The 115,343-nt window shown below is 46.0% G+C and carries 79 protein-coding genes, 1 pseudogene and 1 other annotated feature (2 of these 81 running past the window's edge); of the genes and pseudogenes, 61 read left to right on the top strand and 19 right to left on the bottom strand.

Annotated elements, in window-relative coordinates:
• Nucleotides 1-879, bottom strand: the 5' portion of a protein-coding gene (locus HP401_RS00840) for a glutaminase (RefSeq protein ID WP_015891036.1). It extends 99 nt beyond the left edge of the window; the window shows 879 of its 978 coding nt (coding positions 1-879); it begins with the start codon at nt 877-879; its stop codon lies beyond the left edge, outside the window.
• Nucleotides 880-1,143: 264 nt separating this feature from the next.
• On the opposite strand from HP401_RS00840, the gene HP401_RS00835 reads away from it, so the two are divergent.
• From HP401_RS00835 to HP401_RS00805, 7 genes are all read left to right on the top strand, one after another.
• Nucleotides 1,144-2,403, top strand: coding sequence for an ATP-binding protein (locus HP401_RS00835; protein ID WP_173603801.1), 1,260 nt, complete (start codon nt 1,144-1,146; stop codon nt 2,401-2,403).
• A gap of 4 nt (nt 2,404-2,407) precedes the next feature.
• Nucleotides 2,408-3,340: a response regulator gene (locus tag HP401_RS00830; protein ID WP_173603735.1), complete on the top strand. Its 933-nt coding sequence runs from the start codon at nt 2,408-2,410 to the stop codon at nt 3,338-3,340.
• A gap of 156 nt (nt 3,341-3,496) precedes the next feature.
• Nucleotides 3,497-4,246, top strand: coding sequence for an alpha/beta fold hydrolase (locus tag HP401_RS00825; RefSeq protein ID WP_173603734.1), 750 nt, complete (start codon nt 3,497-3,499; stop codon nt 4,244-4,246).
• Between the two features lie 7 nt (nt 4,247-4,253).
• Entirely contained in the window at nt 4,254-4,850 is a 597-nt protein-coding gene (locus tag HP401_RS00820; protein ID WP_173603733.1) for a TetR/AcrR family transcriptional regulator, read from the top strand.
• Nucleotides 4,851-4,978: 128 nt separating this feature from the next.
• Complete coding sequence (locus HP401_RS00815) at nt 4,979-5,641, top strand: GntR family transcriptional regulator (protein WP_173603732.1); 663 nt, start codon at nt 4,979-4,981, stop codon at nt 5,639-5,641.
• An 11-nt stretch (nt 5,642-5,652) separates the two neighbouring features.
• A complete protein-coding gene (locus HP401_RS00810) occupies nt 5,653-6,990 on the top strand; it encodes a serine hydroxymethyltransferase (RefSeq protein ID WP_173603731.1) in 1,338 nt (445 codons plus the stop codon).
• A 146-nt stretch (nt 6,991-7,136) separates the two neighbouring features.
• Nucleotides 7,137-7,625, top strand: a complete 489-nt coding sequence (locus tag HP401_RS00805) for a MarR family winged helix-turn-helix transcriptional regulator (protein WP_173603730.1) — start codon at nt 7,137-7,139, stop codon at nt 7,623-7,625.
• A 12-nt stretch (nt 7,626-7,637) separates the two neighbouring features.
• Here HP401_RS00805 and HP401_RS00800 read toward each other — a convergent pair whose 3' ends face one another.
• On the bottom strand, nt 7,638-8,534 hold the full coding sequence (locus HP401_RS00800) for an NAD-dependent epimerase/dehydratase family protein (RefSeq protein WP_173603729.1): 897 nt from the start codon (nt 8,532-8,534) through the stop codon (nt 7,638-7,640).
• A 180-nt stretch (nt 8,535-8,714) separates the two neighbouring features.
• Between HP401_RS00800 and HP401_RS00795 the strand changes: the two genes are divergently transcribed.
• The 7 genes from HP401_RS00795 to HP401_RS00765 all read left to right on the top strand — a co-directional run bounded on the left by HP401_RS00795 (nt 8,715) and on the right by HP401_RS00765 (nt 15,962).
• Nucleotides 8,715-9,722, top strand: coding sequence for a LacI family DNA-binding transcriptional regulator (locus HP401_RS00795; RefSeq protein WP_309145106.1), 1,008 nt, complete (start codon nt 8,715-8,717; stop codon nt 9,720-9,722).
• A 64-nt stretch (nt 9,723-9,786) separates the two neighbouring features.
• The gene (locus tag HP401_RS00790; RefSeq protein ID WP_173603728.1) at nt 9,787-10,755 is read left to right on the top strand and encodes a sugar phosphate isomerase/epimerase family protein; all 969 of its coding nucleotides are present in this window, start codon (nt 9,787-9,789) and stop codon (nt 10,753-10,755) included.
• Nucleotides 10,756-10,766: 11 nt separating this feature from the next.
• A complete protein-coding gene (locus HP401_RS00785) occupies nt 10,767-11,825 on the top strand; it encodes a Gfo/Idh/MocA family protein (RefSeq protein ID WP_173603727.1) in 1,059 nt (352 codons plus the stop codon).
• Between the two features lie 23 nt (nt 11,826-11,848).
• Nucleotides 11,849-13,186, top strand: coding sequence for an extracellular solute-binding protein (locus HP401_RS00780; RefSeq protein ID WP_173603726.1), 1,338 nt, complete (start codon nt 11,849-11,851; stop codon nt 13,184-13,186).
• 114 nt (nt 13,187-13,300) lie between these two features.
• The gene (locus HP401_RS00775) at nt 13,301-14,611 is read left to right on the top strand and encodes a carbohydrate ABC transporter permease (RefSeq protein ID WP_173603725.1); all 1,311 of its coding nucleotides are present in this window, start codon (nt 13,301-13,303) and stop codon (nt 14,609-14,611) included.
• A gap of 12 nt (nt 14,612-14,623) precedes the next feature.
• Nucleotides 14,624-15,451 (top strand): carbohydrate ABC transporter permease, encoded by an 828-nt coding sequence (locus HP401_RS00770; protein WP_173603724.1) that lies wholly within the window; start codon nt 14,624-14,626, stop codon nt 15,449-15,451.
• Nucleotides 15,452-15,470: 19 nt separating this feature from the next.
• Nucleotides 15,471-15,962 (top strand): SRPBCC family protein, encoded by a 492-nt coding sequence (locus HP401_RS00765; protein ID WP_173603723.1) that lies wholly within the window; start codon nt 15,471-15,473, stop codon nt 15,960-15,962.
• Nucleotides 15,963-16,040: 78 nt separating this feature from the next.
• On the opposite strand, the gene HP401_RS00760 is transcribed toward HP401_RS00765, so the two are convergent.
• The gene (locus HP401_RS00760) at nt 16,041-17,450 is read right to left on the bottom strand and encodes a sigma-54 interaction domain-containing protein (protein ID WP_173603722.1); all 1,410 of its coding nucleotides are present in this window, start codon (nt 17,448-17,450) and stop codon (nt 16,041-16,043) included.
• Nucleotides 17,451-17,682: 232 nt separating this feature from the next.
• Between HP401_RS00760 and pdhA the strand changes: the two genes are divergently transcribed.
• The 5 genes from pdhA (at nt 17,683) to HP401_RS00735 (ending at nt 22,980) form a co-directional block, all read left to right on the top strand.
• On the top strand, nt 17,683-18,750 hold the full coding sequence (gene pdhA, locus HP401_RS00755) for a pyruvate dehydrogenase (acetyl-transferring) E1 component subunit alpha (RefSeq protein ID WP_173603721.1): 1,068 nt from the start codon (nt 17,683-17,685) through the stop codon (nt 18,748-18,750).
• Complete coding sequence (locus HP401_RS00750; protein ID WP_173603720.1) at nt 18,747-19,730, top strand: alpha-ketoacid dehydrogenase subunit beta; 984 nt, start codon at nt 18,747-18,749, stop codon at nt 19,728-19,730. Before pdhA ends, HP401_RS00750 begins: the two co-directional genes overlap by 4 nt.
• A gap of 17 nt (nt 19,731-19,747) precedes the next feature.
• Nucleotides 19,748-21,052, top strand: coding sequence for a dihydrolipoamide acetyltransferase family protein (locus tag HP401_RS00745; RefSeq protein ID WP_173603719.1), 1,305 nt, complete (start codon nt 19,748-19,750; stop codon nt 21,050-21,052).
• Nucleotides 21,053-22,498, top strand: coding sequence for a dihydrolipoyl dehydrogenase (lpdA, locus tag HP401_RS00740; RefSeq protein WP_173603718.1), 1,446 nt, complete (start codon nt 21,053-21,055; stop codon nt 22,496-22,498).
• Between the two features lie 131 nt (nt 22,499-22,629).
• Nucleotides 22,630-22,980, top strand: a complete 351-nt coding sequence (locus tag HP401_RS00735; RefSeq protein ID WP_173603717.1) for a VOC family protein — start codon at nt 22,630-22,632, stop codon at nt 22,978-22,980.
• A 142-nt stretch (nt 22,981-23,122) separates the two neighbouring features.
• Here HP401_RS00735 and HP401_RS00730 read toward each other — a convergent pair whose 3' ends face one another.
• From HP401_RS00730 to HP401_RS00720, 3 genes are all read right to left on the bottom strand, one after another.
• Complete coding sequence (locus HP401_RS00730; RefSeq protein WP_173603716.1) at nt 23,123-23,713, bottom strand: NAD(P)H oxidoreductase; 591 nt, start codon at nt 23,711-23,713, stop codon at nt 23,123-23,125.
• A gap of 324 nt (nt 23,714-24,037) precedes the next feature.
• A complete protein-coding gene (locus HP401_RS00725) occupies nt 24,038-25,039 on the bottom strand; it encodes an NADP-dependent oxidoreductase (RefSeq protein WP_173603715.1) in 1,002 nt (333 codons plus the stop codon).
• Nucleotides 25,040-25,120: 81 nt separating this feature from the next.
• On the bottom strand, nt 25,121-25,456 hold the full coding sequence (locus HP401_RS00720) for an ArsR/SmtB family transcription factor (RefSeq protein ID WP_173603714.1): 336 nt from the start codon (nt 25,454-25,456) through the stop codon (nt 25,121-25,123).
• 213 nt (nt 25,457-25,669) lie between these two features.
• Between HP401_RS00720 and HP401_RS35665 the strand changes: the two are divergent.
• Nucleotides 25,670-25,894: pseudogene (locus HP401_RS35665) on the top strand (winged helix-turn-helix transcriptional regulator); the annotation flags it as partial.
• 51 nt (nt 25,895-25,945) lie between these two features.
• Entirely contained in the window at nt 25,946-26,437 is a 492-nt protein-coding gene (locus HP401_RS00710) for a YdhK family protein (protein ID WP_173603713.1), read from the top strand.
• Nucleotides 26,438-26,542: 105 nt separating this feature from the next.
• On the opposite strand, the gene HP401_RS00705 is transcribed toward HP401_RS00710, so the two are convergent.
• From HP401_RS00705 to HP401_RS00690, 4 genes are all read right to left on the bottom strand, one after another.
• The gene (locus HP401_RS00705; RefSeq protein WP_254456965.1) at nt 26,543-27,013 is read right to left on the bottom strand and encodes a GbsR/MarR family transcriptional regulator; all 471 of its coding nucleotides are present in this window, start codon (nt 27,011-27,013) and stop codon (nt 26,543-26,545) included.
• 128 nt (nt 27,014-27,141) lie between these two features.
• Nucleotides 27,142-28,542 carry a M14 family zinc carboxypeptidase gene (locus HP401_RS00700; RefSeq protein WP_309145105.1) on the bottom strand — a complete coding sequence of 467 codons (1,401 nt, stop codon included), beginning with the start codon at nt 28,540-28,542 and terminating at the stop codon, nt 27,142-27,144.
• The gene (locus HP401_RS00695; protein WP_173603711.1) at nt 28,535-29,719 is read right to left on the bottom strand and encodes an MFS transporter; all 1,185 of its coding nucleotides are present in this window, start codon (nt 29,717-29,719) and stop codon (nt 28,535-28,537) included. The genes HP401_RS00700 and HP401_RS00695 overlap by 8 nt, the downstream gene beginning before the upstream one ends.
• Nucleotides 29,720-29,938: 219 nt before the next feature.
• Entirely contained in the window at nt 29,939-30,568 is a 630-nt protein-coding gene (locus HP401_RS00690; protein ID WP_173603710.1) for a hypothetical protein, read from the bottom strand.
• Between the two features lie 465 nt (nt 30,569-31,033).
• On the opposite strand from HP401_RS00690, the gene HP401_RS00685 reads away from it, so the two are divergent.
• Nucleotides 31,034-32,512 (top strand): Lsa family ABC-F type ribosomal protection protein, encoded by a 1,479-nt coding sequence (locus tag HP401_RS00685; protein WP_173603709.1) that lies wholly within the window; start codon nt 31,034-31,036, stop codon nt 32,510-32,512.
• Nucleotides 32,513-32,575: 63 nt separating this feature from the next.
• Here HP401_RS00685 and HP401_RS00680 read toward each other — a convergent pair whose 3' ends face one another.
• Nucleotides 32,576-33,541, bottom strand: coding sequence for a DHH family phosphoesterase (locus HP401_RS00680; RefSeq protein WP_173603708.1), 966 nt, complete (start codon nt 33,539-33,541; stop codon nt 32,576-32,578).
• A gap of 244 nt (nt 33,542-33,785) precedes the next feature.
• Here HP401_RS00680 and HP401_RS00675 point away from each other — a divergent pair, with 244 nt between their 5' ends.
• Nucleotides 33,786-34,028, top strand: a complete 243-nt coding sequence (locus HP401_RS00675) for a hypothetical protein (protein WP_254456964.1) — start codon at nt 33,786-33,788, stop codon at nt 34,026-34,028.
• Between the two features lie 113 nt (nt 34,029-34,141).
• Here HP401_RS00675 and HP401_RS00670 read toward each other — a convergent pair whose 3' ends face one another.
• Both HP401_RS00670 and HP401_RS00665 read right to left on the bottom strand, forming a co-directional pair.
• Nucleotides 34,142-34,513: an ArsR/SmtB family transcription factor gene (locus HP401_RS00670; RefSeq protein ID WP_173603707.1), complete on the bottom strand. Its 372-nt coding sequence runs from the start codon at nt 34,511-34,513 to the stop codon at nt 34,142-34,144.
• A complete protein-coding gene (locus HP401_RS00665) occupies nt 34,514-34,948 on the bottom strand; it encodes an SRPBCC family protein (protein ID WP_173603706.1) in 435 nt (144 codons plus the stop codon).
• A 251-nt stretch (nt 34,949-35,199) separates the two neighbouring features.
• Here HP401_RS00665 and HP401_RS00660 point away from each other — a divergent pair, with 251 nt between their 5' ends.
• The 8 genes from HP401_RS00660 to tyrS all read left to right on the top strand — a co-directional run bounded on the left by HP401_RS00660 (nt 35,200) and on the right by tyrS (nt 44,558).
• On the top strand, nt 35,200-36,675 hold the full coding sequence (locus HP401_RS00660) for a protein adenylyltransferase SelO (RefSeq protein ID WP_173603705.1): 1,476 nt from the start codon (nt 35,200-35,202) through the stop codon (nt 36,673-36,675).
• Between the two features lie 105 nt (nt 36,676-36,780).
• Entirely contained in the window at nt 36,781-37,599 is an 819-nt protein-coding gene (locus HP401_RS00655) for a hypothetical protein (RefSeq protein ID WP_173603704.1), read from the top strand.
• A gap of 110 nt (nt 37,600-37,709) precedes the next feature.
• Nucleotides 37,710-38,672 carry an AAA family ATPase gene (locus HP401_RS00650; protein WP_173603703.1) on the top strand — a complete coding sequence of 321 codons (963 nt, stop codon included), beginning with the start codon at nt 37,710-37,712 and terminating at the stop codon, nt 38,670-38,672.
• Nucleotides 38,673-38,686: 14 nt separating this feature from the next.
• Nucleotides 38,687-39,325 carry an RNA ligase family protein gene (locus tag HP401_RS00645; RefSeq protein ID WP_173603702.1) on the top strand — a complete coding sequence of 213 codons (639 nt, stop codon included), beginning with the start codon at nt 38,687-38,689 and terminating at the stop codon, nt 39,323-39,325.
• Between the two features lie 135 nt (nt 39,326-39,460).
• Nucleotides 39,461-40,522, top strand: a complete 1,062-nt coding sequence (locus tag HP401_RS00640) for a suppressor of fused domain protein (RefSeq protein ID WP_173603798.1) — start codon at nt 39,461-39,463, stop codon at nt 40,520-40,522.
• Nucleotides 40,523-40,551: 29 nt separating this feature from the next.
• Nucleotides 40,552-42,216: a DUF6138 family protein gene (locus HP401_RS00635; RefSeq protein ID WP_173603701.1), complete on the top strand. Its 1,665-nt coding sequence runs from the start codon at nt 40,552-40,554 to the stop codon at nt 42,214-42,216.
• 313 nt (nt 42,217-42,529) lie between these two features.
• Nucleotides 42,530-42,973 (top strand): ATP-binding cassette domain-containing protein, encoded by a 444-nt coding sequence (locus HP401_RS00630; RefSeq protein ID WP_254456963.1) that lies wholly within the window; start codon nt 42,530-42,532, stop codon nt 42,971-42,973.
• Between the two features lie 29 nt (nt 42,974-43,002).
• Nucleotides 43,003-43,232: a binding site (T-box leader), on the top strand.
• A gap of 57 nt (nt 43,233-43,289) precedes the next feature.
• Entirely contained in the window at nt 43,290-44,558 is a 1,269-nt protein-coding gene (tyrS, locus tag HP401_RS00625) for a tyrosine--tRNA ligase (protein ID WP_015891079.1), read from the top strand.
• Nucleotides 44,559-44,632: 74 nt separating this feature from the next.
• On the opposite strand, the gene HP401_RS00620 is transcribed toward tyrS, so the two are convergent.
• Nucleotides 44,633-46,747 (bottom strand): hypothetical protein, encoded by a 2,115-nt coding sequence (locus HP401_RS00620; RefSeq protein WP_173603700.1) that lies wholly within the window; start codon nt 46,745-46,747, stop codon nt 44,633-44,635.
• Nucleotides 46,748-46,901: 154 nt separating this feature from the next.
• Between HP401_RS00620 and HP401_RS00615 the strand changes: the two genes are divergently transcribed.
• The 16 genes from HP401_RS00615 (at nt 46,902) to HP401_RS00540 (ending at nt 95,326) form a co-directional block, all read left to right on the top strand.
• Complete coding sequence (locus HP401_RS00615) at nt 46,902-47,318, top strand: MarR family winged helix-turn-helix transcriptional regulator (protein WP_173603699.1); 417 nt, start codon at nt 46,902-46,904, stop codon at nt 47,316-47,318.
• A 3-nt stretch (nt 47,319-47,321) separates the two neighbouring features.
• Nucleotides 47,322-48,512 (top strand): MFS transporter, encoded by a 1,191-nt coding sequence (locus tag HP401_RS00610; RefSeq protein WP_173603698.1) that lies wholly within the window; start codon nt 47,322-47,324, stop codon nt 48,510-48,512.
• Nucleotides 48,513-49,097: 585 nt separating this feature from the next.
• On the top strand, nt 49,098-52,376 hold the full coding sequence (gene tycA / locus HP401_RS00605; protein WP_173603697.1) for a tyrocidine non-ribosomal peptide synthetase TycA: 3,279 nt from the start codon (nt 49,098-49,100) through the stop codon (nt 52,374-52,376).
• 95 nt (nt 52,377-52,471) lie between these two features.
• The gene (gene tycB, locus HP401_RS00600) at nt 52,472-63,241 is read left to right on the top strand and encodes a tyrocidine non-ribosomal peptide synthetase TycB (protein ID WP_173603696.1); all 10,770 of its coding nucleotides are present in this window, start codon (nt 52,472-52,474) and stop codon (nt 63,239-63,241) included.
• 104 nt (nt 63,242-63,345) lie between these two features.
• Entirely contained in the window at nt 63,346-82,809 is a 19,464-nt protein-coding gene (tycC, locus tag HP401_RS00595; protein ID WP_173603695.1) for a tyrocidine non-ribosomal peptide synthetase TycC, read from the top strand.
• An 83-nt stretch (nt 82,810-82,892) separates the two neighbouring features.
• Nucleotides 82,893-84,674 carry an ABC transporter ATP-binding protein gene (locus HP401_RS00590; RefSeq protein WP_173603694.1) on the top strand — a complete coding sequence of 594 codons (1,782 nt, stop codon included), beginning with the start codon at nt 82,893-82,895 and terminating at the stop codon, nt 84,672-84,674.
• Between the two features lie 2 nt (nt 84,675-84,676).
• Entirely contained in the window at nt 84,677-86,476 is a 1,800-nt protein-coding gene (locus HP401_RS00585) for an ABC transporter ATP-binding protein (protein ID WP_173603693.1), read from the top strand.
• Nucleotides 86,473-87,165 carry a 4'-phosphopantetheinyl transferase family protein gene (locus HP401_RS00580; RefSeq protein WP_173603692.1) on the top strand — a complete coding sequence of 231 codons (693 nt, stop codon included), beginning with the start codon at nt 86,473-86,475 and terminating at the stop codon, nt 87,163-87,165. The genes HP401_RS00585 and HP401_RS00580 overlap by 4 nt, the downstream gene beginning before the upstream one ends.
• A 45-nt stretch (nt 87,166-87,210) precedes the next feature.
• Nucleotides 87,211-87,939: a thioesterase II family protein gene (locus HP401_RS00575; RefSeq protein WP_173603691.1), complete on the top strand. Its 729-nt coding sequence runs from the start codon at nt 87,211-87,213 to the stop codon at nt 87,937-87,939.
• Between the two features lie 50 nt (nt 87,940-87,989).
• Entirely contained in the window at nt 87,990-89,573 is a 1,584-nt protein-coding gene (locus HP401_RS00570) for a lipase family protein (protein ID WP_173603690.1), read from the top strand.
• Between the two features lie 258 nt (nt 89,574-89,831).
• Complete coding sequence (locus HP401_RS00565) at nt 89,832-90,635, top strand: substrate-binding domain-containing protein (protein ID WP_173603689.1); 804 nt, start codon at nt 89,832-89,834, stop codon at nt 90,633-90,635.
• Nucleotides 90,636-90,647: 12 nt separating this feature from the next.
• Nucleotides 90,648-91,094 carry a hypothetical protein gene (locus HP401_RS00560; RefSeq protein ID WP_173603688.1) on the top strand — a complete coding sequence of 149 codons (447 nt, stop codon included), beginning with the start codon at nt 90,648-90,650 and terminating at the stop codon, nt 91,092-91,094.
• 96 nt (nt 91,095-91,190) lie between these two features.
• Entirely contained in the window at nt 91,191-91,736 is a 546-nt protein-coding gene (locus HP401_RS00555; RefSeq protein ID WP_173603687.1) for an RNA polymerase sigma factor, read from the top strand.
• A 59-nt stretch (nt 91,737-91,795) separates the two neighbouring features.
• Entirely contained in the window at nt 91,796-92,455 is a 660-nt protein-coding gene (locus HP401_RS00550) for an anti-sigma factor (protein ID WP_254456962.1), read from the top strand.
• A gap of 589 nt (nt 92,456-93,044) precedes the next feature.
• Entirely contained in the window at nt 93,045-94,466 is a 1,422-nt protein-coding gene (locus HP401_RS00545; RefSeq protein ID WP_173603685.1) for a serine hydrolase domain-containing protein, read from the top strand.
• A gap of 23 nt (nt 94,467-94,489) precedes the next feature.
• Nucleotides 94,490-95,326: a M55 family metallopeptidase gene (locus HP401_RS00540; RefSeq protein ID WP_173603684.1), complete on the top strand. Its 837-nt coding sequence runs from the start codon at nt 94,490-94,492 to the stop codon at nt 95,324-95,326.
• A gap of 52 nt (nt 95,327-95,378) precedes the next feature.
• Here the strand turns inward: HP401_RS00540 and HP401_RS00535 are convergent, their stop codons facing one another.
• Nucleotides 95,379-96,041, bottom strand: a complete 663-nt coding sequence (locus HP401_RS00535) for an S-layer homology domain-containing protein (RefSeq protein ID WP_173603683.1) — start codon at nt 96,039-96,041, stop codon at nt 95,379-95,381.
• Between the two features lie 240 nt (nt 96,042-96,281).
• Here HP401_RS00535 and HP401_RS00530 point away from each other — a divergent pair, with 240 nt between their 5' ends.
• The gene (locus HP401_RS00530; protein WP_173603682.1) at nt 96,282-97,133 is read left to right on the top strand and encodes a M15 family metallopeptidase; all 852 of its coding nucleotides are present in this window, start codon (nt 96,282-96,284) and stop codon (nt 97,131-97,133) included.
• 95 nt (nt 97,134-97,228) lie between these two features.
• Here the strand turns inward: HP401_RS00530 and HP401_RS00525 are convergent, their stop codons facing one another.
• Nucleotides 97,229-97,951 carry a C40 family peptidase gene (locus HP401_RS00525; RefSeq protein WP_173603681.1) on the bottom strand — a complete coding sequence of 241 codons (723 nt, stop codon included), beginning with the start codon at nt 97,949-97,951 and terminating at the stop codon, nt 97,229-97,231.
• Nucleotides 97,952-98,098: 147 nt separating this feature from the next.
• Here HP401_RS00525 and HP401_RS00520 point away from each other — a divergent pair, with 147 nt between their 5' ends.
• The 3 genes from HP401_RS00520 to HP401_RS00510 all read left to right on the top strand — a co-directional run bounded on the left by HP401_RS00520 (nt 98,099) and on the right by HP401_RS00510 (nt 100,736).
• Nucleotides 98,099-98,785, top strand: coding sequence for a response regulator transcription factor (locus HP401_RS00520; RefSeq protein ID WP_064199512.1), 687 nt, complete (start codon nt 98,099-98,101; stop codon nt 98,783-98,785).
• A gap of 12 nt (nt 98,786-98,797) precedes the next feature.
• On the top strand, nt 98,798-100,165 hold the full coding sequence (locus HP401_RS00515) for a sensor histidine kinase (RefSeq protein ID WP_173603680.1): 1,368 nt from the start codon (nt 98,798-98,800) through the stop codon (nt 100,163-100,165).
• Nucleotides 100,166-100,298: 133 nt separating this feature from the next.
• Nucleotides 100,299-100,736, top strand: a complete 438-nt coding sequence (locus HP401_RS00510; protein WP_173603679.1) for a hypothetical protein — start codon at nt 100,299-100,301, stop codon at nt 100,734-100,736.
• A gap of 99 nt (nt 100,737-100,835) precedes the next feature.
• Here HP401_RS00510 and HP401_RS00505 read toward each other — a convergent pair whose 3' ends face one another.
• On the bottom strand, nt 100,836-101,732 hold the full coding sequence (locus HP401_RS00505) for a LysR family transcriptional regulator (protein ID WP_173603678.1): 897 nt from the start codon (nt 101,730-101,732) through the stop codon (nt 100,836-100,838).
• Nucleotides 101,733-101,861: 129 nt separating this feature from the next.
• Between HP401_RS00505 and HP401_RS00500 the strand changes: the two genes are divergently transcribed.
• From HP401_RS00500 to melA, 3 genes are all read left to right on the top strand, one after another.
• On the top strand, nt 101,862-102,545 hold the full coding sequence (locus HP401_RS00500; protein WP_173603677.1) for an MOSC domain-containing protein: 684 nt from the start codon (nt 101,862-101,864) through the stop codon (nt 102,543-102,545).
• 131 nt (nt 102,546-102,676) lie between these two features.
• Nucleotides 102,677-103,246: a cupin domain-containing protein gene (locus HP401_RS00495; protein ID WP_173603676.1), complete on the top strand. Its 570-nt coding sequence runs from the start codon at nt 102,677-102,679 to the stop codon at nt 103,244-103,246.
• 326 nt (nt 103,247-103,572) lie between these two features.
• Complete coding sequence (melA, locus tag HP401_RS00490; protein WP_173603675.1) at nt 103,573-104,874, top strand: alpha-glucosidase/alpha-galactosidase; 1,302 nt, start codon at nt 103,573-103,575, stop codon at nt 104,872-104,874.
• Nucleotides 104,875-104,925: 51 nt separating this feature from the next.
• Here melA and HP401_RS00485 read toward each other — a convergent pair whose 3' ends face one another.
• Nucleotides 104,926-105,822: an AraC family transcriptional regulator gene (locus HP401_RS00485; RefSeq protein ID WP_173603674.1), complete on the bottom strand. Its 897-nt coding sequence runs from the start codon at nt 105,820-105,822 to the stop codon at nt 104,926-104,928.
• A 134-nt stretch (nt 105,823-105,956) separates the two neighbouring features.
• On the opposite strand from HP401_RS00485, the gene HP401_RS00480 reads away from it, so the two are divergent.
• The 6 genes from HP401_RS00480 to HP401_RS00455 all read left to right on the top strand — a co-directional run bounded on the left by HP401_RS00480 (nt 105,957) and on the right by HP401_RS00455 (nt 113,506).
• The gene (locus tag HP401_RS00480; RefSeq protein ID WP_173603673.1) at nt 105,957-107,207 is read left to right on the top strand and encodes an ABC transporter substrate-binding protein; all 1,251 of its coding nucleotides are present in this window, start codon (nt 105,957-105,959) and stop codon (nt 107,205-107,207) included.
• A gap of 71 nt (nt 107,208-107,278) precedes the next feature.
• Entirely contained in the window at nt 107,279-108,184 is a 906-nt protein-coding gene (locus HP401_RS00475; protein ID WP_375140424.1) for a carbohydrate ABC transporter permease, read from the top strand.
• A 22-nt stretch (nt 108,185-108,206) separates the two neighbouring features.
• Nucleotides 108,207-109,034, top strand: a complete 828-nt coding sequence (locus HP401_RS00470) for a carbohydrate ABC transporter permease (protein ID WP_173603671.1) — start codon at nt 108,207-108,209, stop codon at nt 109,032-109,034.
• A 25-nt stretch (nt 109,035-109,059) separates the two neighbouring features.
• Nucleotides 109,060-110,820, top strand: coding sequence for a glycoside hydrolase family 36 protein (locus HP401_RS00465; RefSeq protein WP_173603670.1), 1,761 nt, complete (start codon nt 109,060-109,062; stop codon nt 110,818-110,820).
• A gap of 125 nt (nt 110,821-110,945) precedes the next feature.
• A complete protein-coding gene (locus HP401_RS00460) occupies nt 110,946-112,766 on the top strand; it encodes a PAS domain S-box protein (RefSeq protein WP_173603669.1) in 1,821 nt (606 codons plus the stop codon).
• 107 nt (nt 112,767-112,873) lie between these two features.
• On the top strand, nt 112,874-113,506 hold the full coding sequence (locus tag HP401_RS00455; protein WP_064199502.1) for a YczE/YyaS/YitT family protein: 633 nt from the start codon (nt 112,874-112,876) through the stop codon (nt 113,504-113,506).
• Between the two features lie 42 nt (nt 113,507-113,548).
• Here the strand turns inward: HP401_RS00455 and HP401_RS00450 are convergent, their stop codons facing one another.
• Nucleotides 113,549-114,748, bottom strand: a complete 1,200-nt coding sequence (locus tag HP401_RS00450; protein WP_173603668.1) for an MFS transporter — start codon at nt 114,746-114,748, stop codon at nt 113,549-113,551.
• A gap of 335 nt (nt 114,749-115,083) precedes the next feature.
• Between HP401_RS00450 and HP401_RS00445 the strand changes: the two genes are divergently transcribed.
• A protein-coding gene (locus HP401_RS00445) for a histidine racemase CntK family protein (protein ID WP_173603667.1) crosses the window boundary here: on the top strand, nt 115,084-115,343 show its 5' end (the start). It continues 598 nt past the right edge of the window; the window shows 260 of its 858 coding nt (coding positions 1-260); the start codon lies at nt 115,084-115,086; the stop codon falls past the right edge of the window.

Genomic DNA, 115,343 nt, shown 5'->3' with positions numbered 1-115,343 from the left:
GATTCCACAGCCATCTTGAAACGGTGAATGTTGTTTGCGGTTAGGAGGAACCAACGTCATGATTCCGCCTGAGACGCCACTTTTTGCTGGCAAGCCAACATTCGCGGCGAATTTGCCCGATGCATCGTACATGCCGCAAGTGAGCATCAGTGCTTTGGCTAAACGGACGACATCTTTCGGGAGAACTTGTTCGTTGCGCAGCGGATGGAAGCCGTCGAGTGCCAACAGGAGACCGATCAAGGCGATTTGCTCGGTGGTTACTTCAATTGAGCATTGCGTTAGATAAACCTCCAAAGCCTCTTCTACTTCGCAGGCCAGATAGCCCGTATCCTTTAAATAATGCGCGAGTGCCCTGTTTCTGTGAGAGTTTTCCCATTCGGAAAGAAACACTTCCTCGTTCACCATTGGCGTCACACCTGTGATTTTACTGAAAAATGCATTCAAGTAACGCAACTTATGATCCGGTGTTTGACCAGGGAGGAGTGAAGATGTCGTAATCGCTCCCGCATTGATCATCGGATTAAAAGGCTTACCTGGCTTGTTCATTTCCAGTCGGATAATGGAGTTGAATGCATCACCAGTCGGTTCTACATCTACTCGATCCAACACGTAAGGGATGCCATGGTAGCAGCAAACAGCAATAAAGCTGATTACTTTGGAAATACTTTGCATCGTAAAAGGAGCTTCCCAGTCACCCGCGGTGTGCATTTTTCCAGTAGGCTCGATGATACAAATACCTAACTGATTCGGATCTGTTCTGTACAAAGCAGGGATATAACTGGCACATCTTCCTTCAGATGCCTTGGAACGATATTGTTCCACCCATTGTTCTAATTCATCCACGAGTAAAACCTGCTGAATCAACGCCTGTCCCCCCAAAAATCGAATACATTGCTCTTACGCGAAGTGAAAGAGAAAGCGCTTCCATGCTTCACGAAAATACATATAATGATCACTTTACAACCACCCTACAAAATAAAACAAAAACTCACAGATTGATTCATGAGAGTTTCAGATTTTTTTTTACTTGTCCTACATGCGATCCTCGGTAAAAATAGATAGGGGCATCAAGAAACAACGTGGGAAGTGAAAGGCGTGCGTGTTCAGACACAAGTAAAACGGGATTGGTATATATTGGTCCTCATGCTTATTACGGTGCCATTGGCAGGGGAGTTGAAATTTTATCCCGTCAATGAGACATTTCGAATTAGCTTTGGAGCTCCTACCTTTTTCTTCTTTTTATTACTGTTTCAACGAATTCCATCTGTTTTCGCCGGCTTTTTGACGGGGATTACGGTCGTATGCTTCCGGATTGTGATTGACCTCATCGCCGGGAATCATTCAGCATGGGAGGATTCTCTCCAAGCGCATTATTCTAGCTTTTTCTTTTATTTCGCTTATTGTGTTCTGTTTTATGTAACAGGAGTACGCCATATTCACAACAGGACGATATTGGTTGGATTAATGGGAATGGTCATTGAGGTATTGGCGGACCTCATTGAGTTTCTCTCGCAACATGTACTGCTGAATAACGTCCTCACATGGGGAGCGGTGCAAGAAATGCTCGTCATCGCTCTGTCCCACAGCTTTATCGTGATTAGTTTTCTCAACATGATGAAGCTGTACGAGGCACAGTCGCGAGAGCAACAGACAAGAAAACAGAACGAACACATCCTGATGCTGATCTCTACCTTATATGAGGAATCCATTCATCTGAAAAAAACACTGCAAAATGCAGAGAGTATTAGTATGAAGTCTTTCGAGTTGTACCAAGGCTTGCAGGAGCTTCATAAGGAACAGGTGGCCACGAATGTAGAAAGCTTTGCCAAGAAAGCATTGGTTGTCGCAGGCGAGGTTCACGAGATTAAAAAGGATAATCAACGCATTTTTGCAGGGCTGCACAAGCTGATATCAGATGAAAGCATCACGGATTACATGGACATCCATCAGCTCGTGGACATTATCAGACGAAGCAATATGAAGTATGCAACTTTGTTGGAGAAGGACATACAAATCACAGCTTCCATAACGGGGACACACCCGCTCTACCATGTATTTATGATGCTTTCCCTGATCAATAATTTGGTGGCAAATGCAGTGGAAGCCATCCAGCAAACAGGAGCCATTTCCATTGAAATTGATCGGATAGGCGATCTTGTGGAAATCAAAATCAACGATGACGGACCGGGAGTACCTCCACGGAGAAAGGGCTTGCTGTTCAAGCCAGGCTTTACGACGAAATACGATCGAACCGGCAACCCCTCTACAGGGATCGGACTGTCTTATGTACAACAATTGGTGGAACAATGGCAAGGGGAAATCTCCCTACAGGATGGAGTGAATGGGAAGGGGACAACATTTCTCATGCGATTACCAATTGATCCGATAACGAAGAAAGAGTGAGAAGATGCTGTTTTATTTAGTAGATGACGACGATGCCGTTCGCCTCATGCTGACGGAAATTATAGAAGACGAGAATCTGGGCGAAGTCGTGGGGGAAGCATCTGACGGCTCGATGGTAGACGGTCATACGTTAACCGCGCGCAATGTAGATATTTTGCTGATCGATTTGTTCATGCCCAACCGGGATGGAATTGAGACGATACGCCAAGTGAAGCCGACATTCTCAGGAAAGATTGTCATGATCTCTCAGGCAGAAACGAAAGATTTGATTGCCCAAGCTTACGCCCTGGGAAGTGAATACTACATTATCAAGCCTGTAAACAAAATCGAAGTCGTAACGATCCTTCAAAAAGTGATCGAGAAAATTCGCCTCGAGCGTTCAATACGGGACATTCACAAATCGCTGAATGCCGTCATGCAAGTGGACCAGCCGCCTTCCGGACAAAATCGTCCGTCACAAGGCAAACCACTTCGCGAGGCGGGTCAATTTCTCTTAACTGAGTTGGGCATCGCGGGAGACAATGGTAGCAATGATTTGCTAGATATTTTGGACTTCTTGCATGGATACGAACAGACGCATACGTTTAAAAATGGATTTCCTGCCCTAAAAGAAATCTTTGTGGCGGTAGCACAGGACAGGCTCGGAGTCGCTGTAGACGATCAACAAGTCGCCAAGGTTGTCAAAGCTTCTGAGCAGAGAGTCCGCCGAGCGATTTATCAGTCACTGAATCATTTGGCGTCTCTTGGGCTTGCGGACCTCTCGAATTGGAAGTTCGAGAATTACGCTTCGCAGTTTTTTGATTTTACGTATGTGTGGAAGAAGATGGCGGAGTTAAAGAGCAATGCTGCATCGCCTAGTTCAGATATTCGGATCAATATGAAAAAGTTTATTCAAGTGCTGTATGCAGAGGCGAAGCGCATTCAGTCGGAGGCGTAGTTGTTTTGTGTTGACTTGTAGAGAGAAGTCCTGATCATGACGATTAGGACTTTTTCTTTTGTAGGGGGAATGCATTTGTTTTTTTATTGACTAAACGTTCATTCAATAATAAACTGGGATCATATACCAAATCTACATTTCACGGAGGGATCACCGATGGATTTGTACTATGAGGTTTCAGGGGAAGGAAAACCAGTCGTTCTATTGCACAGTGGCGGTGCTGATTTACGAGATTGGGCATTTGTCGCGCCGATTCTGGCGAAGCATTATCAGGTCATCGCTTTCGACGGACGCGGATGCGGGAAATCTCCGTCTCCAACAGAGACAGCGAACTACGTCGATGATTTGCTTTCCGTCATGGATCACTTCCAGCTGGATGAAGCCACGCTCGTAGGCCACTCGATTGGCGGACGAATTGCAACCGATTTTGCGCTGGCTTATCCGCAAAGAGTGAGCAAGCTCGTGCTGATTGCTCCAAGTTTGACAGGGTATACACCGAGTCAGCTGTTCACGGAATGGATGCAGAAAATCCAAGAAGCACCGGATGTTGACCGTATGGTAGAGCTTTCCTTATCGGCCTGCCCGTATCGCGTCGTAATGGCAAGTCCACAGAAGGACTTCTTAGTTGAGATGGCGAAGCATAATCTAGCAAAAATGTTAGAGTGGGCGACGTGGGAGTCCGTATGGCCGCAGCCGCCTGCGATCGAGCGGCTCAAAGAATTAGCGAATCAAACATGCTTGATAATCGGTATGGAAGATGCCCTGAATGCGAAACGGATGGCTGAATATTTTAAAGAAGTTTTACCAGAGAGAAGGTTTATCGAGATTACCGGTGCCGATCATAAGCCAACGCTGACGCATCCAGAAGAAATCGCTTGCGCTATCACTGAATTTTTGGAGGACTGACTGAACCGTGCCCCGTACCCCAGCTGAAAATGAGCGCATTCGCCAAGCTGCAAAAGACAAAATCCATGCAGCCGCGATGACGCTCTTCATAAAAAAAGGCTACCACGCGACCTCAATCGACGATGTAGCCAAACAGGCCCAGATATCAAAGGGACTGCTTTACAATTATTACAAAGGAAAAGAAGAGCTCCTCGCCGCGATGGTCCAAGTACGGATCGAGGAAGTAAAAGAAGTGATGGCGGCTGCGACTCAGCTTACAACGCCGCACGAACAGCTGCGCCATATTATCGACGGTGCGCTTGATAACGTCTACCAGCGACCGGATGTCTATCGTTTTTACTTGAATTTGCAGACGCAGCCCGAAGATGATCGCGTACTTGCTTCTTACAGAGAGCAATTAAATGAGGAGTCACTCAGGCAGTTTGAAGTCCAGTGCCAGATTTTCAAACAGTTAGGCGTAAAGCAGCCCAGATTGAGATCGCTCTATTTTTCATCGGCGCTCCAAGGAGCAATGTTGATGATGACGACTTATTCGGAAGGGTTTCCGGTTGAAGAGATGAAGGAGCAGCTGATACGGGAGTATTGTTGCCCTCCGGCAGAATGATAGAGTTACGTTCAATAGTGAAGAGGCTATCCCATTTGTAAATGTTACTGGTGGGGTAGCCTCCGCTACCTTCATGTATCTAAATATTTAAAATTGACAGATAATGATAAAACCAATATATTGGTTTTATGGACACGAACCTAATCAAACAAATCGAACGCCCCACATTACGCGAACAAGTATACCAAGGCTTGAAGAAAGCGATCATCATGCTGGAGCTAAAGCCAGGACAACGAGTCAACGACAACGAACTGGCGGCTTTGTTTGGCGTGAGTCGAACACCTGTGAGAGAAGCACTCAAACGGTTGGAGGACGAAGGTCTTATTGAATCCGTCCCTGGCTCTCACACACGGGTAACACCCTTACTAGAAAAGGAGGCGAAGCACGCTTTTCCTGTTGTTGCGGCCTTGCACGGGTTGGCAGCACGACTGGCGATGCCATTTGAATCAGAGGTCATCCGTAGTCTGGAGATGTGGAATGAAAAGCTCGGGATCGCACTTGAACAGCAAGATGTGATCAAAGCGATTGAAGCAGATGACGGCTTTCACGACGTGATCCTCGAGGCTGCGGGGAATCGTGAAATCTACCTGGCACTTGAGCGAGTTGTACCGAAAATTCGGCGTTTGGAATTTGCTCGGTTTGGTTCCTTAGAAGGGGTGGAATCAGTAGAACAGCATCGCAGAATCATCGAAGCGATTCGGGACAACAACAGTCAGCTTGCCTCTTCTTTGATGGAAGAAAACTGGATCAACCTCGGCAGATTGCTTACGGACCATTCCAAAGATGAATAGGGGGTAATGGCATGAGTACGGTTGAAATGAAGGGGGAAGTACATGATTCGCGTGTTCTGCAATGGGCACGATCCATTATCGAAGAGAGTCCGTCCCACCGTCTGATTCAGCAAGAGATCGTGAATGCTGTCAACCGCAATGCGATATGGCGAGGCGAGGAATGTTTGAATTTGCTCGCACCAGAAGCACCTACCACGCCTATCGTACGTCAATTGCTCGCTTCTGAGGTTGGGACTCGCGCTGCGGAAGGACATATCGGAAGCACGCAGAGATGGTTCGCTGGCACGAAATATATCGATGAGATCGAAGCGTTATGTGTGGAGCTTTTAAAAAAAGTATTCCATGCCAATTTTGCTGACCATCGATTGGTAGCGAGCATGATCGGGAACATGACGGTCTACGCGGCATTAACGCAACCGGGCGATACGATTATGACGATCGCGCAACCGTTTGGAGGGCATTCCAGCAATCGAGTGGACGGGCCTGCTGGCATTCGCGGTTTGCAAATTGTCGATGTGCCAATGGACCCCGTTGAGCTTACCGTTGATCTGGATGAATTCGCGAAAGTCGCAAGGAAAGTAAGGCCAAAGCTCGTTACCCTAGGCGCATCGATGACTTTATTTCCATTCCCGCTGAAGGAAATGGCAGAGATCGTGAAAGAATGGGGCGGTCGCATTTATTTTGATGGCGCACATCAACTGGGTTTGATCGGTGGCGGTCAATTTCAGGACCCGTTGCGAGAAGGGGCATGTGTGATGACTGGCTCTGCTGGGAAAACGTTTAGTGGCCCACAAAGCGGTATCATCGTCTGGAATGACCCGGAACTTTCGGTACCGCTAACAAATGCCATCTTCCCAGCACTTGCCGCGACACATCAAGTCAACCGGGTAGCGGCATTGGCAGCAGCGGCGGCAGAGTTTTTGGCGTTTGGGAAGGAATACATGGCGCAAATTGTGACGAATGCACAAGCACTGGGGAAAGCATTCGATGAACGGGGAATTCGGGTGCTTTGCGCGCACAAAGGATATACACGCACACACCAAGTCATTCTGGACGTAAAAGAGTTTGGCGGTGGGTACGAGGCAGGCAAGCGATTGGCAGAAGCGAACATCATCACGAACAAAAATTTGATTCCAGGCGACGGACCAGAGGATTGGGACTTTCCAAGCGGCTTGCGTATCGGGACGACAGAAGTCACTCGGTTTGGCATGAAGGAAAAAGAGATGGATACGATTGCAGACCTGATTGCCAGCGTGTTATCAGGCAATGAAAAGCCCGAGGTTGTCCAGTCGAAGGTGATCGAATTGCGCAGATCTTTTAGCAAGATGCAGTACTGCTTCCCAGAATAGAGTAGGTAGGAATAACACCGTATGCCGGAGTTCAGAACTTGGCATACGGTGCTTTTTCGAGTGCGAAGTGGACACTCATTCTTGACAATCTCATTTCATTTCGTAAATAATCGATTGATACCATCAAAGAATGGGAGTCTAAACAGATGAGTACAGACCATACAAACTCGGATGTTACTATTGATCAGACAACGAAAGAGCTGGCTCTCGTATTTGGTCAGTTAAAGCGGATCGGACATGTTTTCAGTCCTTCGAAAGACCTCCGTCAGAGCGAATTGAATTTGCTTGTTCACTTGACCTACGTAAGTCCACCAGGAACGAACGGCATCAGAGTTTCCGAGCTAGGCAAGCAGTTGAAAATAACGTCAGCAGCCGTGACGCATGTCATTCAATCACTCGAACAGCTTGGGCTTATTACCCGCACCGTGGGACCTAAGGATCGACGCTCCATTCTCGTAGCCCCAACGAAAGAGGGCTTTGATTTTGTGGCAGCGAGAGAGCAAGAGCTGTTTACTCGTTTTCGGCAGCTGCATGAGCATCTTGGTACGGATGATGCACAGGCACTCATACGGATTTTAACGAAATCAATCAGATTCCTGCATACCTATCAGCATAGCGATGAATTACAACCATAGTTCGATGATGGACTATGGTGTTTTGTTGTTTTGATAAGAACCTTGCTCCAGCTCTTTGCGGAGTGAATTCGCAGAGGGACTCCATTGCAGCTGTTGCTCCGCGCGTAATCCAGATATCCTCTGATTGATGCTCGCCCCCCAAGCGGCTGGTCCTAATGCGTTGGCCGCGTCCTCATAGCTCCAGGATCCGACTTTTTCTATCCCTGCTATTTTGGCAATCGAAGTCATGAGCTCTTTCGTCGTGATCATTTCCTTGGAAGTTGCATTGAATAATGAGCCTGGCTGTGCTCGTAAAAAAGCGCATTCGTAAAGCCTTGCCAAATCATCAACATCGATTGTAGACCATGCCGTTTGCCCATCATCGATGTAGTTGGCTGATTGAGAGAGCTTCGTTCTTTGAATGGTTGCTTGGACGAGTCCACCGCCACGACCGTACACAAGTGCAGGACGTATGACGATCGTACGAATATTGCGCTTGGCTGCTCCTAACACTTCCTGCTCCTGGTTCGCTTTCCATTGGAGAAATGGCAAAGGGTTGAGAGGGGAGTTCTCATCCACGACATTGTCGTACGTATCGTTATAGATCAGCGTTCCACTCGTATAAATGAATGGCTTCCCTGTGCCTTCCAAACCATCGAGCATTGCCCTAACCGCCGCTACATCGAGTTTTTCCATATCAGGTGTATGCGAGATCGCCGTATGGATGACCCCATCGAATTTTTTAACACTTTCTGTTAACAAGGTGGTATCCGCAAGATCGCCAACAATAGGGGTGAACCCTTGTGAGAGCAACAGCTCCGCTTTCTCATCCGATCGCACAAGTCCAGCAACCTGATACCCTTGGGACTGAAAATGCTCGGCGACTACGGACCCGATATAACCTGATATTCCTGTAAGGAAAACATTCATGACAAAACCTCCTTTATACATAATTAATTTAGTAACTAAATGATATGATAAATTATTTAACAACACCTTCACGATGTCAATGGCATTTATAATTAACTGAATATTGACAAAACGATAGTTGGGTGTTATTTTCACATTAGGAAAACGTTTACCCGTTACATAGAAAGTGAGTGAAGAACCATTACTGTAACCATTAAAGACATCGCACAACTCGCCAACGTTTCCATCGCGACTGTTTCGCGCGTGCTAAACAATTCCAAGCCAGTCCGTCCAGAGCTGCGGGAAAGAGTTTTGAAAATCGTGCAAGAGACGGGCTTTCAGCCGAATGCGATTGCTAGGAGCTTGGTCAGCAAGGAAACCCGCATCATCGGGGTAATGATTCCCGATATCTCCAATAATTTTTACTCCAATCTCATTTACGGAATTGACAGCGTCATTAGCGAGTACGACTACAGCATGTTTTTGGCGATATCCGATGAAGTGGTGGACAAAGAGCTGAAGTACTTGCGCCTTTTCAAAGAAAAACAAATCGATGGTGTCATTATCGCGAGTATTCATTTCCTGGAGGGTAATATCCAGACATTGCAAGAGATTCAGGTTCCTCTTGTTGTTACCGGACACGATTTGCCCGGCTATCAGATTCCGACTGTCAATGTCAACAATGTGCAAGCCGCCTATGATGCTACGGCCTATCTCATCTCGCAAGGCCATACCAAGATTGCTTGTATATCTGGTCCACTGTGGGACCCGCCGTGCGGTCTGGATCGCATGGGCGGTTACCGAAAAGCCATGCGGGCACATGACTTGCCCATCCATGAAGGATTCGTTGTGGAAGGGGAATTCACAGCCAAGAGCGGTTACGAAGCCATGCGCCGTATTTGTGAGGAGAAAATCCGTCCGACAGCTGTTTTTGTCGCAACAGACCTGATGGCGGTTGGCGTCCTCAATTACTTGTACGACCATGGCATTCGTGTACCAGAAGACATCTCCGTCATGGGCTTCGACAATTTGGAGCTCGCCTCCCTTTCCCGCCCCATGCTCACAACCGTGCACAATGACCCGTTCATGTACGGAAAAGCCGCAGCAGAGCAGCTACTCAGACAAATCCGCAATGAACCTGTAGAGAGAAGGAGCACCGTGCCACACCATCTCGTGATTCGCCAAACCGTAAGCGCTTTACTGGAGTGAGGCAACAAGACTGACCATATAGAAGAAGCAAACGAGTTTACGCATTCAAAAGGGGTGAAGAGATATGAAGCTTGGCGTATTTACCGTTCTTTTTAGCGAGAAGTCGTTCGAAGAAATGCTGGATCATGTGAAGGCAGCAGGTTTAGAGGCGGTGGAAATCGGCACAGGCTGCTATCCGGGCAATGCGCACTGCAATCTGGATGAGCTGTTGGAAAGTCCGGAAAAAAGACGAGCGTACAAAAAGGCAGTTGAGGATCGGGGCTTGATAATCAGCGCGCTGAGTTGTCACGGCAACCCGTTGACACCAGAGAAAAGCTTCGCGCAGCAATCCCACGATACGTTTGTGAAAACGGTACAGCTAGCCGAGCTGCTGGAGGTGCCAGTGGTCAATTGCTTTTCTGGCACGGCAGGCGACCACGAAGGAGCGAAGTACCCGAGCTGGCCTGTTGCTCCTTGGCCTAATGAGTATCGCGACGTGCTCCATTGGCAATGGAACGAGAAGCTCATCCCGTACTGGCGCGAATGGACCGCTTATGCGACTGAGCATCAGGTCAAGGTTGCGCTGGAACTGCATGGCGGCTTTCTCGTCCACACACCAGGGACATTGCTAAAGCTACGGGAACAGGTAGGGGAAGGGATTGGGGCAAACTTCGATCCAAGTCACATGTGGTGGCAAGGGATTGATCCGGTAGCTGCGATCAAAATCTTGGGCAAAGAAAAAGCCATCTATCATTTCCATGCCAAAGACACGTTTATTGACCAGGAAAAAGTGAACATGTACGGGCTGACGGATATGAATTCCTACGCCAATCTACATGAACGTGCGTGGTATTTCCGAACCGTAGGCTATGGGCATTCGCAGCAGACGTGGGCGGATATGATGAGTGCACTGCGCATGAATGGATACGATTACGTGGTGAGCATCGAGCACGAAGACGCCATCATGTCGATTGAGGAAGGATTGCAGCGCGCTGTTCAAAATCTGCAGCAAGTCATTTTGCGAGAACCAGTCCAAAATTTATGGTGGGTGTAGGAGGGGAGAAAATGACGAATCGACGTAAATGGAAAATCGGAATCATCGGTGCAGGGGGAATTACAGAAGCACACTTGGAGGCGATCAAGGAAGAATCGCGAGCAGAGGTAGTTGCCATTGCCGATATTTCCGCAGAAATGGCTTCCTATCGTGCGAAACGGCATGACATTCCGCAAGTTTTCACGGACTACGAGACGATGCTACAAGAGTCTGATGTAGACGCGATCATTGTTTGTGTCCCAAACTATTTGCATGCAGAAGCAACCAAACATGCGCTTGCAGCAGGCAAACACTTGCTGTGCGAAAAGCCGATGGCGATGAATGCCCAGGAAGCAGAAGAAATGATCGAAGCCGCGAAAAAAGCAGACAAGATCCTCATGGTCGCACAAAATAACCGATTCCGAAGCGATTCCCTGCAAGTCAAAACATGGCTGAAGGAAGGAAAGCTGGGGAACATTTATCACGCCAAAACTGGTTGGGTCAGACGAAATGGGATTCCAGGATGGGGAAGCTGGTTTACGCAAAAAGAATCGGCAGGCGGCGGTCCGTTGATTGATATCGGCGTGCATATGCTCGATTTGACCCTATGGCTCTTGGATCATCCAAAGCCTGTATCCGTCCTCGGGCAAACGTACGCGCAATTCGGGCCTCACAAACGCGGCTTGTCAGAGTGGGGAACAATCAACGATAACGGGAAGTTTGACGTGGAAGATATGGCAGTGGCGATGATCACCTTTGAGAACGGATTGTCGCTTACGCTCGATGCAAGCTGGGCTTCTCACATTGAAGAGGAAAACGTTTTCCTTCAACTATATGGACAAGAGGGCGGGGCATCCCTTCGTTTATTGGAGAACCAGTTCACGCTTTACCACGAGTGGAACGGCGTAACTGCCTCGACAGAATTAACACCAAAGCCTCAAAAAGAACGCGTACTCTTATTCCGTAATTTCATCGACGCCATCGAAGGGAAGGCAGAGGTTCTCTGCACACCGGAACAGGCCTTGTACATCAACAGATTGATCGAAGCCATCTACACATCCGCACAAAAAGGGGAAGCAGTCCGTTTCTAACATGAGCATAGGGGGTTACTTAGATGAAAGTTGCAAAAAGACTTACATCCGTTGGGCTTACCTTATTAATGGCCTTCTCATTGGCAGCATGTTCTTCCACACCTCAGCAAGCTTCTACAGATACAACACCATCACAGCCTTCAACACCATCCGCGCCCAAAACAGAGCCATCACAGCCCACAGCCGAAAAAATCAAGCTTGTCTACGCACGCGGAAAAGACGCGACGGATTCCACCAAAAAGCTCGTAGAAGCTTTCCAAAAAGCCCATCCAAATATCGAAGTAGAAATCCGTGAGATGCCTGCCGATTCCGGGCAGAGTCACGATCAATACGTCACCATGTTCAGTGCGCAATCGTCTGAAATCGACGTGTTTGACCTGGACGTCATCTGGCCGGCTGAATTTGCCCAAGCGGGTTATCTTCTGCCGCTTGACCGACTAATGGAGCAAGATGGAATCGAGACCGGAAAATACATCAAAGGGGCCATGGATGCTGGGAACTTTGGCGGACAGCAATGGACCATGCCCAAGTTTATTGACGCGGGACTCTTGTTCTACCGGAAAGATCTCGTATCCGAAGCACCGAAGACGTGGGATGACCTGATTGCCCAAGCAAAAGCAACGAAGGGCAAGGGCGGTACGAAGTTCGGCTATTTGATGCAAGCCAAGCAATATGAAGGATTGGTTTGCAACTTTGTCGAGTTCAGTGCATCGTACGGTGGAAAAATTTTGGATGAACAAGGAAAAGTGGCAGTCAACAATCCGGCTACGATCAAAGGATTGAAAAAAATGATCGAAGTCGTCAAATCCGATTTCGTCCCAACCAATATCACCACATTCATGGAGCCAGAATCCCATACGGCCTTCCTTGAGGGACAGGCAGCGTTTATCCGTAACTGGCCGTATCAGTTCGCGTTGGCGCAGGATCAGGCCCAGTCTAAAATCGTCGATCAAGTCGCGATCGCACCACTGCCAGCAGGCGATGCAGGCTCCGCAGCAGCACTCGGCGGTTGGATGGGAGGAATCAACAAGTTCTCGAAGCACCCGAAAGAAGCATGGGAATTCCTCAAATTCATGACAGGTCCAGAGGGTCAGAAAATATCCGCGATAGAGGGTGGGCTCGCACCAACCTACCTGCCAGCCTACGAGGAAGCCGATGTTCAAAAAGCCAGTCCGTTGTTCGCCAACAAAGATTTCGTCGATGGCGTAAGCGCTGCTGTATCTCGTCCAACGACTCCGATTTATCCGAAAATTTCGGAAGTGATCCAGATCGAGGTGTCCAAAGCGCTAGCAGGGCAGCAAACAGCCGAGCAGGCGGTGCAAAACATGGAAACGCAAATGAACGATCTGATGAAAAAATAAGTAGCACCACGTGGGGCTTCCAAGGGAGTCAAACCGGCTTCCTTGGAGGTTCTAGTTCTACAACAATCTGGCAAGCACAAGCAAGCTTCTAGCGGGAAGGAAGGTGGTGAACGGATGAATCGATCAACGAAAAGGACTCTCACAGAAAAACAAATGGGGTATTTACTGATTTTTCCTGCTCTGCTCATCATACTTGTTATCGCGATTTGGCCTGTCATGCGATCCTTTTGGATCAGTCTGCACGACATCCGGTTGAACGACCCGACGAAATCAGAGATTCACTCTTCATACGGATTAGATATGGAGCGATATGTCAGCACGTTACCCAATCTGCTCCGGTATGTAAAGAGGGAGGCGGACTCCGCAGAAGGGTCATCAAAGGAAAAATTGAACGCGCTCCAAGCGCAAATCGAGCAATTGAACACTTCCCTCAACCAAACAGGCGAGATCGCGAGTCGATACCAGATGATCGATCAGCTATTGCTGGATTTTAAACCAGTCCCGACCGAGCTCAAATATTTAAGCCTTTCGAACGAACAAACAGAGTCTATCAAAATCAGCTTGGTAAAAGTTAGAGAAGTCCTTTTGCAAATGAGTGAACAAAAGCTGCTTTCGAAGCCAGAGAGTGCTCTTGGCGTGATCCAAGGCATGGAAGCTTCGATTATCGAGCCCAACTTTGTTGGCCTTGCCTACTACAAGAAGTTTTTAACGGACGCCCGGATGTGGGGAGCTCTGTACAATACGGCATTTTTTACCGTTATCTCCGTTGTCATTGAATTGGTGCTCGGTATATTGATTGCATTGTTGATCAATCGACCTTTTCGTGGAAGGAGTCTTGTACGAGCTACGGTGTTAATTCCGTGGGCGATTCCGACTGTCATCTCCGCGATGATGTGGAAGTTTTTGTACGACGGGCAGAACGGCATCGTTGCCTATCTTTTTGAGCAGGCAGGCTTGATCTCTGACATGGGGATGCTTCTGACGACCAAGGCTGGAGCCATGTTTTCCGTCATTTTGGCAGATGTGTGGAAGACGACCCCATTCATGGCCTTGCTCATTTTCGCTGGCCTGCAAACGATCCCGCAAAGCTTGTATGAAGCAGCTTCTGTCGACGGTGCCACCCGCTCCCAGCAATTTTTTCGAATTACACTTCCAATGCTGAAATCAACCATTCTGGTAGCGCTATTGTTCCGTACACTTGATGCGTTCCGTGTTTTTGACCTGATTTACACGCTGACAGGTGGGGCCCCCGGGAATTCGACCGAGACCATTTCCATTTACGCGTACAAAACGATGTTTGCTCAAATGAGCTTTGGGGAGGGCTCGGCGCTTGCCGTCATTGTCTTTTTATGTGTGGCGGTGATCTCCATTGGCTATGTGAAAATATTGGGAGCTGATCTGCTGAGTGATGGCAGTGGAAAATAAGGAGGTGATTGGATGCGTAAACATACGGGTCCTTTGTTTTACGTGGGTCTACTGCTCTTCGTTTTTCTTGTGATGTTCCCGTTTTTATGGATTCTCCTCGCAGCATTGAAGCCACCAGCGGAGCTGTTTGGAGAGAGTGCCTTTCATTTTATCATCCAAAATCCTTCGTTTGACAACTTTGTCCGCGTCTTCACGGAAAGACCGTTTGCCCGTTACTTGTGGAATTCAACTGTCGTGGCGACGTTAACCACGCTCTACTCCATAACAATCGCTTCCTTTGCTGCCTATGCAATTGCCTGGCTGTCCTTTCGGGGAAAAACGATTATTTTGGGTGTGGTTCTGGCTGTGTCCATGTTTCCGCAGATCGCTACCATTTCTCCTATTTTTATGTTCATGCAATCGATGGGCTTAACGAATAGCTACACTGGCCTGATCATTCCTTATACAACCTTCGCGCTGCCGCTCGCAATTTGGAATTTGACTATCTTTTTCCGCAAAATACCGAGTGATTTGGGCGAGGCAGCTAAAGTAGACGGTGCCAGCATTTGGCAAACGATGACGAAAGTGTTTTTCCCACTCGCCATGCCTGGGGTTTTTACGACCGCCATCCTCGTTTTTATTGCAGCGTGGAATGAATTTTTGTTCGCCTTGACGCTGAATACGCAGGAAGCGATGAAGACTGTGCCTGTGGGAATCGTGATGTTTCAAGGAATGTTTACAATCCCATGGGGAGAAATATCGGCTGCCTCCATCATTGTGACGGTCCCACTAGTAGTGATGGTGCTAATTTTCCAGAGGCGGATTATCTCAGGATTGACGTCCGGGGCAGTAAAAGAATAAAAGGGAGTTATTCGATCATTTGTCTCGCAAATGCGATTGTGATACGGTGGAGTCAGCATTCAGAAAGAGAGTTGACGGAGGCATGAACAATCTCACAAAATTTCAGATTAACAGACCTGCACAAGAAGTGTTCGAAGCATTCGTGGACCCTGAGAAAATCGGCAACTTCTGGTTCTCTTCCAGCTCGGCAAGGTGGGAAGAAGGGAAGAGCATTACGTTATTCTACGATATTTACAACGCAGAAGTAGGAATTACGGTTCACGAAATCGAAGTGAACAAACGAATCGTTTTCCAGTGGGCGGGAGAAGAAAATATCGTATCGATTACGTTAAACGAGTTAGATAAAGCCTCGACGATTATTGAAGTGAACGAAGAGGGTTTTCAAGAAAATGATCCAGCGCTCCTGCAAAAAATGATCGACAATAAAGAAGGCTGGGTGTACGTCTTAAGCTGTTTGAAGGGGTATCTGGAGCATGGGATCAACACATTAAGAGAAGGGCTTGTGAGATAGACCTGGATGTTTTGCGAGACCATACTCTGAAATAACGAGAAAGCCCGAACCAACGTGTATCGGGCTCTTCCTTTTGCACTATTTAATGCCGAGGCTGCGTTTTTTTCGCACGAGCGTGGATATGTTCACTTGCAGTTTATCCGCACACTGCTGCATGGTGTCTGTCTCCTTCAAGAGGCGTTGGATATACGCTCGTTCAAATCGTTCGACCGCTTCTTTTAGCGGCAACAGCTCATCCATTTTGGCAAGTTGGAGAGGCAGGGCTGTCTGTTGCGTATTGCGAATGGACGACGGTAACTGATCAAAGGTAATTCGCCCATTTTCACACATGTGAAAAGAGCGTTCTACCACATTTTTCAGCTCGCGTATATTCCCTGGCCAGTCATAATCCATCAGCGCCTCCAACGCATCTGTTTCGATGCGCATTTCTTGCTGGTACTTCCATTCGAGCTTTTTCAAATAGTAGAAAATAAGAGCCGGAATATCCTCGCGGCGCTCACGCAAGGCTGGTATGGTGAGAGTTAGTACGTTTAGCCGGTAGAACAAATCCTGCCGAAAACGCTTTTGTTCGACCATCGCTTCCAAATCGCTATTGGTAGCAGCGATGATACGCATGTTAACCTGACGCGATGTTTTCCCCCCGAGTCTGCGAATCCGCCCATCCTGCAATACATTTAAGAGCTTTACCTGTAAAGGAAAAGGGAGGTCTCCAATCTCATCGAGAAAAATGGTTCCCCGATCCGCCAGCTCGAACAATCCTTCCTTTGACTGACTTGCCCCCGTAAAGGCTCCTTTCTCATAGCCAAATAATTCTGACTCGAGCAAATGCTCGGGAATGGCCCCACAGTTAATCTTGATAAATTCGCCAGTTCGCCCGCTTTGAGCGTGAATGTAGTTCGCCATGACATCTTTACCGACACCAGACTCGCCTAGCAAAAGGATAGGAGAGTCGTTCGTCGCAAAGCGCTTGGAGAGTGAAGCAATTCGATGCATGAGCCCACTGCGATAAATAATCTGCTCGTCAAAGTCACCATCGGTTTGGATATGTTCCAGAGCCCTTTGATACGCCGAACTGATTTGACGTGTTTCCTCCAGCTCCTTCTGAAGCTGATTCAGCTCAGTGACGTCGCGCACATTTCCCACTACAAACAATAATTCCTTGTTTGGATCGAGCAGCGGGGTAGCTGTATTGATCGCTTGCCGACCGTTTGCATAATCGATGACAACACTATGGGTTTGTTTCGTCAAAATCGTACGTACAGCAGAAGAGTCAGGAACCAGATGCATTTCTTTTTGCTCCATGAAGCTGAAATTATTCAAAATGTCGGCGGGAACTCCCGTGATGTTCAAGTACGCCTCATTGTAAAGCAGAACGTAGCCGTTACGGTCACAGATCGCCAATCCGTCGTGGGACGTACTGAAGATGGTCGTCAGTAATTTTGCGAGTTCATGATTGTCACTGGCCTGAAAATACTTGGTTTGATACATCGAAGTCCTCCTCAGTAGGCTTGTAAACGGAATAATCAGAAATAATCATCGGTGCGCAAGTTTGCATATGCAAAAATGATCATTTTCGAATTGTGCTGTTGTGAAATCGCTTTCAAATGTTTGGCATGCTACTTGCTTTTCTATAGGGACGAAAGCAGAGGCAAGACGAATCAATATCACATGATCGAAAGACACCGTGGTGTTTTTCATCGAAAAAGCGAGGGATGTTTCCATGTCTTCATTATATCAGGTATTGAGTCCAGCGGGTGAGCTGGTAAGCGATCTCAAGGGGCGATTAGACGAGGCGACGATGATCAAGATGTATGAAAATATGGTGTTGGTTCGGCAGTTTGACCGCAAGTCGATTAACCTGCAACGACAAGGAAGAATGGGGACGTATGCTCCCTTTGAAGGGCAGGAAGCTTCGCAAGTAGGCAGCGCGATGGCATTAACACCTGGAGATTGGCTTTTCCCAACCTACCGAGACCATGCGGCAGCGATTGTCCATGGTCAATCCATGGCAAGAGTGTTCCTCTATTGGATGGGCCACATGGAAGGGAGTATCAGCCCGAAACATTTGAATATCATGCCGCCATGTGTACCGATTGCGACTCAAATGGTTCATGCAGTAGGGACTGCTTGGGCGAGCAAGCTGCAAAACGAACAGCATGTTAGCATTGCCTACTTTGGTGACGGAGCAAGCTCAGAGGGAGATTTCCATGAGGCATTGAATTTTGCAGGCGTATTTCAGACGCCGACCATTTTCTTCTGCCAAAACAACGGCTTCGCGATCAGCGTTCCGTTTTCACAGCAGTCTGCATCGAAAACGATTGCACAGCGTTCGGCCGCTTATGATATCCCTGGGGTTCGGATAGACGGCAATGATATCTTCGCTGTTTGGCTGACCATGAAAGAAGCCATGCAACGTGCGTTGGAAGGGAAGGGACCGACGTTGATCGAAGCGGTGACATTCCGCTATGGCGCACACACAACCGCAGATGATCCGAAGAAATACCGGGATCAAGAGAGTTTGTCCGAGGAATGGCGTCAAGAGCGCGACCCACTCCAACGTCTGCGTGTGTATCTGGAGAATCAAGGGCTGTGGAATGAGACGAGGGAAGATGAGCTGATGGCACGCGTGAATGAACAAATCGATGCAGCTCTTGTGGAAGCAGAGAGCTATCCGAAGTCCAAACCGGAAGAAATGTTCAAGCACGTCTACGCTGAACCATCGTGGATGGCAACGGAACAAGAGAGCGAGCTCGTCAAGCCATCGAAGCAGGAGGGAATCCCAGCATGAAACGCAAACTGACGATGATTCAAGCGATCACGGAGGCCATGGATCAAAAATTGGCAGATGATTCACGCATCATGCTGCTCGGCGAGGATATTGGCGTGAATGGTGGTGTGTTCCGGGCGACGGAAGATTTGGTTCACAAATACGGTCCGGATCGTGTAGTGGACACGCCGCTAGCCGAGGCGGGAATCATCGGGGCAGCGATCGGTCTTGCCATGAACGGGAAAATTCCTGTGGTCGAGATTCAATTCCTTGCCTTTATTTACCCAGGCTTTGAGCAAATTGTTTCTCATGCTGCACGCATGCGCTATCGTACTCGCGGACAGTACCATGTCCCGATGGTCATACGCACGCCGTACGGGGCAGGGATTCGCGGTCCGGAACTGCATTCGGAGAGTGTCGAAACGTTTTTTGCTCATGTACCGGGCTTAAAGGTTGTGGCACCAAGCACACCTTATGATGCAAAAGGCTTGCTGATTGCAGCAATAGAAGATCCTGATCCGGTTATTTTTTTGGAGCCGACCAAGCTCTATCGCGCATTTAAACAAGAGGTTTCGGAAGAAATGTACCGTGTGCCCATCGGAAAAGCGAAGGTCGTCCAGGAAGGCTCGGATGTATCTATTTTTGCTTGGGGAGCGATGCTTCGTGTCGCAGAGGATGCGGCGAAACAGATCGAGCGCGAAAACGGCTTGAGCTGCGAAGTCATTGATCTGCGCACTCTTTATCCGTTGGATCGGGATTCGATTATCGCTTCGGTCAAAAAGACTGGACGCGCAGTTGTCGTACATGAAGCCCATAAAACTGCTGGGTTGGGTGCAGAGATCATTTCCATCATCAATGATGAAGCTTTGATATACATGAAAGCTCCCGTGAAACGGATTACCGGATTTGACGTCCCTGTCCCGCAATTTAGCATTGAGGATGACTATTTGCCAACGGCTGAACGCGTGAAGGACGGAATTATGGAAACGGCTACGTTTTAAGAGAAGGAGCGAGTCATATGGTTGAGTTCAAGCTTCCGGATGTGGGAGAAGGTATGCATGAAGGAGAAATCGTAAAAGTACTGGTTCGCACAGGCGAATCCGTTCAACAGGATCAGCCACTGTTGGAGGTGCAGACAGACAAGGTGAATGCCGAGTTGTCTGCGCCAGTGACAGGCATCATTCGTGACATTTTCATAGCAGAAGGAGAAACAGTAGAGGTCGGAACTACCCTTCTCGTGATCGATGCAGGTACAGAAGTGGAAGTAAAGACGGAGACAAAGCATCCAGAAAAGGTCGTAAACCCGGATAAGACAGTCAATTTTACTCCAGCTCGTGCTGATCACCGCCGCTCATTGGCCACGCCGTACGTTCGGCAGTTAGCGCGGGAAATGAAGCTGGATATCGAGTTGGTCACAGGTACAGGAGCAGCGGGACGTGTGACGGAAGAGGATTTGCGCCAATTCGCCAATCGATTGCAAAAATCAGCACCAGCTAAGTTTCCGACATCGGCTACTGGCAATGAGCGCCTGTTGGAAGCAAGTACAGTAGCGGTTGAGACGGAACCGGTTGTTCAGCCGAAAACAGGAACCGCTACTCGTGCAGCCACCTCGTCGCAGGGAGATATCGAACGGCTACCGTTAAAAGGCATCCGGAAAAAGATTGCCGAGCATATGGTGAAATCAGTCACAATCATCCCGCATGTGACATCTGTCGATGAGTTGGAGATGGATCAGCTGCGTGCTTTGCGCGAAACGTTAAGACCACATGCGGAAAAACGGAATATCAAGCTGACCTTCCTTCCGTTCTTTATCAAAGCGCTGGTCATTGCACTAAAGGAATTCCCGACGCTAAACGCATCGATTGACGAACGTACGAATGAAATTTTGCTCAAGCGCTTTTACCATATTGGCATTGCAACCGATACGCCTGAGGGCTTGATCGTACCAGTCATCAAGGATGCAGACCACAAATCGATTTTTCAACTCGCTGAAGAAATTGATCAACTGGCACGCTTGGCTCGCGAAGGCAAATTGACTATGGAACACATTACAGGTGGCACCTTCACGATTAGCAATGTAGGGCCAATCGGGGGACTGCAAGCAACGCCAATCATTAATCACCCGGAAGTAGCGATTATCAGTTTGCATAAAATGGAGAAGCGCTGGGTCGTACGTGAGGATGAAGGCGTTATTCGCTGGATGATGAACCTGTCGCTTTCGTTTGATCATCGCCTGATCGATGGCGTGACGGCAGTACGTTTTACCAACCGGATCAAGGAGCTGCTGGAAGATCCGAATCTATTGTTTGCGGAGATGGTATAGATGGTAGTCGGCGAAGTAGCAGTCGAAACAGATGTAGTTGTCATCGGTGGTGGGCCAGGAGGTTATGCAGCCGCTATTCGTCTCGGACAGCTGGGGAAATCGGTTGTTCTGATTGAAAAGGAAGTACTGGGTGGGGTTTGCTTAAATCGCGGATGCATCCCGTCGAAAGCCTTGATTCATGCAGCAGGCGAATACCACAAGCTAAATAGTCTAAATAAGCTTGGAATCCAGCTTCCGACAGGGAAAGCAACCTTCCATATGCCGAGCTGGCAGACGTGGAAGTCTTCTGTCGTTGCTCAATTGAACAAAGGGGTCGATTATCTCTGTCAGGCCAATGGGGTTACAGTCGTGAAGGGAACAGCGACATTTCTCTCGAGTGATCGGATTGGCGTAGAGACGGGTGGCGATTTTGAAACGTACAAATGTAAACAAGCGATTATTGCGACAGGATCACGTCCATTCATTCCATCGTTTTTAAAAACAGATGGAGAATATATTCTGGATTCTACTGATATGCTGGCATTGGATGACGTACCGGAAACACTGGCCATAATCGGCGGCGGCTATATTGGTATGGAGCTCGGGATGGCGTTCGCCAAGCTTGGATCGCAGGTGACCATCATTGAAGCAAGTGAGCGTATTTTGCCGCAAACAGCCGCCCATCTCTCTCAGGAAGTGCTCAAGCAGGCGAAACAGCTCGGGATGACGGTCAAGATCGCGACAAAAGTAGAGAAGGCTGAGGTAGCGAACGGAAGAGTCACACTCGTATGCACTTCGGAAAAGAACGGTTCCGAAAGTATCACTGCACATAAAACCCTCGTCACTATAGGGCGAGTGCCGAACACAGGTGAACTCGGACTTGCGCAGGCGGGAGTAGAAATGGACGAGCGCGGCTATATTCCCGTGACATCGACTGGCAGTACGAACAAGGCGCATATTTATGCCATCGGCGATGTAACACCTGGCCCTGCGTTAGCCCATCGTGCGGCGAAGCAAGGGATTGTGGCAGCCGAGGTGATCGCAGGGCTGCCTAGCAGCGTAGATTCCCCTTTTGTACCTTATGTGATTTTTACTGAGCCACAAATAGCTGGTGTGGGGATGACACGCGAAGAGGCAGAGCTTCAAGGATACAAGGTCAAGGCAGCGACCTTCCCTTATCGAGCGAATGGCAGAGCACTCGCCATGGATGAAGGAGAAGGTTTTGCTGAGGTGATAGTGGATCAAGAAAGTCATTTATTGTTGGGAATGCACATTGTAGGTGCTGATGCATCGAACCTGATAGGGGAGGGCGTACTGGCACTTGAGCTTGCTGCGCGTGTAGAAGATGTGGCGTTAACCATGCATCCGCATCCCACTTTAAGCGAGGTATGGCTGGAGGCTGCCGAAGCGGTGTTAGGCCATGCTATTCATATCGTAAACAAATCAAAAGTAGCTGTGAGCAAATAGAATGATCGTGAAACCTTAAAGATATGTGACGGATCTTCATGACAATGATCTGCCTCGGAGCCTATCAAGATTGGCATTTGCATGAATGTGCTACGCTTGAATTAATCTCGTGCAAAGGATGTGTGGTCATTATGAAATTGAATCACGTCAATCTTACCGTTACGGATGTTCCAGCTGCTGCGGGTTTCTTGGAGAAATATTTTGGCCTGAAAAAGTTAGATACGTCGGAGGATGCTCGTGGCGATAATTTTGGGGTCCTATTTGACGATAACGGCCTGGTGTTTACCTTGATGAAGGGTACCGAAGTCCAATATCCCAAGACATTTCATATCGGCTTTATCCAAGAGAGCGAAGAGAAAGTAAATGAAATCAATCAACGCTTAAAAGAAGATGGTTACAAAGTAGCGTCACCAGTAAGAACGCATGGTTGGACGTTTTATGTGAAAGCTCCTGGTGGTTTTACTGTTGAGGTACTTGCGTAACGCGTATACACATAGTTGAAAGCCTTCTTTTTCTCATGAGAAAAAGGGGGCTTTCTTTTTTCTTGTTTTAACATCCGGTAAATCAGAAGGGGTGGGCGATAAAGTTGCAACGCCCACCGTGGCTTCGATAGAATGATATTTTTTATATCTTCAGGCTCTCTTTCTTTCCATAATGGAATCCCAGGTGATAAGCACGGTCCAATAGCTGCTCGATATGCGCAGGATTTTGCGCCAAGGTGTCATAAAGGAACTCAACCCTCGAATCGCCGATTCCGACGTAACTGGAGATTCCGACATTGAGGTGGTGCGCCATCATTTGGTCATAATTTCTTTTTTGAAAGTGATCTTCTGGAGCAGCTGCGAGACCGATCCACAATGCATGTTTATGATGCAGCTTGCGTGAGCCATAGGCAAACCCGTTGTTCCAGACGCGATCGATGTATCCTTTTAACATGGCCGGCATGCTGAACCACCAGATCGGAAAAATAAAGGCTAACGCGTCGTGTTTTCTCATGCGCTCCATTTCAATCTCGACCTCTTCGGAATATTTCTTATCTCCATTGTTCCAATCTGGCTCATCTTCCTCCCATAAAACAGGGTGAAAACCACTGCGATGCAAATCCAGAACTTCAACCTCATGTCCTGCATCCTTTAGGCCTTGAACGAATCGTTCTGCAACGGCAAAGGTCAAGGAATTGGTTCGTGGATGGGTAACAACTGTCAGTACTTTCATTTTTCAACACCCTCTATCTTTGTAGTCATTTGTATGTCAGATGGGCGTCCATCTTCTAAGGTGCTGGTATATCCGAATGATGCACCATATAATGGAAAGTGAAAAGTACGCACTTTTTTGTGCTATTGATACCAAAAAGTAACATAGGAACAAAAAGGTTCCTGTAAAAATCGTAAGTAATAGGGGAGGATAGCCAATCGATGAAACCAAAGCTCAAACATACATACCAAATTCCTTCTGAAGCAACACTAGTGTTCTTTGAAAATAAAGTGTTAGACTACCGCTGTTGTCATTCATGGATATCGGTTGGATTTTTTTCTAGAATTACTTTATTCTAATGACGACTTTTCCCTTGGCCCTTCCGCTTTCCAGGTAATTAAATGCTTGATCGGCATCTTTCAAATGATACACCTTATCAATAATTGGCTTAATGAGACCTTCTTCAATAAATTCCTTTAAAACCTTCAATTGTTCTCCGCTTGGTTTCATAAAAAGGAAGTGATACCTCGTTTGGCTCTTCTTCTCCTGGGCTTTGATCTTACGGCTTACGATGGACAAAATTATTGTTTTCATCCAACCCAATTTCGCTTCTTTTCCAAATCTGCCGTTTGGCATGCCGGAGATGGATACGATTTGTCCGCCTGGTTTCAGTATGCGGAATGATTTTTCCAAGGCTTCTCCACCTAAAGTATCAAAAACAGCGTCATATCCGGTAAGCATTTCTTCAAAATTCTCTTTTTTATAATTAATAATTAAATCGGCCCCCAACGATTTGACCAATTCATAGCCTTTTTCGCTTGCTGTTGTGGCTACAAAAGCGCCCATTAGCTTGGCCAGTTGGATGGCGAAGGTTCCTACGCCTCCCGAACCAGCGTGAATCAAAATTTTTTGGCCTTTTTGAAGGTTTAATATATCAACAAAAGCTTGGTAAGTCGTAAGTCCAATCAGCGGTAACGATGCTGCCTCTTCAAAGGTTAGACCCTGCGGCTTCAGCCAAATATCATCCTCATGAACAGCAATAAATTCGGCTAATGTTCCGATTCGGTTTTTGCGGGGTCTCCCGTAAACTTCATCTCCGGGTTTAAAAGTATTCACACGATCACCAACTTTGACTACAACACCGGAGAAATCATTTCCTAAGATTAGAGGAAACCTGTAATTCAACAGGAATTTCATTTTCCCTTCCTTAATCTTAAAATCAATAGGATTTAAGCTGGCTGCATGAATTTCCACTAGAACATCATGTTCTCCGATAGTAGGCATTGGTTGTTCGGACATCACTAATGGAACATTTTCCCCGTATTTCTCAATGATCATAGCCTTCATTTCAAATCACTTCCTTTACGATTATTGGTTTAAACTAATGAACCAATTGTGCATAATAAGTTTTTCCCTACAGTATTTCCTTCAGGTCTTAGGGTCATCGGATAAATTGCATGCGTATTCAACGGAAGTAATTAATGATTTGAGTTGTTCAAGAGGTTTACGGACAGTTAATACATAATAGTTTTCTACACCTTTTTTTTCGGCTTTAATGTAACCAGACTGTTTCAATACCTTTAAATGATGGGATACAGCTGGTCTAGACAAATTCATATGGCCTGCTATCGTATTAACATTGAGTCCTAATTTGTTCTGCGCCAACAGCATAATAATGGCTTGACGGTTTTCATCCGTCAGTACTTCCAATAATGGGATACAATCTTTAAATTGTTGTAGAACATGCTCGGTTTGTTGGCTCATTCAATCCACCTCTTTTGTTCATTCGTTTAATCCTTTGAACGTAATTATAACTATTTTCTTAACAAAATCAAGCTAAAGGCCGAGGGTTTCAAGATTTTTCAAAATTGTAGGCTGTTTTTATACTTCAATGTGCCTGGTTAATTAGGATCGATATGCATTTCAAACTAATCGTTTTAGGTGGCCCTTGATTTTATGTGAGTTATACTACGACCCAAACGAACGAGCGAATTGTAGAAACAAATGCCGGACATTAGCCAAAAAATCCTGACACAGCAGCTTCGTGAGCTAAAAGAGGATGGCATCGTCATCAGGACCGTGTACAGTCAAGTACCGCCAAAGGTCGAGTATGAATGGGGCGAGATTTATCGGTTCCTTCCAAGGATGCTTTTCAAGAGCATCGGGTGGATAAGGTATGCCATCCGTATCCATAATAATTGACAGTTAGCGGAAAATACGATAGCAGACAACTACGAATTCGGGGGTGTCGACATGAAAAGGCTGCGACTAATTTCGTTGATGCTGATTGCAATTATGGGGATAAGTGGATGCAATTTTGGAAAACCGAATGTTCCGGAGGGAGTAGAGGTTGTACCAAAGCCAACCTATGTCATTGGAAGTGAAGTCATTCTAAAAGCGAATCATGCTCCGGGGATGCAGGGGGCTAAAGCAAAGATTGTGGCGGCATACGATACGACGGCCTATAGTGTTACCTATACGCCTACAACAGGGGAACCACCAGTGAAAAATTATAAATGGATCATTCAGGAAGAGATCAAAAATCACATCAAGCAGCCGTATGATCCAGGAACAGAAGTCATTCTGAAGGCTGATCATGTGAAAGGGATGTTGGATGCAACAGGGAAGCTCGATACTGTGGAATCCACTACGGTTTATATGGTCGATTACACGCCCACATCGGGTGGTGGAGAGGTTAAAAATTATAAATGGGTGACGGAAAGCGAGTTATCGCCAGTCAAATGATTGATACCCATCCTTATTTGAAAAAAGGCAGCCCGTGGCTTTTCAACGCCAAAGCTGCCTTTTCAGGTTTTCATTTGATGCGATATTGATACGAGCTGTTTGATGTTACACGCGACGAGACTTCCACTTAGCGAGCATTTGATTGAGAGATTCGCTGTATAGCTCAATTGCTTCCAGCATCTCATAGAATCGCTTCATAACTAACTCACTTTCCTTCAAATTTTCAATTTGCATACCTTTTTCTATGATATTCTTTAATGATAATATTCGCTCTAAACCCTGTATAAACTCTTCCTCAATTGCGTCTGGTGCCACGATGTAATAACTCACACGGTCGCCTGTCACACTCTTTTTTTCCGCGATTCCACTTTTTAAAAGAATGCGCATATTGGTAGATACACTGCCTAGACTGACTTGCAATGTAGTGGCAATCTGTTCGGATGAAAGGGGTTCCTGCGAGACCATCAACAGTCCTATAATCCGGCCAGCAATTCTGGATAATCCTTGATTTTCGTGATGGAGAGCCATTTCTTCAATCAATTGCATCGTTTCCGCGGTTAATTTGTCCAACTTCATGACTCCTTTTTCCTCGTTTTGCCCGATTTCCATGCTTTTGTCTATTATACTATCAATAGTCATCGCTTTCTTCAGAAAATAACAAAAGAAAATGCGCCTGGTCTACTGACAGGCGCTCACATCATTCCTTATTCTAGTGGCGTGGCAGTGCTATCATTGGTTTGACGAAGATGCTCCATTATCATCAAGGCGGAACCTAGCTGGACACCGCACAATTCGCGCAGCGGACGCATCGACCAGTTAAAAAAGGTGAGTAGCTCTTGTAAGCCTTGATCCAGCCATTTTTCTGATTCTGCTCGAATCTCTGAAAGGGTGATGTTGTCGGGCTGGGCATCCAGCATGCGGATCTGCATGCTGCAGCAGCATAGAGAAGTCCAGAAAGTGCGTAGTTTCAAGTCAAACATTTCAGCTACTGTTGCGAAGCGTGCTAAAGTTTCATCACTTTCAGCTGATTTTAAATGATGGGCTCGAACTTCCTCCATACCGATCAGAAAATCCTCTACAGATCGCTGAAATTTGGTTGGGATCGTTATGAATGCCTGTGCACTTTGGTACTGTTTGGATAAGAATGCAAAATGCTCACCTTCCAGTTTGGCTATATCCAGCGTAGCATCCTTGTAGCTATGAGTGGTTTCAGATTTATCTCCCATCCTTGGATCCGTAAACAACGATATTTCTGAAACTAGGCAAAAGGTATTGTAACGTGTCCCAGCATAATCGCGGGATGAGCCTCCCATGAGGATTGCTTTTGCAGGGTCTTCTCCAGTAGGCAGGACGCTATGGTAGTAATCGTACATAGCAGACAGCTCAGGTAGCTGATAAAAACCGGGTTGGATAGGGGGCATGAATGGTGCCTCTGGTTCGCCGATCATCAGCGGTAATTGATGATCATGGGTCAGTTTTACGATCTGTTGGCACAATGCGTCGGGAAGAGGCGTCGATACATAATAAAACGTTCCCGTTTGATCGGAGCTGTGCAAGCTGTTGAGGAAATGCGGCTTGGCTTCATCAATCGCCCGCATAAATGCTACGGTTTCAGGAATGGGCTCGCTGAAGCTCAACGTTTTATACGCATACGGGAATGTCCATTCAACTTGCTCGAGCATACTGGGACGATAGTAGCTGCGGATGTAACGATCTGGAGAAAATGGGCCGTGGTACCAACCCTCATTCAGTCGGCAACCATCTACATCGATTTCTTTGATGATATAGAAGGTATAATCCATTTGCTCTAATAGGGCAGAATCCTCACATAGCTTTTTGCTGAGATACTCTAGCGATAGAGCTCCAATCGGTTCATTTGGATGGGGACAACCGACAAACAGCGCGCGATGCTGGCCATTTCCAATTCGCAGCATAAGGATGGGGTGTCCTTCTGTTGAGTGACCGATGGTACTGAGCGTAACAAGATGTGGATAGGCGGCTGCTAATTCACGGGAAGAGGTGTCCAATTCTTCAATAGTTAGAAAATGTGAGAAATCAGGCATTTCTTGCAGCAGTTTTTGAATGAAATCAGTCAAGCTACTCACTCCTTTTGAAATGGATAAGAATGGATGAAACAAAAGAGATTCCTGCACCTACTAGCAGCAGGGAAAAACCGGCTTGAAAGGAGTACGCCTGAATAAATGCGCCCATCGCGATTGGTGTAAAAATACTTGCCAGCTTTCCTCCGGTTAACAGAATTCCAGTAGCAGTGCCCATAACATCTGAGGGAATGAGACGCATGGTAAGTCCAATAATAGGTTGAGTGGTAAGGGATAGAAAAAACAAAGAAATAGACTCAAACAACATAAACAGGCTGACATCGTCAGTTAGGATCATAAGCGTAAGGAAAATCGCTGAGACCAGAATGGACGGAATGACCATCGTTCGAAACTTTTGATAAAAATAACGGTCATATAACCAACCTCCTGCCAAATAGCCAAGCATGGAAATGAGAAGAGGAAGCGATGCATATAAGCCAGATTCGGTAATAGCGAGATGTTTTTCCGTTGTTAAGTAGGTAGGTACCCATGTCATGCATCCAATCATCACGATATTAATTCCGCTGAGCATACCTGTTAGTTTCCACAAATACCTGTTACGCAAAAGAGATAGGAAAGGGATAGGTTTCGATTTTGATACTGAGCTTGAAGATTGCTCCATTACGAAAGGACGGGGAAGGAATATCAAGAGAATGGGGGCCAAGAGCAGGCCAACTGATGCTGTAATAAAAGTAGCTTCCTGCCATCCCAGTACCGCAATCAATGGTGCTACGAGAAAAGGGGCAAGTCCAGACCCAATTGGTTCCGCTGATGAAACGACGGATAATGTGGTCGTGCGGATGTTTGCAGGTGTTCGTTCGGCAATCGCTTTTAACATAGCAGGCATTAGTGGGGCATCGATAAACCCCATCAAAAAACGGACAAGGAGTAAGGCTGCAAAACTTGTGACCGCTCCTGTAAGCGCAGTCAATATTGCCCACAATACCAAGCTGATCACAATAATTTGCTTCGATCCTCGTTTATCAGCAATGATCCCTCCCGGAATGGTAAAAATCGCGAAGCCTAAAAAATATACACTCATGATCGCACCTTGCTCCACTGGATTCAAATGAAATTCCTCTCCAATAAGTGGTAGTGCAATCATGATGCTGTACGTGCCAAGAACCCCTACGAGTATAGTGATAAACAAGAGCGCAGCACTAATCAAAGCAGACTTTTTCATGTGCATCACTTCCTAAAAGATGTTATGTGTATTATCTTAATTAAATTCAGTTATTTTAGTCAATACTGAAATTACTGAATTTAATTCTGTTTGGAAAACGCAGGATAGCTTTCCTTTCAAATAACGAAAACGACCTGTGGGTTGCGCGGATGGTTTTCCATCGTGCTACCTACAGGTCGTTTCATGATCTCATTTCGTAACAGATTGTATCCGTTATGATTAGTACTTTCTTGTGAGAATTCGAGAATGCTCTCCATCTACAGTGATTTCCCAGCCTCTTGGGATTTCATAAGCAAAGGCTGGCGAAGGGTGCTTGACCGCTTCAATGCTGGATTCAGTAGGGATACTGGTGATATTTACGATTTGTTTTTCATAGAGACTTACATTTACCACGACCCAGCCATACGGTACAGGCACCCCGGTACCGACCCATTTATTCTCCAGCTCTTGAGGTTGGTACCGTTTTTTATTCTCATTTCTGATATCGATATAAGCCTGTCTCTTGCTGTTATAACCTCGACCGATTTCTACCCAACCAGAAGGGATGTTAAAGCTCAAGCTTCTTTCTACTTGCCCATAATTAGCGCCAACAATATATTTCGCTACTTCATATCCAAGCTGTGTTCCACGATGTGGCTCTTTTTCAATCGAAATCCATCCATTCGGAAAGAACGTATCGTATGCCACTACTAACGTATCACCGTACTTCCAGTTTCCATCAAAGATATATTTTTGTGGACGGGCGTTAGAGTCTTTTCCTTTTCCTACCGCATCTGCTGCTTGAGTCGGGACGAACAAGAATGATGATGCCAAGACGAGAATACCCAAACCTCTTCCTACTTTTTTCATAGCTTAACTCCTCCATATGAATGCAATAAGTAAAAAGAATTTCAATAATGAGAATTCTGAGTTAATTTGAAACTTCCTGCTTTATATGGAAAAAATTTCTTGTCGAAAAATTGTCGAGCGAGAGGATTGTTCCAAGGAACACGTGTTTTCAATAGAAGCTACAGTAAAAAAACGGAAATATGTCTTGTTGAAAGGTGCAAATGATTATGATATGATGCTGTTAATTTAATGACTGGAGCTGAAGAGTATAATGGATAATTTTCTTGCTTAAAAAATAAAACAAACAGCGATATCTTTCGCGTGTTTTATTCTTTATGTGCAAGAAAGTTACGTATACCTCTTCACTCAAACAATATATCCTTATCTAACTCCTTTTTTGAGTTGGATTTGCTGTATTTATTTGAGCTACAAGAGAGTAACTTTCTTGTAGCTTTTCTATTTTTTTGCGTACAGGAGGATGATTGTATGTCATTAATCAGTGTAAATAACTTAACGTTTGCCTATGAAGGCAGTTTTGATAACATTTTTGAAAATGTGAGTTTCCAAATCGATACGGATTGGAAATTGGGCTTTACGGGAAGAAACGGGAGGGGGAAAACGACTTTTCTCAACCTGTTGCTTGGTAAGTATGAATACAGTGGAAAGATTAGTGCTCAAGTCAGCTTTGAATACTTTCCTTTCCGAGTCGAGAACAAAGAATATCTTACCCTTGATATCGTTCAAGACATTGTCCCGGACTATCAGCTATGGGAATTAATGCGCGAGTTCTCCCTCTTAAAGGTTTCAGACGATGTTCTATATCGTCCTTTTGAATCTTTGTCTAACGGGGAGCAAACGAAAGTGATGTTAGCCGCCTTATTTCTAAAGGAAAACAGTTTTTTGTTAATTGATGAGCCAACCAATCACCTCGACATGCATGCAAGGGAGCTCGTCAGTGATTATCTCCATTCCAAAAGCGGTTATATTCTGGTGTCCCACGACCGCGCATTTCTAGACAACTGTGTCGACCACATCCTGTCCATCAACAAGACGAACATTGAGGTGCAAAAAGGGAGTTTCTCCGATTGGTGGGAAAATAAACAGAGACAGGATAACTATGAGCTCGCTGAGAATGAGAAGCTCAAAAAAGACATTAAACGCTTGTCGGACGCAGCCAAACGCACAAGTAACTGGTCGGACGCTGTGGAAAAGACAAAAAATGGAACATTGAATTCCGGTTCCAAATTAGACAAAGGGTATGTTGGCCACAAGGCTGCGAAAATGATGAAACGCTCCAAATCGATGGAGCAAAGACAGCAATCCGCTATTGATGAAAAATCGAAGCTACTAAAAAACATTGAAAACCAGGAAAGCTTAAAGATTGCACAGCTTGCTTATCACAAAAATCAACTGGCCGAACTGGAGAAGGTCTCGATTTCTTACGGAGAGAAGCTAGTTTGCGCAGATGTCAGCTTTACGATTGACCAAGGAGAGCGTATAGCGCTGTCAGGAAAGAATGGTTCAGGAAAATCCAGCATTCTCAAGCTCATTTGCGGGGAGAACATTCAACATACGGGGACATTCAGAAAGGGGAGTCAACTGAAAATCTCGTATGTTTCTCAAGACACTTCCCATTTAAAGGGCAATCTCACTGACTTTGCCCGGGACAATGAGATTGAGGAAAGTCTGTTTAAATCGATTTTGCGCAAGCTGGACTTTTCCCGTGTGCAATTTGAGAAGGATATCTCTGCTTTTAGTGGCGGACAGAAGAAGAAAGTACTCATTGCGAAAAGTCTTTGCGAGAAAGCCCATCTTCATATTTGGGATGAGCCATTAAACTTTATTGACGTCATTTCTCGCATGCAAATTGAAGAGCTGCTCCTTGAACACTCGCCAACGATTCTTTTTGTGGAACATGACAGGGAGTTTTGCAATAACATCGCTACAAAAATCGTTGAATTGTAGTTGGATAAAAAGTCTCTAAAAAAAGAAGAAGGTGGGGAAAACCGTTTTGGTTTCCTCACCTTTCTAATTCGTTCGTAAAGCAGGGTACACGAAAGCCTTTAACGTAACGCCTGTAAAGGAACATCCGGAAGCCTTTGGATGACCGCCACCACCGTAATGCTGGGCGATCACAGACAGATCTACGTCTTCTCGGATCGTTCGAAAGCTGATTCTGCCTTTCCCGGGATCGAGCATCGCGACAAAATCAATCATTTCCGCATTTTTACATAAGAAATTGCCTGTCGTGGAGTGATATTGTTCGAGGAAAACTACGCCCACTTGATACGTTTTTGGCTCGTCTAAATCAATCTCTACCGGAATTAGCTTCATTTGCTTCAGCTTTTTATGCTCAAATTCATCGATGCGCTTTTCTTCTGTATAGATGAGGATCGATTCTACTTCGTCAAATACGAACTGATCCGTATGAGTACCTTCACCACGCAAGCGTCCCAGCACATTCTGAATAAACCTGTCTCGCTCGACCATATAGAATAAAATGTTTAGTTGATTGGCTTGTACCGTACCGGTTGCATCCCAGTCCCACGTATCAAAGGCACGAACCAGCTCCACATAGTCAGAGAGAACGCCTGTAGGAGTCAGATATCCCTGGTTTACCAGATAATCATAATAAAGGCTCGTTGCCGAAGTCTTTTTCCCTGATTCTTCCGTAATAACCTTTGCCCATTCGTACGTGGAAGCCAACGGCAAGGCAGTTGGGTGATGATCGATCAAGACAAATACATGTCCCTGATCGACCTTTTTCTGAATGAGCGTTCCGACCTCGTTATTGACACTTACATCGGTAATCACGACATACATATCGGGGGTAAGCTCTTCTTCGAGAAACTTTTGAACTTCTTGATTGACAGTGTAAGGAGTCACTCCGCGGTAATCGACTTCTTGATTGGAAAACGCAATTTGACTCAGGATTGCACAAGATACGCCATCCAGGTCCTTATCACTGAAATGAATGATTTTTTGATGAGTCATGAAGTATCTCCTTATAAAATGAGTCCGTCGTCCAAATGGTACTGCCTTCTCTCATCTTTCCCATTCAGGATGGCTTGCTTGCACGAAGACAACAATTGGTGATTATTTGCAAGGTTAATTTTATTGTAATATAATGCTTTGGTCAAAAGCACTCCACATCTCGTTCAATCACACGGACGTGTTCGCGTATAACAGTGGAGAGAATATGTAAAAGGTAATGCGTTTTGACGAGAGCACCCAAGAGGTGGAGAAGGACAAGAAAGAGGCTTTGGCAGTTGAATTCAACTACGCTGAAGTAACGACAAACACTTTGCCAGCGACTGTTCATACAGATAACAAAACAGAAGTAAAGGCGAAGACACTATTCTTCGTATTGAGCGGAGACAACAAAAACCATATGTTTGATTCAGAAGATGGGAAAGCTTATGGAACGGCACCGTTGCATTTGACCGAATCCACTGAACTAACCGAGCTGTTGAATAAGTAAGCGAACGAGCCAGACTGTCGAGCAACCGGCAGTCTTTTTTCTATTCATACTGCCTGATCAAAGAAAACCCTCTTGATCTTTGGTCAATCGATCAAGAGGGAAGGCATGACAAACTATTTCCTTTTTTGATCCGGTTCCGACTGCAAGACAGTTAACGTCGTATCTCCATCGGTCTCCACCAGGTGCTTCAACATAGACAGCTTATTGTTCCAAAACTGCTCGTAAAAGGAAAGCCACTGCTTTACTTCGGTCAGGGGACCGGGATGCAAACGATAGATTTTCTCACGACCAACCTTATGTCCCGTAACCAAATCTGCGTCAGCAAGTATATGAAGATGCTTGACCACAGCCGTTCGGCTAATGGGGAAATGAGAGGTAATTGCTGAGATCGGCAATTCTTTTTCAGCTAGCAAGCGAAGCACCTCTCGACGAGTAGGGTCAGCGATCGCTTGAAATACATCAACCTTTTCTGCTGAGGCAGACATTTAGCCTTCCACAACCTTTTTCAGACGCTCATGAACAATACCAACCCAACCCTGATTCATCTTCTCGCGAATCATTGCGCTCTTCGCGTTTGCTTTTTCGATGATCTCATCTGCCGCTTTCCATCCACCATGAATGAGGGTAAACTCTGTTTTATCGCCCAGGTCTTTTAAAAGAAAAGAGACAACCCAACCGTCTGTATCCCAAGCAAAAGAAAGGCGATGTGGTGCTTCTACTTCCAGCACTTTGCATGGAGAAGGGCCAAAAGGGGATTGGATATGAAACTCATGACCAACTACAGGCTGAAAGTCATTTGGCATAAACCAAGCTGAGATGGCGTCCGCAGTGGATACCTTCTCCCATACCTTTTGAATAGGGGCGTCGAAAACGATGGTTTGCTTAATATCTTCTACGGCTTGTTGATTGTTCTGTTCCACGATAAAATCTCTCCGTTTCGTAGTGAAAAATATAACACCTTTTGGTTTTGCTTTTATGATGATATAACACCTTTTGGTTTTATGTAAATGGTATTTTTCCCCCAATTCATAAAAGATATTCGTCGAGGAGTACGCTAAAAATGTGCGAATGTGCTCCTATCTTGCATGAAAAGGGTATAATAAATTGGCAAAATGTATCATGCGTACAATTACCTCCATTCAAATAACGCCAATCGATAAAAGGAGATACAATGACTGACAAAAAAACAACAATCGAACCGGGATGGAACTTCGAGAACAGCTATACAACGCTGCCAAAATCGTTTTTTTCTAGGCTCAATCCACCGCCTGTACGATCGCCGAAGCTTGCCATTCTCAATGAACGTTTGGCAAAATCACTAGGGCTGAATGTCGAAGCTCTGCAAAGCGAAGAAGTCATAGCCATGCTCGCGGGAAATAAAACCCCGGAAGGTGCAATGCCTCTCGCTCAAGCATATGCGGGGCATCAGTTTGGCCATTTTACCATGCTAGGCGACGGTCGGGCTCTCCTGCTTGGTGAGCAGATTACGCCTACAGGCGAGCGCTTCGATATCCAACTGAAAGGTTCAGGCAGAACACCTTATTCACGCGGCGGCGATGGTAGAGCAGCCCTGGGTCCGATGCTGCGCGAATACATCATTAGCGAGGCCATGCATGGACTCGGCATTCCTACGACTCGCAGCCTTGCAGTAGTGACAACCGGCGAGTCTGTCTATCGCGAATCCGAGCTGCCTGGTGCCATTTTGACGCGTGTCGCAGCCAGTCATATCAGAGTAGGCACGTTCCAATTCGCGGCAAGATTTTGTTCCATAGAAGATCTCCGCGCGTTAGCTGATTACACATTGCAAAGACATTTTCCAGAGATCGAGGCAGAAGAAAACCGCTATCTGCTTCTACTAAAAGGGGTCATCCAGCGGCAGGTAGCGTTGATTGCCAAGTGGCAGCTTGTGGGCTTTATCCACGGGGTCATGAACACCGACAACATGGCGATCAGCGGCGAAACCATTGATTACGGCCCTTGCGCGTTCATGGACACCTATGATCCTGCAACGGTATTTAGCTCTATTGACGTTCAGGGCCGCTATGCTTACGGAAATCAACCATACATTGCTGTGTGGAATCTTTCTCGTTTTGCGGAAAGCTTATTGCCGTTGCTGCATGAAAATGAAGCGCAGGCAGTGAAAATAGCCGAAGATGCCCTTGCCGAATTTAGCAAGCTGTATCATAGCAATTGGCTCACAGGAATGCGGGCAAAGCTCGGTTTGTTTAACGAAGAGGAGCAAGACGAAGCGTTGATCGAGGGTTTGCTCAACATGATGAAGGAGCACCGTGCAGATTATACGAATACATTCCGTGCTCTCACGCTTAATCAACCAGAAGAGACTGTGCTGTTTGGCACGAGCAAATTCACGGAATGGCATGAGCAGTGGAAAGCACGACTAACGAGACAGCCAGAAGACACCGACGCGGTACAACAGGGAATGAAAAAGAACAACCCGGCAGTCATTCCGCGGAACCATCGGGTAGAAGAAGCATTGGAAGCAGCATGGAAAGAGGGCGACTACACGGTGATGGAACGGCTCCTGACAGTCCTTTCTGATCCCTATGCGTACACGCCTGAACAGGTGGAATACACGACTTTACCAGCGGAATCAGCACGTCCTTACCAAACGTTTTGCGGTACCTGATAGCACGCAATCAGAGTCCAACGATTTTTTACACGTTGGACTCTTTTTCCATACGTCCGCTCTGCGCTAAAATATGGAAAGCTGAAGAAAAAGGAGAATTCCTTTATGGATAAAAAAGCAAAGCAAATCTTGATGAAGACATTTTGGAGCAGCAACGGCTGGAAGAGTCGCCCATACGATTTTTCGGGAGCAGATTTTGAATACGCAAAAAGCAAAGGTCTCATGTTTGACCCGCTAACGATCAGTCACGAGGAATGCATAAATAAAATCATTGCTTTGCATGAAAAAGTGACAAAAGAGCAAGTCGCCACAGCGTTTTTGCACAGTCTCTCGACGCGAAAGGTGTACCTGCGCAGCGCATTGTCTAGTTGGTCCTTGACGGAGCATTTGACGGCTCATACGTTTGAAAGTAATGCAGGGAAGTATACAAATCCAGAAAACGGTACCTATTTTGCCATGTACGGGGACTGCCATAAATGCGACCGTTACTATATCGCTGGGCGAGAGCTATATACCGACGAAGATTTGAATGTCCTGAATTTTGAAAGAATCAAGTGGGGCGGCATTCGCCTGAACTATCTACCGTACCTCATGCTTGATCTGGAGCTAGTAAACAAAGAAGATAATCTTACGGTACAGGAAGAAGATGTAGCCATCCTCCGTCAGGTGCTAGCCATCATCGCCAGCAGTGAACCAACTGATGCGGCTCGTCAACTGGAGAAGCGCCTCCAGGGTGTCTTTCCATCTAGCAAGAACGAACGGGATGTCTTCATGGAAATTCTTGCATCCGCTGGGATCTTGGCTCCAAGCAAGGACAGACCAGGGCGTGGCGGGAAGAATGACTTTTTCGCCGTCGTGAATTGGCGGGGGGAAGATAGCTATTCCGAGCAAGCTGTCCAGAATTTCTTTGGTCCGTGGCTGTAAAGAACGGAAAATCTAGGAACAAAGAAGGGTGCCATCCATACGCGAAGTGTGTATAATATTGGAAAAGCATGTCGAATAATTTGTTTTCATTGAAAGGAGGTGAGATATAAGTGAAAAAGAAATTAATCGTCCTGTCAGGCATTGCGGGCAGTGGCAAAAGCAAGTGGGCGCAAGAAATTGCCAAAAAGGAACGAGCTATCATCGTGTCTACGGATGAAATTCGCCAGAACTTATTCGGTGATGAGCGAAAACAAAAAAAGTCAGCGCAAGTATTTTTTGAGGTTTATTCGAAAATCGCAACGGAGCTGGCGAATGGAAGGAACGTCATTTTAGACGCAACCAATATTGACAGAGAGAAGAGAATGAAGGTCCTGGCCAAATTTCCCGATGTCCAGAAGGAATGCTATTACGTCGATGTTCCCTATTCCGTTTGCCAAGAGCGCAATCGATCCCGAAAGAGAACCGTAGACGAATACATCTTGGCGAAGATGCGGAAGAACTTCCATTTTCCGATCAAGAATGAAGGCTGGGATCACATTCATCTTTTGCACGAGCCAGTTCCTTATCCCATTGAAAAAGAAGAGTTCGTTCAATTACTTCAAAACGAACCTTCCTATGAAGAACTGTTCGATAGGCTGAATGCCATTCCGATCTTCAAAGAGATGTATCAATTTAATCAGGAAAATCCTTACCATCAGTACCCTTTGTGCAAGCATACCTATCATGTTTTCGATTATGTAAACGCCTTTTACACGGAAGATGACAAATTTCTCATGCAAGTGGTCGCCTTGTTTCACGATACAGGAAAACCATTTTGCAAAACCTACAAGCCGATGAAAGGCCATTACTCCTACTTCGGACATGAGCATGTATCTGCGCAAATTGCTTGCCATTTCTTAAAAGAATTAGGATTCGACGATGATTTTATCTTCGAAGTCGTCAACCTGATTCAAATGCACATGAAGATTAACTACGGAACGCAACAAGATATTTCCGAAATTTATCATTTGTTGGGCGAAGAGTACCTGTGGAAGCTGTACTTCTTCAAGGAAGGAGATGCCTATGCCAAATAAGGAGGTGAATAACGATGTTGAAAAAATATCCGAGAACCTTTCATTTACCCTGGTCAAGAAGTAGAACCGACGATGATAAAATCCTGCGAACGGTTTGTCATTTCGAGGGAAAAGAAGTAGTCGTGACAGAAAAGCTGGATGGAGAAAATACCACGCTGTACCGAAACCATATCCATGCACGGTCACTCGATAGCAAAGATCATGCATCCAGGCATTGGGTAAAGATGCTGCACGGGACGATTTCGTTTCATATCCCGGAAGGCTGGAGAATATGTGGGGAAAATGTATATGCGCTGCACTCCATCTATTACGGACATCTAACGAGCTATTTCTACGTGTTCTCGATCTGGAATGAAAACAATGAATGCTTGTCGTGGGATGAAACGGTAGAATGGGCCGAACTACTTGGCTTGGAAACAGCACCTGTCTTGTACAGAGGGATTTGGAAGGAAGAGACCATAAAAAGTTGCTACACCAAGCTATCTGTCTTCGGTGGAGAGCAGGAGGGGTACGTGGTACGAGTAGCGGAGAGGTTTCCGTACGAAGATTTTAAACACTCTGCCGCCAAGTTTGTGCGCAAGAATCATGTGCAAACCGATCAGCACTGGTTGTCGAAGCCAGTCGTTCCAAATGGGATAACACAAACCTATTAAAGACTTTTGAATAGAAAGGAATGAGAACGATGTAATTTGCTAAGTGGCATTGACCGTCTACTAGAGTATCCAAATTTCATTTTGGCTATTGTTAAGACAGTCATGATATGGGAGGCACGAAAGATGAGCGAAGAAATGAACGATGAAATGATGTCAGTGGGCTGGGATGCCATTGATCAGGAGATGAGAAAGATTTATGGAGAGCAGGAGCCCAAACATTACGGCACGCTTATCTCGTATGCGCTGGGTGGAAACGATCCATTGGATGGAATCAGCGCCTATATATCGGACGAGCCTAACCCGCATTGGCATTTTGTCACATATGGATTTACCGAGTTATATGAAAAAGAGTCCGAAAATGAAGAGGAAAGCGGTTTTGGCTTTGAATTGACGTTTCGATTGGCACGAAAGGACGACGAGGAAGAACCGCCTGCCTGGGCGCTGAATCTGCTTCAAAATATGGGGCGTTATGTATTCAACACGGGCAATGTGTTTCAAGCAGGTGATCATTTGGATGCAAACGGTCCAATATGCTTGGGCGCCGATACCCAACTGACTGCGCTCGCTTTTGTGACAGACCCTCAGCTTGCCGAAATGGATACGCCGAATGGGCGGGTGCAATTCTTGCAAATGGTTGGGATCACAGGTGATGAACTCGATGCGATGATGGCTTGGAATACTCGTGGCGTACTTCAATCTGGCTTGCCGTACATGCCTTTCTACATAACCGATCTCGAGCGGGATTCTCTCCTTTGCCATTCTACGGTTTCTGATGCTGTTCAAAAAGGAATGGAACAAGAAGGCTCCAGTACGGCTTATTTGTTCGTCAGCCAACTTGGATGGGAGCCTGGAAAAAATGGCTTCTTGAAAAAAACGCCTTCGACCTTGAGGCTGGGAGCTAAGCAAGCGGAAGTCATCGGAAAAATTCTCCGCGGACGTATGAGAAAAGGGGAAAGCCTGAGCCTTGTGGGACCTGATGTCCGCGTTGTATTTGAGGCAGGAGAGAAGCCAGCGTGTATTCCAGGAGAGGACGTCATTCGATTTGTTCTCGATGATGCGACAACGATTGCGATTACCAAGCAGTTGCTTCCAAAGGAAAGCAGCTTTGAGATTCCTTCCCTGAAAGGAATTGCCTTTAACATTGTGAAAACCAATATTACCGATAGCGAGGGCAATGTCGTCAAAGTCATCGGTTAAGGTGTTTTGGCAAGGAGGAGAGTTAGTTAATGAATCAGGCAGCAGAAGCATTTCTAAACGAAGTATGGACTTCCATCCAAGAAATTTATCAAAAAGAGAACCAGCGGATCAAAGAGATCAAAGACTGGAGTCTACTGCAGGCGGGGGTCAAAGACTACCTGAGAGTGGCGTGGAGAAAAGGAAAGCTCAATTGGGCCAATGGCAAAATCCACGTGGATGTCCATGAACCATTCAGCTGGAGTGACGACTCGTACAAATACGATGCGGGCTCTTATATCGAGGAGCTTACAGAGGAAATACTCATGCAAGAGTTTTTTCCTGCACTGTGTGATCGAATGGAATCCCTGTTCCATTCCGCCGACTATGATTCTCACTTTTTTAATTACCACTTCGAGCTCGTCTTCGAATTCGAGTGGAAACAATCGATGCAATGCCATTCTCGCCATTTCATAAACGAGCGAAAACGCGAGAGTCTAAAACAAGTACTGGATCAATTTATCGAGACAAAAATTAAAGCGGAGCTTCCTGTACGTCCGAAAGAAAGAGACGATTTCTTCTTCGCTCATTGTCTCGTCAATCCCGACTTGATGGAACAAAAGCAGGAGCTTATCGAACCACTCATCCAGCGTCTTAGCGAAAAGCTGCGCTCTAATAAAGAACGCAGTGATTCGTGGACATACCACTCTGCCTTGGCTTTAAAAGGCTGGGCTGATGAGCGTTTTTTAGTCAAGTTTTTCGATCGTACCGGGCATTATGGATTAGACTGGGTTTTGAAACCCGAGCAGGAGCGTCAGGAACCAAAAGCAGAGGAGCTGGACTTTTTCCTATACGTCGCTCTCGCAATAGGTAATAAGGAACCTGACACCCGGAAGAAGTTTTTGGACCTCGCTGTTCAGCTTGGCTCCAAGCGGGCTACGGACTATGTAAAACGTGGCAGCGGTCGCTTTGAAAACGAGTATAAAAGCAGTCTGATTCAAGCAAAAGCCAATGACGTTTTACAAGCGATCGACATCCGTATCGTGACTGAGGAAGAAGCCGCCTACGGTGAAGCCATCGATTTTATCAACGGACTCTTGCGTGAAGGCTTTCCGAAAGGGTACAAGCTCAAGCTGAAGAGTAGCGAAAAGCACTACCTGCCCGTAAAAAAGCTGGCGAAGTCAGGTCTCCACCAGTTTTTTGCCAATGCTTCTCGTTATCCTGCCTTATATCCGAAAATCGCCGAATATGCTGAGCTTGCGATGGAAGAGTTCGCATGGTACGGGGATGTAGAGCCTAGTGAGAAATCCGTCATGCCTGGCACCTATGCGGTATTGGCTCTCGGGTTGTCTAGCAGCGATTATTTTCCACTCTTTCGCCGCTATATGGAGCTGGTCGACACGGAGCATCAGTCTGCTCAGGACGATTTTGCCCTAGCTTTTATGGAGGCGCATGGTGTAACCGTAGAGAATATCCCCGTACTCGTCTCTTTGGTGCTTGGCAGTAGCGACTCGGCGAAGCCTTTGAAAAATATCAGCATTGATCGTGCCGAACTGGTGGATGCACTCATAGAGGAGCTTGCAGCGATGGAGGATTACCATCGGGAAAGCGTTATTTATCGCCTTTTCGGCGGGAACAAAAAGCTCGCACAGGTAGTAAAAAAGAAATCTTCCCCCCTCAAAGACAAGCTTGCCCAATTGCTAGCCTTGGTTGAATAGCTTCATTGACAATATTTGGAAGATTATGCTATATTGAAGGCAACTAATTAGAACGGAGGGTGAATCATTTGCGCCATTGTTTATTTATTGGAAAAGCCAATCCCATAATAAATAAACAAGAAGCCAAATTCACCCGCAAATTTATAGCTTGAATTCCTGTATGATCTATTTTTCATATAGTGATTTCTAGTACGAGAGCAAGATGCTTCTGTTTATTGGACAGAAGCATCTTTTTTTGTTGTCAAAAAAGGGGGTGATACAGATGAACAAAGAGTAAATGACGAGAAACGTAAAAACGAAATGGGGAATCCACATGGTTGAACTGCACAATATCACGATTACCACCAAAAAAGACGACAGGACTCTCATTCAAAACTTGCATTTGACCCTGCAAACTGGTGACAAGATTGCCATCATCGGGGAAGAGGGAAATGGAAAAAGCAGCTTATTAAAATTGATATACGCGGAACAAATGATCGCCGAGTATTGCATATATGAAGGTAACGCGTGGAGAAACGAATGTTCCATGGGATTTCTCTCACAGGAGCTATCGGAGGAAGAAAAACAAAGGTCCATCGCCGACTTTTTTACGGAAAATCAATGGACCAAGGAATTGGTGAGAGCGATGGATGACCTTGGCATTCATGCATTGGATTCAGATAAAAGGATGGGGGGTTCTGGTTTATTCAACAGACGGCTATTCCTGTTCTATATGTATCGCATGATGAAACATTACATGGTTGACATTGCTATTTGAATTCAATATACTGACTTTAATTTCATATGAAACATACGTTGAAAGAGCCCAGTAGCAGCTTATTCCCTGTCCTAGAAAGCCGGGGGTTGATGGAACCCGGTACACAATAAGCGAGCGAAATACACTCTGGAGTATCTCGGGTAATGCCGAGCGGAATCGCGAACGATAACTCGCTACGAGTGGCATGAATGGCCTGCGCAAGCGCTTGGGTCCATTGGTGCAAGATGGGTGGTAACACGGTTATTCAATCGTCCCTATGTCTACAATAGACAAGGGGCGATTTTTTGTTTTTTACCATAGGAGATTGAAGGAGTGTATGGCAGTGAATATTATCGACGAACTCGAATGGCGCGAAGCCGTCAATCAGCAAACAGATGCAGAAGGGCTGCGAGAATTAACAAATGAAAAAGCAGTCTCGTTATATTGTGGTGTCGATCCAACAGGTGACAGCATGCATATCGGTCACTTGATTCCGTTCATGGTACTGAAACGCTTCCAGCTTGCTGGTCATCGCCCGGTCATTTTGATCGGTGGTGCAACAGGTACGATTGGTGATCCGAGCGGCCGTCAATCCGAGCGTTCTTTGCAAACACTGGAACAAATTCAGGAGAACGTCGACAAACTAACGGCACAGATGAAGAAGCTGTTCATTACAGAAGGTGACAACCAAATTCGTTTGGTGAACAACTACGACTGGACGCACAAAATCAATGTTATTGAATTTTTGCGGGATTATGGGAAAAACTTCAGCATCAATACGATGCTTGCCAAGGATGTTGTGTCGAGCAGACTGGAAAGCGGTATTTCGTTTACGGAGTTTTCCTATCAAATTCTACAATCGCTGGATTACCTGCATCTGTACAAACATGAAGATGTTCAGTTGCAAATCGGCGGTTCCGACCAATGGGGCAACATCACGAGCGGTCTCGATCTGATCCGCAAAAAAGAGGGATCAGAAGCAAAAGCATTCGGTCTCACAATTCCTCTGATGCTGAAGGCAGATGGTACGAAATTCGGGAAGACAGCAGGAGGAGCCATCTGGCTCGATCCAAACAAAACAACACCATTTGAATTCTACCAATTCTGGGCGAATACCGATGACCGCGATGTTGTGAAATACTTGAAATACTTTACGTTCCTCTCCAAAGAGCAAATTGAAGAGCTGGCGGAAAAAGTACAGTCTGAGCCACATAAACGCGAGGCGCAAAAAGCGCTGGCTGAGGAAATGACGAGATTTGTCCACGGCGAGGAATTGCTGGAGCAGGCGAAGCGCATTACAGCAGCTTTGTTTACTGGAGATATTAAATCGCTGTCGGCAGATGAAATCGAGCAAGGCTTCAAAGAAATGCCGACATTCGAATCTACCCTCGAAACGAAGAACATTGTCGACTGGCTCGTTGAGATCGGCATTGAGCCATCCAAACGTCAAGCACGTGAGGATATTACAAAAGGCGCTATCTCCATGAATGGCGAGCGCGTAACCGATTTGGAACTGGAAGTAACACCAAGTCTTGCTATCGGCGGCCGCTTCATCATTATCCGCAAAGGCAAGAAAAACTACAGCTTGGTAAAATTGTCTCAATAGAGAAGGAAAAAGCAGCTTCCCTGGAAAAATGAAGGGAAGCTTCTTTTTGTATTTGCATTATTCTTGTTTTCCTTTTATTTCGGGAATGCAATGCTATCCAATTTGTTTGAAGTAATGACAGCAACTGCATTCGGCTCCAGATCGAACCAAAAGATAAGATCGCCATCCGCTTTCTTTTGTGACGGCTTCATCCCGTTCACATAGACTTCCGAAGCTTTTGTCGCCATGGAAAGACCAGAAATCTTGTGCTCGCCACGATTGTGCAGAACGATAGAGCCGTTTGGTGCATAGTCCATTCTGACTTGAGAGAGGGCGAGCCAATAATCCATGATTTCACGTACGGTTGTCAAATGCAATTTGCCTTGATCGCGCAGCGTTTCCATTCGCTTCAGCAAGCGGTCAAAATCGGGATGGATGATCCAGTTTCCTTGGGCATCTCGAATAATAAATTTCCCGCCTTGCTTTTTGGATGGAAATCTCGCCAAGTAGGTATGGTTGATAAAAACCCCACGATTTTGAATGAGCTGCTGGAGATTTTGCTCCCGATACAGGTTTACTGAATACTCTGGAATAATGGCTGCCGACCATGAATAAAACGGGCCAGTCACTGTCGGATGCGACCAATAGAGAGGAGTGCGCAGGGAGTCGCCTTTTTGGGATTGGTACAGATCAAGACCATTATTGGGATTGGCGATATCTTCTGAGCTGTAGTGCCAAAAATAGGATGTGCCGTATTTTTTCCACTGATGCGCCATGTAATTCGCAGTTTGGATGTCAAGTGCGTTAAAGGCAAAGCTAGACTTCAAATACCCATGGTCAATCCATGTGCGGCTTTGGAAGTGATCTTTCATTACTTGCAACGCATCTTCCGTAGTCTTTTGATAGTGCCTGATTTCGTAAGGATAGAGGGTATGTAGACCAATATCATCGCCGTTCTGATTCAGATCATCCAGAAACTGCAAAAATTCAGGACTTTGCGCAATGGCGACATTGACAGGCGATTTCTCTTGAAAATAAGGATTCGAGTAAAACACGCTTTTCGTAACCGGAATTCGGTGTTTGACAAAACCGCCTGTCGCTTGTTCCGACGATGAAATCTTCTCGGAACCGAAATAAACAGCCCGATTTGTTTGCAGCGTCTGCTCATCAGCATGCTCTGTCCATACATGTGTCGCCAAAAAACCTGAAGGCTGACTCATAAATCGTGGCATGAGCTTCGGTTGATACCCAACTACTAGCGAGAAGGAATTCGTCCGTACATCGTTTGCGCGATATTCGGAAGCGTGGCGGACTTTTCCGACCCGATTCGTGGAGGTTTGCTGTACGTATCTGTGATCGTTCATGTGATCCAGATTCACGATAAGCTGTTTTTGCGTTGTATTCAATTCAAGTGAAGACACGTTGGGGGCATGGTACAAAAAAGCTGCTTGCTTCCCTTGACCAAATTTCGCACCTTGGTGATCCAGCCAGTAAGAAGCTTGGAATTTTTGTGTGTCCACTTTCCGATTCTTGCGATATACCTCTGTTACATTTGGCTTGAATTGCAGGTCGAACGTTTCACGAAAAACCTTTGCCGCTCGCTTGTAGGTGGTTTTTACAGTGATATCAATGGCTGGGCTATTTTTTTGCAATGCATATTGGGTTGAAACCACTGCAATCGGGGTCTGACCAGTGACGATGACGGTGTTACCAGTGGCAGTCTCCCGGTGTTCCACCTTTACATCATCCCATTTACGAACCCAGTGGCTGCCCCGTTTGATAAAAATGTTCCGGTCGATCACTTTCGTCGTTGGTGGAGAGAAATACAAATCATTTCCACGGACGGAAGTCACTTTCGCCTGATGGACAAGCGGAGCATTCATTCTGCCGCCAAATGATTCGGATCGAATTTCGATGGCTTCGCCTGGTTGAAATGGTGGACTTTGATCCAACGTTATTTGTTTGGATCCTTTCGGAAGAGAAGGAGTCATCGCATTATAAATGGTACCATATTCGGCTTGGTATTGAATGGAAGAGAGGATTTCGTTTTTTGCCAAATCGGTAATGCGGACATTGCCTTTCTCATCCCAGCTAAATACGTAATACGGATTTTGAATGGTGGATTCCTTCGCAAGCGTAGGTATTGGAAAAGAAAGTACGAAGAAAAGCAATATTAGAAAGTGAATGACGAACAACCTTTTTTCCAGCATGATTTTCTCCTTTTGTATGATGATATAGGTTAGACGAATGTTCGTGGAAAAAGCCACACGGAAACCAATTTTGAATTTTGACCTTCTCAAACAGCAAGGAAAGAGATATAATTATAATTAATTAAATTAATTAACTAATAATAAGGAGCATAACATGTACCCGTTCTTTTCAACAGTCGCATTCACACATCGTGTATACAATAACCAATTGCAAGAGGAGTTACTTCCATTCGGTATATCGGTTACACAATGGGCGTTGATCCGTTATCTCAAAGATAACGGTCCTGCTACCTTTAGCGATGTCGCCGATTATTGGCAAGTAGAGAAGCCGGCTATTACACCCATTGCGCAAAAATTAGCTGCGCGTGAAATGATTTCGATTTTAACAGGTGCAGACAAACGGCAAAAAATTATGTGCCTGTCAGAGAAAGGGGAAGCGCTCCATAAAACGATTATGGAAGCGACTGATCCATTCTTGGAAGAATTAATGGAAGGCATCTCACAAGAAGAAAGAGACGCAGCAGCCACAGTTCTGGAAAAACTAATCATGAATCTAAAGAGAAGAGGGTAAGCAGTGAATCAGGATAGGCTTTGGACAAAAGAGTTCGTCATTGTTTCTTTCATCAATTTTCTTTTGACACTGATGTATTTCTTACTAATGGTTACGATTGCTTCGTACGCCAAAACAGAATTTCACGCTTCAACCAGTTTAGCTGGATTGGTTTCCAGTATCTTTATCATTGGTGCTTTGATTGGCCGATTACTTACGGGAAGAGCCATTAGTTATATTGGTACGAAAAAAACGCTATGGATTGGGTTGGGATTTTTTGCTGTCACCTCGTTGCTTTACTTTTTTGCTGTCCATATCAGCTTTTTACTGGTAAATCGTTTGCTGCAAGGGATTGCCGTTGGTATTGCCAGTACTGCAACAGGTACCATTATTGCTCAAATCTTGCCAGCGTCTCGCAAGGGTGAGGGGATAGGCTATTACAGTTTAAGTGCGATTTTAGCCACTGCCATTGGTCCTTTTCTCGGCATGATCTTGTTGCGGCTTGAAAATGGTTTCACCTGGATCTTTACGATGAATGTCGTGTTTTCCCTGATTTGCTTGCTGTTTTATGCCATGGCAAAAATCAATGTTCCGCTTCCTTCCGCGAATGTGAAAGAAGAAGAAACAGGTTCACTGCTTTCGAAATTCATCGAGCCGAAAGCCTTGCCGATTTCATTTATTGCCTTATTAATCGGCTTCAGCTATTCGGGTGTCTTGTCATTTCTATCGTTTTATGCGGAAGAAATTAATCTATCCTCAACTGCGAGTTATTTCTTTTTGGTGTATGCCATTGTCATTATCCTCTCGCGACCATTTTCAGGAAAGCTCATGGACGCAAGAGGGGCGAACATTGTGACATACCCCAGCCTGGTGATCTTTGCTGTCGGGATGCTTCTATTCAGTCAAGCCTCGACTTCCTTGATGCTGCTACTATCTGCTGCGTTGATTGGAGTAGGCTTCGGAAACTTTAACTCCATTGCCCAAACGGTAGCTGTGAAGGTGACAGCTCCGCATCGCTTTGGACTAGCAACCTCTACTTACTACATTATGTATGATCTAGGATTAGGAATCGGGCCCTATTTACTCGGATTTATCGTACCGCATACAGGATATCGTACGATTTTCGGTGGGATGGTTGCCTTTATTCTTTTCAGTATCCCGCTTTATTACTGGTTACACGGGAAACGAGATCGGGAATTGATGCGTGCTACCTAACTCTAAAGGCTCACACTTTCGAATGAAGCCAGAAAGTGTGAGCTTTTTTTGAGGAGTTGATGAATGGATTAGGTAAAAAGTTGCTCATTTTACAGAAAATGACTATTTTTAACTGATTTCCAAAACGCTCTCTGTTATAATGAATAACAGTTTCTCAAGCAGGTGCATATGAATACGCTATTCTGCTGGATTCTAAGGAGGTGTGAAGGCAAGAACATTTGTTTTTGGATAAAAATTGGAAAGTGACTTTTGTCCTGAAAACTGCTTTGAGGAAACAGGGAATTTTTCCCATTGTGAACCGGTGTAAAATGGTGGAAAATTTGTAGATGAAAATTGGTTCATGACGATAGTAATATGAATGAGGGTAATATTTACAAAATAGACACAAAAACCCAGACACTTTATTACATTCGGCCATTATATTAAATGGTGTTGATGATGGAGTTTCCAGTGTGAGCCATTGGTCACTGAGACTTCATCTTCAGATTTCGCAGACCATTTCCTTTCAGTTGCGTTCACTTGTTTGGTCATCGCATTGTATTGGCACACGATAGACTAAAGTTTGCCAATTATCGGAGGGGACATATGTTAGCAAATCAGGCCAATCTCATTGACTTGGAGTGGGAAAAAGAACAGGTTGCCGTGTTTAATGATACAAAGGCCGAGTATCCACAGGATAAGTCGATCCATCAGTTGTTCGAGGAACAGGTAGAAGCTGTGCCACACCGAGTTGCCATCGTTTATGAAAATGAGCGCTTAACTTACCAGGAGCTTAACAGGAAGGCCAACCAATTAGCGAGAGCACTGATCGAAAAAGGGATTACAACAGACAGCATTGTCGGTGTGATGATGGAGAAATCCATTGAAAATGTGACAGCTATTCTGGCCATCCTTAAGGCAGGCGGAGCGTATGTTCCCATCGATATCGAATATCCCCAAGATCGGATTCAATATATCCTGCAAGACAGTCAAACCAAGATCGTCATCACCCAGAAAAACGTCAGGCAACTTGTTTATGACGTCGGATACCGTGGTTCTGTAGTCGTGCTCGAGGAAGAACAACTGGATACTCACTCAGATTCCAATCTTCACTTGCCAAGCAAACCTACTGACATAGCTTATGTCATCTATACGTCAGGCACAACCGGCAATCCAAAAGGAACCATGCTGGAGCATAAAGGGATCGCGAATTTGCAATCATTCTTTCAAAATACGTTTGGTGTAACACCTGCAGACAGGGTTGGACAGTTTGCCAGCATGTCATTTGACGCATCGGTATGGGAAATGTTCATGGCTTTATTAACCGGTGCCAGCCTCTATATCCTTTCTAAACAGACGATTCATGATTTCATCCGTTTTGAAAACTATGTGAATGAAAATGAATTGACCATCATCACGTTGCCACCCACTTATTTGACTCACCTCAACCCAGATCATATTACTCCCCTTCGCATCATGATTACGGCAGGTTCAGCTGCCAACTTCCCTTTAGTGAATAAATGGAAAAACAAAGTCAGGTACGTGAATGCTTACGGACCTACGGAAACAAGCATTTGCGCGACGATTTGGGAGGCACCTTCCAATGTGCTCGTCAACCAAACGATCCCAATCGGCAAACCGATTCAAAATACATCCGCTTATATTGTCAATGAAGAACTACAATTGCAGCCAATTGGCAGTGAAGGCGAATTATGCATAGGTGGAGTAGGCTTAGCCAGAGGATACTGGAATCGCCCAGACTTGACCGCCGAAAAATTTGTGGATAATCCGTTCGTACCAGGAGAGAAGATGTACAGGACAGGAGACCTAGCCAAATGGCTGCCGAATGGAGAAATTGAGTTTCTCGGCAGAATCGACCATCAGGTGAAAATCAGAGGTCATCGGATCGAGTTGGGTGAAGTCGAGTCCGTTTTGCTGAAACATGAACAAATAAAAGAGGCAGTGGTAATCGCAAGAGAAGACCAACACGCTCAACCTTATTTGTGCGCTTATTTTATTTCGCAACTGGAAGTAACTCCTTCGCAGATGAGAGAATATTCCGCTCAAAAGCTTCCTGCGTACATGCTTCCTTCTTATTTCGTGAAGCTGGATAAAATGCCACTCACGCCGAATGACAAAATTGATCGAAAAGCATTGCCAGAACCTGATGTTGCTGCTGAGACAAATCTTGTGTACGAACCTCCTAGAAATCAGACAGAATCGATTCTCGCAACCGTATGGCAAGAGGTATTGGGAATCGAGAAAATTGGAATTCGCGATAATTTTTACTCACTCGGTGGGGATTCCATTCAAGCGATCCAGGTCGCTGCTCGTTTGCATGCCTATCAACGAAAGCTAGACACGAAAGATTTGCTGAATTACCCGACAATTTCGCAGGTTGCTCTCTATGTCAAAAGTACGACGAGGAGAAGCGAGCAGGGAATTATCGAAGGCCCTGTTACCTTAACACCCATTCAACAGTGGTTCTTTGAAAAGAATTTTACGAATATGTTCCATTGGAACCAATCGTATGTGTTGTATCGTGAGCAGGGATTTGATCCTGAAGCGATCCGAAAGGCCTTGGATAAAATCCTTTCGCATCATGACGCGCTACGCATGGTCTATCGGAACGAGAATGGGAGAATCGTTCAACAGAATCGTGGATTGGGTGGCGAATTATACGAGTTCCTTCTATATGATCTGACCTCGCATTCGGATGTCCAGCAAGCTATTGAAGAAGAAACGAAACGCTTGCATGGCAACATGAATTTACAAGAGGGGCAGTTGGTAAAGGCAGCCTTATTCCATACGCTCCAAGGCGATCATTTGTTTTTGGCTGTCCATCATTTAGTCATGGATGGAATTTCCTGGCGCATTCTGTTTGAGGATCTAGCAACTGCATACAGTCAGGTACTAGCAGGCAAAGATATCGTTCTCCCAGAAAAAACGGATTCTTTTAAAAATTGGGCAGTATGGCTAAACGAATATGCAAATAGTGATGCATTGATGAGAGAAATCCCGTATTGGGAGAATGTTGAATCTACAGCTAAGAATGCTTCCCTTCCTAAAGACTATGAAACGGTGGGCAGCAAACAGAAGAGTATCCGCAACATACAGGTCGGATTGCTTGCAGAGGAAACCGAACAATTGTTGAAGCAGGCAAATTCTGCTTATCAAACAGAGATCAATGATTTGTTACTGGCAGCGTTGGGGCTGGCCGTTGCAGAGTGGTGCAGGCTTGATCAAATCGTAATTAATCTCGAAGGGCACGGACGCGAGGATGTGATCGAACTCGCTAACGTGACAAGAACGATCGGATGGTTTACGTCCCAATATCCAGTTTTACTAGATTTGAGTCAAATCAATCACTTACCTGACCATATCAAATGCACGAAAGAAAACCTAAGGAAGATCCCCAATAAAGGCATTGGCTATGAAATTTTAAAATATATGACAGAACCGGAAAAACGACGTGCCTTGTCCTTTTCCTTGCAACCCGAAGTAACGTTTAACTACTTGGGTCAGTTTGACTCAGGCCTTACCAGTGAAATGTTCATCCGTTCTCCTTATAGTGCTGGCAACTCACTCGGTGCGGATGGGAAGAACAATCTGAGTCCGGATTCGGAGATTTACACTGCCTTGAATATTACAGGAAGAATGGAAGGTGGGGAGCTTCTCATCACGTTTACTTACAGCGAGGAGCAGTTTAGAGAAGAGTCCATCCATCAATTGAGTAAGAGCTATCAAAAACATCTCCGGTCGATCATTACGCATTGCTCGCAGAAAAAAGAAGTCGAACGGACTCCCAGTGACTTTAGTCTAAAAGGACTTCAAATGGAAGAAATGGACGACATCTTCGAAGTACTTGCCAATACGCTTAACTAGAGAAGCACTTGCTAAAATTTCATGGGGGTAAAACACGCCTTTTATTTACATTTTATTACAAATATGACGAATAATGTCGATATCGAGGTGCCGGAATGAGTGTTTTTAGCAAAGAACAAGTACAAGATATGTATTTATTGACGCCCATGCAAGAGGGAATGTTATTTCACGCCTTGCTAGACGAAGAACATAACTCTCATCTTGTGCAAATGTCCGTTTCGATCGAGGGCAATCTTGATGTTGGTTTGTATACCAATAGCTTGCATGTGCTGGTAGAGAGATTTGATGTGTTTCGCACGCTGTTTCTCTATGAAAAATTAAAGCAGCCTTTGCAGGTTGTCATGAAGGAACGGCCCATTCCCATCTTATTTTGCGATCTAACTGCATACGACGAGCAAGAAAAACAGCAGCGCTATACGCAGTACAAAAGGAATGACCAAGAGAAAACCTTTCATCTGGCGAAAGATTCGTTGATGAGAGTAGCTATTTTCCAAATGACGGAGAGCAAATATGAAATCATCTGGAGTTTTCATCACATACTCATGGACGGTTGGTGCTTTAGCATTATTTTTGATGACTTGCTTTCCGTCTATTTATCCTTAAAAAACGGGGCTCCCATTTCTCTTGATCCAGTGCAGCCTTACAGCCAATTTATTCGTTGGCTGGGAAAGCAAGATAAAGAGGCTGCTCTCGCATATTGGAGAGACTATCTGGAACAGTTTGAACAGCAAACTTCTTTGCCGAGATTTGGGAAGTCTTCTAGCAATGCCTTTCTACCAGCGCAATATCGTTTTGTGCTGGACCGCATGGTGACGCAGCAGCTTTCTGCGATCGCAAGTCAAAATCGAGTGACTTTGCCAACCGTGATTCAAACCTTATGGGGGATTCTACTCCAATCCTATAACACTACGAATGATGTGCTCTTCGGATCTGTTGTATCCGGGCGACCAACTGAAATCGTTGGAATCGACAAAATGGTTGGGTTGTTTATCAATACCATTCCATTCCGCGTTCAAGCGAAGAACGATCAAACCTTTGTCGACTTGATACAGGATGTGCACCAAAGAACACGGCAATCCCAGCCATATGAGCATGTGCCTTTGTACGATATTCAAAACGATTCCGTATTGAAGCAAGACTTGATCGACCACCTGATGGTCATCGAAAACTATCCATTAGTTGAGGCCTTGCAGAAAAAGGCGGCGACACGACAAGTCGGCTTTGCCATTGTCAATGTCGAGATGTTTGAACCTACCAATTATGACATGACCGTTATGGTAATGCCCAAAGAAGAGATTGCGATGCGGTTTGATTATAATGCTGCTGTTTTCGACGATGCCTTTATCCAAAAAATGGCTGGGCACCTCAAGCAGATTGCGGCTTGGGTGGCAAACAATCCGAGGGTCAACCTTCAACAGGTTACCTTGCTGACAGAAACTGAAAAACAACAGCTAATGGCTAGAAACCTTGATACTTCCGCAGCTTATCCAACGAAAACCATGCACGAGCTCTTTATGGAACAGGTGGAAAGGACACCTGATCACGTAGCTGTCGTATTCGGAGAACAGCATCTGACGTATCGGGAGCTCGATGAAAAGTCCAATCAGCTCGCCAGGTTTTTGAGAGGAAAAGGGATTGCAGCAGACAGTCTGGTTGGTACGATGATGGACCGATCCATCGAGATGATTGTCGGAATTCTTGGGGTTTTGAAAGCCGGTGGTGCATTTGTACCAATTGATCCAGAGCTGCCAGAAGAACGAATTGCCTACATGCTCGAGCATAGTGGGATTCAATGGGTAGTGACCCAGCAGCATCTACTAGAGAAGGTCTCGGCCTCTACTGAAACAATAGATATCAGCGCTCCAGCCATCTGGGAAGAGAGCAGTGCGTCTGTCGAAATGATCAATCAACCAGAGGACTTATTTTATATCATCTATACTTCAGGAACAACAGGGAAACCAAAAGGCGTCATGCTAGAGCATCAAAACATGGCAAATCTGATGCACTTTACGTTTGCGAAGACCAACATCGATTTTCATGAAAAAGTATTGCAGTATACCACATGCAGCTTTGATGTTTGCTACCAGGAGATTTTCTCCACGCTGCTTTCCGGGGGACAGCTCTATCTCATCACGAATGAGATGAGACGTCATGTAGAAAAACTGTTTGCGTTTATCCAGGAAAACCAGATCAGCATTCTGTCCCTCCCAGTATCCTTCTTGAAATTTATCTTTAACGAAAAAGATTATGCACAAAGCTTCCCGCGTTGCGTCAAGCACATTATCACAGCTGGAGAACAGCTCGTCGTCACTCATGAGCTACAAAAATATCTGCGGAACCATCACGTATTTTTACACAATCATTACGGGCCGTCGGAGACACATGTGGTAACCACCTACACGATGGACCCAAGCATGGAAATACCAGAACTGCCTCCAATCGGAAAACCGATCAGCAACACAGGCATTTACATCCTGGATGAAAAGCTGCAGATGAAACCAGAGGGCATTGTAGGGGAGTTGTATATCTCTGGTGCGAACGTGGGAAGAGGGTATTTGCATAATCCGGAGCTGACTGCGGAGAAGTTTCTCGAGAATCCGTATCAATCAGGAGAAAGAATGTATCGGACGGGAGACCTCGCTCGTTGGATGCCAGATGGCAATATCGAGTTTTTAGGGCGAATCGACCATCAGGTAAAAATCAGGGGTCATCGCATCGAGCTGGGAGAGATCGAATCGCACCTGCTCAACCACGCCTTGATTAAGGAAGCCGTAGTCATCGATAGAACGGATGAGACAGGCGGAAAGTATTTGTGCGCCTATGTCGTTTTGGCAGAGGAAGTCAGCAACGAGGAGCTGCGTGCGTATTTATCACGAACGCTGCCGGAGTATATGATCCCTTCCTTCTTTATGAAGCTGGAGCGGATTCCGGTTACACCTAACGGAAAAACAGACAGAAGAGCCTTGCCCATCCCTGAGGGGAATGCATTTACGGGAGCGGATTACCTCGCTCCGACAACCGAGCTGGAACAGAAAATGGCAACGATTTGGGAAAGCGTACTCGGCGTGTCCCCGATTGGGATTCAGGATAATTTTTTCACGCTGGGCGGACATTCGCTCAAGGCGATTCATCTCATTTCCCGGATGCAAAAAGACTGCCAGACAGATGTTCCGCTTCGCGTCTTGTTTGATAGACCAACTATTCAAGAAATCGCAAAGTATGTGGAAGGTGAAGAGGCAGGAACGTATCTTGCTATTCCACAGGTCGCCATGCAAGAGCATTATCCCGTATCCTCTGCGCAAAAACGCATGCTGATTTTAAACCAGCTTGATCCGGCTAGCACGGTGTACAATCTGCCCGTTGTGACGGTACTCGATGGGGAATTGAATGTGCAGCAGATGGAGAATGCCATTTCCGGTCTTGTGAGTCGTCATGAATCGCTCCGAACTTCCTTTCATACCATCAATGGCGAGCTGGCTCAACGTATCCATCCGGAATGCAAACTGCCAATCGCCTACATGGAAGCGACAGAGGAGCGTTTGAATCAAATTATCACTGATTTCATGCGTCCGTTTGATTTGGAAAAGGCGCCATTAAGTCGGGTTGGCCTGGTCAAACTGGGAGAGCGGCGCCATGTCATGATCATCGATATGCACCATATCATCTCGGACGGCGTGTCATCGCAAGTCATCCTGAATGATCTTGCACAGCTCTATCAAGACAAATCCTTGCCAGAGCAGCGCATTCAATATAAAGACTTCGCAGTTTGGGAAAAAGGTCTGGCACAGACAGACGAGTACAGAAAACAGGAAGCGTATTGGACCCAACGATTCGCTGATGAAATTCCTGTCTTGAACCTGCCTTTGGACTACTCTCGACCGTCTGTTCAAAGCTCTGAGGGCGAACGTTATCTATTCCGTTCAGAAAAACAACTGTCGGATGGCTTGCAACAAGTGGCGGCGGAAACGGGAACTACGCTCTACATGGTGCTCATGGCAGCGTACCATGTTTTGCTCGCGAAATATTCCGGGAAGGAAGACATGGTAGTCGGAACCGTGACAGCTGGAAGAACGCACCCTGACACGGAAAGCATTACGGGTATGTTCGTCAACACGCTGGCAATGAGAAATCAGCCGGTTGCGACCAAAAGCTTTAAACAATTTTTGCAAGAAGTGAAGGACAACACACTGGCTGCTTTTGAGCATGGGGCGTACCCGTTTGAGGAACTCGTCGAAAAGCTGGCCGTTAATCGAAATCGAAGCCGCAATCCATTGTTTGACACCTTGTTCATTTTGCAAAATATGGATGCCGATCCGATCAACATCGAGGGCATGACAGTGACGCCTTACGTGCCAGAGGGCAAGATGGCGAAATTCGATTTGTCGCTCGAAGCAACGCAAAACCATGCAGGTCTCCTGTTCAGCTTCGAATTTTGCACCAAGCTGTTCAAGCAGGAGACCATCGAACGCATGTCCCGTCATTACATCCAAATCTTGCAAGAGATCACTCAGAACACGGACTTGGCTCTGTATGAGATAGAGATGCTCACCGAGCAAGAAAAGCAGGAATTACTTGTCCATTTCAATGACACATCTAAGCCTGTTCAGCTGGAAAGCACACTTCCCCAGCTATTTGAAGAACAAGTAGGGAAAACCCCTGATCAAATCGCACTGGTTTGCGGGGACAAAAAGTTGACCTATCAGGAGCTCAATAAGAAAGCCAATCAGCTTGCTCGTACATTACGGAAAAAGGGAGTGAAGGCTGACCAACGAGTAGGGATTATGGCCAATCGTTCCTTGGAAATGGTCATTGGTATCCTTGCCATTCTCAAGTCTGGCGGAGCATACGTGCCGATCGATCCAGAATATCCAAATGATCGCATTGCTTATATGCTGGAAGATTGCGAGGCTCGTCTGGTGCTTACCGAAGAGCATCTTGGTGCAAAGGTTGCTGCTGGAGTGGAATGCCTGTATCTCGAGGATAAGAGTAACTATTCTCGTATCACCACAAACCTTGACCCGATTCATACGGCTACCCATCTGGCTTATATCATTTACACATCGGGTACGACAGGCAAGCCTAAAGGGGTCATGGGGGAGCATCGAGGTATTGTCAATAGTGTGACGTGGAACAAACAAGAGTTGGCCTTATCCGTTCATGACAGAGGTTTGTTGCCCCTATCCTTTGCCTTCGATGCTTTTGCCCTTACCTTCTTTGCGTTAATTATATCCGGTTCAACGGTTGTCTTAACGAAGGATGAAGAAGCAAAAGATCCAATCGAGCTCAAAAACCTGATCTCATCATGGAGTTGTAGCTACACGGTGTGCGTGCCAAGTATGTTCCAAGCGATTTTGGAATGCAGCACCACCGAAGAGATCAGCCCACTGAAAATGGTCATGCTCGGGGGAGAAAAGCTATCGCCAAAGCTGGTTGAGATGTGCAAAGAGATGAATCCGCAAATGATTACGGTCAATGCATATGGCCCGACAGAAAGTAGCGTTATCGCCACCTATCTGTGCGATGCACTCCCGGATGCTCCGATCACCATTGGACGGCCAATTGCAAATACAAGCATATACATCGTGGATCATTCGCACCAGCTGCTACCAATCGGTGTAGTGGGAGAAATATGCATTGGCGGACTCGGTTTGGCACGCGGATATTGGAACAAACCAGAGCTTACCGAGGAGAAGTTTGTTTCCAATCCATTTGTGCCAGGTGAACGCATGTACAAGACGGGTGACCTTGGCAGATGGCTCCCGGACGGTACGATTGAATTCGCTGGACGCCTGGATGAACAAGTAAAAGTGAGAGGATACCGGATTGAGATCGGGGAGATAGAATCGGTTCTTTTCAGCTATGAAATGACAAATGAAGCGATTGTCGTTGCTTATCAGGATGGAAGCGGGGACGCGTATCTGGCCGCCTATTTCACTGGTAAAGAAAACATCTCGGAAGTGGCGCTGCGAACACATCTATCTCAAGAACTGCCAGCGTATATGGTTCCAACCTATCTGGTTCAACTGGACACTTTCCCGTTCACGCCAAATGGCAAGATCGATCGCAAAGCGCTGCCGAAGCCAGAAGGAAAGCCTACAACAGGTGTGGAATATGCCGCGCCTGCCAATGAAGTAGAGGCAACACTGGCAAAGATTTGGGAAAACGTCCTTGGCATCTCCGGCATCGGTGTGATGGATAACTTTTTTGAGTTGGGTGGACATTCTTTGAAAGCAATGACGGTAGTGGCGCATGTGCATCGGGAGTTTCAAATTGATCTCACTTTGAAGCATTTCTTTGAGCAGCCTACCGTTCGGGCCTTGTCCAGGCTGATAGCAAACAGTGAGAATACGTCAGATGCATCGATTCAACCAGCAGAACGACAAGAATACTACCCGGTATCCTCTGCCCAGCAGCGGATGTACGTACTTCATCAGTTGGAAGGAGCGGGCATCAGCTACAATACGCCTGGGATGATCATGCTAGAGGGTCAACTGGATCGCGATCAAATGGTGCATGCGCTGCAAGCATTGGTAGATCGTCACGAAATCTGGAGAACCTCCTTTGAGATGGTAGGACATCAGCTGGTCCAAAAAATTCATGACCACGTGGAAGTGGAAATGACGTATCGGAATGCAGAGGAACATCAGATCGATGAGATTTTCCAAGCGTTTGTCCGTCCATTTGATCTGGCTGTTCCGCCACTGTTGCGCATGGGTCTCGTGCAAATCTCGGATGAACGTCATGTTCTCTTGTATGACATGCATCATATTGCTGCGGATGCCTCGTCCGTCCCGCTTATTTTCAATGAACTGGCGGAATTGTACCAAGGCAGACAATTACCGGAGCTGCGTATCCAATACAAAGATTTTTCTGTCTGGCAAAAACGCTTTATCGAGTCAGATGACTTCAAGAAGCAGGAAGAGTATTGGCGCCATGCATTTGAGGGGCATAACAGCCTCTTGGAGATCCCGACAGATTTTCCGCGACCACCTGTGAAAAGCTTTGAGGGTGATCAAATCGTACTTGCTACCGATAGACCTCTGCTGGAAGCTTTACACGCGTTGGCTGCAGAAACGAAAACGACGTTGTTTATGGTGTTGCTAGCCTCCTACAATGTGCTGCTTTCGAAGTATACAGGGCAGGATGATATTGTTGTCGGAACGCCAATCTCCGGCAAGACGCGTGCTGAGCTCGAACCGATTGTCGGCATGTTCGTCAATACGCTAGCAATCAGAAACAAGCCGACAGCGGAGAAGACCTTCAAGGAGTTTCTGATGGAAGTCAAGCAGAATGCTCTGGATGCCTATGATCATCAGGATTATCCATTGGAAAGTCTGGTTGAAAAGCTTGGGATTCAGCGTGATCCGGGACGCAATCCACTTTTTGATACCATGTTCATTCTGCAAACCGACGAACTGTACCAAAAAACACTGGGTCAACTAACCTATCATCCTTATGAACCGACGAGCGCGCTTGCCATTTCAAAGTTCGACCTGTCTTTTCACCTGACTGAACGGGAAACAGACCTGTTGCTGCGACTGGAGTACAGCACCAAGCTGTTCAGAAGAGACACCGTAGATAGAATGTCGCGTCATTTCATGCAAATTCTACGCAATGTTGCAACAGAACCTGATAGGCAGCTTCAAGCGATTGAAATACTGACGGCAGAAGAAAAGCAGTTGTTGCTGGTGGAGTTCAATCATACAGACAGAGAGTATACGGAAGACCAGACTATACAACAGCTCTTTGAGGAACTGGTAGCAAATACGCCTGATCAAACGGCTATTGTATTTGAAGAGAAGCAGATGACGTACCAAGAGCTCAATGAAAGAGCGAACCAGTTAGCCACGGTTTTGCGGGAAAAAGGGCTAGGTCCTTCCCAAATCGTTGTCATGATGGTGGAGCGTTCCTTGGAAATGGTCATTGCCACGCTCGCCATTTTAAAAGCTGGCGGAGCCTTTTTGCCAGTCGATCCCGACTATCCCGAAGAAAGAATTCGCTACATGATTGAGGACAGTCAGGCGAAGCTCGTACTTACGCATTCTCACTTGATCCACAAGGTGTCCAGTCAGGCAGAGATTATCGATTTGGACGATGCGGAAAGCTATTCGGCACAAACAGACAATCTACTTTGCATCAACAAGCCGTCTGATCTTGCCTATATCATTTACACGTCCGGTACCACTGGCAATCCAAAGGGCGTTATGCTGGAGCACAAAGGGGCAGCCAATTTGCAAGCCATGTTCAAGAATCACTTCGGCGTAACCCCACAAGATCGGCCAGGACATTTTGCGAGTATTTCTTTTGATGCATCGGTGTGGGATATGTTTATGGCTCTTTTGACAGGAGCGACCTTGTATATCATCTTGCGTGATACGATCAACGATTTCCGCAAATTTGAGGAATACGTCCACAAAAACGGAATTACCATTCTCACGTTGCCGCCGACGTATGCCATTTATCTGGAGCCTGATCGTATGCCGTCATTGCGTATCCTGATTACTGCTGGATCGGCAGCATCTACCGCGTTGGTAGAGCAATGGAAAGAGAAAGTGACCTATATCAATGCCTACGGCCCCACAGAGAGTACGATTTGCGCGACGATCTGGAAGGCTTTGCCACATGAACCAGTTGGTCAGACCATTACGATTGGCAAACCGATTCAGAATACGAAGCTATTCATCGTGGATGAACAAATGCAATTGAAGACAGTCGGTCAAATAGGTGAATTGTGCATCAGCGGGGTGGCGCTAGCCAGAGGATATTGGAATCGACCAGAACTGACGGCAGAAAAATTCGTCGACAATCCGTTTGTGCCAGGAGAGAAGATGTATCGCACCGGAGATCTGGCGAAATGGCTTCCAGACGGAAATATCGAGTATCTCGGCAGAATCGACCATCAAGTGAAGGTACGCGGTCATCGGGTAGAGCTGGGAGAAGTCGAGAGTGTTCTGTTGCGGTATGAGACGATTGTGGAGGCAGTAGCCATTACACATTTGGATGACCTGAGGCAACCTTACCTGTGCGCATACTATGTAGCTGATGGGGCTGCAAGTCCGGCTCAATTGCGAGAATTTATGGGAAAAGAATTGCCAAATTATATGGTTCCCTCTTTCTTTGTTCAGTTGGATAAGATGCCGTTGACACCGAATGACAAAATTGACCGCAAAGCATTGCCGAAGCCAAGCCACGAAGAGAAATCGGGCAGAGAATATGAAGCACCACAAAACGAACTGGAACATTTACTTGCAACGACTTGGGCTGAGGTATTGGGAATTGGGCAAGTGGGAATGAAAGACAACTTCTTTGAATTGGGCGGAGATTCCATCAAAGCCATTCAGGTATCCACACGTTTGCACGCAGCAGGCTGGACGCTGGCGATGAAGGAACTGTTCCAATATCCGACCATCGAACAAGTTGCTGCCCATGTCATACCGAACAACAGAGAGAGCGATCAGGGAGTAGTAGAAGGCGAGATTGACTTGACGCCCATCCAGAAGTGGTTCTTCGAGCGCAATTTCACTGACCGCCACCACTGGAATCAGGCTGTCATGCTGTTTCGAGAGGATGGCTTTGACCCGGTACTTGTTCAGCAGGCGTTTTATAAAATCGTCGGGCACCACGATGCGTTGCGCATGATCTACAAACAGGAGAATGAAACAATCACGCAAATCAATCGAGCGTTGACAGGTGAGCGATTCCGCTTCCATTCGTATGACTTGAAAGATCATGCAAATAGCGCAGCTCATATTTGGGAGTTGTCTAATCACATCCAAAGCAGTATCGATTTGGAACAGGGACCACTCGTCCACTTGGCACTCTTCTCCACAACGGAAGGGGACCATTTACTGATTGCCATTCATCATCTGGTCGTGGATGGCGTCTCATGGCGCATCTTGTTTGAAGATTTTTCATCTGCCTATTCGCAGGCTCTCCACAATCAGGAGATCGTCTTGCCGAAAAAGACAGATTCATTCAAGGATTGGTCGGCTCAACTGCAAAACTATGCGGAGAGTGACGAGCTTTTACGAGAAGCGGCGTACTGGCACAACCTCGAGAGCACAGCCACGGCAGAAAAGTTACCAACCGATTTTGTTACAGCAGATCGTAAACAAAAGCACACCCGTACAGCGAAGGTCGAGCTGACAGCCCAAGAGACAGAAAAACTGTTACGTCACGTCCATCATGCTTATCACACCGAAATGAATGACCTATTGCTGACTGCGTTGGGATTAACCGTGAAAGAGTGGGCGAATACCAACTATGCTGTCATCAACCTGGAAGGTCACGGTCGCGAAGATATTCAGAATGAAATGAACGTGACCAGAACGATTGGGTGGTTCACATCCCAGTTCCCTGTCGTTCTTGATATGGAAAAATCAAAGGACTTGTCCTACCAAATCAAGCAAATCAAAGAGAGCTTGCGTCGCATTCCCAAAAAAGGAATTGGCTACGAGATTTTACGCACGTTGACGGCGGATAAACGGCGTCCATCCCTGCAATTTAGCCTGCAACCGGAAATTAGCTTTAACTACCTCGGGCAATTTGATTCGGATGTGAAATCTGGTGGATTTGCTTTCTCGCCACTCGGGACGGGTCAGCTTTTCAGTCCAGAATCGGAGAGGGCATTCTTGTTGGATATTTCCAGCATGATCGAGGATGGAAGGCTCCAGATCAGTTTTGGTTACAGCAGTCTCCAGTATCAGGAAGAAACCATTGCGGAATTGGCAGACAGCTATCGGAATCACTTGCTCAGCATTATTGAGCATTGCCTATCAAAAGAAAAGGGAGAATTGACCCCGAGTGATCTGGGTGATGATGACCTTTCCATGGAAGAACTGGAGAACATCCTGGAATTAATCTAATCGGGCGACATGAGAAATGCGATTCCTCCAATAAAAGCTGGGACATCTCGCTTTTATTGGAGGAACCCTCTTTAACTCGATAAATTACTGAGCTGAGGTGCAGAATGAATAAACAGGAAAATATTGCGAAAATTTACCCGTTAACCCCATTGCAAGAGGGTATGTTGTTTCATGCTGTCAAAGATACAGGCAGCAGCGCCTACTGCCTCCAGATGTCCGCAAAGCTCCAAGGTGATTTTCAGCTGTCCATTTTTGAAAAGAGCATGAACAAGCTCGTAGAGAACTATGAAGTTTTGCGCACTGTATTTGTTTATCAAAACCTGCAACGGCCTCGACAGGTTGTTTTTAAAGAGAGAAAAGTTACCGTTCATTTCGAAAACATTGCTCATTTGCCAATAGATGATCAGAACGATTACATAAAAGCGTATACCATCCAGCAGCATACGTTTGAGCTGACGAAAGATGTCTTGATGAAAGCAGCCATTTTCCAAACGGAGGCGAACCAATATCAGTTCGTTTGGGCGTTCCACCATATCATCGTCGACGGTTGGTCTTTGGGTGTATTGCTTCATAAGCTGCTCGCGTATTATGCCGCCATTCGTAAGGGTGAGGCTGTTCCGCGGGAAGCAACCAAACCATACAGCGAATATATCAAATGGCTGGATAAGCAAAATAAAGAAGAAGCACTTACTTACTGGCAGAACTACCTAGAAGGCTATGACCATCAGGCTGATTTCCCTAAAAAGAAGAATGTAGCGGAAGATGGCAATTATGTACATGTGGAGAATCTTTTCACCATCGCACCTGAAAAGACTCAGCAGCTAATGCAGATTGCCAATCGGAATCAGGCTACGCTGAGCAGCGTGTTTCAATCTCTTTGGGGTATTTTGGCGAGTAAGTACAAAAATTCGGACGATGTGGTATTCGGTTCTGTTGTATCAGGTCGTCCGCCAGGGATTCAGGGCATTGAGAGCATGGTTGGATTGTTCATTAACACGATCCCAACCCGCGTGCAAACAAACAGAAAACAAACCTTCAGTGGGTTGGTAAAAACAGTTCAGCAGCAAGCCTTGGCTTCTGCTGCTTATGATTTCGCTCCATTGTACGAAATTCAGAGCAAGACGGTACTGAAACAAGAGTTAATTGATCATCTGGTGACGTATGAAAACTACCCGGAGGATGCTTCGAATGATCGAGAGGATTCCTTAGGCTTTCAATTCAACGTGGAAAATGGGGAAGAACAGACTTCCTATGATTTTAACGTTGTAGTAGCGGTCGCACCTTCGAATGAGATATATGTGAAGTTGAGCTATAATGCAGCGGTTTATGAAGAGTCATTCATGAACCGAGTAGAAGGTCACTTGAAAACGATCATCGAGCAGGTCATTCACAATCCGAATGTACTGCTTGAAGACATCGGAATCATCACGGATGAGGAAAAACAACAATTGCTGGTAGCTTATAACAACACAACCGCTGATTATCCACGCGACAAAACGATTTTCGAGCTGATCGCGGAGCAGGCAAGACAGACGCCATCGAAAGCTGCGGTTATTTGCGGGGAGGATCGCCTTACTTACCAGGAGCTTCAGGAGCGTTCCAACCAGTTGGCCAGAGCTCTGCGTGGGAAAGGAATTACCCAAGGCAGTATCGTCTCCATTATGGGGGAGCATTCACTCGAGCTGATCGTGGCTATTATGGCCGTTCTAAAATCAGGCGGCGCCTATTTGCCGATTGATCCAGAGTATCCGATAGAGAGAATTCAGTATTTATTAGACGACAGTCAAACGAAGATTCTTTTGACACAGTCTCATCTACAAGAAAAAGTCGAGTTTGAGGGCGATATCCTCTACCTAGACAATCCTTCCTTGTTTGAAGGAGACAGTACAGATCTTGACAATTCATGCAAACCGGACGATTTGGCATACATGATCTATACTTCAGGGTCCACAGGGAATCCAAAAGGCGCGATGATTACCCATCAAGGTCTAGTCAATTACATCTGGTGGGCCAACAAAGTGTATGTCGAGGGTGAAGCTGTAGACTTTCCGCTATACTCTTCCATTTCGTTTGATTTAACTATCACCTCGATCTTCACGCCGCTTCTGTCGGGCAATACGATCTATGTCTACAGAGGAGCAGATAAGGTACAGGTCATTTTAGACATCATCCAAGATAATCAAGTGGGAATTATCAAGCTGACGCCAACACATTTGAAGCTGATAGAAGAAATAGATGGAACAAATAGCAGCATCCGACGGTTTATTGTCGGTGGTGAGAACTTGCCAACCAAGTTGGCGAAGAGAATCTATGAGAACTTTGGACAGAATGTCAAGATTTTCAATGAGTATGGACCTACCGAAACGGTTGTCGGTTGCATGATTTATTTGTACGACCCGAAGAAACCGATCCAAGAATCGGTACCAATCGGCGTACCGGCAGACAATGTTCAGCTCTATCTGCTTGATTCTTCCATGCAGCCGATACCCGTTGGTTCCGCCGGTGAAATGTACATCGCCGGAGATGGCGTCGCTAAAGGGTATTTCAACAGACCGGAGCTGACTGAGGAAAAGTTCATCGATAATCCGTTCCGTCCGGGGACCAAAATGTATCGAACTGGCGATCTGGCGAAATGGCTGCCCGACGGCAATATGGAATACGTGGGAAGAATCGACCATCAAGTCAAAATTCGTGGGCATCGGATTGAGATGGGCGAAATTGAGACGCGTTTGGCGCAGCATGAGTGGATCAAGGAAGCTGTCGTCATCGCTGAAAAGGATGACAGTGGTCAAAATGTGCTCTATGCCTACATAGTTTCCGAGCAGGAGTTGACCGTATCTGAACTACGAGAGCATCTGGGAAGTACGCTTCCTTCCTACATGATCCCGTCCTTCTTTGTCCGTTTGGAGGAAATCCCGCTGACAGCCAATGGAAAAGTAGAGCGGAAGAAATTGCCGAAGCCTGATGGTGCAGTTGTTACGGGAACAGCGTACGTCGCTCCTCAGAATGAAACGGAAACAAAATTGGCTGAGATTTGGCAGCAGGTCCTCGGGGTTAGCCGTGTAGGCGCTCACGATCATTTCTTTGATTTGGGCGGACATTCACTGAAGGCTATGACTGTCATCTTTCAAGTCTCCAAAGCGTTGGAAGTGGATTTGCCAGTAAAGGCACTGTTCGAGAATCCAACCGTATCCGAGCTCGCTGCTTTTCTCTCGAAATCGGGGAAAAGCAAGTACTCAGCCATTCAACCGGTAAAAGTCAAAGAATTTTATCCTGTATCTTCTGCTCAAAAAAGAATGTACATCCTTCAGCAATTTGAAGGAAGTGGCATCAGCTATAACATTTCAGGTGCAATGCTTTTGGAAGGAAAGCTGGATTACGATCGTTTTGCGAGCACGGTCAAACGACTGGCGGAGCGCCACGAAGCCTTGCGCACTTCCTTCCACCGTATCGATGGTGAACCTGTACAGAAAGTGCATGAGGAGGTAGAAGTACCAATCCTGATGCTGAAGTCTACGGAAGACAAGGCGGAGCAGATCATGCGCGATTTCGTCCGTCCTTTTGACCTCGGACTCGCTCCGCTGATTCGAACAGGCTTGGTCCAGTTGGGCGAAGACCGTCATTTGTTCATGCTCGACATGCACCATATCATCTCGGACGGTGTTTCATCCCAAATTTTGCTGAGTGAATTTGCTAAGTTGTACCAAGGGGAAGCCTTGCAGCCTCTTTCTCTCCAATACAAGGATTTCGCAGCTTGGCAAAATGAGCTGTTTCAGACGGATGTGTACAAAAAGCAGGAGCTCCATTGGTTGAATACGTTTGCTGATGAAATTCCTTTGCTCAATCTACCAACGGATTATCCGCGCCCAACCATTCAAAGCTTTGCAGGGGATCTAGTCCTTTTTGACACAGGAAAAGAATTGACCGAGCGTTTGCGCAAGGTAGCAACAGATACAGGAACAACCCTGTATATGGTCTTGCTCGCCGCTTACCATGTTCTCCTGTCCAAGTATTCCGGTCAAGAGGACATCATTGTAGGTACGCCTGTCGCTGGTCGTTCCCATGCCGACGTGGAAAGCATCATGGGGATCTTTGTGAATACGTTGGCGATGAGAAATCAGCCTGTGAGCGACAAAACCTTTACCCAATTCTTGCAAGAAGTGAAACAAAATGCGCTAGCGGCCTATGACAATCAGGATTATCCATTTGAAGAGCTGGTGGAAAAGCTGGCGATTCAACGTGACATTAGCCGAAATCCTTTGTTTGACACCATGTTCTCTCTGGAAAATGCGAATCAGCAGTCGCTGGAAATCGAGCAGCTTACAGCAGCTCCATATGAGTTATTTAACAAAATTTCCAAATTCGATCTTGCTTTAAATGCGAGTGAATCGCAATCCGACATTCACTTCCAATTCGCATTTGGAACGAAGCTGTTTGCAAAAGAAACCATCCAAAAAATGGCCCATCATTATCTGGAAATCTTGCGTACTATTTGCGCACAGCCGAATGCCAAGCTAGCAGAAATCGACATGATGACAGAAGCAGAAAAACGTGCTCTCCTCCTGAATGTCAACGATACTTTTGTCGAGCGTTCCGCTGATCAGGTTTTGCACCAATTGTTTGAAGAGCAAGTAGTGCTTACGCCAGATCAAGTAGCCGTAGCCTATGACGGATACACCTTGACCTATCGCCAGTTGAACGCCCGGGCCAATCAAGTCGCTCGTATACTGCGGAGCAAAGGAACGCAACCAGATACGTTGATCGGCATTATGGTAGACCGTTCCATCGAGATGGTTGTGAGCATGTTGGCCGTGTTAAAAGCGGGTGGTGCGTATACGCCAATGGATCCTACTTATCCGCCAGAAAGAATCCAGTACATGCTCAGCGACAGCAAAGCTCCCATTCTACTGACACAGCGCCATTTGAAAGAGACCGTGGAGTATACAGGAGAAATCATCGATGTAGACGATGAAGCCATTTATGCAGGGGACGACACCAATCTGGACAATGTGGCTGGCAGGGATGACTTGGCCTATGTCATCTATACATCTGGATCGACAGGAAATCCCAAAGGGGTAATGATCTCGCACCAGGCGATTTGCAATCACATGCTTTGGATGAAGAATGCCTTTCCACTGCGTACAGAGGATGCTGTCTTGCAAAAAACGCCGTTTTCCTTCGATGCTTCCGTATGGGAATTTTATTTGCCACTGATCACGGGCGCGCGCCTGGTACTGGCAAAGCCAGACGGACATCGCGACATCGCATACATGACTCGAACGATCAGAGAAGAGAATATCACAACGTTACAGATGGTTCCTTCCTTGCTGGATCTGATCATGACCGAACCGGGATGGAGCTCTTGCACGAGCTTGCAACGCGTTTTCTGCGGTGGAGAAGCATTGACAGCTGCCCTTGTTTCGCGCTTTTACCAGACGCAAACGGCACAGTTGATTAATCTCTATGGCCCTACTGAATCTACGATTGATGCGACATACTGGATTTGCCCGCGTTTGCCGGAGTATGGCGTGATTCCCATTGGCAAACCGATTGATAACGTCCGCTTGTATGTCGTAAATGCGAGCAACCAGCTCCAGCCTGTAGGGGTTGCAGGAGAACTGTGCATTGCTGGCGATGGTTTGGCCCGCGGCTACTGGAATCGTGAAGAACTGACAGCAGCTAGCTTCATTGACAATCCGTTTGAACCGGGGAGCAGGATGTACCGTACGGGAGACATGGTAAGGTACCTAGCCTGCGGCAACGTGGAATATCTCGGACGCATCGACCATCAGGTCAAAATCCGAGGCCACCGGATCGAGCTGGGTGAGATCGAAGCAAGGCTTTTGCAGCATGAATGGATCAAAACGGCCATCGTCCTTGCCCGTCCAGATGAAAAAGGGCAAAACAACTTGTACGCCTATATCGTTTCTGATCAGGAAATGAAGACAGCTGATCTGAGAGCTTACTTGGCTTCCCATTTGCCATCTTATATGGTTCCTTCTTATTTTGTTTATTTGGAAAAGCTGCCTCTCACGGCAAATGGCAAGGTAGATCGCAAAGCATTGCCTCAACCTGAGGGAGCATCCACATCTGAAATTGTCTATGTAGCGCCGCGCAATGAAGTGGAAGCCACGCTTGTAGACATTTGGCAAAGTGTCCTTGGCCAAAATCCAATCGGGGTACACGATCATTTCTTTGAGTTGGGCGGACACTCCTTGAAAGCGATGAACGTCATCTCTTTGATCCATCGTACCCTTCAGGTAGATGTGCCGTTGAAAACACTGTTTGAATCACCAACGATCGCTGACCTGTCGGCATACATCGCTATTGCTGGCAAAGGCAAGTATACGACGATTGAACCCGTCCAAAAGCAGGAGTATTACTCCGTGTCTTCCGCACAAAAGAGAATGTTTATTCTCCGGCAAATGGAAGGTGCAGGCATCAGCTACAACATGCCGGGAATCCTGTACATCGATGGCAAGCTGGATACAGTGCGTTTGCAGCAAGCGCTCAAGAGTGTGGTGAGACGCCATGAATCTCTGCGTACCTCATTCCACTCCATGAAAGGAGAGACAGTTCAGCGCGTACATGAAGATGTCGAGCTGGATATCTCGTTGATGGAGTCAACAGAGGGAGAGCTCAAACGAATCGTTGAACAATTTATTCAACCGTTTGATTTGGAAAAAGCTCCACTGATGCGCGCTGGACTGGTCAAATTGGCTCCGGAACGCCATCTTTTCATGCTGGATTTGCACCATATTGTGGTGGATGGTGTATCGATTGGCATTCTTGTTCAAGAGCTTGCGCAGCTTTATCACGGCGAAGAGCTGCCAGAGCTGAGCATTCAGTACAAGGACTTTGCCCATTGGCAGAATCAATGGTACGAGACGGATGAGTTTACTGCTCAGGAAGCCTATTGGATCGATACCTTTACGGGAGAAATTCCTGTATTAAATCTTGCAACGGATTATCCGAGACCTTCTGTAAAAAGCTTTGAGGGTGAGCGATTTGTTTTCGGCTCCGGTACCCTTTTGAAAAAGGAATTGAATCGAGTTGCCCATAGTACAGGAGCTACGCTCTACATGGTTCTGCTGGCAGCCTACCATGTACTTCTCTCCAAATACTCTGGACAAGAGGACATTGTTGTTGGCGCGCCTACTGCCGGCAGGTCCCATGCTGAAACGGATTCGATCATCGGTATGTTTGTCAATACATTGGCATTGCGAAACGAGCCTGTGGGGACGAAAACCTTCCTCAGCTTTTTGGCAGAAGTGAAAAACAATACGCTGAAAGCCTTTGAGAATCAGGATTATCCATTAGATGAGCTGATCGATAAGCTGAACATTCAACGGGATCTGAGTCGGAATCCTTTGTTTGACACCGTATTTATCTTGCAAAATATGGATCAGAAGCCGTTCGAAATGGAGCAACTGACGTTTACACCGTATATGGCAGAAGTGAATCAGGCCAAGTTTGATCTGTCATTAGAGGCGTACGAAGAAGACGAGGAGATCGTCTTTAGCCTTGATTATTGCACCAAATTGTTTACACGAAATACGATTGAAAACATCGCGGCACATTTCATCCGAATCCTTCATGCCGTTATTGAGCAACAAGCCATTCCGCTGTGCGAAATCACGATGCTTTCGGCTGAAGAAAAGCATCGCTTGTTAGTAGAATTCAACCATTTGCATAAGGAATATCCGCAGAACAAGACACTACATGAGCTGTTTGAGGAGCAGGTGGAAAAAACTCCACTGGTTGCTGCCATTGAAATTGGCGGTAAGCAGATGTCCTATCGCGAATTAAATGAGCGCGCAAACCAGCTTGCCGTTACCTTGCGTGAACGGGGAGTAAAGGCTAACCAATTCGTAGGAATCATGGCAAACCGTTCTATGGAAATGGTTGTGGGAATCATGGCCATTTTGAAAGCAGGTGGAGCCTATGTGCCGATTGATCCCGAATATCCAGAAGATCGTGTGGCCTACATGCTGGAGGATTGCGAAGCCCGTCTGGTGCTTACCCAAAAACATCTTGGAGCTAAGCTCGCTTCTAGTGTGAGGGTGGAATGCTTGTATCTGGAGGAAGAGCACAACTATTCTCCTAACCGTTCGAATCTCGAGCCGATTCAAACCGCTTCTGATTTGGCTTATCTCATCTATACGTCGGGGACAACAGGCAAGCCAAAAGGAGTAATGATCGAGCATCGGGGCATTGTCAACAGCGTGTTGTGGAAAAAAGAGGAGTATCAGTTTAGCGTCCAGGATAGAAATCTGGTGCCGTTATCCTTTGCGTTTGATGGTTTTGTTCTTTCCTTTTTTACACCGATCCTTTCCGGTTCAACCGCCGTCTTGGTGAAGGATGAAGAAGCCAAAGACCCTGTATCTCTCAGAAGACTCATTGCAGCTGCGCGATGCACGCAAATGACATGCGTGCCAAGTTTATTCCAAGCGATATTGGAATGCGGTTCTGCTGCGGATATCAGCTCCCTGCAAACCGTCACACTAGGGGGCGAAAAAGTATCGGCTCAGCTCGTTGAGAAGAGCAACAAACAGAATCCGCAACTGGTCATCGCCAATGAATACGGTCCGACAGAAAGCAGTGTCGTCGCCACGTGGCAGCGAATTTCGCAACTGGATTCTACGATAACGATCGGACGTCCCATTGCCAACACCAGCATCTATATCGTGGACAAATTTCATCAGCTACAGCCAATCGGCGTCGTCGGGGAAATTTGCATCGGTGGCCATGGTTTGGCACGTGGATATTGGAACAAGCCGGAACTCACAGCAGAGAAGTTTGTTTCCCATCCTTATTTGGAAGGCGAGCGCATGTACAAGACGGGTGATCTAGGAAAGTGGCTCCCTGACGGTACGATTGAATTTATCGGTCGCTTGGATGAACAGGTAAAAGTAAGGGGATATCGGATTGAAATAGGCGAGATAGAGTCGGTTATGCTCTCCTTTGAAAAGCTGACTTCGGCTGTGGTGATTGTCCACGAGGATCAGCAGGGCGAATCGTCCCTTGCTGCTTATTACACGGCGGAAGAAAAGCTTGAAGTCTCGAATCTGTGGTCGTATCTGTCGAAAAGCTTGCCATCTTACATGATTCCTGCGTACTTGGTCCAGCTCGATTTTCTCCCACTTACGCCGAATGGAAAGCTCGATAGGAAAGCTTTGCCGAAACCAGAAGGCAGACCTGTAACAGGAGCAGAATATGTGGCGCCAGCAAGTCCTGTGGAAAGCAGGCTGGTAGAGATTTGGGAACATGTGCTTGGCGTAACCGACATCGGCGTTCTCGACAACTTCTTCCAGCTAGGTGGGCATTCCTTGAAAGCCATGTCGCTCGCCGCACAGATTCATCGAGAGTATCAAGTCGAGCTTCCACTCAGAGTGCTCTTTGCGACACCTACCATTCAGGCATTGGCATCGTATATCGAAACAAGTGGAAAAGACACGCATGTACCGATTCATCCTGCACCGTGGCAAGAATATTATCCCGTTTCTTCTGCACAAAAAAGGATGTTTGTCCTGCGCCAGTTTGAAGGCACCAGTACAGTCTATAACATGCCAAGTGTGATGTTTATTGAAGGCGACTTGGATCACGCACGCTTTGAAACTGCGATTCAGGGGCTGATCAAGCGACACGAATCGTTGCGGACATCCTTCCACACAGTGAACGGTGAGCCTGTTCAACGTGTACATGAGGCAGTTGAACTGAATGTGCGCTATGAGGATTTGACAGAAGACCAAGTCGAGCAAACCATCGAAACATTTGTGCAAGCATTTGATCTGGAGAAGGCTCCGTTATGGAGGGTCGGACTCTTCAGATTAGCAGAGAATCGACATCTTTTCCTGATGGATATGCATCACATCATTTCGGATGGCGTCTCTGTTGGAATCATTATGGAGGAATTCTCGAAGTTATATCGAAACCAATTATTACCAGAGTTGTCTGTTCAATACAAAGATTTTGCTGTCTGGCAGACGGATCTGTTCCAAACCGCTATCTATACAAAACATGAGAACTATTGGTTGAAGTCCTTTGCGGGTGACATTCCGGTACTGAATCTGCCCGCCGATTATTCTCGCCCGCTGGTTCAAAGCTTTGAGGGAGATTGCATTTCGTTCCACACAGATAAAACGTTGATGGACGATTTATACAAGCTCGCCCATGAGAACCAAACCACGCTGTTTATGGTCTTGCTGGCGGCTTACAATGTACTCCTTTCTAAATACAGTGGTCAAGAAGACATCGTAGTGGGGACGCCGATTGCTGGTAGATCTCATGCTGATGTAGAAAAAGTCTTGGGGATGTTTGTCAACACGTTGGCCTTGCGAAACTACCCTGAAGGAACGAAATCGTTCCAAGCATTTTTGGAAGATGTCAAACAGAATACGCTGCAAGCATACGCTCACCAGGACTATCCATTTGAAGCGCTGGTCGAAAAATTGGAAATCCAGCGGGATCTCAGCAGAAACCCACTTTTTGACACCATGTTTATTTTGCAAAATCTGGACAAAAAAGCTTATGAGCTGGATGGGCTGAAATTTGAGGCCTACTCCGGAGATGGGCAGCAAGGCAACGCCAAATTCGATCTCACACTGGAAGCGCATGAAGATGAGACAGGAATCCATTTTAGTCTCGTGTACTCCACGAAATTGTTCCATAGAGACACGATGGAAAGAATGGCAGGTCATTTTCTTCAGGTGCTACAAGGAGTCATTGCAGACCAAACAGCGGCGTTGCATGAAATCGACTTGCTCGGTGAGGAAGAAAAACATCTCGTAACGGTTGCATTCAACAACACGTTTGCCACGTATCCACGCGAAAGCACGATACAGGAGCTGTTCGAGGAGCAAGTGGAAAGAACGCCTGAGCATGCTGCAGTTGTGATGAACGAACAGATGCTGACATATCGGGAGCTGAACCAAAAAGCCAACCAGATCGCAAGTGTTCTTCGCCGATTGGAAGTAGGGAGGGACAGCGTTGTAGGCATGCTGGCAGATCGCTCTCTCGAGATGATCACAGGCATTATGGGGATCATCAAAGCGGGAGGCGCCTATCTGGGGATTGATCCAGAGCATCCATCCGAGCGCATTTCTTACATGCTCGAAGATGGCGGCGTGAAGGTTGTCCTTGTTCAAAGACATCTGTTGCATCTCGTCGAAGAAGGTCTCATTCCAATCATCTTGGAAGACGAGAGCCTGGAGCAAGCAGATGCCAGCAATCTGACCAACCTCAATGACGCCAAGGACTTGGCCTATGTGATGTACACGTCGGGTTCAACGGGCAAACCAAAAGGAGTCATGGTCGAGCATCGCAATGTCACCCGATTGGTGAAACATACCAATTACGTTCAGGTACGCGAAGAAGATCGCATGATTCAAACGGGCGCTATTGGCTTCGACGCCATGACGTTTGAGATTTTCGGAGCTCTGCTGCATGGTGCTAGCTTGTTCCTGGTAAGTAAGGATGTTCTATTGGATGCGGAGAAGCTGGGTAGCTTCCTGCGAGAGAATCGGATTACCACAATGTGGTTAACCTCACCACTGTTTAACCAGCTCTCGCAAAATAACCCGGCGATGTTTGAAGGCTTGCGTGCGCTAATTGTCGGTGGAGAAGCGTTGTCTCCGAGACACATCAACAAAGTGAACAGCGCCCATCCAGCTCTGGAAATTTGGAACGGGTACGGCCCGACCGAAAACACAACCTTCTCGACATGCTATTTGATTGAGAAGGAATTCGAAGACAATATTCCGATTGGGAAGCCGATCACGAACTCCACAGCTTATATCGTGGATCGCTACAATCAGCCGCAGCCAATTGGGGTGCCGGGTGAATTGTGCGTAGGTGGAGACGGGGTAGCCCGAGGCTATTTAAACAAGCCGGAATTGACTGCCGAGAAGTTTGTTCCGAATCCGTTTGTTTCAGGTGAAAACATGTACCGTACAGGGGATTTGGCGAGATGGAAGGAGGACGGAACGATCGAGTATTTGGGTCGTATCGACCAACAGGTAAAGATCAGAGGCTATCGGATCGAGCTTGGGGAAATCGAGACCGTTCTGACCAATCTCGAAAAAGTAAAAGAAGCTGTCGTTACGGTACTGGATGATACAAACGGCCAAAAAGCTCTCTGCGCTTATTTTGTTTCAGAAGAGGAACTCGACGTAGTAGAGCTGAGAGAGGCTATATCCAAAGAATTGCCTAGCTACATGGTGCCAGCCTTCTATGTCCAAATGGAAAAACTGCCTTTGACTGCAAACGGGAAGGTCAATCGTAGAGCTTTGCCTGAACCATCTGGAGATCGGGTACAAGGCTCCACATATGTCGCCCCACAAAATGCAACCGAGCAGAAGCTGGCTGAGATTTGGCAAGAGGTTCTGGGGATTCATCCGATAGGCATCAACGATAACTTCTTTGAACTGGGTGGACATTCTCTCAAGGCAATGAATGTAATCACGCAGGTGCACAAAGCATTTCAGGTAGAACTTCCGTTAAAAGCCCTGTTTGAAACTCCTACGATCCATGAGCTAGTTGCTTATATCTCTGCGAGTGAAATGGAACAGTTCGAGACCATTCAACCGGTAGAGCACGCTGACTTTTATCCAGTCTCGTTCGCACAAAAAAGAATGTATATCCTGCATGAGTTTGAAGGAAGCGGGATCAGCTATAACGTGCCAAATGTAATGATAATAGATGGCCATCTGGATTACGAACGCTTTGAATACGCGATCCGAACACTGGTAAAACGACATGAATCCTTGCGAACATCCTTCCATTCGAAAAACGGGGAACCCGTGCAACGAGTCCATGAGGATGTCACGCTGCTCATCGGTATTTCCGAGGCGACAGATGACCAAGTAGAGCAACGGATTCAGGAGTTGGTCCAGCCGTTTGATCTGGAAGTGGCTCCGCTGTTCCGGGTTGACTTGATCAAACTGGGAGCAGAACGACACTTGTTCTTCATGGATATGCACCACATTATCTCCGATGGTGTATCGCTTGCAGTCATCGCCAAGGAGTTCGCGAGCTTGTACGAGGAAAATCAGCTCCCAGACATGCGTATCCAGTACAAAGATTTTGCTGCTTGGCAGACGAAGCTGGCCCAGTCTGAGCGTTTCCAAAAACAGGAGGATTATTGGACGAATGTCTTTGCAGGGGAGCTCCCATTACTCAACCTGCCAAATGATTTCCCAAGACCTACTGTTCAAAGCTTCGAAGGCGACACGGTAGCGATCGGTACAGGAAATCACTTGCTTGCGGAGTTGCGACAACTCGCTTCAAATACGGGCTCCACACTGTTTATGGTGCTTTTGGCTGCCTACAATGTGCTGCTGTCCAAATACACAGGACAGGAAGAAATCGTTGTCGGTACGCCGATTGCAGGTCGATCCCACGCAGATGTAGAACGAATCGTCGGCATGTTCGTCAACACGCTTGCCCTGAAAAATGTGGCAGGAGGCAACCTGACCTTCCGCGAGTTTTTGGGTGATGTGAAACAAAATGCGCTGCATGCGTTTGAACATCAGGATTATCCGTTTGAACATCTCGTAGATAAGCTGCAAGTGCGGCGCGATCTAAGCCGAAATCCGCTGTTCGATACGATGTTCAGCCTGGGGCTTGCGGACTCATCTGTATTAGAAATTGCAGGACTCAACATGTCCGCTTACCCGATAGATGGCAAGATCGCAAAATTCGATATCGCGCTGGATGCGATGGAACAACAAGATGAGCTTCTCGTGCAATTCAGCTATTGCACGAAGCTGTTTGCCAAAGAATCGATTGATCGCATGGCGACTCATTACATCCATCTTTTACAGACGATCATTGCCAATCCAGATCGCAAGCTGGCAGAGATCAGTGTCTTGTCAAAAGATGAGATGGAGCAAATGCTGCATGATTTCAATGCCACAAAAGTCGCTTATCCAACGAACAAAACGTTCCAGGAGCTATTCGAAGAGCAGGTCGAAAAAACACCGAATCAGGTAGCTGTCATCTACGAGGATGAACAGCTAACGTATCGGGAATTGAATGAAAAAGCGAACCAGCTCGCGCGTGTTTTGCGCCAAATGGGAGTCAAGCCAGAGAGCACGGTCGGCATCATGGTAGATCGCTCCTTGCACATGGTAGTAGGGACACTCGGTATTTTGAAAGCCGGTGGCGCCTACGTCCCGATTGATCCAGATTATCCACTGGAGCGTCAAACATTCATTTTAGAAGATAGCGATGCGAAGCTATTCCTTACTTTGCAAAAGATGAATACAGAGCTTGTATTCCCTTACGAAACTCTCTATCTGGATGCAGAGGGGCTGTATCAGGGAGAAGCGAGCAATCTGGAGCCTGTAGCACTGCCGGAACACGCGGCTTACATCATTTATACTTCCGGTACGACTGGCAAGCCAAAAGGAGTCGTGATCGAGCACCGGAGCTATGCGAATGTCGCGTTTGCATGGCAGGATGAGTATCACCTGGATACCTTCCCGGTTCGCTTGCTGCAAATGGCGAGCTTCGCCTTCGACGTCTCGACTGGTGACTTTGCCAGAGCATTGCTCACAGGAGGGCAACTGGTCATTTGCCCAAATGAGGTCAAAATGGACCCGGCTTCCTTGTACGAAATTATCAAGCGGTATGAAATCACGATTTTCGAAGCGACACCAGCTTTGATCATGCCATTGATGCATTACATTTACGAAAACAAGCTCGACATCAGTCAGATGAAGCTCTTGATCCTCGGAGCAGACAGTTGTCCAGCGGAAGACTTCAAGACCTTGCTGATCCGATTCAGTCATACGTTGCGCATTGTTAACAGTTATGGGGTAACAGAGGCGTGCATCGATTCCAGCTATTACGAAGAAACAGATGTCTCATCCATTCGCTCGGGAACGGTACCGATCGGCAAACCACTTCCGAATATGCAAATGTATGTGATGGATCAACAATTGAATCTTCAACCTGTTGGAGTCGTGGGTGAGTTGTGCATCGGTGGGGCAGGGGTCGCTCGCGGTTATTTGAACAGACCTGAACTGACAGTGGAGAAGTTCGTACCGAATCCTTTCGCACCAGGTGAGTTGTTGTATCGTACGGGTGATCTGGCGAAGTGGCGTGCGGACGGAAATATGGAGTTCCTGGGTCGCAACGATCATCAAGTGAAAATCAGAGGTGTCCGTATCGAGCTGGGCGAAATCGAGACACAGCTACGCAAGCTAGACGGAATCTTGGAAGCAGTCGTGGTCGCAAGAGAGGATCACAGACAAGAAAAGTATTTATGCGCGTACATGGTGGCAGACCATGAGATCGACACAGCACAAGTACGTAAGCAATTGCTAAAAGAATTACCTCAAGCGATGATTCCATCGTATTTCGTCACGCTTGAAGCGCTGCCGCTTACCGCAAATGGGAAGATCGATAGACGTTCCTTGCCGGTACCAGATGTAACTTTACTCAGAACGACAGAGTACGTGGCACCTCGTACGGAGTTGGAATCGCAATTGGCCCGCGTCTGGGAGCAAGTACTCAATGTGGAGCAAGTAGGGGTTCTGGATGATTTCTTTGCAATTGGTGGTCATTCCCTGCGTGCGATGAGTGTGATTTCGAGCATGCATAACGAATATCAAGTCGATATTCCGCTCCGTGTTTTGTTCGAAAAGCCGACGATTCAGCAATTGGCTGCACACATCGAAGAGACAGCAAAAGAATATGTCATTTCGATCCAACCGGCACCTACGCAAGAGTATTATCCGGTTTCATCGGCTCAAAAGCGCATGTATATCCTCAATCAGTTCGAGGGAGTCGGCATCAGCTACAATATGCCTTCGACCATGCTGATCGAAGGGAAGCTGGAACCGGAACGATTAGAGACAGCGTTCAAACAGCTGATTGAGCGACATGAAAGTCTCCGTACGTCTTTTGCCGTTGTAAATGGAGAACCTGTTCAGAAGATTCACGAGGAAGTTTCTTTTGAACTTTCGTATACAACGATCACAGAAGACCAGGCACAAGAGGTCCTTTCCTCTCTCGTTCAGCCATTCGATCTGGGTGTAGCGCCGTTGCTTCGCGTACGTCTTTTGCAAATCGGAGAAGATCGTCATGTGCTCTTTACCGACACGCATCACAGCATTTCCGACGGTGTATCCTCCGGCATTCTTCTGTCTGACTTAGTGCAGCTATACCAAGGGGATGTTTTGCCAGAACTCCGAATTCAGTACAAGGACTTCTCCGTATGGCAACAGGAGCTTTTCCGATCCGATGCCTTCAACAAGCAAGAACAGTACTGGGCTCAAGTGTTTGCAGACGAAATTCCAGTGCTAAACCTGCAAACGGATTTCACCCGACCAAGCATTCAAAATTTCGCAGGCGATCAGTATGCCATCGGAACCGGTAAACAACTCATGGAAGGCTTGAACCAGTTGGCTCGAGAAACGGGAACGACACTGTACATGGTGCTCCTCGCGACGTACAACGTATTGCTTTCCAAGTATTCCGGGCAGGAGGACATCATCGTTGGCACACCGATTACAGGCAGATCCCATGCTGATCTGGAACCAATCGTCGGTATGTTTGTCAATACATTGGCGATGAGAAACAAGCCGCATGCTGGGAAAACCTTCACTGAGCTGTTGCTGGAAGTCAAGCAAAATGCTCTAGACGCTTACGCTCATCAGGATTATCCATTCGAAGAACTGGTGGAAAAACTCGACATTCCGCGGGACTTAAGCAGAAACCCGCTCTTTGACACCATGTTTACTGTGCAAAATAACTCGGATGATGCTATCGACCTCCACGGCTTGACACTTGCGCCTTTCATGACTGATCAGGCTGGCAACCATTCCAAATTTGATTTGACGTTAATTGCCGCAGAAGAGCGTGAAGAGATTTGCATTGGTGTGGAATACAGCACAAGCTTGTTTACGAGAGAAACGATTGAACGGTTAAGCAACCACTTCATGGCTATTGCCCAAATCGTTGTGCAAAATCCGCATATCCGCTTGAGCGAAATTGACATGCTCAAGGCAGAGGAGAAAAAGCAAATTTTCGAGAGTTTCAATGATACAGCTGTCAACTATGTACAAGACAAAACGCTACATCAATTATTCGAAGAGCAAGTAGCAAGGACGCCAGATCAAGAAGCGATTCTCTTTAACGGTCAGTCACTTACGTACAGCAAGCTCAATGAGCGTGCCAACAGACTGGCAAGAGTTCTGCGTACCAAGGGAGTCGGACCTGATCGTCTTGTAGCAGTCATGGCGGAGCGTTCACCAGAGATGATCATTGGCATCCTCGGTATTTTAAAGGCAGGCGGTGCTTATGTTCCAATCGATCCGGCGTATCCGCAAGAACGCATTCAGTACCTGCTTGCGGACAGCAACGCAGCATTGCTTCTCTGCCAGTCCCATTTGTCGGAACTATTGTCTCGCGTGTCGAGCGGTCTTGACTGGCTTGAACTGAGCGCAGAGCATGACGTCGAGATAGATGGCTCCAATCTCTCATCACTCAATCAACCGACGGATCTCGCCTATGTCATCTATACATCGGGCACGACTGGTAAGCCGAAGGGCGTCATGATTCCACATCGGGGAATCGTCAATTGCTTGCAGTGGAGAAGAGATGAATATGGCTTCGGGCCGGGAGACAAGGCGTTGCAGGTATTCTCCTTTGCCTTCGATGGTTTTGTAGCCAGCTTGTTCGCTCCACTTCTCGGAGGTGCTACTTGCGTCTTGCCGAGGGAGGAAGAAGCCAAAGATCCGGTATCGCTGAAAAAGCTGATTGCCTCAGCGGGAGTCACACATTATTACGGTGTACCGAGTCTGTTCCAGGCGATTCTGGATTGCTCGACTGCTGCCGACTTCTCTCCTCTTCGTTGCGTAACATTGGGAGGCGAGAAGCTACCTGCGCAGCTTGTGCAAAAAACGAAAGAAAAGCATCCAGCAATCGAGATCAATAATGAATACGGTCCAACCGAAAATAGCGTCGTTACCACCATCTCTCGTTCGATCGAAGTAGGTCAAGATATCACGATTGGACGTCCGCTAGCCAATGTCCAAGTGTACATCGTAGATACACAACATCACTTGCAACCGATTGGCGTAGTGGGAGAGCTATGCATCGGAGGACCCGGGCTTGCAAAAGGTTATTTGAATAAACCAGAGCTCACACAAGAAAAGTTCGTTCCGAATCCGTTTGTGCCAGGAGAGCTCATGTATAAAACGGGTGACTTGGTGAAATGGCGGGCAGATGGCACGATCGATTACATCGGTCGAGTTGACGAACAGGTGAAGGTGAGAGGGTACCGCATCGAAATCGGGGAAATTGAGAGCACCATACTTGCTTACGATGGCATCGATCAAGCAGTGGTCGTTGTGCAAGAGGATGAGTTAACGGCCGGACAGTATCTTTGCGCTTATCTCGTCCCAGCAGCAGAGGTATCCGTTTCTGAGCTGAGAAGGCATCTGGCGAAGGAACTGCCTGCATACATGGTTCCCAGCTATTTTGTCCAGTTAGACCAACTGCCGCTTTCAGCCAATGGAAAAGTGGATCGCAAAGCGTTACCGAAGCCAAAGCCTTCGGATGCGACCACACGTGAGTTCGTGGCCCCAAGAACTGCGACTGAGCATCAATTGGCTGCCATTTGGCAGGAAGTTTTGGGAATAGACCCAATCGGCATCACTGACCATTTCTTTGAACTGGGTGGACATTCATTGAAAGCAACGCTGCTGGTTGCAAAGGTGTATGAGTACATGCAGATTGAACTACCGTTGAACCTCATCTTCCAGCATCCAACGATTGAGAAGGTAGCGGATTTCATTACGCACAAGAACTTCGAGGGCAACTCCGGTGGTGCCATTCTCTTAAATGAAGAGACGGCTAGAAAGGTTTTCTGCTTTACGCCGATTGGCGCCCAAAGTGTTTATTATCAGAAGCTTGCTGATGAAATCAAGGGCGTTTCCTTGTATAGCTTTGATTTCATCCAAGAAGACAATCGACTGGAGCAGTACATCGAAGCCATCGTGGCGATTGATCCAAAAGGACCCTTTACGCTCATGGGATATTCCTCGGGAGGTAATTTGGCTTTTGAAGTCGCAAAAGAACTGGAGAATCAAGGATATGTCGTGACGGACCTCATCTTGTTCGATTCGTACTGGAAAGACAAGGTGATGGAGCGTAGTCTGGCGGAAACAGAGAGTGATATTGCGCAGTTATTTGCCGAAATTGGAGAGAACACCGAGATGTTCAACATGACACAAGAAGACTTCAATTTGTACGCTGCCAATGAATTCGTCAAGCAAAGCTTCATTCGAAAAACGGTCAGCTACGTGATGTACCACAATCAACTGATCAATACGGGTGCAACGAACGCAACGATCCATCTCATTCAATCAGAGCTGGAATCGGGTGAGGATGATCTGGTCGCAGTCAAATGGAATGAAGCCGCTTGGACACAGGCTACGAAACGACTGATGACGTACGAAGGGTACGGAATCCACTCCAGAATGTTGGGAGGAACTTACGTGTCGATGAATGCCTCCATCCTCAGAGACATTCTACAGGAGCTGTTCATTCTGAAATAAGATCACGGCTTTGTGATGATTCCCCTTGGGAACATGTTTTTCAAGGGGAGTTCATCCATTACATCATTGGAGAGGAGCCGCACATGATTTTTACCAAGCAAGCTCAGAACAGAAAGAAAGAGCCCGTGTTTGGATGGGTACTCTCATATGTAAAGCCTTATCGAGGTTGGGTCATGATCTGTATCATTGCTGCGCTCCTTGTGGCTGTCGCAGACATTTGGATGGGAATCCTGATCAAAAACATGGTCGAACATACGAACAACTTCGACAAGCTAGTCAGTATTGCTCTCATCATTTTTTGTCTGACCATCGTCGGTTTTCTCTCAAAATATTTCATCACATATTCGGCAGCTAGATTCAGTTCAAGAGCCATGAGAGATTTGAAAAACAGCATGGCTGCCCATCTTGAAAAAGTCCCCATGTCCACCATGGATAAATATCATTCCGGCGATCTCGTCTCACGCTTAACAACAGATGCCCAAATCTTGCAAAGCTTTTTGCAAAAGCATTTTTTTCAGCTTTTTTATTTGCCAGTTGTTTTTGTCGGAGCTCTTGGACTGTTGTTGACGATCAATTGGAAGTTAATCATCTTCAGCATCGCAATCTTACCTGTCGCCATCGCGATCACAGGGTGGATGAGCAAACCGCTTCAAAAATATTCGGAGCAAATGCAAGATCATCTGGGTCAAACGAACGCTATCGCTCAGGATACGCTTTCCGGCATTCACATGGTCAAAGCTTTTCAATTGGAAGACGTTTTGTATCGTAAATACCATGCGGGTATGAAGCAGGTTTTGAAAAATGCGTTCCAGGCAGAGAAGAAACGTGCGTGGATGACAGCACCAGGGATTTTATTGTTTTCTTCCCCCATTCTGTTTTTTGTTGCTTATGGTGGGTACTTGATACAGGCAGGAGAATTGGATCTGGGCAGCTTGGTCATTTTCAGCTATTTGCTTCACTTTATTATCGAACCACTTTCACTAGCGCCCGTGTTGTTTGCCCAAGTACAAGAGACATCAGGTGCGGCAAAGCGGCTGCAAGAAATTTTTTCACAGCCAGTCGAACAAAACGATCAACCTGCGATTCCCGTTGATCCAAAGGCGATTCCTGTACAGTTTGAGAATGTTACGTTTGCCTACGAGCAGGCAAAGATTCTTGATCATGTCAGTTTTACATTACATCCGAACAAGACCATTGCGTTAGTAGGGGCCAGCGGAAGTGGGAAGAGCACCATCATGAAGTTGCTGTGCGGGTTTTATCAAATGGAACCGGGCAACGGAAGATTGAATGTTTTCGGACATTCCATGGCGGATTGGAATATGACGGACATGCGGAGCTACCTTTCCATGGTTTCTCAGGATACGACGCTATTCCCCGTGTCTATTGCGGAAAATATCTCGTATGGACGCATTCACGCGACACAAGACGAGATCATCGCAGCGGCAAAAGCGGCCAATGCCCATGACTTCATCATGGAGCTACCACAGGGTTATCAAACAAAAGTGGGAGAACGAGGCTCTCGTTTATCCGGAGGACAGAAACAGCGCATCGCGATTGCCCGAGCGATTTTGAAGGACGCCCCGATTCTACTGCTGGATGAACCAACGTCTGCCCTAGATACAGAATCGGAAGCTTTGGTACAGGAAGCGCTTGAAAATGTGATGAAAAATCGGACTGTTCTCGTCATTGCCCATCGACTGTCTACGATAAAAGACGCGGATGAAGTGCTTGTTTTGGAGCAAGGACAAATTGTTGAACGTGGTACACACTATGATTTGCTTGCCCAAGGCGGCGTTTACACCAGATTGTATCAAAAACAGTTTGCCACAGAGATGCATAGCTCGCTGGCAGCAGGAGGGGTATAGGCATGTTCATCCAGAATTTGATGCGGGAACTACGTCAACTCCTGTCGTTTATGAAATCGAAAAAGCGAGCGTATATGTTGGGCCTTGTGGGTGACGGAATCGGTCAAGCTGCTGTATTGGTATCCTTGCCTTTCGTGTTCAAGGATCTGACGGATTTTGCGAACACAAAAGACCCTGCGTTATTAACCAGAGCGATTGTCACCATGGCTGTGATGTTCCTTTTGCTGAGTATCCTGTCTCCATTTTTTAGCTACATATATCGTCGATGCGTTCGCGAGCTCATTGCCAACATTCGGCTTCAAGTCTATCAACGTTTGAGCAAGCTGCCTTTCGATTATTATGAGCAGCACCATTCGGGAGATACGATGTCGAGGCTGGGCAACGATGTTGTCCTCATGGAAAACGCGTACGCAGAGCAATTGAAAACATTAAGCATCATCCTGCTGTCGCTGATCGGCTCGATCCTAGGAATGTTTGTGATGGATTGGAAAATTGCCGTCGTCCTGTTGCTCGTAAGCGCAGTGACTCTTTATGTAAATACGCTGTTTGCCAAGTCAGTACGGCGCATTGGAGATCGAATGCAGCAGCAGATGGGGATGGGGACAGAAAGATTAAACGATTTTTTGTCTGGGTTGCCCATCATCAAAATGTTTCATTTACATAACGTTGTGACCGCCCGTTACACGGAAGCAAACGAAGAAGTAGCTACGTCTGCCATCAAGCAAGGGCATAAACACGGATTACTGGAAGGGACCAATTTTTTCATCCAATTTGTAAGCTTCGGGGGAATGCTTGTTTTTGGAATCATGATGGTTTCCAAACAAATAATCGGGTTGGGTGTCCTAGTTGCTTTGGTTCAACAACAGATGCTTGTGACACTGGCCTTTCTCCAGCTTGGCCAAGTCATCACAGCGTTGCAGAGCTCGCTAGCAGGCGCTTCTCGGGTCGTCGATTTTCTGAATGAACCTCCCGAACCAGAGGAGTATCAGAATAGCACCGACAAACACCAGTATTGTGAAAGCATGCTGAAGCTGGAGCAGGTCGTTTTTGGATACAACGATGCTACAAATGTGCTGGATGGTGTTACGTTGCGCGTCGACAAAGGCCAAATGGCTGGGCTAGTCGGAACGAGCGGAAGTGGAAAAAGCACCGTCATGAAGCTTCTGTTAGGGTATTACCCACCTGCTAGCGGAACTCTTTATTTACTTGGCAAGCCCATGGGAGCTTATTCTCTTGCAGAAATTAGAAGCTTGATCTCATACGTGCCTCAGGATGCCTTTTTGTTCGAAGGAACCATCGAAGACAATATCCGCTACGGATGCCTGGATGCTTCGGATCAGGATGTCATCAACGCAAGCAAAGCAGCGTATGCACATGATTTTATTAGGGAACTTCCAGACGGCTACCAGACCAAAACAGGAGAACGTGGTGCCAAGCTATCAGGCGGACAGCGTCAACGAATTGCCATTGCCAGAGCTATCCTGAAAAATGCACCGATTCTTCTACTGGATGAAGCGACTTCCGCTTTGGATGCAGAATCAGAATATTGGGTGCAGCAAGCATTAACCGCACTTATGAAAGATAAAACAGTCCTCGTCATCGCTCATCGCCTGTCGACTATAGAGGATGCCGATGTGATTTACGTAATGGATCATGGAAAAGTCATCGAGCAAGGGAGCCATGTTGAGTTAATGCAGTACAACGGCACGTATGCCAACTTGTACGAAGTGCAGCAGCGAAAGGATCGAGCAGAACAAATCAGTAGTCTTGATCTGACAGAAAGGAGAGTGAGTGCTACATGATTGCCATTTACGCTTTGAAATGTCCTGCTGTCATGGAGAAAGAGTCGTTCAACCGATTTTTGCAAGCACTACCCGAAGAAAAACGGGAACGGGTCAACCGTTTCAGAAATCCGGCTGATTCCTATCGGGCGTTGCTCGCGGACGTGCTCGTACGCTCTCTGATTTGTGAAACCTACGAGATTTCCAATGACGAAATCGAGTATGACTACAATGCATACGGAAAACCTTTTTTGAAATTATTCCCCAACTTCTGCTTTAACGTCTCGCATTCTGGGGAATGGGTCGTCTGCGCTACGCATGACTCGCAGGTGGGGATTGATGTGGAGCAAATATGCCCAATTGAATTGGATATTGCCACTCATTATTTTGCACCAGCCGAAGTAGATGATCTTTTGGCAAAACATCCGAATGAACGGGTTTCGTATTTCTATGACCTTTGGACATTAAAGGAGAGTTATATAAAAGCGAGAGGCATGGGGCTGTCCATTCCGTTGCAATCATTCGCCATAAGAAAAAAGCCAGACCAATCGATTACGATATCGCAAAGTGATTCGCGCGAGGCTTGGGCATTTCATCAGTATGAGATCGATCCAGGCTATAAATTGTCAGTATGCGCGACTACCAATCAGTTTGCTGCTCAAGTAGTCATGAAGGATTTACAAGATTTGCATCAAGCGATTTTTCATTGAAAGATGTCGAAGTAATTACGTAATGAGGAGAGGGCGGGAAAAGAGATGAAATTGTTTTGCTTTCCATATGCAGGTGGACTTCCTAGCATTTATTACGGGTGGAAACGGGCAGTGTCGCCAGCGTTATTAGAAATGGTTCCATTCGAGGTACGGCCTTCCCTTCATAGCGATAGCGTGGTTCTTGCGACCTCGTTTTATGAGGTCTTGGAGGATGTATACAGACGGATTATACCAGAGCTGGGGGAAGAACCTTTTGCTTTTTATGGCCACAGCATGGGTGGATTAATCGCGTATGAACTGACGAGAAAGCTGTTGCAGAATGGAAAGCCACTGCCCCAGCACTTGTTCTTGTCTGCATCCCGTGTGCCACATGCGTACCACAAACTGGTAAAAACATACAACCTGCCGCATGACGAGTTCATCGAATCGCTACGTACACTCGGGGGCACACCCGATGAGGTTTTGGATAATCACGAGATCTTGGAGGTATTTTTGCCTATGATTCGCGCTGATTTCCAGGCCGTGCAAACGTATGAAATGAATCACGAGCTTCCTCAGCAAATCCCGGTCAACATGACGGTTTTGTTCGGGAAAGAAGATTCGATTGAAATCCAAGATATTGTGGCATGGCGAGACTATTGCGGGCGGGAATGCAAATTTTACCCTATGCCTGGTGGGCATTTCTTTATTCATCAGCAAATGAATACGATCCTCGTGATCATTCAAGACACATTGAAGGTAGAACAGGCAGTTGCAATCCGTGCACAATTCTAACGATTGTGTACGGCAACAATAAATCCTAGGTGAAGGTTGGTGTTTTTTTCATGAATCAGAAAGTACTATCTCGTTTGCTGGCGGCTGTTACATTATCAACGGCGCTGGTCTACCCACAAGCAGCAAGCGCGGCGGCTCCAGCTCCGGTTTTGCATGATGACAATCCAAGTGGTCATTTTGGTGACTGGTACACAGGTGCGGTTCCTCCCAATGCATCCAAAGACAAGCCCGTGATCCTGTTTGTCCAAGGTCTGCACTCCACTTACAATACTTGGTATACAACAGACGGATATTATGATGCAGCCTATAACGCCGGGTATCGTACCGCATTTGTGCAACTGAAGGACGCAGATGGTACTGGTGGCAACATGTGGACAAACGGAGCCAAGCTCGCTGAAGTCATTAAAAAGGTTGCAGATTATTATGGTGTTTCCAAAATCAATATCATTGCACATTCCAAAGGTGGCATCGATACACAGGCAGCACTCGTCCACTATGGCGCGCATCCGTATGTCAACGTTGTTCACCAGCTTTCCACGCCAAACAAAGGTTCAGAATTGGCTGATATGGCTTACAGCAATTGGGCAGGATGGCTCGCCGACATTCTTGGCAAAAAAGACGATGCGGTGTATTCCCTGCAAACGTCATATATGGCCAACTTCCGTGCACAGACTGACAGCCGTAGCGAAGTTGGTTCAACTAAGACATACATGGCAGCGGGAACAGGGGATGATGGCTGGTTTAGTGCGACCTGGTTTGGTCATGCGGTTCTTCCTGGTGAAGACGATGGAGCCGTTTCCGTTGAGTCTGCCTTCGGTTTGCCGTATGGGATCAAGAGCTTTACAAAAGACGTTTCCCACGGTCAAATAGCGAAAGCCTCACAAACATGGAATCTGGTTCAACCGAAATTGCAAAATGCATCTATGAAAGAACGTGCAAATAAAATAAGCAAAGACAAATCGAAAGAAACCACTGTGGAAGAAAGCTCCGTTATTCTCCGCGGAGGCGAAGTGGAAGACACCGCCTCCGAAACATTTTTCCTGGAGAGCGGAATCGATAAGCTGAATCTTGATACGATGACCTCGTCAGAAGATACCATTGTGACCTTGATCAGTCCGTCTGGCAAAAAGTACGAGGCGGATCTTAGTAAAAAAAGCGAGTCGGAGGATGAACCAGGGATATTCCAAGATGCTGTTCATCACTTCATTGAAGTAGAGGAGCCTGAAGCAGGCGAATGGACACTGGAAGTGGAGGGTTCTGACGACGCCTTTTTCATGGTTGGTTCCGTGGATGGTGGAGAAGAAGCAAAAGTAAAAGCGAGCAAAAAAGTATTCAAGAAAGGCGACAAAGCGAAGATTTCCGTCGACCTGGGCAAAAGCGAAATTGATCAATCATCACTGGAAAAAGCAAACCTGACTCGTTCCATGAACGGCGAAAAAGCAAGCGTCCTGGATGAAGTGAAGTTTGCCGTAAAAGAAGATGAGCTTACGGGCAATTTTACTGTGCCGACGAAACCAGGCGTTTATAATCTCTCCTTTGACATAACCGGCATCAATGAGGATGGCGAACCATTTACTCGCTCTATTAATTACAATTTTGCGGTAACAAATAGCGATGGAGAATTAGAAAAATAAGAGCAAACCATTTCACGGCCCTGAAAAAGGGTCGTTTTTTTCTGCATAAAACGGCATCTCAAAGACAAAGATCACCATACACCTGGCCAGACTGGCCTTGGTTGTGCGGAGATCTTTATTTATTCTTCACCAGACTAGTTTTCCATCGTTTCATGTAACTTTCTAACTATTTCACAAATACAATCAAACCGTTTACAGCCTGCCGTCGTTTCCTTTGATAGAACCGTTAAAAAACAAGTGTGAAATGGAGGAAGAATCATGAGGAAGACTGTGTTCCTAGGAGCTCTACTGCTTTTTTTCTTTACGACTACCGGAATGTCAGCCTATGCAAAAATGGACGGTAAGCCGGCGTCCCAGGCAACACCAAATTCCAGACAAAGTGACCAAGTCATCCGGGTGTACGGACCAGGTGGACCACTTGGACCGATCAAGGAAGCTGCTGAACATTTTTCGGCTGAGACGGGAATGAAGGTGGAAGTAACAGCCGGACCAGAGAGCAAGTGGATCGGTCAAGCAAAGCAAGATGCAGATATTATTTTCGGTGGCTCCGAGTATATGCTGCAGGATTTTATCTTTCACTACCCCGACATGATCGACACCAAAACACGTACGGAGCTTTACACGCGTGCTGCAGGAATATTGGTGAGGAAAGGAAATCCTAAGAAGATTGAAAGTCTGGAGGATTTAACGAAAAAGGGAGTAAAAATAATGGATGTGAATGGGGCTGGCCAGCTTGGCCTGTGGGAAGACCTGGCGGGCAGAAAAGGGCTGATCGGAGGCATTACTCAAAATATTAACGTTTCTGTAAAGTCGAGTGCCGAAGCCATTGAACGATGGAAATCGAATTCTAGTCTGGACGCCTGGATTACCTATGAATCGTGGCATTACCGGCTCCAGGATGTGACTGACCTGGTCGAACTGCCCGAAGAAGAAAAGCTCTATCGTGGAACGCCGATCGCCCTGACAAAAATCACTGATCAGAAAAAAGAGGCACAGCAATTTATTGATTATTTAAGAACGGAAAAATCTCACCAAATCTTTCAAAAATGGGGCTGGAAGTAAGGAGGAACATACATGAAAAAAGCAGTTTTTACACTTGCGATGATTTTGATTATTTTTGCTTTGGCTGCTTGCGGAAAAAACACGGAGGTAAAAACAGAGGCGGTTCAACCCGATCAAGCCCTCCAGCTTTTGAAGAATGAAAAAGCAGGAGAGTACCTGGCCGATCCTCAGGGAAGGGCCCTGTATTACTTTAAAAAGGACGAAGCAGGAAAAAGCAATTGCAGCGGGGACTGCCTGGCAAACTGGCCGGCATTTACCCAGGAGGATTTCGCCGTCCCAGAAGGTTTTGACAAAAAGGATTTCGATACGATCACAAGAGAAGACAATGGGAAGAAGCAGGTTACGTACAAAGGCTTTCCTCTCTATTATTTTGCAAAAGACCAGCAAGTAGGGGATGTAAACGGACAAGGAGTAAAAGAAGTATGGTTTGTCATAAACAGCGAAACAGCATTTGAATAAGCTTGCTCAGGGAACGATCAGTCGCGGTCGTTCCCATCTTTACTTTTATAAAAGTGTTATGGCAGTATATTTTTATCCAAAAGCAGGGAGTGCCACATGAAAGAAAATTACGATGCGGAATTAATGCGATTGGTTAACGAAAAAAATGGTCACGCATTAGAGGAGCTCTATGATCGTTATATAAAGCTTGTTTACGGCTTTGTTATGAAGTTTTGCAATGGAAATGAGGATAAGACGAAAGAAATTATTCAGCTGGTTTTTTTGAGGCTATGGACAACAAACAGCCATTACGATCCTGCTCAAGGCAGCTTTGTAAATTGGCTCCTCACGATTACCCGCAATATATGCATTGACTACCTTCGCAAAGAGAAGAGGCATACGCAACACCATCAAGAGGAACATGAAGAGATTGCCGATCCTGCAAATGCAGTCGAGCAACGAGTAAATACGAATGATATTGCGATGGCGAAAAACAAATTGCCGACGGCCCAAAGAAAATTAATCGATCTGCTTTATTGGAAAGGGTATTCTCTTTCAGAGATCGCCAAGCTGGAACAAGAGCCGCTTGGGACGATTAAAAGCAGGCTTCACCAGGCTCTTAAAGGATTGAGGAAGCATCTGGAACTGGAGGATATAAAATGACAAGGATTTGTGATCATTTAATATCATATATAGCAAATGAGCTCAAGGAGAGCGACCACATGGCCTTTGCTGAACATGTAAAGAATTGTAAGGAGTGTAAGAAAGAATATCAGGAATTATCCCAGGCCTGGCATGCTTTGCCGTTCGATTATACCGAAATCGAGGTGCCTGAATCGCTAAAAGGCGAGGTGCTGGGGTTTGTTTTTGAGCACAAAAGGAAAAGCGGTACGGAAACATTCATGGCTAAGATGAGCAAGCTCCCCATGATGCTCAAAAGCCAGTTCACTCCCGTTTCAACCAGTATCGTGGCCGTCTTGTTGCTCGCGTTTATTGGTCTTGGAATAACGAATGTACAGGTAAAAAATCGCCATGCGGAAAATGTTCCCATTGAAATTGTAACGGCGATTCCCTTAAAAACAGCCAATCAAAGCCACCCGGGAACAAACGGCATCGCCTATATTGTCCAGCAGGGATCAGAGAAAAATTTGGTTGTGCAGGTTCACGAATTGCCTGGCGTCGAAGGTTCACAGGTTTACCAGGTTTGGCTGCTGAAAAACAACACGAGGGAAAATGGTGGCATATTCAAGCCGGACGAAAACGGATCCGGAATACTGACCTACCAGCTCGGCGAAGGGCAGACTTTTGATCAAATCGGCATTACTGTCGAACCGGACGCCAACAGCAGACAACCAAGAGGAAAAAAAATAGTCGGTTCATAGATAGTAACAGAAAAGGACAGATACATTTTAAATATCTGGTTAACCGTATAGTACGAACGAGTGCTTACCCATAGAATCCGCATTGGTCCACACGGCTCGGCCAGTTCCGCCTTATGGATTCGATAGTGGAGGAACAAACACAAGTAGAGGCTGCTGGTGTTAAAACCGGAAGCCTTTGCTCAACTAACTGGCAGGAAAAACTTAGGTGAAGTACGATTGATACCACTTGACGATTGCAAAGCAAAAGTAGAGAAAACTTGTGATGATTGGCGAGGTTCCACAGTCCTGCTAACTGGACCAAATCGGTACAGCGGTACAGCAACGCTCATTACTAAAACAACGAATGATCGAATTTGACCAGCGACATTTCGGGGCCTGGCGTCAACAAGACGAGGGGCCATTTTTATTTGATTACTTTTTGTTGTGAAAATTAGTTATTTTCAGAATTAAATGTTGTCGTTTTTTCATCTGCCGCTTATAATTCTACTAGTGCATGAACTTCATATCCTTACTTTTTTGAAGTATATACTTCAGATTAAGCCTGAAATTACTTTCCTGTTTGTAAGAAATGAACCAAAGGAGGCGTGACATGAAGATGAAGGAGTGGGAAGCGGCGTTCGAAGCATACGTCCAAAGGCTAATGGATGATTTTCAGGTTCCTGGTGCGATCATTGCTGTAGCCAAGGACGGAGAACTCACTTATGAAAAAGCGTTTGGTTTTCGGGACCGTGAAAAACTAGCTCCCATCGATCTGGATACGGTATTTGGGATCGGATCGATTACGAAGTCGTTTACATGCATGGCGATCATGCAGCTTCAGGAAGAAGGAAAGCTTTCCGTACATGATCCGGTAATCACCTATTTGCCTGAGTTTCGAACGCCGGATGAAGCCCAAACGAAAAGCATTACCATTCATCATTTCATGACACACACCCTCGGATTTCCACCACTTCCATCTCTCATTCCAGCTATGCTACCCAGCTTACAAGCCGATCCGACAGCAGACGAATTACTTCACCATTTTGAAGACCAATGTAAACACCCAATCGATACCTTCGAAGACCTCATGGCGTATATAGAGAAGCTGCCCTTTGAATTGTTGGGACCTGCTGGGACAGAATTCAGCTATTCCAACGAAGCTTTTGGCTTGCTTGGGGCGATTATTGAGCGCGCCAGCGGTAAACCATACGAAGCCTATGTCCAAGAGCATATTTTACAGCCAATTGGCATGGAACGAACGGTTTTTCATGTAGAGGAATTAGGTGAGGACAACAATACTACCATGCTGTACACACGTCGCATGAAAGATGGTGTTCTTGAAGTAGTACGTTCCCCAGGTTGGTGGGATGCTCCCTCCATGCGTGCAGCAGGCTTCCTTAAATCGACCGCACGTGACATGCTTCGCTATGCGGATGTTTATCGGACAGGCGGGCTTTCAAATAGAGCGAGAATCATCTCGGGAGATAGCGCCTCACAAATGATTGCCCCTCATGTCCGTGTTGATTTGAGCCGCAGCTATGGTTACGGACTCGGCGTGTTTCCATTTTCCGAAGATTACACCTTACTTACCCATACCGGCGGCTTAAAAGGGATGACCGCGCAAATGATCATCGTCCCAGAGGCGGGAGTAACTGGCATTCTTTTGACCAACATGGATGATGCCCCTATTTCCAATCTGACCTTAGGACTGTTGAACAGTATGTTCGGTCGCTCGCTCGAGACGCAGTTCGCCACATTTCCCGAATATGAAGTGCCGCTTGCTTACTTGCAACAATGTCCTGGTACATATAAATCAGGAGAAGGAGACGCAGTAGAGATCAGATTTGATGAAGCACAGAGCCAGCTTGTACTCGTTCTAGGCAGTGATGTGTTCCCACTGCGTCCCGTTGGCGAAGATACGTTTCTGTTCACGCGCCACAACATTGATACACTCATCCGCTTTGTTCGCCACCCAGAGGGTGAGATCAAGCGCTTGGCGTTTGGTTCGCGCCAAATGCCGAAAGCAATCTAATCAAAGATAGGGGGCAGTTTCACATGAAGGTGTTTATTTCGTTGGACATGGAAGGGATCTCTGGATTAAGTGAATGGGAGGATGTGATCCCTGGTCGCAGACATTACGAAGCGGGGAGAAGACTGTTAACCCAAGATGTGAATGCGGCGATTGAGGGAGCATTGGAAGCAGGAGCCACCCAAATTATTGTCAATGAATCTCATGGGCCGATGAACAATATCATCCTGGAAGAATTGCATCCACAGGCAGATGTCACCCGTGGTTTTTTCAAGCCTCTCTGTATGATGCAGGGGATCGACAGTAGCTGCGATGCCGCATTTTTCATCGGTTATCATGGAAAAGCAGGGACAGGAGATGCGGTACTCAATCATACATTGTCTGGCCTTGCTATCCATCGGCTTATCTTAAATGGTAAAGAAGTGGGCGAAGCAGGGTTAAATGCAGCTATTGCGGGAGCCTTTGGTGTCCCGGTCGTACTCGTTACTGGCGATTCCCAAACGGCGAAAGAGGTGGAAGAAGATATCCCTGGAGTCTTTACGGTCGCTGTGAAAACAGGAATTACAGGACTCTCGTCGCAAGCGATGCATCCCGTTCGTGCGAGAGAGCTGATCCGTCAGCAAGCAAAAGAAGCATTGCTCCATCGCCGTACAGTTAAACCGCTTGCGCAAAAAGGAGAGAATACAATAGAAGTCGAGTTTACAAAATCACAATTTGCCACAGCAGTCAGCTGGATGCCAGGAATGGAGCTCATCGACGGACGCACGGTACGCTTCCATTCGCCTGATCTTGTTAGCATGATGCCCGTTTTGCAAGCAATGCTGTTGATAACCGGGCAAGTGAATCAGATGATTACTGGTTAAGTAAACAAAAAAATGCAGCCCCTCTCACGAGGATCGCTGCATTTTTTTCATTTTAGTTCAGAGGCTTATGACTTTTCAAATACGCAAGGGCATTATAAATCATTTCGGCTGCCTCTTCGCGAGTGACAGCCTTTTTCGGATGGAGCTTGTTTTCCTTATCCAATTTGATAATATCTCTTGCCAAAGCTCGTTGAATGGAGCCTTGGTAATCCACGGTGAGTTCTTCATCATCTCGGATTTCCACTGGTACTAGTTTGATCATGGGCAGATTACCTTTGGTCTCCATGACTTTCATTAGCTGGTGAATGAACTGCTCTCTGGTCCATTCCGCATTCGGATCGAGATCATTCGGTAATTCCAATCCGTTCACTGCCGCTATGATCAGACTCTCGGCATACCAAGCATCGTTATCTGCTTTGGAAAAATAGTCAGTCGCTTGTGGCGCCTTTACAAAAGTGACCGCTGCCAGACTCAAATCAAAGGCATTTACCATCAGTTGAATACCTTGAGCAGCTGTAATCGTTTCGTTCGGTGCAAATTTGCTATCATCTACGCCTTTTATTACACCTTGTTGCTGTAAGGAAAGAATTTTATCCTTCGCTCCCGATTGGCCAAGATCCGTAAAAGGAGTCGTTGCAGCAAAGCTTGGTTGGGCGAATGACACAGTGAACAATGCAAGCAACGAAAGAGAGATCATATTTTTTCTGATATTCATGGTAGCCACCTCGTCAATTTTTGAAGTTTCACTCCATTTGACGAGGAATATCTGACAACGTTTCAGCTTTCTTTCGCAAAACTCTCGGGTTAGATAGGGGTACTGCGGGAATTTTCTGTTTGTTTGCAACAAAATGATTTAAGGAAAACTTTATCTTTTGAGTACGATTTCATTTAACATTGCCTAGTACCATCGTAGTAAAAAAGAATAACGTGTGTTTGAACAATGGAGGAAGTGGAAATGAAAAAGAGATTTCTCTTAGTAGGTATTCTTTTATTGTTGTTCGGTTATCCATTCTTGTGGCCACTCATAGATGATTTATGGGAACCAAAAGAGCCGGATGCTGCAGCTTTCCCGAAATACAAAGCGATTCGAGTTGAAAAAGACCAGATTTATCAGGGCGATCTGTTATTGGTCAACAAGAAGGCACCGATCCGTGCAGAGGCGGTGCCATCCGATGTGATCCTTTTGTCTTCGCACAACTATTTAGTGGAGGGCTATCGCTTGCAAGACAATTCCATTGAATTGTCTGAGAACACAGCGAAGGCGTTCAACGAGATGGTCCATGCAGCAAGCAGTGATAATGTAAAGGATTTTATGATCAAAAGCGGCTATCGAAGCTTGGAAAAACCGGGAAAACTGGCTGAAGAGAAGGGACATGACGACGATGTATTGCCAGATTGTTTTACCGAACATCATCTGGGTACAGCCTTGGACGTTGCATCCACACAAATGAAAATCGACCCATCCCCAGAAGGGAAATGGCTACAAGAAAACGCCTGGAAATACGGGTTTATTTTGCGCTATCCGAAGGAAAAGGTCACAATCACGGGCGTTCCTTACAATCCTATGCATTACCGATTTGTAGGTTTGCCGCACAGCGCCATTATGCAAGAGCGCCAGTTAACCTTGGAGGAGTACGTGAAATACTTGCGGGAGGCAAAGGAAGTGTCAGGGACGATAAATGGTGGCGACTACAAAATTTATTATGATCCAGTGGCGACTAGTATCATGATTCAAGTGCCGACCAATGGGAAATATGTGCTTTCTGGCGACAATCAGGGAGGTGTCATTGTGACAGAGTTTTTGTAGTTTGCAAAGAGCGAATCAGGCCACTAGTTTTGAAGAGATATGAAAAAGGCTGCTGTAGCTCTCAGCAGCCTTTTTTGTTGAGTCCAAGAAAATGATTAAATCACACGTCTTCCGACCTCAAAACGTTTTTCCCAAGAAGTCCCCTTGAAATTGGTTGTTGTAACTCCAGGTTTACCGTACGTATGCAGCAGCTTATTGTCCCCAGCGTAGATGGCAACATGGGTAATGCGAGAAGACGAGCTGCCGTAGCTGTGGAAGAAAACAAGATCTCCTTTTTGCAGTTGATCCTTCGAGACTTTTTGACCGACTTTAGACTGTTGACGTGAGTCTCGTGGCAGACTTACTCCGACCTCTTTAAACACTCGCTGTGTAAAGGAAGAGCAATCAAATGTACGCGTTGTTTTTTTACTGGAACCAAATTTATAAGGGACGCCTTTATACTTCATTCCTTCTGAAATGACCTGATCAGCAATGTCGGAAGAGGGAGCCGTTTTACTAACTATCTGTTTATTCTGGCTACCATCAGTGGTACTTTCCTCAGTGGCAGTCAGGTCGTTATTCATACCATCTTGCACCATCTGACCATATTGCTCATTATCAAACTGTTTCATGCTCTGATTTTCAACTGATTTTTCGATAATCTGTTGCAGGTTCTGGTCATACTTATGTTTTTCCTGCTGTTTATCCGGAGTATGTGCAGCTGTGGAGATGAGACTTGTCTCGGAAGCCGCGTAGGCTTGTCCGCTCATGAGAAGAGAAGTTCCCATTAGAATAGCTACGACCGTAGTAGTGGTACCTTTCCAGGTTCGCTTTGTCATGATGTTCCTCCTTCTGAATGGTTGATCATGTTGTGTGTTCCTCATCCACGGTCTTATCGTACACAACAAAACTAAGATTCCCGGTAGAATTTCATGAGAGTTTCCTGAGAAAACTGTTGGTAAGATATTCAAACGGAGATGATATCCATGCCTACGCCAGATGGAAAAGGCTATTTGCTGCTTGTTGAAGATGAACATAACTTGGCAAGATACTTACAATTGGAGTTGGAGAATGAGGGATTTTCGACGGATATTGAATACGACGGACTTTCCGGATTAGAAAAGGCACTGACGATTGAGTACGACCTCATCCTCCTGGATGTCATGCTGCCCGAATTATCGGGGATAGAATTATGCCGACGAATTCGGGAAACCAAAGATGTCCCTATTATCATGATCACGGCTCGTGGAGAGGTTCCGGATATCGTGACGGGATTAGACAGTGGAGCCAATGACTATTTGGCAAAGCCGTTTGCCATCGAGGAGTTGTTTGCCCGGATTCGAGTCTTATTGCGTCAGCGGGAATCAAAAGCAAACCAGGAGATAGTGGTTGGCCGATTGCGTATCCAGCCTAACGCGCGGCGAGTGTTCCTCGATGAAGAGGAAATCATGTTGACCCCACGCGAGTTTGATTTGCTTTATTATCTGGTTCAAAACAAGGAGCAAGCGGTCTCGCGAGAGCAAATTCTCACAGCCGTTTGGGGGTTTGACTTTATGGGGAATACCAACATTGTGGATGTGTATATCCGGTATTTGCGGAACAAAATTGAAAGTGATCCATCCGTCAAGCTGATACATACCGTCCGAGGAATCGGCTATACACTACGAGATTAAAAGGAGAACGCAGTGCTTACACCTCGCAGATACTCACTCAAATGGAGACTGACACTGTTTTTTAGCTCTGGCATGCTGGTTTTGCTTCTCTTTTTGTCTATTTTTATTTTTTTCAGCACCTCTAATCTCGTCCATCAACATGAGCAAAAATTACTCAATCAGAAAGCGACGGCCATCGCAGCCGATTTGAAAACAGAAATCACCGAAGAAGCATCGTTGAAGATTCCCTACCTGACGCGTCTGTTAACCAATTACGCTGACGTCAATCAATCCATTACCATCAGCGATCAAAACGGCAAGGAAATCGCTTCGATACAGGGAGCCAATTGGAGAAAAGACCCGGAAGACTATTATGAAAGGACCTTGGTCGCGAAAGAGCCTGTACAGCTGCCGTTTACATCCGAGCTTTTGTTTGTGCAAATTTCTACTACGACTGAGGCGCTTGAATGGTATTTTTCGATCTTGCTCACGATTCTTTTTCTCTCGTCCTTTTTTACTTTGCTTCTTTCGGCGATTGGAGGCTACTGGTTGAGTAACTGGGGATTGAAGCCTCTCGATCATCTTATCCAGCAAATCCATTCCATTTTCCCTCAACGTCTCTCCCAGCGAATTCACCATCATCACGTAGAGACTGAAATCTACGAGCTAATCCATGCCTTTAATCTGTTGTTAGATCGTATGGAAGAAGCAATGGTCTATCAGCAGCGATTCGTCACAGATGCCTCTCACGAATTGCGAACACCGCTCTCGATTATTGAAGGGTATGTAAGTCTTCTGCAAAGATGGGGGCAGCACAAACCAGAAGTAAGGGACGAAGCACTCGCTGCTGTGGAGCAGGAGTGTAAACGACTTTTCAAACTCATCGATGACCTGTTGTCACTAGCCAAACTGCAGCATGCCTCACAAGTAGGCTCAACGAAGGTCATGCAGCCATTAACTCCTCTGTTACTGGAAGTAAAGCAAGCATGGGTACCCATTTTCCCTCCACAAATTAAGCTGCTGTTTGAATGGGAAGAAGCTCTTGTCCTTTTCATGGATCGAGAGCGGATTCGACAGTTATTGGACATCCTTTTGGACAATGCACGGAAATACACAGATGAAGGACAAGTGAGTGTACGAGCATATGGGGATGAAGAGGCCGTGCACATTGTGGTAGAGGATACGGGGATCGGTATTCAGGCAAAGGAGATTCCCCATCTTTTTAAACGATTTTATCGCGTAGACAAATCCCGTACGCGAAAAAGGGGAGGAAGCGGGATCGGTCTGGCCATCGCCCAAGCAATTGTTGCAGATCACGAGGGAAGCATCTCCATTGCTCCTTCCACGGAAAGAGGCGTGATTGTTCATGTTTTGTTGAAAAAAGCGGGAATGGATGGATGACATGAACGATGAACGCTAGGGCTCTGTGGGCGTGCATTCTCAGAGCCTTCGTTTCTCATAGTGTTCTGGTTCATGAACCTGTAAAATGAAAGGGAGTCAAAACAAAGAGTCATTCTTGACGGAGGTGCTCAAAGTGGGAAAGTCCCATAAATACATACATAGCAAAATCGGAATACGCCAAGATCAGATGAAGGGTTTTCAGCATCCCCAATATGTCATTACAATCAATGACATCACTTTGAATGACTATTTGAATCAAAATACGCAGAGTCGTTCTTTTGATTTATTGGTCCCACCTATCGGGCTTTTTGATAATCGGGATCAGCAAAGAGTCCTTGAATTGCTTTCTTTTATAAATGTAGCTCTTCCTATTTTAGTTTGTTCGGATGACATGGATTTCTCTTGTACAGTTGTCGCCACGAATGTAGAGGAGGGGGAGAATTACATCATTTGGAAAACGTTCGGATATGGCGTGGACATGTCAAAACCGATCCATGTTCCGCCATTAACCTTCGAAAAAGACGTGTATAGAGAATTTGTTGAAGCGTTCAAAGGTTTTATTCAGATGTAATTGATGACTAAATAATGATAGGCATTCCCTATCGAAATGATAACAACGATACTATTGAACAATGATTCGTCTCGTCATAAACTGATCTTGACTCCCGCATCAGCGAACATCATCGCGTTTTACCGTGGCAATTAACTGTTCCATAAAAACTCGGCTTGCCGCACATAAATACTTGTTTTTTCGGTAAACGATACCGATTTGCGCCGTAATATTTGGCTGTTGGATCGGAATCGTGCGAATCCGTTTATCATCGATATAGTCGAGGTAGCCTTTCGAAAGAACCGTGACACCGACACCTTGCCCGACCATATTCGTAATCGATTCCATTGTGGTCATCTCCAAAACAGGCTGTGGAGAGAAGCCCAGCTCCTTACATCTTTCGTCAATCAACTGACGCAAAAAGTACGTGTTGGGCAATAAAATGGAGGGGGTTTCTTTCAAAATCGCAAGGGAAACAAACGGTTCCTTCGCGAGCGGATGACCCACTGGTACGCCAATGGCCAGATTTTCTGTATAGAGCGGAATGGTTTCCAGATCGTCATGCTCCATCGGTAAAAAAACAATCCCCAGATCGAGTTCGTTTCTCAAAAGTCCTTCATAAATATCACCAGTTCTCAACCCGAAAACAGACAATTCTACCTTCGGATAACGCTGGTGAAACTCGATAACAGTAGGCGGGAGCAAGTAATTGACAACCGTCAGCAGTACGCCAATCTTTAATGCGCCTCTGCTTAAGCCTTGCAGCTCGCTAATCGCTGCCCGTGCCTGTGACAACTCATGAAACACCTGGTAGCTATGGTGAAGCAATGTTTTGCCTGCTTCCGTCATAACCGTTCGTTTGCCGATGCGATCAAACAAAGGCATGCCGATTTCATGCTCAAGCAGACGAATTTGCTGACTGAGTGAAGGCTGCGCAATGCCCAATTTCTCAGCTGCACGAGTAAAATTTAACTCCTGGCACAGTGCCATAAAATATTCTAATTGCTTGAGCTCCAAAAAGACCATCTCCCCGGCGATTTATGAACGAACAATAGGATTTTCCTATTATTATAAGATAAACCATTATGAAATGATATGAATGTAGTGTGCCATGCGCACATCTATGAAAGCATGAGGTGATCGCTTGTGAATATCGAAATCCTATCGATAAATGTAGGGAAACCCAAACAGGTACAGTATCAAAACAAAGCGGTTTCTACCGGCATTTACAAAACCCCGACCACAAAAGCTCTTTATTTATCCTTTTTAAACTTGGAGGGAGATGGGCAAGCAGATCTTGTCCACCATGGAGGGAAGGAAAAGGCTGTATGCGTCTATCCCTATGAGCATTATCCATTTTGGGAGGCCCAATTGCAGAGGGAACTTCCAATCGGTGCATTCGGAGAAAATCTGACGATCCGGGGATTAGTAGAAACGGATGTTTGTATCGGTGATACCTTTCAGCTAGGGGAAGCGGTCGTGCAGATTAGTCAACCGAGACAGCCCTGTTACAAATTGTCTGTCCGTTACGGTGTACCTGAAATGTTGGTTAAGGTACAAGAGACCGGCTATACTGGTTATTATTTTCGCGTGCTAAAAGAAGGGCTTGTATCTCATACGGATGGATTAATAAGACTTTCTAGTCATCCAAAAGCGATAACGGTCTCTTATGCAAACCGAATCATGCATCAAGAAAAAGACAATATCGATGGTATGAAAAAGCTATTGGAAGTAGAGGAGCTGTCCTCAAATTGGCGAGCGACTTTTACAAAACGATTATCCGGCGTGGAAATTGATACTCGTGAAAGGCTGACAGGCAACCAAACATAACGACAGTATTGGCAAGGAAGAATGTGATCGTTGTGAAGAACTAGCTGAAATCGCTCTTCAGAATAGTTACCTGTCATCAGGTAGCCACATAGGCTAAAGGGTAAATCCTTTACACTGGAGAGGAGATCGAGATGTACAACAACTATTACCATCACTATCAATGGTATTATCCCGTGCTTGCCGGCTGGAATAACAACCATTTTCACTATGGATGGAGTCCTGATTATTACAGCTATAGCCATGCGAATGGGAATCGATACTGGAATCGTTATCAGAATACCATCGAATTGAGAGATTATGGACCAAAGCCTTTTGTCGTGAATATTGAGCAAGCGACAAAGCAAAACAACACATTTCGTACGGCATTATGGACAGGGAAGCACTTGCAGGTAACACTAATGAGCATAAACGTTGGAGACGACATTGGTTTAGAAAATCATCCGAATACGGATCAATTCATCCGAGTGGAAGAAGGTCAGGGACTTGTTCGGATGGGAGATCGCCAAGATCATTTAGATTTTGAACGAAGAGTCAATGATAACGATGCCATCATGGTTCCCGCGGGCACATGGCACAATATTATCAATACAGGTAACACGCCGCTTAAGGTATATTCCATCTATGCGCCACCGCAACATCCCTTTGGCACCGTTCATGAGACAAAGGCCAGTGCCATGGCTTCTGAGGAAAGCCCTCAATAAGAATCGAGCTAATAGAAAGGGTGCTAGACATCACAGAAACCACCTCCAGAAATGGTCAGGTGGTTTCTGTTTGGACTTAAGCTTGCCTTACATAATCCGACTTGTATTCACTTTGAGGCAGCGACTCAAAAAAATTGGGAAGGTATGGAGAGCACGCTTCTCATTCTCTGGTCTGGAACTGGCATGTATACAGCAATTTTTTACCGTTGGATACGGTTTTTTTACCCTTGCTGGTGACTTTTTGCTCCATTACGCTAAGAATGTACAAATCATACCATTTCATGAATCCAAATATCTTGCATTGCAAATCCGTTAGGGGGGTAGTCATGCCAAAAATCACTTTTTTAGGAGCGGGAAGTACTGTTTTTGCCAAGAATGTATTAGGAGACTGCATGCATGTTTCTGCGTTAGAAGGCTCTGAGTTTGCCCTATACGATATTGATCCCCAAAGGCTTAAAGACTCTGAGAGTATGTTGAACAATTTAAAGGAAAGTACTGGTAGAGAGGTGACGGTCAAAGCCTATACCGACAGAAAGGAAGCATTGCGCGGAGCGAAATACGTGATAAACGCCGTACAGATCGGTGGTTATGACCCTTGTACCATTACCGACTTCGAAATCCCCAAACGTTATGGTCTACAACAAACGATCGCAGACACCGTGGGTATTGGTGGTATTTTCAGAAATTTGAGAACGATACCAGTATTACTTGATTTTGCACGTGATATGGAGGAAGTTTGCCCGAATGCCTGGTTTCTCAACTATACGAATCCCATGGCTGCATTGACGGGTACATTGATTCGTTTTGGCGGGATTAAAGCAGTGGGGCTTTGCCATAGTGTGCAAGTATGCGCACCTTATTTACTAAAGTCACTAGGAATGGAAACAGACAATCTTCAGTATAAAATTGCGGGGATCAACCATATGGCATGGTTGCTGGAGATCACGAGAGATGGGGTAGACCTGTATCCGGAGATAAAACGGCGTGCAGCGGAAAAACAGAAGGCCAGACACGATGACATGGTTCGCTTTGAGCTCATGCTTCGCTTTGGTTACTATGTGACAGAATCCTCGGAACATAATGCGGAGTACCACCCATACTTTATAAAAGGCAGTTATCCAGAGCTGATCGAACGCTTTCATATTCCGTTGGACGAATATCCGAGACGCTGCGTAGAACAAATAAACAAATGGACAGCCATGCGAGAAGACTTGGTGAACAACAAGCAAATCAGTCACGCTCGCACCCTAGAATACGCATCATACATCATCGAAGCAATGGAAACGAACAAGCCATTTACGATAGGTGGTAATGTTTTGAATACGGGAAGACTCATCAGCAATCTACCGGAAAAGGCTTGTGTAGAAGTACCTTGCCTGGTAGATGGAAACGGTGTTACCCCTACGTATGTTGGGGAACTTCCTGAGCAGTTGGCCGCTCTCAATCGCACGAACATCAATACGCAGCTTTTGACAATTGAAGCAGCTATTACAAGGAAAAAGGAGCACATTTATCATGCAGCACTACTCGATCCTCATACCGCTTCAGAATTATCCATCGATGACATTGTGTCTTTATGCGATGATTTAATTGAAGCCCACGGGGAGTGGCTCCCGCAATTTTCATAACAAGGCAAATAACAACCCGACAGCTTTTTTGTCGGGTTTCTTCCTGTTCACTTACTCGATCAGAATATGGGTGGTCGGCAAGCTGTTTTTGCATTCTCGAAATTGGCCGGGGGATGTCCCAATGAGCTTTTTGAACACTTTGTTGAAATAGTTGGCATTTGCGTATCCGATCGCCAGTGCAATGTCATTGACGGAGAGGTTCGTTTGGGTAAGCAAATCCATTGCTTTTTCAATCCGAAGCTTGGTGATGTATTGAAGGGGAGTCGTATTCAAATATTCGCGAAATAGATGGATGAGGTAGTATCTAGATAATCCTGCAGCGTTTGCGATGTCTCCCAGCGATATGGTTTCCTTGTAATGAGCTTGGATAAAACAAACGGCTTCCGAAATCCGATCCGGTACCTGCTTGCTAGGATTATCTATATTTTTCATAAATCGATAACACTCCATGACGAACTCATATGCTTTTGCTGAAGAACAGTAAAGATCAGTCACGCGTTTTTCACAAACTTCCTGGTAAATCTTGAGCAAAAGCTGGATGAGCTTCGCTTCTGGTGGAATCGATAAGACAGGCCCCCCGTTCGCTTGTATGTACTCCCAGCATTCAGTAGCTTGGCTGCCAACAAGCGTGATGTAAACAAATTCCCAGTGATCACTTTCTCCGGAAAAATAGTATCGATGACAGCTAGGTACTTCCACCAGAAAGGTTTTTCCTGCCCGTAATGGGTATGACTTTTCCCCGATATCCAGTCGTCCGCTCCCCGAGATGGTGTATTGGAAGACATATGTCCCGACATCGCTTCGATTTAAGCCATCCCAATCGTAACTGGCGGAAGTTTGCCTTTGCCATCCAATTGACCAAATATTGGCTGTTTCATTTCGAGAATCATCCTGAAAACGAAAGCCGTAGCTTCCATAGTTGTTTTTCTTACTGATCAAATACAGCAATATATTACCCTCCGATCACACTTTATTACGATTGATAGCCGTTTAAGCGGGATTTAAGATTAAAGTAACATGTTTTATCAGAAAATTCACTACATATTAAACGCAACAATTTTTTATCCCGAGGAGGAGACTACATGAAGAAATTCGTATCGACCATCGTTTGCGTTCTATTACTTTCCTCAATTTTTGTATCCGCTTGCAGCAATGAAATGGCTTCACCCTCGTCGAATCAGGTTACGCTTCGATTCGCTACCTGGGACACTGGGGAGAGCTTGAAGTATGAACAAGAAATTGCGAAGCTGTTTGAACAGAAAAACCCCCATGTCAAAGTCCAAGTGGAATCCTATGCGGAAGGATATGACGATAAAATTGCCGCCTCCTTTGGTACGAAAAACCCGCCGGATGTGATGTATATGTGGAATTATCCTACCTATTATCAGTCTCTTCTGCCCATGAATGATTTACTTGCAAAGGATACGGCTGCCAAGTCCATCACGGAGGACTTCTATGAAAACATCTTTAACTACCACAAGTTTGAAGGGAGCTCGTACGGATTACCCGTTGGCTTTGTAACCCGTGTCATTTACTACAATAAAAAACTTTTCGATGAAGCAGGCCTTCCTTATCCAACAGAAGGGTGGACATGGGATGATTTTCGTTCGGCAGCTAAACAGCTGTCCAATCCAGCTAAAAAGCAATACGGGTTTGTCTTGAAGCAAAAAGACAATTCTTATGCCTTCCAAGAGTTCGTCTGGAGCAATGGTGGAAATTTCATCAGTCCGGATGGGAAGAAACTGGAAGGGTTCATGAACAGCCAAGAAACAAAAGAAGCGATCTCTCTATTTAGCGATTTGATTAAAGACGGAAGTGCCATCGTAGTGGAGAGCGACAGATACACAGAGAGCTTTAAATCAGGCAAAATCGCTATGATCGAAAACGGCATTTGGCCATTGGAGGGATTTAAGGAAGCGGGGCTCGATTTTGGTACGGTGGAATTACCCGCGTTTCCTGGAAAGCCGGTAAAAGGCGTGATTCATTCGGCGGGAGTATCCATAGCAAAGGATACCAAGCAACTTGAGCTTGCGTGGGAGTTCGTCAAATTTTTTGTCTCTACAGAGGGAGCCAAAATACGGAAGGGCGACATGCCAGCGCTAAAAAGTGTCGCCAAGGAAACAAAAGTCGCAGAAGACCCATTGCGCAAACCCTTTTATTCCATGTTAGAGAAAGGCGATGAGGTACCGGCTTTCCTTCTCCATGCAAAATGGAACGAAATCGATAAAAATCTGGATTATGCCATTTCATCTGTTTTACTTGGAAAAGACCAGGCAGACCACGCCTTGGATAAAGCGGTGAAAATTTCGAATCAGTTCGTTGAAACGAAGTAACAAAGGGGCGATCTTGCAAGATGATTTCGACCAATATTCAGACGAGCGAGAAGAGGGAACGAATCGAGAAAATGGCTGTTTCACAAAAGAAAAGGCGTGGGAATCTCACACCCTACCTGTTTATCTCCCCATGGATCATTGGATTTGTAGCCTTTACACTGGGACCTCTTTTGTTTTCGTTCGCCATCAGTTTCTTTGACTATCCAATAGTCGGTACTCCCCAGTTTATTGGTTTTGACAATTACGTGCAGATGTTTACGAATGATCCGATTTTTTGGGAGTCCTTAGGGGTTACCTTCAAGTTTGCTGCGATTCTGGTTCCGTTAAATATTTTGATATCGTTGCTGTTGGCCCTTCTATTACATCAGAATGTCGGAGGCTCCTCCTGGTATCGAACGATCTTTTATCTTCCGACAGTTATTGCAGGAGTTTCGCTGTCGCTTATCTGGGCCTGGGTCTATGACGGAGAATACGGCCTTCTGAATTATATTCTGTCATGGTTCGGCATTGAAGGTCCGCGTTGGTTAAGCGATCCGGAGTGGTCACTCTTTGCCATTGTTTTTGCGGGATTATGGGGGCAAGGTGTCATGATGCTGGTTTTTCTATCTGGACTGAAAAACATCCCCAAAGAATTGTATGAAGCAGCAGAGATAGACGGTGCTGGAGTCTTTTCCAAATTCTTCTCCATCACTCTGCCCATGCTCAGCCCAACTATGTTATTTAATCTAATCACAGCGGTCATCAGTGCATTTCAGCAACTTACGTTTGCTTTGGTCATCACCAAAGGCGGGCCGTTGCGGTCGACTTATTTTTACGCCATGTACGTCTATGAGAACGCATTCCGTTATTTTAAGATGGGGTACTCAGCGGCAAATGCCTGGTTTATGTTCCTGTTCATTTTGTCACTGACTTTTGTATTGTTCAAAACATCGAAAACCTGGGTGTATAACGAAAATGAAAGGAAAGGGAAGAAATAAACCGAACATAGGGGGAGGTACGATGATTCAACCCAATCGTGTTTATAAATGGATGATTCACTCCGTACTATTTTTTTTCAGCTTTTTATTTCTTGCTCCATTTATCTGGATGTTTTTGACGGCTGTCAAGTCACCTCAAGAAGCGTTTGTTTATCCACCCGTATGGTTCCCTTCCGAATTTCATTTCAGCAATTTTCTGGAGGCGTGGAACAAGCTGCCGTTTACGACTTTTTTGCTCAATTCCGTGATCGTGACAGGGCTAGGCGTGATCGGACAATTACTCGCTTCGTCACTTGTTGCTTATGGGTTTGCCAGATTTGACTTCAAGGGGAGAGATATGTTATTCATGATTCTTTTGGCATCTATGATGATCCCCTGGGATGTGACAGCCATTCCTCAGTACATTGAATTTAATGCGCTCGGTTGGATCGATACATTGCTGCCTTTGATTGTCCCGACGTGGTTTGGAAGTCCTTTTTTTATCTTTTTATTCAGACAATACCTGTTGACAATCCCAAAAGAACTGGAAGATGCCGCACGAATAGATGGCGCCAACTCCCTGCAAATCTACTTGAAGATCATACTTCCGTTGATGTCTCCAGTGCTTGTAGTGGGAGGCGTGTATCAGATGATCAATTCATGGAATGATTACCTCGGCCCATTGATCTTCTTGAACGATCAAAGCAAATATACGTTGACGCTCGGCTTGATGCAGTTTAAAGGGATGTTCGATGTGGATGTCATATCCGTCATGGCAACGACTCTCTTGATCTGCGTTCCTCCCATCTTTGTGTTTTTCCTAGCTCAACGATACATCATGGACGGAGCATCTACTACCGGATTCAAGTAAATCATTCGTAAAAAGGAGGAGGAAGATGGTTCATCATATAGAGGCATATCATGATTCTGTGCTTCGGGTCAAATTGCAAAACGAATGTACTGACGGTGACATCTCCTATGTACATGTCGTAATCGAATCAGATGAGGAAATTTCGTTTCCGCAGGTTCAACTCGCATGGCATTACCCCGCGGTCAATATACAAGCGTACTGGCATCCTGGCAGTTTTCGCAACAAAAGTCTCGGAGTCGATTGGAGTAAAGGCTTTTCCTCCAAAGGTACGGTTGTTGCGCCTGTTGGTTGCTTTCTCAGTTCAGATGGACGTAATCGCCTCGCTATTGCTTATTCCAATGCAATCGAGACTGTCAACTTTAACATGGGGATCCGTGAAGAGGACGGAACGATTCGCTGTCAAATCACGCTTTTTTCGGAGCCTTCCAAACCGATGAAAAGGTATGAGGGAACCATTCGTATTGATCAAAGAGACATTCCTTTTGAACAAGCGATTCAGGCCATATCCTATTGGTACGAGAGCATGGATGCCTATCGGCCATGTATGATACCCAAAGCGGCAACATTCCCGATGTATTCTACATGGTATTCTTTTCATCAAGAGCTCGTAGATAAAGAGATCGAAGAACAGTGCAGAATGGCAAAAGAGATCGGATGCGACACCGTAATCGTGGATGACGGATGGCAAACAACCGATAACCAAAGAGGATATGCCTATTGCGGGGATTGGGAGGTCGCACATCAAAAGATCGGCAACATGAAAGCACATGTGCAAAAAGTTCAGGCTATGGGAATGAAATACATCTTGTGGTATAGCATGCCTTTTATCGGTTTGTATTCGAAAGCATGGGATACCTATAAAGATAAGCTGCTGGTTTATCGAGAGCATCTGCAAGCAGGTGTTTTGGACCCAAGATATCCGGAAGTCCGGGAATACTTGATTTCCACTTATGAAACTGCTCTGAACGAATGGGGCGTCGATGGCTTCAAGCTGGATTTTATAGATGAGTTTGATTTGAACAAAGCGAATGACAAAGCCCTCGAAAAAGATGGGAGAAGAGATTTTGGCTCCGTTCAGGAAGCGGTTGAATGCTTGCTTGAAGGAATCTTCGCGCGGTTACACGCCAGCAAACCTGATGTCATGATTGAATTTCGTCAAAAGTATATCGGCCCCTTTATGAGAAGGTTTGGAAACATATTTCGGGTTGCCGATTGTCCGAATGATGCCGTTACCAATCGGGTGGGGACGATCGATTTGCGGTTGTTCTCCGGTAACACAGCTGTTCACTCAGATATGTTGATGTGGAGCCCGGAAGATACGGTTGAAAATGCGGCCCTACAGCTCATTAATGTTTTGTTTGCGGTTCCACAGTTATCGATGCGCTTCGAGAAATTACCGCCGGAGCATATCGAAATGACAAAGTTCTGGTTGAAGTTTTGGAGAGAAAACAGAGACGTGCTTTTATTTGGAGAGTTACGTGCAGAAGCTCCCGAGTTACTCTATCCGAATGTTCAAGCGCGAAATTCATCGAAAGTAGTCATGGCAGTCTTTGGTAGCCCATACGTGAAAGTGGTTGAGCTGGGCAATAAAAAGTTATTCATTATGAACGGGACACTACACCAAGAGCTGGTTTTGGATGTAGACAGAGAGTTACCTAACAGAGTAGTAGAGATTTATGATTGTTGCGGAAATCTGGTGTCTATGGCTTCGTTGGCAGTTCAGAAGGTGCCACATCGTCTGAAGGTAAAACCGTCGGGATTAGTGATCCTTACATGTTTGAAATGATCGATGCCGCTCCTATTCAAGGGGCGGTATTTTTTTAGTGGGATAGATATTTTCTCAAGGATATTTTCAACGGGTATAGAATAATAACATTATTCACAATCTTCGTTTAAGGAAGGTATAAACCTATGGATAAAGAAGCTCAGCGAGTCGACCTTAGACAAGAACAGTTCAACATGAAAGAGTTGCTTCAGTCACTGGTTGAAACGACTACGGATGCGATTTCAATTAGGGACATGCAGGGTCATATACTTTTTGTGAATAGTGCCTTTGAAAAAATCTACGGTTGGACATATCAAGACCTCCTGAATGACCCGTACTGCCTCGTGCCTGAAGAACTCATTGACGAGACAAAGGAAATTTTCCACGAGGTTAAATTTGAAGGAAAAAATATTACAGGCTATGAGACCGTGCGTCAACGAAAAAATGGTGAGATCGTTCACGTTGGTCTAACCGCTTCCCCTATAAGAGATACAGAAGGTACGATCGTAGGCACTTCCGTTATCGCCAGAGATATTACGGACCGCAAAATGGCGGAAGAAGCACTCGTGAATAGCGAGGCAAAGTACCGCATCCTTGTAGAAAATACGAGTGATGTTATTTGCCAACATGATGTACACATGAATAATCTTTTTGTATCTCCTTCTATCGAACACCACTTGGGATACACTCAGGATGAATATCTTCAAACGAATAGTTTTGATCTCATTCACCCTGATGATGTAAAAACCGTGAAAGATCTGCGTTCCTTAATCTCTATGCATCCCCAAAATGTTCAAATGGAGATTCGATTACGTCATAAAAATGGATCGTGGGTGTATTGGGAGTCACGTTGTGTTCCGATTATGTCTGAGAACAAAGAGATTGATAGCTTTCTATTCGTTTCACGCAATATCACCGAGCGAAAACAATCCGAAGAAGCCTTGCGCAAGAGCGAGGAACAGTATCGATTCATTGCTGAACACACGGCTGACTTCATTTCCGTCATAGATAAATACGGTCACGTATTGTATAGTTCACCTTCCCATCTGAAGAAATTAGGGACGAGCCAAATTATTTTTGAAAACATACATCCAGAAGATGCAGCACTCGTCTGTGAGCGATTTTCCACGATGATTGAGTTCGATATTCCGGTGACATGTGAGTATCGATACAAACTGGAAAACGAGAAATGGATCTACCTTGAATCAAGAGGGATGCCGTTTTTTAGCTCAGATGGTGGAAATCAATACTTCATCAACATTACACGTGACCTAACAGAGAGGAAGCAAAACGAAGAGCTTCTCCGCAGAACAGAGAAGTTGTCCGTAATCGGTGAATTGGCCGCAAGTATTGCGCACGAAATAAGAAATCCGCTTACGGCATTGAAAGGCTTTATCCAATATTTGCGGCCAACACTATCGGGGGGAGCCACTTATACAGACATTATGTTGTCCGAGTTAGATCGAATCAACTTTATCGTGAGTGAGCTACTTGTGTTGGCCAAGCCGCAAACGCTGAATGTGAAGCGGATTCTTTTACACCCTCTTATTGAAAGCGTGGTAAAGTTTCTGGAATCAGAAGCAAATCGAAACAACACTTCGATCAACACAATATTCAGCGATATTCCCATAGCGATTAAAGGAGAAGAAAATCAAGTAAAACAAGTCTTTATCAATCTATTGAAGAATTCCCTGGATGCGATCACGACAAATGGCACAATTAGCATAGAAACCACATGTCTACCGAATAACCAAGTGCGGATTCGCTTTACCGACAATGGATGTGGCATTTCCCAAGAGCTGCTGCCCAGACTCGGTGAACCTTTTTATACTACGAAAGAGAAAGGAACAGGCTTAGGTTTACTTGTCAGCAATAAAATAATGAAAGATCATCAAGGAACCATCACCATCTCAAGTGAGGTCAACAAGGGTACCACCGTGGAAATCATGTTTCCCATTTCGAAATAGGAAGGTGATCCAAATGAATTCGCAAATCGCTATCAAAAAGGTAGCTTACTCCAAATCTCCACCTACGTGTGCTGAGAAAGCTAGAATCATTAGAGGGGGAGAAAATCATGTGGAGGAAGTTTCTGCTTCATCCGCTTGCAGTTCGATACAGTGTGTTTATGATCGGACTGGCGGTAATGGCGTTTGGTATTGGCATGATGATTGAGGCGCATCTAGGTGTTGCGCCGTGGGATACACTGCATATCGGATTACAAAAGACATTTGGACTGACCATCGGCATATGGTCGCAGATCGTGGGAGCCATGATCATTCTCGCTTCCTACATCATTGGCAAGATCCGGCCGAACGTGGGTATGTTTTTAAACATGTTTTTCTTCGGGCTGTTTATTGACGTATTCATGTGGCTGAACTGGATTCCTACAGGAGAGACCGTTCTCGAACGAGTTATTTTGTTCGCTGTCGGTCTGCTCATTTATACGATCGGAACAGGTATGTATATTTCACCGCGATTGGGAGCCGGTCCACGTGACAGTTTTATGTTAGCTTTACATGAGCGAATGGGATGGGGAATCGGTAAAGTCAGGATCGGTATAGAGTGCACAGTCATGGTGTTGGGCTTGCTGCTTGGCGGGCCTGTTTCGGTAGGAACTTTTGTGACGGCCCTTGCCATTGGACCGCTTATCAAGCAATTTATTCCCATGTGGGAGCGAATTTTGGCAAAATCGTACGGAACGGCTTAGACCAGAGAAAAAGAAAAAGGGTGCTCATATTGAGTACCCTTTTCAGCTTTGTTGCAGCTTGCGTTCAGCCATATAGGATGCGATTCCCAAAATCAGACCCAGTGCTACGAGCACGGCACCCACCCATGGCAGGGAGGTTATATCAAGATGTGTAATAACCCATCCGCCAATGAAGGCACCCGCAGCATTTCCTAGATTTCCGGCAGAATGACTGGAAGTAGAAGCAAGCGCTGGCGCATTCTGAGCGAGGTTCATCACGCGTACTTGCAGCCCTGGAAATACAGCGAAAGAAGCAGCTCCCCAAAGAAATATGGTCAATACGGCAGCGATTGGACTGTGCATGGTAAACGTAAACAGCGTCAAAATGATGCATATCGTGAAGTAAAGTCCGAGAATGGAAGGCATTAGCTTCCAATCCGCAAGCTTTCCGCCCACGATATTACCGATGGTCACACCACAGCCGAAGAGGACAAGAATCCACGTTACATGATACTCAGCAAAACCGGTAATTTGCGTCAGCAGTGGCGTAATATACGTAAATACGGTGAATAGACCAGCGTTGCCTAGCGCTCCGATCAACAGGTATAGAAGAAGCTTGGGCTTGAGTAGAGCAGTAATTTGCCCAGTGATACTCCCGGTGTTTTCTTGCCGCATGTTTGGGACGAAAACGAGTATTCCGACAAGTGCTATCATTCCCATGATCGCAATCGTACCAAATGAAGCTCGCCATCCCATATGTTGACCGATGAAAGTCCCCAGAGGCACACCAATAATATTAGCAATCGTCAGACCTGCCATCATAATGGAAACGGCAGCAGCACGTTTGTCAGGACTAACAAGACTGGAGGCTACAACAGCTCCCACCCCAAAGAATGTCCCGTGCGTCAAAGCGGTAATCAGGCGTGCTCCCATCAATATATCGTAGTTGGGAGCAAAAACAGAGATTCCGTTCCCGAGAATAAATAGAATCATAAGGAGACAGAGTAGCTTCTTTTGGGGAATCCGGTGGGTGAGGACTGTCAGTATCGGTGCACCGACAGCTACCCCTAGCGCATACATGGTAATGAGTTGTCCCGCAGATGAGATACTAACATGCAAATCCTCTGCAACATTCGGTAGTAGACCCATGATGACGAATTCCGTCATCCCAATGGCAAAGGAACCCACGGTAAGAGAGAGCAAAGAGATCGAAGACTTTTCCTTGTTGACCTGTTTCTTGGTAGTAGTTTGAGATAACGCCATGAAGTCAATACAACCTTTCTGTACGATAAAATCCGTTTGTGGTGCGGGTAAAGATTACCTGTTCCACTTTGTTAAGTCAAGGTATTCTTCTTGTATAGATGTAAAAATCCTACTAGAAAATACTAGAGCGCATATCTGGAAGTGTGATCGACTTGGAGAAAAGGAATAAAAGAACGACAAGTCTACCGTTGACAGACACCCAAATTGTGGTTATGATTTACTCGATAATAATCGTAATCATTACGGTTTATTTTTTTAAGCCTTAAATCGTAATGATTACGTTTACCCTAAGGTCATTCGCTTTTCATCAAAATATGGTAAGAGGGTAGGTTGAGATGAAACGGGAAATCGATTTTATTAAGTTTAATCCCACACAAAATATGACCATTCTTGTGAAAAACAATCATCCAGCTGAAGAGTATACGCACATCGCCTCAAAAATTATGTCCTACGCTAGTGTCCATGCTGAACAAGTGGGTTTTATCGAAAAACCGAATAATTATGGAGCAGCAGCACATCTGCAAATGGCTGGGGGTGAGTTTTGCGGCAACGCATGCATGGCATTAGCGTCGCTTATCGCGCATGAAAATGGTTT

It is taken from the genome of Brevibacillus sp. HB2.2 (genome assembly GCF_013284275.1).
Lineage (GTDB): Bacteria > Bacillota > Bacilli > Brevibacillales > Brevibacillaceae > Brevibacillus > Brevibacillus brevis_D.
The sequence above is the reverse complement of the archived record's forward strand: the minus strand, read 5'-3'. Positions and strand labels throughout refer to the sequence as shown.

Bases quoted from the DNA above. Each gene is read 5' to 3' on its own strand.
- HP401_RS00655 (WP_173603704.1), top strand. From the start codon at position 36,781: ATGGATAAAAAAGCAAAGCAAATCTTGATGAAGACATTTTGGAGCAGC.
- HP401_RS00745 (WP_173603719.1), top strand. From the start codon at position 19,748: ATGGTTGAGTTCAAGCTTCCGGATGTGGGAGAAGGTATGCATGAAGGA.
- HP401_RS00775 (WP_173603725.1), top strand. From the start codon at position 13,301: ATGAATCGATCAACGAAAAGGACTCTCACAGAAAAACAAATGGGGTAT.
- HP401_RS00780 (WP_173603726.1), top strand. From the start codon at position 11,849: ATGAAAGTTGCAAAAAGACTTACATCCGTTGGGCTTACCTTATTAATG.
- HP401_RS00535 (WP_173603683.1), bottom strand. From the start codon at position 96,041: ATGAATATCAGAAAAAATATGATCTCTCTTTCGTTGCTTGCATTGTTC.
- HP401_RS00815 (WP_173603732.1), top strand. From the start codon at position 4,979: ATGGACACGAACCTAATCAAACAAATCGAACGCCCCACATTACGCGAA.
- tyrS (WP_015891079.1), top strand. From the start codon at position 43,290: ATGGCAGTGAATATTATCGACGAACTCGAATGGCGCGAAGCCGTCAAT.
- HP401_RS00685 (WP_173603709.1), top strand. From the start codon at position 31,034: ATGTCATTAATCAGTGTAAATAACTTAACGTTTGCCTATGAAGGCAGT.
- HP401_RS00620 (WP_173603700.1), bottom strand. From the start codon at position 46,747: ATGCTGGAAAAAAGGTTGTTCGTCATTCACTTTCTAATATTGCTTTTC.
- lpdA (WP_173603718.1), top strand. From the start codon at position 21,053: ATGGTAGTCGGCGAAGTAGCAGTCGAAACAGATGTAGTTGTCATCGGT.
- HP401_RS00835 (WP_173603801.1), top strand. From the start codon at position 1,144: ATGCTTATTACGGTGCCATTGGCAGGGGAGTTGAAATTTTATCCCGTC.
- HP401_RS00460 (WP_173603669.1), top strand. From the start codon at position 110,946: ATGGATAAAGAAGCTCAGCGAGTCGACCTTAGACAAGAACAGTTCAAC.
- HP401_RS00670 (WP_173603707.1), bottom strand. From the start codon at position 34,513: ATGTCTGCCTCAGCAGAAAAGGTTGATGTATTTCAAGCGATCGCTGAC.
- HP401_RS00540 (WP_173603684.1), top strand. From the start codon at position 94,490: ATGAAGGTGTTTATTTCGTTGGACATGGAAGGGATCTCTGGATTAAGT.
- HP401_RS00760 (WP_173603722.1), bottom strand. From the start codon at position 17,450: ATGTATCAAACCAAGTATTTTCAGGCCAGTGACAATCATGAACTCGCA.
- HP401_RS00555 (WP_173603687.1), top strand. From the start codon at position 91,191: ATGAAAGAAAATTACGATGCGGAATTAATGCGATTGGTTAACGAAAAA.
- HP401_RS00530 (WP_173603682.1), top strand. From the start codon at position 96,282: ATGAAAAAGAGATTTCTCTTAGTAGGTATTCTTTTATTGTTGTTCGGT.
- HP401_RS00545 (WP_173603685.1), top strand. From the start codon at position 93,045: ATGAAGATGAAGGAGTGGGAAGCGGCGTTCGAAGCATACGTCCAAAGG.
- HP401_RS00455 (WP_064199502.1), top strand. From the start codon at position 112,874: ATGTGGAGGAAGTTTCTGCTTCATCCGCTTGCAGTTCGATACAGTGTG.
- tycA (WP_173603697.1), top strand. From the start codon at position 49,098: ATGTTAGCAAATCAGGCCAATCTCATTGACTTGGAGTGGGAAAAAGAA.
- HP401_RS00660 (WP_173603705.1), top strand. From the start codon at position 35,200: ATGACTGACAAAAAAACAACAATCGAACCGGGATGGAACTTCGAGAAC.
- HP401_RS00615 (WP_173603699.1), top strand. From the start codon at position 46,902: ATGTACCCGTTCTTTTCAACAGTCGCATTCACACATCGTGTATACAAT.
- HP401_RS00465 (WP_173603670.1), top strand. From the start codon at position 109,060: ATGGTTCATCATATAGAGGCATATCATGATTCTGTGCTTCGGGTCAAA.
- tycC (WP_173603695.1), top strand. From the start codon at position 63,346: ATGAATAAACAGGAAAATATTGCGAAAATTTACCCGTTAACCCCATTG.
- HP401_RS00575 (WP_173603691.1), top strand. From the start codon at position 87,211: ATGAAATTGTTTTGCTTTCCATATGCAGGTGGACTTCCTAGCATTTAT.
- HP401_RS00520 (WP_064199512.1), top strand. From the start codon at position 98,099: ATGCCTACGCCAGATGGAAAAGGCTATTTGCTGCTTGTTGAAGATGAA.
- HP401_RS00705 (WP_254456965.1), bottom strand. From the start codon at position 27,013: ATGAAGTTGGACAAATTAACCGCGGAAACGATGCAATTGATTGAAGAA.
- HP401_RS00730 (WP_173603716.1), bottom strand. From the start codon at position 23,713: ATGAAAGTACTGACAGTTGTTACCCATCCACGAACCAATTCCTTGACC.
- HP401_RS00560 (WP_173603688.1), top strand. From the start codon at position 90,648: ATGAAAAAAGCAGTTTTTACACTTGCGATGATTTTGATTATTTTTGCT.
- HP401_RS00720 (WP_173603714.1), bottom strand. From the start codon at position 25,456: ATGAGCCAACAAACCGAGCATGTTCTACAACAATTTAAAGATTGTATC.
- HP401_RS00635 (WP_173603701.1), top strand. From the start codon at position 40,552: ATGAATCAGGCAGCAGAAGCATTTCTAAACGAAGTATGGACTTCCATC.
- HP401_RS00550 (WP_254456962.1), top strand. From the start codon at position 91,796: ATGGCCTTTGCTGAACATGTAAAGAATTGTAAGGAGTGTAAGAAAGAA.
- HP401_RS00640 (WP_173603798.1), top strand. From the start codon at position 39,461: ATGAACGATGAAATGATGTCAGTGGGCTGGGATGCCATTGATCAGGAG.
- HP401_RS00585 (WP_173603693.1), top strand. From the start codon at position 84,677: ATGTTCATCCAGAATTTGATGCGGGAACTACGTCAACTCCTGTCGTTT.
- tycB (WP_173603696.1), top strand. From the start codon at position 52,472: ATGAGTGTTTTTAGCAAAGAACAAGTACAAGATATGTATTTATTGACG.
- HP401_RS00725 (WP_173603715.1), bottom strand. From the start codon at position 25,039: ATGAAGGCTATGATCATTGAGAAATACGGGGAAAATGTTCCATTAGTG.
- melA (WP_173603675.1), top strand. From the start codon at position 103,573: ATGCCAAAAATCACTTTTTTAGGAGCGGGAAGTACTGTTTTTGCCAAG.
- HP401_RS00475 (WP_375140424.1), top strand. From the start codon at position 107,279: ATGGCTGTTTCACAAAAGAAAAGGCGTGGGAATCTCACACCCTACCTG.
- HP401_RS00785 (WP_173603727.1), top strand. From the start codon at position 10,767: ATGACGAATCGACGTAAATGGAAAATCGGAATCATCGGTGCAGGGGGA.
- HP401_RS00770 (WP_173603724.1), top strand. From the start codon at position 14,624: ATGCGTAAACATACGGGTCCTTTGTTTTACGTGGGTCTACTGCTCTTC.
- HP401_RS00710 (WP_173603713.1), top strand. From the start codon at position 25,946: ATGAAAAGGCTGCGACTAATTTCGTTGATGCTGATTGCAATTATGGGG.
- HP401_RS00805 (WP_173603730.1), top strand. From the start codon at position 7,137: ATGAGTACAGACCATACAAACTCGGATGTTACTATTGATCAGACAACG.
- HP401_RS00790 (WP_173603728.1), top strand. From the start codon at position 9,787: ATGAAGCTTGGCGTATTTACCGTTCTTTTTAGCGAGAAGTCGTTCGAA.
- HP401_RS00590 (WP_173603694.1), top strand. From the start codon at position 82,893: ATGATTTTTACCAAGCAAGCTCAGAACAGAAAGAAAGAGCCCGTGTTT.
- HP401_RS00645 (WP_173603702.1), top strand. From the start codon at position 38,687: ATGTTGAAAAAATATCCGAGAACCTTTCATTTACCCTGGTCAAGAAGT.
- HP401_RS00735 (WP_173603717.1), top strand. From the start codon at position 22,630: ATGAAATTGAATCACGTCAATCTTACCGTTACGGATGTTCCAGCTGCT.
- HP401_RS00695 (WP_173603711.1), bottom strand. From the start codon at position 29,719: ATGAAAAAGTCTGCTTTGATTAGTGCTGCGCTCTTGTTTATCACTATA.
- pdhA (WP_173603721.1), top strand. From the start codon at position 17,683: ATGTCTTCATTATATCAGGTATTGAGTCCAGCGGGTGAGCTGGTAAGC.
- HP401_RS00470 (WP_173603671.1), top strand. From the start codon at position 108,207: ATGATTCAACCCAATCGTGTTTATAAATGGATGATTCACTCCGTACTA.
- HP401_RS00830 (WP_173603735.1), top strand. From the start codon at position 2,408: ATGCTGTTTTATTTAGTAGATGACGACGATGCCGTTCGCCTCATGCTG.
- HP401_RS00495 (WP_173603676.1), top strand. From the start codon at position 102,677: ATGTACAACAACTATTACCATCACTATCAATGGTATTATCCCGTGCTT.
- HP401_RS00800 (WP_173603729.1), bottom strand. From the start codon at position 8,534: ATGAATGTTTTCCTTACAGGAATATCAGGTTATATCGGGTCCGTAGTC.
- HP401_RS00565 (WP_173603689.1), top strand. From the start codon at position 89,832: ATGAGGAAGACTGTGTTCCTAGGAGCTCTACTGCTTTTTTTCTTTACG.
- HP401_RS00680 (WP_173603708.1), bottom strand. From the start codon at position 33,541: ATGACTCATCAAAAAATCATTCATTTCAGTGATAAGGACCTGGATGGC.
- HP401_RS00690 (WP_173603710.1), bottom strand. From the start codon at position 30,568: ATGAAAAAAGTAGGAAGAGGTTTGGGTATTCTCGTCTTGGCATCATCA.
- HP401_RS00480 (WP_173603673.1), top strand. From the start codon at position 105,957: ATGAAGAAATTCGTATCGACCATCGTTTGCGTTCTATTACTTTCCTCA.
- HP401_RS00450 (WP_173603668.1), bottom strand. From the start codon at position 114,748: ATGGCGTTATCTCAAACTACTACCAAGAAACAGGTCAACAAGGAAAAG.
- HP401_RS00825 (WP_173603734.1), top strand. From the start codon at position 3,497: ATGGATTTGTACTATGAGGTTTCAGGGGAAGGAAAACCAGTCGTTCTA.
- HP401_RS00525 (WP_173603681.1), bottom strand. From the start codon at position 97,951: ATGACAAAGCGAACCTGGAAAGGTACCACTACTACGGTCGTAGCTATT.
- HP401_RS00810 (WP_173603731.1), top strand. From the start codon at position 5,653: ATGAGTACGGTTGAAATGAAGGGGGAAGTACATGATTCGCGTGTTCTG.
- HP401_RS00630 (WP_254456963.1), top strand. From the start codon at position 42,530: ATGGTTGAACTGCACAATATCACGATTACCACCAAAAAAGACGACAGG.
- HP401_RS00580 (WP_173603692.1), top strand. From the start codon at position 86,473: ATGATTGCCATTTACGCTTTGAAATGTCCTGCTGTCATGGAGAAAGAG.
- HP401_RS00570 (WP_173603690.1), top strand. From the start codon at position 87,990: ATGAATCAGAAAGTACTATCTCGTTTGCTGGCGGCTGTTACATTATCA.
- HP401_RS00750 (WP_173603720.1), top strand. From the start codon at position 18,747: ATGAAACGCAAACTGACGATGATTCAAGCGATCACGGAGGCCATGGAT.